Annotated in this window: 94 protein-coding genes, 2 tRNA genes, 1 other RNA gene and 1 pseudogene (1 of these 98 running past the window's edge); 40 read left to right on the forward strand and 58 right to left on the reverse strand. The window is 58.8% G+C overall.

Annotation, left to right across the window (positions count from 1 at the left end; all coding sequences use genetic code 11):
* Positions 1 to 87: 87 nt before the first annotated feature.
* The 9 genes from msrQ to mrcB all read right to left on the reverse strand — a co-directional run bounded on the left by msrQ (position 88) and on the right by mrcB (position 9,905).
* Positions 88 to 708, reverse strand: a complete 621-nt coding sequence (gene msrQ / locus ACTJLA_RS05145) for a protein-methionine-sulfoxide reductase heme-binding subunit MsrQ (RefSeq protein ID WP_034127029.1) — start codon at positions 706 to 708, stop codon at positions 88 to 90.
* Positions 708 to 1,721, reverse strand: coding sequence for a protein-methionine-sulfoxide reductase catalytic subunit MsrP (msrP, locus tag ACTJLA_RS05150; protein ID WP_054917937.1), 1,014 nt, complete (start codon positions 1,719 to 1,721; stop codon positions 708 to 710). The genes msrQ and msrP overlap by 1 nt, the downstream gene beginning before the upstream one ends.
* Positions 1,722 to 1,784: 63 nt before the next feature.
* Positions 1,785 to 2,642, reverse strand: coding sequence for a CDP-diacylglycerol--serine O-phosphatidyltransferase (gene pssA / locus ACTJLA_RS05155; RefSeq protein WP_014719927.1), 858 nt, complete (start codon positions 2,640 to 2,642; stop codon positions 1,785 to 1,787).
* 144 nt (positions 2,643 to 2,786) lie between these two features.
* The gene (ilvC, locus tag ACTJLA_RS05160) at positions 2,787 to 3,803 is read right to left on the reverse strand and encodes a ketol-acid reductoisomerase (RefSeq protein WP_054917939.1); all 1,017 of its coding nucleotides are present in this window, start codon (positions 3,801 to 3,803) and stop codon (positions 2,787 to 2,789) included.
* A 46-nt stretch (positions 3,804 to 3,849) separates the two neighbouring features.
* A complete protein-coding gene (gene ilvN / locus ACTJLA_RS05165; RefSeq protein ID WP_003176102.1) occupies positions 3,850 to 4,341 on the reverse strand; it encodes an acetolactate synthase small subunit in 492 nt (163 codons plus the stop codon).
* A 2-nt stretch (positions 4,342 to 4,343) separates the two neighbouring features.
* Positions 4,344 to 6,068, reverse strand: a complete 1,725-nt coding sequence (locus tag ACTJLA_RS05170) for an acetolactate synthase 3 large subunit (RefSeq protein ID WP_014719928.1) — start codon at positions 6,066 to 6,068, stop codon at positions 4,344 to 4,346.
* A gap of 432 nt (positions 6,069 to 6,500) precedes the next feature.
* Positions 6,501 to 6,830 (reverse strand): YqcC family protein, encoded by a 330-nt coding sequence (locus ACTJLA_RS05175; protein ID WP_034127027.1) that lies wholly within the window; start codon positions 6,828 to 6,830, stop codon positions 6,501 to 6,503.
* Positions 6,830 to 7,564: a tetratricopeptide repeat protein gene (locus ACTJLA_RS05180; RefSeq protein WP_054917942.1), complete on the reverse strand. Its 735-nt coding sequence runs from the start codon at positions 7,562 to 7,564 to the stop codon at positions 6,830 to 6,832. The genes ACTJLA_RS05175 and ACTJLA_RS05180 overlap by 1 nt, the downstream gene beginning before the upstream one ends.
* Before the next feature lie 16 nt (positions 7,565 to 7,580).
* Positions 7,581 to 9,905, reverse strand: a complete 2,325-nt coding sequence (gene mrcB / locus ACTJLA_RS05185) for a penicillin-binding protein 1B (RefSeq protein ID WP_054917944.1) — start codon at positions 9,903 to 9,905, stop codon at positions 7,581 to 7,583.
* 118 nt (positions 9,906 to 10,023) lie between these two features.
* Here mrcB and ACTJLA_RS05190 point away from each other — a divergent pair, with 118 nt between their 5' ends.
* The 3 genes from ACTJLA_RS05190 (at position 10,024) to ACTJLA_RS05200 (ending at position 12,494) form a co-directional block, all read left to right on the forward strand.
* Positions 10,024 to 11,580: an AAA family ATPase gene (locus ACTJLA_RS05190; protein ID WP_314551737.1), complete on the forward strand. Its 1,557-nt coding sequence runs from the start codon at positions 10,024 to 10,026 to the stop codon at positions 11,578 to 11,580.
* A 92-nt stretch (positions 11,581 to 11,672) separates the two neighbouring features.
* Positions 11,673 to 12,017: a pentapeptide repeat-containing protein gene (locus tag ACTJLA_RS05195; RefSeq protein ID WP_314551734.1), complete on the forward strand. Its 345-nt coding sequence runs from the start codon at positions 11,673 to 11,675 to the stop codon at positions 12,015 to 12,017.
* 204 nt (positions 12,018 to 12,221) lie between these two features.
* On the forward strand, positions 12,222 to 12,494 hold the full coding sequence (locus ACTJLA_RS05200) for a TfoX/Sxy family protein (protein ID WP_003194139.1): 273 nt from the start codon (positions 12,222 to 12,224) through the stop codon (positions 12,492 to 12,494).
* Positions 12,495 to 12,737: 243 nt separating this feature from the next.
* Here the strand turns inward: ACTJLA_RS05200 and ACTJLA_RS05205 are convergent, their stop codons facing one another.
* The 3 genes from ACTJLA_RS05205 to ACTJLA_RS05215 are packed head-to-tail and all read right to left on the reverse strand — an operon-like array spanning position 12,738 to position 15,417.
* Positions 12,738 to 13,505: a heme ABC transporter ATP-binding protein gene (locus ACTJLA_RS05205; protein ID WP_054898033.1), complete on the reverse strand. Its 768-nt coding sequence runs from the start codon at positions 13,503 to 13,505 to the stop codon at positions 12,738 to 12,740.
* The gene (locus tag ACTJLA_RS05210; RefSeq protein ID WP_057975459.1) at positions 13,505 to 14,542 is read right to left on the reverse strand and encodes a FecCD family ABC transporter permease; all 1,038 of its coding nucleotides are present in this window, start codon (positions 14,540 to 14,542) and stop codon (positions 13,505 to 13,507) included. The genes ACTJLA_RS05205 and ACTJLA_RS05210 overlap by 1 nt, the downstream gene beginning before the upstream one ends.
* A complete protein-coding gene (locus ACTJLA_RS05215; protein ID WP_060764111.1) occupies positions 14,539 to 15,417 on the reverse strand; it encodes a heme/hemin ABC transporter substrate-binding protein in 879 nt (292 codons plus the stop codon). Before ACTJLA_RS05215 ends, ACTJLA_RS05210 begins: the two co-directional genes overlap by 4 nt.
* A 156-nt stretch (positions 15,418 to 15,573) precedes the next feature.
* Here ACTJLA_RS05215 and ACTJLA_RS05220 point away from each other — a divergent pair, with 156 nt between their 5' ends.
* Positions 15,574 to 15,891 (forward strand): Rieske (2Fe-2S) protein, encoded by a 318-nt coding sequence (locus ACTJLA_RS05220; protein WP_034127019.1) that lies wholly within the window; start codon positions 15,574 to 15,576, stop codon positions 15,889 to 15,891.
* Here the strand turns inward: ACTJLA_RS05220 and sfsA are convergent.
* Positions 15,888 to 16,601 carry a DNA/RNA nuclease SfsA gene (gene sfsA, locus ACTJLA_RS05225; RefSeq protein WP_314551719.1) on the reverse strand — a complete coding sequence of 238 codons (714 nt, stop codon included), beginning with the start codon at positions 16,599 to 16,601 and terminating at the stop codon, positions 15,888 to 15,890. The two genes, ACTJLA_RS05220 and sfsA, sit on opposite strands and share 4 nt — an antisense overlap.
* The gene (locus tag ACTJLA_RS05230; protein WP_314551716.1) at positions 16,601 to 17,773 is read right to left on the reverse strand and encodes a pyridoxal phosphate-dependent aminotransferase; all 1,173 of its coding nucleotides are present in this window, start codon (positions 17,771 to 17,773) and stop codon (positions 16,601 to 16,603) included. The genes sfsA and ACTJLA_RS05230 overlap by 1 nt, the downstream gene beginning before the upstream one ends.
* Positions 17,774 to 18,093: 320 nt before the next feature.
* Between ACTJLA_RS05230 and dksA the strand changes: the two genes are divergently transcribed.
* From dksA to ACTJLA_RS05295, 13 genes are all read left to right on the forward strand, one after another.
* Entirely contained in the window at positions 18,094 to 18,537 is a 444-nt protein-coding gene (dksA, locus tag ACTJLA_RS05235; RefSeq protein WP_003194150.1) for an RNA polymerase-binding protein DksA, read from the forward strand.
* 83 nt (positions 18,538 to 18,620) lie between these two features.
* Positions 18,621 to 19,508 (forward strand): tRNA glutamyl-Q(34) synthetase GluQRS, encoded by an 888-nt coding sequence (gene gluQRS, locus ACTJLA_RS05240; RefSeq protein ID WP_314551710.1) that lies wholly within the window; start codon positions 18,621 to 18,623, stop codon positions 19,506 to 19,508.
* 62 nt (positions 19,509 to 19,570) lie between these two features.
* Positions 19,571 to 19,747 (forward strand): hypothetical protein, encoded by a 177-nt coding sequence (locus ACTJLA_RS05245; protein WP_003176118.1) that lies wholly within the window; start codon positions 19,571 to 19,573, stop codon positions 19,745 to 19,747.
* A complete protein-coding gene (locus tag ACTJLA_RS05250) occupies positions 19,731 to 22,685 on the forward strand; it encodes a sensor histidine kinase (RefSeq protein WP_161975095.1) in 2,955 nt (984 codons plus the stop codon). The genes ACTJLA_RS05245 and ACTJLA_RS05250 overlap by 17 nt, the downstream gene beginning before the upstream one ends.
* A 22-nt stretch (positions 22,686 to 22,707) precedes the next feature.
* Positions 22,708 to 24,144, forward strand: coding sequence for a sigma-54-dependent transcriptional regulator (locus tag ACTJLA_RS05255; protein WP_096144125.1), 1,437 nt, complete (start codon positions 22,708 to 22,710; stop codon positions 24,142 to 24,144).
* A gap of 695 nt (positions 24,145 to 24,839) precedes the next feature.
* Positions 24,840 to 26,243, forward strand: a complete 1,404-nt coding sequence (locus ACTJLA_RS05260) for a polynucleotide adenylyltransferase PcnB (RefSeq protein WP_003194157.1) — start codon at positions 24,840 to 24,842, stop codon at positions 26,241 to 26,243.
* Positions 26,244 to 26,245: 2 nt separating this feature from the next.
* The gene (folK, locus tag ACTJLA_RS05265; protein WP_314551702.1) at positions 26,246 to 26,731 is read left to right on the forward strand and encodes a 2-amino-4-hydroxy-6-hydroxymethyldihydropteridine diphosphokinase; all 486 of its coding nucleotides are present in this window, start codon (positions 26,246 to 26,248) and stop codon (positions 26,729 to 26,731) included.
* A 340-nt stretch (positions 26,732 to 27,071) separates the two neighbouring features.
* Positions 27,072 to 27,872: a 3-methyl-2-oxobutanoate hydroxymethyltransferase gene (gene panB / locus ACTJLA_RS05270; RefSeq protein WP_034127012.1), complete on the forward strand. Its 801-nt coding sequence runs from the start codon at positions 27,072 to 27,074 to the stop codon at positions 27,870 to 27,872.
* Positions 27,869 to 28,720: a pantoate--beta-alanine ligase gene (gene panC / locus ACTJLA_RS05275; RefSeq protein WP_057975465.1), complete on the forward strand. Its 852-nt coding sequence runs from the start codon at positions 27,869 to 27,871 to the stop codon at positions 28,718 to 28,720. The genes panB and panC overlap by 4 nt, the downstream gene beginning before the upstream one ends.
* Before the next feature lie 223 nt (positions 28,721 to 28,943).
* Positions 28,944 to 30,608, forward strand: a complete 1,665-nt coding sequence (gene pgi, locus ACTJLA_RS05280; RefSeq protein WP_034127010.1) for a glucose-6-phosphate isomerase — start codon at positions 28,944 to 28,946, stop codon at positions 30,606 to 30,608.
* 105 nt (positions 30,609 to 30,713) lie between these two features.
* Positions 30,714 to 32,651, forward strand: a complete 1,938-nt coding sequence (gene acs / locus ACTJLA_RS05285) for an acetate--CoA ligase (RefSeq protein WP_054898024.1) — start codon at positions 30,714 to 30,716, stop codon at positions 32,649 to 32,651.
* A 92-nt stretch (positions 32,652 to 32,743) separates the two neighbouring features.
* Positions 32,744 to 33,760: a class I SAM-dependent rRNA methyltransferase gene (locus tag ACTJLA_RS05290; protein ID WP_014719947.1), complete on the forward strand. Its 1,017-nt coding sequence runs from the start codon at positions 32,744 to 32,746 to the stop codon at positions 33,758 to 33,760.
* Between the two features lie 88 nt (positions 33,761 to 33,848).
* Entirely contained in the window at positions 33,849 to 36,770 is a 2,922-nt protein-coding gene (locus ACTJLA_RS05295; RefSeq protein ID WP_314551693.1) for a DUF748 domain-containing protein, read from the forward strand.
* A 284-nt stretch (positions 36,771 to 37,054) separates the two neighbouring features.
* Here ACTJLA_RS05295 and ACTJLA_RS05300 read toward each other — a convergent pair whose 3' ends face one another.
* The 16 genes from ACTJLA_RS05300 to rlmE form a co-directional block, all read right to left on the reverse strand.
* Positions 37,055 to 37,675: a BON domain-containing protein gene (locus ACTJLA_RS05300; protein ID WP_034127006.1), complete on the reverse strand. Its 621-nt coding sequence runs from the start codon at positions 37,673 to 37,675 to the stop codon at positions 37,055 to 37,057.
* A gap of 294 nt (positions 37,676 to 37,969) precedes the next feature.
* Positions 37,970 to 40,075, reverse strand: coding sequence for a polyribonucleotide nucleotidyltransferase (gene pnp / locus ACTJLA_RS05305; RefSeq protein ID WP_314551690.1), 2,106 nt, complete (start codon positions 40,073 to 40,075; stop codon positions 37,970 to 37,972).
* 195 nt (positions 40,076 to 40,270) lie between these two features.
* Positions 40,271 to 40,540 carry a 30S ribosomal protein S15 gene (rpsO, locus tag ACTJLA_RS05310; protein ID WP_003177875.1) on the reverse strand — a complete coding sequence of 90 codons (270 nt, stop codon included), beginning with the start codon at positions 40,538 to 40,540 and terminating at the stop codon, positions 40,271 to 40,273.
* Positions 40,541 to 40,655: 115 nt separating this feature from the next.
* A complete protein-coding gene (gene truB, locus ACTJLA_RS05315; RefSeq protein ID WP_200583812.1) occupies positions 40,656 to 41,573 on the reverse strand; it encodes a tRNA pseudouridine(55) synthase TruB in 918 nt (305 codons plus the stop codon).
* Between the two features lie 3 nt (positions 41,574 to 41,576).
* Positions 41,577 to 41,972 (reverse strand): 30S ribosome-binding factor RbfA, encoded by a 396-nt coding sequence (gene rbfA, locus ACTJLA_RS05320; RefSeq protein WP_003176137.1) that lies wholly within the window; start codon positions 41,970 to 41,972, stop codon positions 41,577 to 41,579.
* Positions 41,973 to 42,131: 159 nt separating this feature from the next.
* Positions 42,132 to 44,648 carry a translation initiation factor IF-2 gene (gene infB / locus ACTJLA_RS05325; RefSeq protein ID WP_003194185.1) on the reverse strand — a complete coding sequence of 839 codons (2,517 nt, stop codon included), beginning with the start codon at positions 44,646 to 44,648 and terminating at the stop codon, positions 42,132 to 42,134.
* 27 nt (positions 44,649 to 44,675) lie between these two features.
* Positions 44,676 to 46,157 (reverse strand): transcription termination factor NusA, encoded by a 1,482-nt coding sequence (gene nusA / locus ACTJLA_RS05330; RefSeq protein WP_003194187.1) that lies wholly within the window; start codon positions 46,155 to 46,157, stop codon positions 44,676 to 44,678.
* A 47-nt stretch (positions 46,158 to 46,204) separates the two neighbouring features.
* Positions 46,205 to 46,663: a ribosome maturation factor RimP gene (rimP, locus tag ACTJLA_RS05335; protein ID WP_032873230.1), complete on the reverse strand. Its 459-nt coding sequence runs from the start codon at positions 46,661 to 46,663 to the stop codon at positions 46,205 to 46,207.
* A gap of 140 nt (positions 46,664 to 46,803) precedes the next feature.
* Positions 46,804 to 46,880, reverse strand: a tRNA-Met gene (locus ACTJLA_RS05340).
* 96 nt (positions 46,881 to 46,976) lie between these two features.
* Positions 46,977 to 47,062: transfer RNA gene (locus ACTJLA_RS05345), tRNA-Leu, on the reverse strand.
* A gap of 22 nt (positions 47,063 to 47,084) precedes the next feature.
* Positions 47,085 to 47,468, reverse strand: coding sequence for a preprotein translocase subunit SecG (gene secG / locus ACTJLA_RS05350; protein ID WP_003194191.1), 384 nt, complete (start codon positions 47,466 to 47,468; stop codon positions 47,085 to 47,087).
* Between the two features lie 4 nt (positions 47,469 to 47,472).
* Entirely contained in the window at positions 47,473 to 48,228 is a 756-nt protein-coding gene (gene tpiA, locus ACTJLA_RS05355; RefSeq protein ID WP_200583814.1) for a triose-phosphate isomerase, read from the reverse strand.
* 66 nt (positions 48,229 to 48,294) lie between these two features.
* Positions 48,295 to 49,632: a phosphoglucosamine mutase gene (gene glmM, locus ACTJLA_RS05360; protein WP_060764101.1), complete on the reverse strand. Its 1,338-nt coding sequence runs from the start codon at positions 49,630 to 49,632 to the stop codon at positions 48,295 to 48,297.
* Positions 49,633 to 49,648: 16 nt separating this feature from the next.
* Positions 49,649 to 50,500, reverse strand: a complete 852-nt coding sequence (gene folP, locus ACTJLA_RS05365; RefSeq protein ID WP_314551602.1) for a dihydropteroate synthase — start codon at positions 50,498 to 50,500, stop codon at positions 49,649 to 49,651.
* 8 nt (positions 50,501 to 50,508) lie between these two features.
* Positions 50,509 to 52,419, reverse strand: a complete 1,911-nt coding sequence (ftsH, locus tag ACTJLA_RS05370) for an ATP-dependent zinc metalloprotease FtsH (RefSeq protein WP_034127004.1) — start codon at positions 52,417 to 52,419, stop codon at positions 50,509 to 50,511.
* A 200-nt stretch (positions 52,420 to 52,619) separates the two neighbouring features.
* Entirely contained in the window at positions 52,620 to 53,270 is a 651-nt protein-coding gene (gene rlmE, locus ACTJLA_RS05375; RefSeq protein WP_014719954.1) for a 23S rRNA (uridine(2552)-2'-O)-methyltransferase RlmE, read from the reverse strand.
* Positions 53,271 to 53,377: 107 nt separating this feature from the next.
* On the opposite strand from rlmE, the gene ACTJLA_RS05380 reads away from it, so the two are divergent.
* Entirely contained in the window at positions 53,378 to 53,686 is a 309-nt protein-coding gene (locus tag ACTJLA_RS05380) for a YhbY family RNA-binding protein (RefSeq protein WP_003176146.1), read from the forward strand.
* A 9-nt stretch (positions 53,687 to 53,695) separates the two neighbouring features.
* Here the strand turns inward: ACTJLA_RS05380 and ACTJLA_RS05385 are convergent, their stop codons facing one another.
* The 8 genes from ACTJLA_RS05385 to grpE all read right to left on the reverse strand — a co-directional run bounded on the left by ACTJLA_RS05385 (position 53,696) and on the right by grpE (position 64,168).
* Positions 53,696 to 54,100 (reverse strand): MFS transporter, encoded by a 405-nt coding sequence (locus ACTJLA_RS05385; protein ID WP_198862998.1) that lies wholly within the window; start codon positions 54,098 to 54,100, stop codon positions 53,696 to 53,698.
* A gap of 28 nt (positions 54,101 to 54,128) precedes the next feature.
* A complete protein-coding gene (greA, locus tag ACTJLA_RS05390) occupies positions 54,129 to 54,605 on the reverse strand; it encodes a transcription elongation factor GreA (RefSeq protein ID WP_032873232.1) in 477 nt (158 codons plus the stop codon).
* 2 nt (positions 54,606 to 54,607) lie between these two features.
* A complete protein-coding gene (gene carB, locus ACTJLA_RS05395) occupies positions 54,608 to 57,829 on the reverse strand; it encodes a carbamoyl-phosphate synthase large subunit (RefSeq protein WP_003194205.1) in 3,222 nt (1,073 codons plus the stop codon).
* A 105-nt stretch (positions 57,830 to 57,934) separates the two neighbouring features.
* Entirely contained in the window at positions 57,935 to 59,071 is a 1,137-nt protein-coding gene (carA, locus tag ACTJLA_RS05400) for a glutamine-hydrolyzing carbamoyl-phosphate synthase small subunit (RefSeq protein WP_314551584.1), read from the reverse strand.
* A gap of 259 nt (positions 59,072 to 59,330) precedes the next feature.
* Complete coding sequence (gene dapB, locus ACTJLA_RS05405) at positions 59,331 to 60,137, reverse strand: 4-hydroxy-tetrahydrodipicolinate reductase (RefSeq protein ID WP_054896113.1); 807 nt, start codon at positions 60,135 to 60,137, stop codon at positions 59,331 to 59,333.
* Between the two features lie 10 nt (positions 60,138 to 60,147).
* Entirely contained in the window at positions 60,148 to 61,272 is a 1,125-nt protein-coding gene (gene dnaJ, locus ACTJLA_RS05410; protein WP_054896114.1) for a molecular chaperone DnaJ, read from the reverse strand.
* Between the two features lie 316 nt (positions 61,273 to 61,588).
* Complete coding sequence (gene dnaK, locus ACTJLA_RS05415) at positions 61,589 to 63,505, reverse strand: molecular chaperone DnaK (RefSeq protein ID WP_014719959.1); 1,917 nt, start codon at positions 63,503 to 63,505, stop codon at positions 61,589 to 61,591.
* A gap of 102 nt (positions 63,506 to 63,607) precedes the next feature.
* Positions 63,608 to 64,168, reverse strand: a complete 561-nt coding sequence (gene grpE / locus ACTJLA_RS05420; protein WP_003194215.1) for a nucleotide exchange factor GrpE — start codon at positions 64,166 to 64,168, stop codon at positions 63,608 to 63,610.
* A 254-nt stretch (positions 64,169 to 64,422) separates the two neighbouring features.
* On the opposite strand from grpE, the gene recN reads away from it, so the two are divergent.
* Positions 64,423 to 66,096, forward strand: a complete 1,674-nt coding sequence (recN, locus tag ACTJLA_RS05425) for a DNA repair protein RecN (RefSeq protein ID WP_314551577.1) — start codon at positions 64,423 to 64,425, stop codon at positions 66,094 to 66,096.
* Positions 66,097 to 66,181: 85 nt separating this feature from the next.
* Here recN and fur read toward each other — a convergent pair whose 3' ends face one another.
* Complete coding sequence (fur, locus tag ACTJLA_RS05430; RefSeq protein WP_003194220.1) at positions 66,182 to 66,586, reverse strand: ferric iron uptake transcriptional regulator; 405 nt, start codon at positions 66,584 to 66,586, stop codon at positions 66,182 to 66,184.
* 98 nt (positions 66,587 to 66,684) lie between these two features.
* On the opposite strand from fur, the gene ACTJLA_RS05435 reads away from it, so the two are divergent.
* Complete coding sequence (locus tag ACTJLA_RS05435; protein ID WP_054896116.1) at positions 66,685 to 67,212, forward strand: outer membrane protein assembly factor BamE; 528 nt, start codon at positions 66,685 to 66,687, stop codon at positions 67,210 to 67,212.
* A gap of 305 nt (positions 67,213 to 67,517) precedes the next feature.
* Here the strand turns inward: ACTJLA_RS05435 and ACTJLA_RS05440 are convergent, their stop codons facing one another.
* Complete coding sequence (locus tag ACTJLA_RS05440; RefSeq protein ID WP_034126996.1) at positions 67,518 to 67,820, reverse strand: RnfH family protein; 303 nt, start codon at positions 67,818 to 67,820, stop codon at positions 67,518 to 67,520.
* On the reverse strand, positions 67,813 to 68,247 hold the full coding sequence (locus ACTJLA_RS05445) for a type II toxin-antitoxin system RatA family toxin (protein WP_003194226.1): 435 nt from the start codon (positions 68,245 to 68,247) through the stop codon (positions 67,813 to 67,815). The genes ACTJLA_RS05440 and ACTJLA_RS05445 overlap by 8 nt, the downstream gene beginning before the upstream one ends.
* Before the next feature lie 167 nt (positions 68,248 to 68,414).
* Here ACTJLA_RS05445 and smpB point away from each other — a divergent pair, with 167 nt between their 5' ends.
* A complete protein-coding gene (gene smpB, locus ACTJLA_RS05450) occupies positions 68,415 to 68,897 on the forward strand; it encodes an SsrA-binding protein SmpB (RefSeq protein ID WP_003176160.1) in 483 nt (160 codons plus the stop codon).
* 27 nt (positions 68,898 to 68,924) lie between these two features.
* On the opposite strand, the gene ACTJLA_RS05455 is transcribed toward smpB, so the two are convergent.
* Positions 68,925 to 69,692 (reverse strand): FCD domain-containing protein, encoded by a 768-nt coding sequence (locus ACTJLA_RS05455; protein WP_014719963.1) that lies wholly within the window; start codon positions 69,690 to 69,692, stop codon positions 68,925 to 68,927.
* Positions 69,693 to 69,943: 251 nt separating this feature from the next.
* Here ACTJLA_RS05455 and ACTJLA_RS05460 point away from each other — a divergent pair, with 251 nt between their 5' ends.
* The 4 genes from ACTJLA_RS05460 (at position 69,944) to ssrA (ending at position 75,425) form a co-directional block, all read left to right on the forward strand.
* Entirely contained in the window at positions 69,944 to 71,638 is a 1,695-nt protein-coding gene (locus ACTJLA_RS05460) for a lactate permease LctP family transporter (RefSeq protein WP_020301770.1), read from the forward strand.
* Positions 71,639 to 71,708: 70 nt separating this feature from the next.
* A complete protein-coding gene (locus ACTJLA_RS05465) occupies positions 71,709 to 74,519 on the forward strand; it encodes an FAD-binding and (Fe-S)-binding domain-containing protein (protein ID WP_313043837.1) in 2,811 nt (936 codons plus the stop codon).
* A 136-nt stretch (positions 74,520 to 74,655) separates the two neighbouring features.
* The gene (locus ACTJLA_RS05470) at positions 74,656 to 74,934 is read left to right on the forward strand and encodes a hypothetical protein (RefSeq protein ID WP_020301768.1); all 279 of its coding nucleotides are present in this window, start codon (positions 74,656 to 74,658) and stop codon (positions 74,932 to 74,934) included.
* 94 nt (positions 74,935 to 75,028) lie between these two features.
* Positions 75,029 to 75,425, forward strand: a transfer-messenger RNA (tmRNA) gene (gene ssrA, locus ACTJLA_RS05475).
* Between the two features lie 80 nt (positions 75,426 to 75,505).
* Here the strand turns inward: ssrA and ACTJLA_RS05480 are convergent.
* The 3 genes and pseudogenes from ACTJLA_RS05480 to ACTJLA_RS05490 form a co-directional block, all read right to left on the reverse strand.
* Positions 75,506 to 76,890: pseudogene (locus tag ACTJLA_RS05480) on the reverse strand (IS4 family transposase).
* A gap of 489 nt (positions 76,891 to 77,379) precedes the next feature.
* Positions 77,380 to 78,822, reverse strand: coding sequence for a hypothetical protein (locus ACTJLA_RS05485; protein WP_314551559.1), 1,443 nt, complete (start codon positions 78,820 to 78,822; stop codon positions 77,380 to 77,382).
* Positions 78,823 to 78,893: 71 nt separating this feature from the next.
* Positions 78,894 to 79,502 carry a hypothetical protein gene (locus ACTJLA_RS05490; RefSeq protein WP_198848445.1) on the reverse strand — a complete coding sequence of 203 codons (609 nt, stop codon included), beginning with the start codon at positions 79,500 to 79,502 and terminating at the stop codon, positions 78,894 to 78,896.
* 1,067 nt (positions 79,503 to 80,569) lie between these two features.
* Between ACTJLA_RS05490 and ACTJLA_RS05495 the strand changes: the two genes are divergently transcribed.
* Entirely contained in the window at positions 80,570 to 80,953 is a 384-nt protein-coding gene (locus tag ACTJLA_RS05495) for a nucleotide pyrophosphohydrolase (RefSeq protein WP_054896136.1), read from the forward strand.
* A gap of 24 nt (positions 80,954 to 80,977) precedes the next feature.
* Positions 80,978 to 82,849 (forward strand): DUF2075 domain-containing protein, encoded by a 1,872-nt coding sequence (locus ACTJLA_RS05500; protein ID WP_168224513.1) that lies wholly within the window; start codon positions 80,978 to 80,980, stop codon positions 82,847 to 82,849.
* Positions 82,850 to 82,923: 74 nt separating this feature from the next.
* On the opposite strand, the gene ACTJLA_RS05505 is transcribed toward ACTJLA_RS05500, so the two are convergent.
* Positions 82,924 to 83,727: an HNH endonuclease gene (locus ACTJLA_RS05505; protein ID WP_313043846.1), complete on the reverse strand. Its 804-nt coding sequence runs from the start codon at positions 83,725 to 83,727 to the stop codon at positions 82,924 to 82,926.
* A 377-nt stretch (positions 83,728 to 84,104) separates the two neighbouring features.
* Between ACTJLA_RS05505 and ACTJLA_RS05510 the strand changes: the two genes are divergently transcribed.
* The 5 genes from ACTJLA_RS05510 (at position 84,105) to ACTJLA_RS05530 (ending at position 89,051) form a co-directional block, all read left to right on the forward strand.
* A complete protein-coding gene (locus ACTJLA_RS05510; protein ID WP_313043847.1) occupies positions 84,105 to 84,623 on the forward strand; it encodes an isochorismatase family protein in 519 nt (172 codons plus the stop codon).
* Between the two features lie 271 nt (positions 84,624 to 84,894).
* Positions 84,895 to 85,752 (forward strand): NYN domain-containing protein, encoded by an 858-nt coding sequence (locus ACTJLA_RS05515; protein ID WP_313043849.1) that lies wholly within the window; start codon positions 84,895 to 84,897, stop codon positions 85,750 to 85,752.
* Positions 85,753 to 86,114: 362 nt separating this feature from the next.
* Complete coding sequence (locus ACTJLA_RS05520) at positions 86,115 to 86,369, forward strand: DUF6124 family protein (RefSeq protein ID WP_314551548.1); 255 nt, start codon at positions 86,115 to 86,117, stop codon at positions 86,367 to 86,369.
* A 106-nt stretch (positions 86,370 to 86,475) separates the two neighbouring features.
* Positions 86,476 to 87,501: a hypothetical protein gene (locus tag ACTJLA_RS05525; protein WP_314551547.1), complete on the forward strand. Its 1,026-nt coding sequence runs from the start codon at positions 86,476 to 86,478 to the stop codon at positions 87,499 to 87,501.
* Positions 87,502 to 87,617: 116 nt separating this feature from the next.
* Positions 87,618 to 89,051 carry an ArnT family glycosyltransferase gene (locus ACTJLA_RS05530; RefSeq protein ID WP_054918012.1) on the forward strand — a complete coding sequence of 478 codons (1,434 nt, stop codon included), beginning with the start codon at positions 87,618 to 87,620 and terminating at the stop codon, positions 89,049 to 89,051.
* A 15-nt stretch (positions 89,052 to 89,066) separates the two neighbouring features.
* Here ACTJLA_RS05530 and ACTJLA_RS05535 read toward each other — a convergent pair whose 3' ends face one another.
* On the reverse strand, positions 89,067 to 89,555 hold the full coding sequence (locus ACTJLA_RS05535) for a TIGR00645 family protein (RefSeq protein ID WP_014719996.1): 489 nt from the start codon (positions 89,553 to 89,555) through the stop codon (positions 89,067 to 89,069).
* A 162-nt stretch (positions 89,556 to 89,717) separates the two neighbouring features.
* Between ACTJLA_RS05535 and ACTJLA_RS05540 the strand changes: the two genes are divergently transcribed.
* Complete coding sequence (locus ACTJLA_RS05540) at positions 89,718 to 91,541, forward strand: hypothetical protein (RefSeq protein ID WP_314551544.1); 1,824 nt, start codon at positions 89,718 to 89,720, stop codon at positions 91,539 to 91,541.
* Between the two features lie 59 nt (positions 91,542 to 91,600).
* On the opposite strand, the gene ACTJLA_RS05545 is transcribed toward ACTJLA_RS05540, so the two are convergent.
* Both ACTJLA_RS05545 and ACTJLA_RS05550 read right to left on the reverse strand, forming a co-directional pair.
* Positions 91,601 to 91,918 carry a PA4575 family protein gene (locus ACTJLA_RS05545; RefSeq protein WP_003194269.1) on the reverse strand — a complete coding sequence of 106 codons (318 nt, stop codon included), beginning with the start codon at positions 91,916 to 91,918 and terminating at the stop codon, positions 91,601 to 91,603.
* Positions 91,919 to 92,232: 314 nt separating this feature from the next.
* Positions 92,233 to 94,671 (reverse strand): Lon protease family protein, encoded by a 2,439-nt coding sequence (locus ACTJLA_RS05550; protein WP_314551540.1) that lies wholly within the window; start codon positions 94,669 to 94,671, stop codon positions 92,233 to 92,235.
* Between the two features lie 263 nt (positions 94,672 to 94,934).
* On the opposite strand from ACTJLA_RS05550, the gene ACTJLA_RS05555 reads away from it, so the two are divergent.
* The 4 genes from ACTJLA_RS05555 (at position 94,935) to ACTJLA_RS05570 (ending at position 98,516) form a co-directional block, all read left to right on the forward strand.
* A complete protein-coding gene (locus tag ACTJLA_RS05555; RefSeq protein WP_003194274.1) occupies positions 94,935 to 95,423 on the forward strand; it encodes a DUF3015 domain-containing protein in 489 nt (162 codons plus the stop codon).
* A gap of 92 nt (positions 95,424 to 95,515) precedes the next feature.
* Entirely contained in the window at positions 95,516 to 97,369 is a 1,854-nt protein-coding gene (locus tag ACTJLA_RS05560) for an Lnb N-terminal periplasmic domain-containing protein (RefSeq protein WP_169913697.1), read from the forward strand.
* 120 nt (positions 97,370 to 97,489) lie between these two features.
* Complete coding sequence (locus ACTJLA_RS05565; protein ID WP_314551435.1) at positions 97,490 to 97,846, forward strand: hypothetical protein; 357 nt, start codon at positions 97,490 to 97,492, stop codon at positions 97,844 to 97,846.
* A 172-nt stretch (positions 97,847 to 98,018) separates the two neighbouring features.
* Entirely contained in the window at positions 98,019 to 98,516 is a 498-nt protein-coding gene (locus ACTJLA_RS05570; protein WP_440840779.1) for a GreA/GreB family elongation factor, read from the forward strand.
* Here the strand turns inward: ACTJLA_RS05570 and gdhA are convergent.
* The 7 genes from gdhA to ACTJLA_RS05605 all read right to left on the reverse strand — a co-directional run bounded on the left by gdhA (position 98,513) and on the right by ACTJLA_RS05605 (position 106,563).
* Positions 98,513 to 99,850 carry an NADP-specific glutamate dehydrogenase gene (gene gdhA, locus ACTJLA_RS05575; RefSeq protein ID WP_314551430.1) on the reverse strand — a complete coding sequence of 446 codons (1,338 nt, stop codon included), beginning with the start codon at positions 99,848 to 99,850 and terminating at the stop codon, positions 98,513 to 98,515. The two genes, ACTJLA_RS05570 and gdhA, sit on opposite strands and share 4 nt — an antisense overlap.
* A 331-nt stretch (positions 99,851 to 100,181) precedes the next feature.
* Positions 100,182 to 101,072: a phosphoenolpyruvate mutase gene (gene aepX, locus ACTJLA_RS05580; protein WP_072448313.1), complete on the reverse strand. Its 891-nt coding sequence runs from the start codon at positions 101,070 to 101,072 to the stop codon at positions 100,182 to 100,184.
* A 48-nt stretch (positions 101,073 to 101,120) separates the two neighbouring features.
* Positions 101,121 to 101,966: a hypothetical protein gene (locus ACTJLA_RS05585; RefSeq protein WP_198790904.1), complete on the reverse strand. Its 846-nt coding sequence runs from the start codon at positions 101,964 to 101,966 to the stop codon at positions 101,121 to 101,123.
* A 24-nt stretch (positions 101,967 to 101,990) separates the two neighbouring features.
* A complete protein-coding gene (locus ACTJLA_RS05590) occupies positions 101,991 to 103,220 on the reverse strand; it encodes a pyridoxal phosphate-dependent aminotransferase (RefSeq protein WP_236280405.1) in 1,230 nt (409 codons plus the stop codon).
* 39 nt (positions 103,221 to 103,259) lie between these two features.
* A complete protein-coding gene (locus ACTJLA_RS05595) occupies positions 103,260 to 104,477 on the reverse strand; it encodes an MFS transporter (protein ID WP_236280402.1) in 1,218 nt (405 codons plus the stop codon).
* A 33-nt stretch (positions 104,478 to 104,510) separates the two neighbouring features.
* Positions 104,511 to 105,335 carry a hypothetical protein gene (locus ACTJLA_RS05600; protein ID WP_019818016.1) on the reverse strand — a complete coding sequence of 275 codons (825 nt, stop codon included), beginning with the start codon at positions 105,333 to 105,335 and terminating at the stop codon, positions 104,511 to 104,513.
* A 34-nt stretch (positions 105,336 to 105,369) separates the two neighbouring features.
* Positions 105,370 to 106,563, reverse strand: a complete 1,194-nt coding sequence (locus ACTJLA_RS05605) for an MFS transporter (RefSeq protein WP_054896151.1) — start codon at positions 106,561 to 106,563, stop codon at positions 105,370 to 105,372.
* Positions 106,564 to 106,658: 95 nt separating this feature from the next.
* Here ACTJLA_RS05605 and ACTJLA_RS05610 point away from each other — a divergent pair, with 95 nt between their 5' ends.
* Positions 106,659 to 107,588 (forward strand): LysR family transcriptional regulator, encoded by a 930-nt coding sequence (locus ACTJLA_RS05610; protein WP_205548070.1) that lies wholly within the window; start codon positions 106,659 to 106,661, stop codon positions 107,586 to 107,588.
* Between the two features lie 66 nt (positions 107,589 to 107,654).
* Here the strand turns inward: ACTJLA_RS05610 and ettA are convergent, their stop codons facing one another.
* Positions 107,655 to 109,319, reverse strand: a complete 1,665-nt coding sequence (gene ettA / locus ACTJLA_RS05615; protein ID WP_014720011.1) for an energy-dependent translational throttle protein EttA — start codon at positions 109,317 to 109,319, stop codon at positions 107,655 to 107,657.
* Positions 109,320 to 109,604: 285 nt separating this feature from the next.
* Here ettA and ACTJLA_RS05620 point away from each other — a divergent pair, with 285 nt between their 5' ends.
* The gene (locus ACTJLA_RS05620; protein ID WP_314551411.1) at positions 109,605 to 113,456 is read left to right on the forward strand and encodes a sensor domain-containing protein; all 3,852 of its coding nucleotides are present in this window, start codon (positions 109,605 to 109,607) and stop codon (positions 113,454 to 113,456) included.
* 228 nt (positions 113,457 to 113,684) lie between these two features.
* Positions 113,685 to 114,938, forward strand: coding sequence for a serine hydroxymethyltransferase (gene glyA, locus ACTJLA_RS05625; protein WP_003194304.1), 1,254 nt, complete (start codon positions 113,685 to 113,687; stop codon positions 114,936 to 114,938).
* 152 nt (positions 114,939 to 115,090) lie between these two features.
* Here the strand turns inward: glyA and yjiA are convergent, their stop codons facing one another.
* Positions 115,091 to 115,343 carry the end of a GTPase gene (yjiA, locus tag ACTJLA_RS05630; RefSeq protein WP_014720013.1) on the reverse strand. Its footprint extends 704 nt past the window's final position, so 253 of the gene's 957 nt are visible here — the last part of the coding sequence; its start codon lies off the right edge, out of view — the gene reads right to left on this strand; its stop codon occupies positions 115,091 to 115,093.

Genomic DNA, 115,343 nt, shown 5'->3' on the forward strand with positions numbered 1-115,343 from the left:
CTCATTGTTTACCAAGGAGTTTTCCGTTTCGACTGCGCCGGAAGTGGGGCGAATTATAGGCTTCCAGAATCTGCCGTCAAGGCTTAATTACGCTTTTGTGGCAGAAGGCGCTTTTTTAGCAATAAGGCGAGGGATTCGACGCATTACCGGCGGCACCCGCATCAACAGAAGTAGCGCACCTATAGAAGCGTAGATAGCCCACTCCTTCAGATCCGCCCGCACTATCCATAGCATGTGCAGCAAACCGAGCCCAAGAATCACATAGACCAGACGATGCAGCTTCTTCCAGCGACTACCCAACCGACGCTGGCTATAGCGGTTCGACGTAACGGCCAACATAAGGAGAGCAACAAACCCCAGCGCCCCCACAATGATGTAGGGCCGCTTGCTCAACTCTACGCCGAGCTGCGACCAATCCAGCCCCAGGACAAACACACAATAGGCCGCCAGGTGCAGCACAACATAAGCAAAGCACCACAGCCCCAACTGTCGTCGCACTGCTATCCACCCCGCCCAACCGCTCAACTTCTGCAGCGGCGTCATAGCAAGCGTGATCAGCAATAAAATGAGCGTCCCCAAACCCAGGCGATCAACGAGCACCTTGCCTGGATCTGGCCCCAGCGCAGAACTCCATGCTTCATACAGCCAGAGCAATGGCCACACTGCTGCGGCTACAAACACGCCGATGCGCCAGATGGGATAGCGCATCAGTAGTTCTTCCGCAGATCGAGGCCTGTATATAAAGAAGCGACCTCATCCGAATAGCCATTGAACATCTGCGTCTCGCGCACATTCGGACTAAACAGGCCGCTCGGCAGACGGCGCTCCCGCGCCTGGGTCCAGCGCGGGTGATCGACCGTAGGATTCACATTCGCATAAAACCCATACTCATCAGATGCAATACTCTGCCAGGTCGTTTTCGGCTGCTCACTGACCAGACTGATACGCACGATGGACTTCACACTCTTGAAGCCATACTTCCACGGCACCACCAAGCGCAACGGTGCACCGTTCTGGTTAGGCAACTCCCGCCCGTACATGCCCACAGCGAGGATCGCCAACGGATTCATCGCCTCATCCAGGCGCAGCCCTTCCACATAAGGCCAATCGATCAAGCCGAAACTTGAGCGTTGCCCAGGCATGCTCTTGGGATCCTGAAGGGTTTCAAAACGGATGTACTTGGCTTTGGAGGTTGGCTCGACCTGCTTGAGCAACGCCGAGATGGGAAAGCCTATCCACGGAATCACCATGGACCATGCCTCGACGCAACGCAGGCGGTAGATGCGCTCTTCCAGCGCATAGGGTTTCATGAAGTCCTCCAGGGCATAGCGCCCAGGTTTTGCGACTTCACCATCAATCACCACACTCCAGGGCTGCGTCTTGAGCGAGCCCGCATTCGTTGCCGGGTCGCCCTTGCCTGTCCCGAACTCATAGAAGTTGTTGTAGTGAGTTGCATCCTTGAATGGCGTGATGGCCTCATCTTTGACCGTCACCGACTGCCACTTCGCATTCGGAAGTTTTTCCGTAAACCAGTTGGGCGCACTGCCCGGCTCGACGTCGGCATACCGCGAAGCATCGCCGGCACTGGCCCAACGCGGCAAGCTGCTGGCGGCAACACCGGCAAGCGCACCACCGAGCAGGCTGCGGCGAGAGAGATAGAAAGATTCAGGCGTGACATCCGATTCGTGACAATCGGACGCTTTGGGTAATTTGATTAACATGGTAACTCCGCAGCGTTGGAGAACTGATGCACCAATAGACTGCGGAGTATGGGGGAAATTACATTAAGACAATGTTTTGTCCCGACGCAGACGCAACAAGTACTGAATCGGGCCAGAAGCCGCATAGGCCAGGAACGCCAGCAGCAGGATACGCGGTGGATCACTGAACACGACCGCGAACACCAGCACCACCACAAGGATGGCCACGAAAGGCACGCGCCCCTTGAGGTCAAATTCCTTGAAGCTGTTGTACTTGATGTTGCTGACCATCAGCATGCCGGCCGCTGCCACCATCAGGGCAACCAGGAACGACATCTTCGATCCCTGAATCCCGTAGTCACTGAACGCCCATACAATCCCCGCGACAACACCCGCCGCTGCCGGGCTGGCAAGGCCGATGAAGTAGCGCTTGTCGGCAGTCCCTACCTGGGTGTTGAAGCGCGCCAGGCGCAAAGCGGCACCCGCGACATAGATGAAGGCAACCATCCAGCCGACCTTGCCCATGTCACCCAATGCCCAGGCAAACGCCAGCAGTGCGGGGGCAACACCAAAGGCAACCATGTCCGACAACGAGTCGTACTCGGCGCCAAAAGCACTTTGAGTATTGGTCATACGCGCCACGCGACCATCCAGGCCGTCGAGCACCATGGCCACGAAAATTGCGATAGCAGCAAAGCCAAAGTATTTGCTGGCACTCGCCGCATCACCCGCCGCCAGCGCGCTCTGGGCACTCATGGAGTTGATGATGGAGTAGAAGCCGGCGAACAGATTCGCCGTGGTGAACAGGTTGGGCAGCAGATAGATGCCACGATGCCGGACCTTGCGGCCTTCGGCGTCATGCCCTTCTTCGACATGTTCATCAATCGGCAGCATGCTTTCGGCGTCGGAAGCCTGGTTTGGCTCTTCGGGACGTTCGCTCATGGACTTTACCTTGCAACGGTGTGAAAAAATTCGACAGATACTTGCAGCGAGTGTTCGCCTGCAAACGATGCAGCTTTATACCAGAACCAACCCCTCAAACGAAAAAACGCGGCCTAAGCCGCGTTTTCCCTTGATGCGTACGACTTAGTTCTTGGCTTTGTCGACGATCTTGTTGGCACCGATCCACGGCATCATGGAGCGCAGTTGCTCGCCGATGACTTCGATACCGTGAGCGGCGTTATTACGACGCTTGGCGGTCATCGAAGGGTAGCCGGTAGCGCCTTCGCTGATGAACATTTTGGCGTATTCGCCGTCCTGAATACGTTTCAGGGCGTTGCGCATGGCCTGACGGGACTCGGCGTTGATCACTTCCGGACCGGTCACGTACTCGCCGTACTCGGCGTTGTTGGAGATCGAGTAGTTCATGTTGGCGATACCGCCTTCGTACATGAGGTCAACGATCAGCTTGAGTTCGTGCAGGCATTCGAAGTAGGCCATTTCCGGCGCGTAGCCAGCTTCAACCAGGGTTTCGAAACCAGCTTTTACCAGCTCAACGGTACCGCCGCACAGAACGGCTTGTTCGCCGAACAGGTCGGTTTCGGTCTCGTCCTTGAACGTGGTTTCGATGATGCCGGTACGACCGCCACCCACGCCAGCAGCGTAGGACAGTGCAACGTTCTTGGCATTGCCCGACGCATCCTGGTAGATCGCGATCAGGTCAGGGATACCGCCGCCTTTGATGAACTCGGAACGCACGGTGTGGCCCGGTGCTTTCGGCGCGATCATGATCACGTCGAGGTCAGCGCGCGGCACGACCTGGTTGTAGTGAATCGCGAAGCCGTGGGAGAAGGCCAGGGTAGCGCCCTTCTTGATGTTCGGCTCGATTTCGTTCTTGTACAGCGAGGACTGGAACTCGTCCGGGGTCAGGATCATGACCAGGTCGGCAGCCGCAACAGCAGAAGCAACGTCGGTCACTTTCAGGCCATGGGCTTCAGCCTTGGCGACAGTGGCCGAGCCTTTACGCAGGCCAACGGTCACGTCAACGCCGGAATCTTTCAGGTTGCACGCTTGAGCGTGACCCTGGGAACCGTAGCCGATGATGGCGACTTTCTTGCCCTGGATGATCGACAGGTCACAATCTTTATCGTAATAAACTTTCATGAGGTTCCTCTATATATCCAGGCCGTAAGGCCATTCGCTAATTGGGTTAGATGCTGAGTACTTTGTCGCCACGGGCAATCCCGGTGACACCACTGCGTACGGTTTCCAGAATCGAGGCCGTCCCGATCGACTGGATGAAGCTGTCCAGTTTGTCGCTGGTACCGGTCAGTTGAACGGTATAAACGCTGGCGCTCACATCGACGATCTGCCCGCGATAAATATCGGTAGTGCGCTTGATCTCGGCACGCTGGGCGCCAGTGGCCTTGACCTTGACCAGCATCAGTTCGCGCTCGATGTGAGCGCTTTCCGACAGGTCGACCAGCTTGACCACTTCGATCAGCTTGTTGAGGTTCTTGGTGATCTGCTCGATCACCTCATCGTGGCCTACGGTGGTCAACGTCAGGCGCGACAGGGTCGGGTCTTCGGTCGGGGCCACGGTCAGGCTTTCGATGTTGTAGTTGCGTTGCGAAAACAGGCCGACAACACGAGACAGAGCGCCGGGTTCGTTCTCCAGAAGCAGGGAGATAATATGCCGCATGATTAAGTACGCTCCGTCTTGTTCAGCCACATGTCGCGCATAGAGCCGTCTTTGATCTGCATCGGGTAGACGTGCTCGCTGGTATCCACCTGAATATCGATGAACACCAGGCGGTCCTTCATGGCGAACGCTTCTTCCATCTTCGGCTTCAGATCTTTCAAATCAGTGATGCGAATGCCGACGTGGCCATAGGCTTCAACCAACTTGATGAAATCCGGCAACGATTCCATGTAGGAATGGGAGTGACGGCTACCGTAGCTCATGTCCTGCCATTGACGAACCATGCCGAGCACGCCGTTGTTCAAGCAGACAATCTTCACGGGAAGACCGTATTGCAGGCACGTCGACAGCTCCTGGATGTTCATCTGGATGCTGCCTTCGCCGGTGACGCAGGCAACGTCGGCATCCGGGAAGCTCAGTTTCACCCCCATGGCCGCAGGGAAACCAAAGCCCATCGTGCCGAGGCCACCGGAGTTGATCCAGCGGTTAGGCTTGTCGAACTTGTAGTACTGCGCCGCGAACATCTGGTGCTGGCCCACGTCGGAGGTCACAAAGGCGTCGCCCTTGGTCACTTCGCACAGGGTTTCGATCACGGTTTGTGGCTTGATGATGCTGCCGTCGCCCTTGTCATAAGGGAACAGGCCACGATCACCGCGCCATTCGTCGATCTGCTTCCACCAGCTGGCAACGGACTCCTTGTTCGGCGTTTCGCCGATGTCCTTGAGTGCAGCGACCATTTCGGTCAGTACACTTTCTACAGGCCCCACGATTGGCACATCGGCCTTGATGGTCTTGGAGATGGACGCCGGGTCGATGTCGATGTGGATGATCTTGGCATTCGGGCAGAATTTGCTCGCGCCGTTGATCACTCGGTCATCGAACCGCGCGCCCACGGCGAGGATCACATCGGCGTGGTGCATGGTGAGGTTGGCGGTGTAGCTGCCGTGCATGCCGAGCATGCCGACAAACTGACGGTCCGAACCCGGGAATGCGCCGAGGCCCATCAGGGTGTTGGTCACCGGCAGGTTGAGCAGCTTGGCCAGTTCGGTGAGTGGCGCGGAACCGCCGCCCAGAATCACGCCACCGCCGGAGTACAACACGGGGCGCTTGGCCGCCAGGAGCATTTCTGCCGCCTTGCGGATCTGCCCCGAGTGCCCACGGACGGCCGGACTGTAGGAACGCAGCTTGGCTTTCTTGGGAAAAACGTATTCGAATTTTTCGGCCGGGTTGGTCATGTCTTTCGGGATATCGACCACCACAGGGCCCGGGCGACCGGACTGTGCGAGGTAAAACGCCTTTTTCATGACTTCCGGGATTTCCGACGCGTGCTTGATCATGAAGCTGTGTTTCACGATCGGGCGGGAAATACCGATCATGTCGGTTTCCTGGAAAGCGTCGGTGCCGACCATGGTGCTAGGCACCTGGCCAGAGATGATCACCATCGGGATGGAGTCCATATACGCAGTCGCGATGCCGGTGATGGCATTGGTTGCGCCTGGGCCGGAGGTTACCAGTACCACGCCGGCTTTACCGGTGGCACGGGCGTAACCGTCAGCCATATGGGTCGCGGCCTGTTCGTGGCGAACCAGGATGTGGGTAACAGCCGGTTCCTTGAACAGTGCGTCGTAGACATGCAGCAGAGCACCACCTGGGTACCCGTAGATATAGTCGACGCCTTCGTCACGCAAAAAGCGGACGAGCATCTCACCGCCAGATAAAAGCTCCACGTTGTTCACCTCTAAAACGCCAGAATACCGTCCGTTAAAAAACCGACGGGTCTTAATAGGTTTACTTCTCAACAGAGCATGAGCGACGGTGGTCGCCGACTACGTCAGCACTGACTGAGCAAGTATTGGGATCGTCCCAAGTGTTGCGGGCTTTTCCCACCCAGCGCGAGGTAACGCGTTGCGGGTGTTACAGGTCGGCGCGGATGTGCGCCTCATGATCTGCTGAGCGGGCCTGCTTCTGGCAGTCCCGATACAGCGGACTTTGGATTCTTCTGTTTCACGCCCTTCAAGTCAAGCAATAATTGCGCTTTTTTCCAACTAAGCGCATGAGAACGCAGAAGAAAGGGCTTTGAGGAGGGATAAAACTCGCCTGAATGTCGTCAAGCGGTAGAAATGTGCGCAAGACTGCCGGAAAAACCGGCAGTCAGGCAATTAACGAGCGTCGGCGATCAATTGATCGAACTTTTTCAGCGCGTTACGCAAGCCGAGGCTCTCCCGCGGCCGGTCGGCGTAGACCATCTCGGCCATTTCCAGGATCCCCGACGCATTCGGCAAGGGCAGGTCCTGTTCCAGGATCTGCTTCATACGCGCGAGGAAGATCCACTGCAGCCATTGGTGGAAATCAAGAGTATCGACGGAAAAGGGTTCGACGCTGCTGAGGGCTTCAACACCGGGGGATACTTCATCCCACCAGCCCTGCACGCGCAGTTCGCGCTCGATCAGCAATAACTGCTCGGCAATCGCGGGAAAACGCGCATCCATCAGAGGCTGACCTTGGCTTTTTGCCGCGCCTGGGCGGCACCCGCTGCATCGCCCTGGGCGGCACGCGCATCCCCGATCAAGGCCCACAGGCTGGCTTGCAGGTCTGGGCGCCCATTGGCCAGGCTCAGGCCACGGCGAGCGAATTGCTCCGCCTGGGGCGCATCGCCCTGGGCCATGCGCACCTGGGCCAGGCGATAGAGCACTTGTGGCTCACGCGGCGCCACGCGCTGGGCACGTTCAAGGCTCGACGAGGCGCCATTCAAATCGCCACCCGCCTGCTGCTGCTGAGCGGTGGTGAGCAACGCCAGCACCGGGCCATCGAGTTGTTCGTCCGCCGATAACCCGCCCGCACTGGACGATGAGGGAATACCGCTCGGCGTCGAAGGCATGTTGTAGGTGCCCTGATTGACCGGCGCGGTTTGAATCGGCGTGGAGTTCACCGGCCCGGAAGTGCTCGGGCCTGGGGTCCATGGCTCGGCACTGATAGGCGCCGAGGTTGCAGCCCCACTGCCGGGCACCATCACTACGACGCCGGAATCCTGGGGAATTGCCTGGGTTGCAGCTTGGGCTGGCCGTTTGACCACGGTCTGACGGAAGCCGCCATTGGCCGAAATGCGGTCGTTATTGGAAACGGACGTGCTTGAGTCCACCACAGGGATAGAGCCGCGCTGCACGCTGGAGCAACCGCCGAGCAAAGCCAGAGCCGTAATTGCTGGAATCCACAACTTGTTCACTTGAAACCCTCTTTGCTTAATTCATCCAGCCCTTGACCCAATCCATCACCGAATCCGCGTCAGCAGGAGCACTGCCACCGCACGCAGGGCCGGGTGGTGGTTCGCTGCCGCGAATATACGGCATCTGCACCGCGCCCGGACAGTTGGCATCGGAGCCTTGGCCGGTGTGCGGATCAATCCAGGCCTGCACAATATTGTCCGGCTGCGGCATGTTGAGCGGCAACGGGTCAGCCTTGCGCATGAAACTAGTCCATACCTGCAGCGCGCCGGTGGCACCGGTGAACGGCGTCTTGCCATTGTCGTCGCGCCCCAGCCATACCACGGCCAGTACATCCTGGCCGAAACCTGCGAACCAGCTGTCGCGGGAGTCGTTACTGGTACCGGTCTTGCCCGCCAGGGTCAGGTTCGACGGCAGCACGCTGTAGACCGAACGCCCCGTACCCTCGCGCATCACGCGCTGCATGGCGTTCTGGATCAGGTAGATGGAGCCCGCGTCGAAGCGCTGCTGAATCTGGAACGGGTAACGCTTGAGCGGTTCGCCATCGGCGGTCAGCACACTGCGAATACCGCGCATCGGCGTATTGAAGCCACCATTGGCCAGGGTCTGGTACATGGTGGTCACTTCCATCGGCGTCATGGCCGCAGCGCCCAGGAGCATGGACGGGAACGCCGGGAATTCGCGTTCGACTCCCAGTCGCGCCAGAGTCTTCAGCACGTTCGGCACACCCACTTCAAGCCCCAGACGCGAGGTCGAGATGTTGTAGGAATGCGCCAATCCTTGATACAGGAACACCGTGCCATGGGAACGGCGGTCGAAGTTCTTGGGCGTCCATACCTGGCCATCCGCGCCTTTGATCGACAGCGGGTCATCGGACAGCCAACTGGTCAGCGTGTACTTGCTGGGTTTTTCCAGTGCAGTGAGATAAACCGCAGGCTTGACCAGCGAGCCAATCGGCCGCACGGCATCCAGCGCGCGGTTGAAACCGGCGAAACTGGCCTGGCGGCTGCCGATCATGGCCTGGACCTCCCCGGTTTCCGGATTGGTCACGACCATGGCGGCCTCGACTTCATCCGAGCCCTTACGGCCAGTCAGGCGCTTGAAGGTGTCGTTGACCGACGCTTCGGCCTTCATCTGCAGGATGGGGTCGAAGCTGGTGAAGATCCGCAGCCCCTCTTCGGTCAAGTCTTCGTCGCGGTAGTCTTCGCGCAGTTGGCGCTTGACCAGGTCGATAAAGCCCGGGAACGAGCTATCCGCCAGCTTGCCGCGGGTTGTCACACCCAGTGGCATTTTTTTCGCAGCGGCCACTTGTTCAGCGGTGGCCACACCCTGCTGCTCCAGTACATCGAGCACCAGGTTGCGACGTTCAAGCGCACGCTCCGGGTTGCGGCGCGGGTTGTAATAGGACGGCCCCTTGACCATCCCCACCAGCAACGCAACCTGATGCAATTTCAATTCGGACAACGGCTGCCCGAAGAAGAACTGGCTGGCCAGGCCAAAACCGTGCACGGCGCGCTGGCCATCCTGACCGACGAATACCTCGTTGAGGTAAGCCTCGAGGATTTCCTGCTTGCTGTAATGCAGCTCCAGCAACATCGCCATCATGGCTTCGGTGAGTTTACGGGTCAGGCTGCGTTCGTTGGTCAGGTAGAAGTTCTTGACCAGTTGCTGGGTCAGCGTACTGCCGCCCTGGGTCATCTTGCCGCCGGACGTGTTGACCCAGATAGCACGGGCGATCGACTTCGGCGACACACCCCAGTGGCTATAGAAATCGCGGTCTTCGACAGCGACCAGGGTTTCGAGCAGATACGGCGGTACCTGATCGAGCTTGATCAGGATGCGATCTTCAAGATTTTTCGGGTAAATACCGCCGATCAGCAACGGTTCAAGACGCACCACCGGCAGCTTGGAGCCATTGAGCGACGACAGCTCAGCCACATAGTCGCCAGAGAAACGCACGCGCACCGGCTGGGCTTTTTCCAGGCCTTCGTAGAACTGGAAGCCACGGGTGTTCAGGTCGACGGTATTACCGCTGACCGCCGCAGCGCCAGGGCCATTGCTCACGGGTTCGCGGCGGTAGCCCAGCGCATCGAGCTCGGTAAGGAAGTCATCCTTGCTCAGCTTCTGGCCGGAGAACAGCTCCAGCGGGCGTGCATACACCTTGGCCGGAATCGTCCAGCGCTTGCCGGAGAATTTTTCCTGCACCACGGCATCGAGGTACACCGCAAGGCCGGCGACCGCCACAAGGCCCACCAGGCCAAGCTTGATCACCCAGCCCAGCCAAGGGCGCGGGCCGCGGGAAGGAGGTTTTTTACGGGAACGGGGAGATCGGGTTCGAGTCATGGCGGCGGATTATACGCACTTTATTGATGATCAACATGAGCCGGACAGCGGTTTGCACGACTGGCATCAGCAGCCATAATGCCCCCCATGATTTTCCCCAGACTTTGAAGGATCGCCCGTGAGCCAGACCCTGATCGCTGCCCTGCAAAACCCGGCCTTGTACCCTCATCCGGTTGAAGCGTTTCAAGTCATCGAGACCCATATTTCCTGGGTGATACTGACGGGGCCCTACGCTTATAAGCTGAAGAAACCGATGAACTTCGGCTTCCTGGACTTCACCCACCTGGATGATCGTGGACATTTCTGCCGCGAAGAACTGCGCCTCAACCAGCGCCTGACCGAAGATTTGTATCTTGAAGTGTTGCCGATTACCGGCACTGCCGAGGCGCCGCAACTGCGTGGCGACGGCCCGGCCATCGAGTACGCGCTGAAAATGCGCCAGTTCCCGCAAAGCCAGATGCTCAGCACCCTGCAAGCCAACGGCGAACTGACCAGCGCGCACATCGATGAGATGGCCAAGCAGATCGCCCAGTTCCACCTCAACGCCCCCAAAGTCCCGCAAGATCACCCCGCCGGCACGCCGGAAGAGGTGATGGCTCCGGTACGCCAGAACTTTGACCAGATCCGCCCGTTCCTTAGCGACAAGGCCGACCTGACTCAGCTGGAGGCTCTGCAAGCCTGGGCTGAAAGCAGCTTCGAACGCCTCAAGCCTTTGCTTGCGCAACGCAAGCTCGATGGCTATACCCGCGAATGCCACGGCGACATTCACCTGGGCAACGCCACGCTGATCGATGGCCGCGTGGTGATCTTCGACTGCATCGAGTTCAACGAGCCTTTCCGCTTTACCGACGTGTACGCCGACACCGCTTTTTTGGCGATGGACCTGGAAGATCGCGGCCTGAAATGCCTGGCACGGCGCTTCATAAGCCAGTATCTGGAATTGACCGGCGACTACCAGGGCCTGGAGCTCCTGAACTTCTATAAAGCCTACCGTGCATTGGTGCGCGCCAAGGTTGCGCTGTTCAGCATGCCGAGCGAAGCCAACCCCGTGCAACGCGCTACCACCCTGCGCCAGTACCGCAACTACGCCAACCTGGCGGAAAGCTACAGCACCATCCCCTCGCGCTTCCTGGCAATCACCCATGGCGTTTCAGCGGTGGGCAAGAGCCACGTGGCCATGCGCCTGGTCGAAGCCCTGGGCGCGGTGCGCCTGCGTTCGGATGTAGAGCGCAAGCGCCTGTTTGGCGAACAACAGGTAGAGAACACCCTGCAGGCCGGTATCTACAATCAGGACGCCAGCGCTGCCACCTACACACGTCTGAACGAGATTGCCGACACCGTGCTGCGCGCCGGCTACCCGGTGGTGCTGGATGCCACTTTCCTGAAACGCGCACAGCGTGACGCTGCCGCCCAGGTTGCCGAAGCCACTGGCGCGCCGTTCCTGATCCTCGACTGCAACGCCCCGCAAGCCGTTATTACCAGTTGGCTGGCACAACGTCAGGCGGATAAAAACGATCCGTCTGACGCCACACTGGCCGTTATCGAAGAACAACAAGCCACTCGTGATCCGCTGACTGCCGAGGAACTGCTGCTCAGCAAGCGTGTGGAGACCAATGAAAGCGGGACGCTCGACGCGTTGGTCGGGCATATCCGTCAGCACCTGCCGGGCCTGTAAGAAATATTTCTTGGTCGCGTCGTCGTCTTCGGCGCGCGACCCAGCGATAGTGGCACTATACTGGCATCATAACACCAGCCAGAGTCGCGATCATGAGTCAGCCCAAGCTTCTTGATACCCAGCTCTATGCCCTCCTGCACAAGGACGACATCCACGGCTTCAACCAGGAGCGCCCTGAAAACGGCACGATCGACATGCGCGGCGGCGACTTTCGAGGGCTGGACCTGCGCGACCTTAACGCCACCTGCATTGACTTCACCGACGCCTATTTTCGCTCTGCCGACCTACGCGGCCTGGACTTGCGTGGCTGCTCACTGGAAGGCGCCAGCCTGGCCCATGCGCAGATTTCGGGTGCTTATTTCCCGCCCGAACTCACGGCTGACGAAATACTCATGTCGGTCAATTTCGGCACTCGCCTGCGCTACCGCACCAAGTAACCCCACACACCGAGTACCGGCCAGCCCCCCTGCCTGCCGGGCACTTTGCGCCTGCCTGCGAGCAAGCGCCGTCGCGCCATCCTTATAAGCTTTTCAGCCCTTTCTGACCAAAGAACCACGCTTTTCCTACTGAGCGCTACACTCATTTTCAGGCTGCCTGGTCACGACACCCACCGCACCATTCGGCCAACGCAAGGAGGCTTGATGAACGATGAGCTGCAACACCTGAAAAACCTTGGCAAGACGTCAGCGCAGTGGCTGCATGCGGTGGGCATCCACAGCGCGTCCGACTTGCGTCGGCTAGGGGCGGTCGATGCCTACCGAGCCGTGCGCACGCGCGGGTTTCGAGCTTCGAAGGTTCTGCTGTATGCCATTGAAGGGGCATTGATGGATGTGCACTGGAACGACATACCCACGGAGCGCAAGGAGGCCTTGAACCGTCAGTTGGAAGCGATCTCAGTACATCAGAAGAACTAGAGCGGCACTCAAACCCAGTGTTGATGGGCATTGCAAACGAGCGTTTGAGAAAACTGGATGAAGCAGGAAAACAAATGTTGACTCTCAAATGAGAATCGTTATGATTATCACAACTGGTCGCGAGATCAGCCGATAACTGAAAGACCATTGGTTCGGACTCTCAGATTATCTCCTCATCAGGCTAATCACGGTTATTTGACCCGGCTCTTGCCGGGTCTTTTTTTGCCCGCGAATTAACCGGCCTTAACGCGCAATGATCAACGGATGCCCACGCTCCGGATGCGGCTGTACCAATACATCCAGACCGAATACAGCCTTCAGTGGCTCTGGTTGCAGGACCTTAGAGGGCGTATCCAACGCGTGGGGGCGGCCGTTTTCCAGCAACAGGATCCGGTCGCAGTAGCGCGCCGCCAGGTTCAAATCATGCAGGATGACCAGCACCGCAGCGCCTCTGTCGGCAAAATGTCGGATAGCTTGCAAGGTGGTGTGTTGGTGCAGAGGGTCGAGCATTGATGTGGGCTCATCCAGCAGCAACGTCTGCCCTGCCTCACCCGGCCATAACTGCGCCAATACCCGTGCCAGGTGCACACGCTGCCGCTCGCCACCCGACAAGGCCAGGTAACTGCGGCCACTCAGGTGGCCTACATCAGCAGCCTGCAGCGCGGCGTTGATGATTTCGTCGTCGCGCAATCGCCCGGTCTGATGAGGCAAGCGGCCCATGCCCACCACCTCTTCGACACGAAAGGCAAAGTCCAGGGTGGAGGATTGTGGCAGCACCGCCAGGCGCTGGGCACGCTGCACACCGGTCATGTGCTTGAGCGCCTGCTGATCCAGCCAGACCTTGCCCTGATCCGGCTGCAACTCCCCGCACAGCGCCCCAAGCAAGGTACTTTTGCCGGCGCCATTGGGGCCCAGCACGCCCAGCACTTCGCCCGGCAATAGGTCCAAGGTGACATCGGCCAGCACAGTCTTACCACCGCGCCGGATCTGCAATGCTTCTACCCGCAACATCAGGCGCGCCCTCGTAACAATAAATAGAGGAAAAACGGCGCACCGATAAACGCAGTGACAATACCGATCGGCAGTTCCGCCGGCGCCAACGCCAGGCGCGCCACCAGGTCCGCAAACAACAGCAGGCTCGCGCCCGCCAACACCGAGGCCGGTAACAACACCCGATGATCCGGCCCCGCCAGCAGCCGCACCAGATGTGGTACCACCAAACCGACAAAACCAATCATTCCCGCCGCCGCCACTGCGGCGCCAACACCCAAGGCCGTGCAAAACACCAACTCGCGCTTGAGCCCCTCGACATCAATACCTAGATGGTTGGCCTCGGACTCCCCCAACAGCAGCGCGTTCAGCGCCTTGGCCCGGCGCGGCAACCACAGCGCCACCCCTGCACTCACCAGCAGCAAGGGCCACAACCGCGAATAACTTGCGCCATTGAGGCTACCCAGGTTCCAGAACGTCAGGGTGCGCAAGGTGGCATCGTCCGCCAGATAGGTAAACAGGCCCACGGTCGAACTGGCCAGGGCCGTCAGCGCGATACCGGCAAGCAACATCGTCGCGACATTGGTCTGGCCATTGCGACGCCCCAGGCGATAGACCAATGCCGTGACGCCCAGGCCACCGAGAAATGCGCACAGCGACAACAGATACGGCCCGAAAGCATCCGGCAGCCCGCCAAAGAGCGAGCCACCGACAATCGCCACCGCCGCTCCCAGCGCCGCCCCGCTGGACACGCCGACCAAGCCAGGGTCGGCCAGCGGGTTGCGGAACAACCCCTGCATCGCCACGCCCGACAACGCCAGCACACCGCCGACCGCCAGCCCCAACAGGGTCCGCGGCAGGCGAATCTGCCCCAGGATCAACTCGGCCTGCTCCAACCCCTGGGCCTCAATCGGTACGCCCATCAGCCTTAACGCAGCCCTGAGGGTGTCCACTAACGGCAGGCTGACCGGCCCCAGTGCCAATGAGAGCCAGATCGCCAATACACACAGCAGCGATAGCCCGATAAACAGCGTTTTTGGCTTAACCAGAGTGGTCATGGAGCAGGCTTAGGCTGGGACGGATAAAAACCGGCAGACAGTTTCTCCAGGCTTTGCGGCAATCGGGGCCCAAGGCCGCCTACCAGCAAGGTCGGATCCAACTCAAACACGCGGCCACTCTTGGCTGCCGGCGTAGAGGCAAGGATCGGGTTTTCTTTGAACAAGGCTGCGCGCGCCGCGTCACCGGTCAGGGCGCGATCAGCAAATACCAGCACCTCAGGGCTCAACCCTGCCAGCGATTCGACGGAAAACGGCTTGTATCCCACATGCGTGGCGAGATTACGCCCCCCAGCCTGCTGCAACATCCAATCAGCGGCGGTGTCCTTGCCCGCGATCAGCGGCTTGCCACCGGCATGGCCGAGCAGCAACAGCACGCCTGGAGCTTTTTGTGTGGCCTGGGCCTTGGCCACCCAATTTTTTTGCTGTGCCAGCGCCTGCTCATACACGGCAAACAAGGCATTAGCCTGGTCCTCACTGCCGAGTAGTTTCCCCAGGTGTGCAAGGTTGCCTTTGAGCGTGGGCAAATCCGGCTGGGCCGAGAACATATCCACCTGCACCCCGGCACTGCGAATCTGCGCCAGCACCGGCGGAGGCCCCATTTCCTCCGTGCCCACAAGGATTTGCGGACGCAGGCTGAGAATGCCTTCGGCCGACAACTGCCGCTGGTAACCAATGCTCGGCAAGGCCTTGAGCGAGGCGGGATGCTGACTGGTGGTATCCACTCCCACCAACTTCGATTCACCGCCCAGGGCCGTCACCCACTCCGACAGCGCCCCACCGGCACTCACCCAGCGTTGCGGCAGTTCAGAGGCGTGCGCCCCAGGGTTGACCAGCAGTGAGGCAACAAGCGCAATAGCGCTGGTACTCAGGCGCATAACAGGGTTTCCTTCCTAGGGCAGGGCCACTCAAGCACTCATTGATGTGACAGATAACCCCTGCCAGGCATCGTATTGAGCACCCAGTCAGCTGACGGGCGAAGCGGGCATTTGATAATTGTTTGCATTTGAACGTCAAGGCACTTAAGGATTGAAATGAAGTTTCTCTGCACCTCAGGCGACCTCGCCCCCAACAGCAGCCGCGGTTTTGATATCGATGGCCACAGGCTGTTGGCGGTGCGTCGGGACGGCATTGCGTACTTCTATCTCAACCGCTGCCCCCATCGTGGTATCCCGCTGGAATGGCAACCTGATCGCTTCCTCGACGACAGCGCCAGCCTGATCCAATGCGCCACCCATGGCGCATTGTTTCTGATTGAAAGCGGCGAGTGCATCGCCGGGCCCTGCGCAGGCCAACACCTCACTGCCCTGCCCGGCCGTGAAGACGAACAAGGATTGTGGGTCGATCTCTAATCGCCCAGCAGCACTTTCAGCCGACGCTCGACGTAAATCTCCTGAGGCGTGACCCGTACGCCGTAGGCCAGCACCTCCACACCTGCGGCCTTGGCCTCACGTAGCGCCGTCGCATAACCAGCGTCGATTTCCACAGCCGGGCGCACCGCGTCGATCCCCGACAGGTTCACGCAATACAGCTGCACCGCCCGTATACCGTCGCGCGCCAGGTGGGCCAGCTCACGCAAGTGCTTGGCACCGCGCTGCGTCACCGCATCGGGGAAAGCCGCCACTGAGCTGCCATCAAAGCCCAGGGTGACGCTTTTGACCTCGACAAACGCAGCGCCCTGAGGGTAATCCAGGCGAAAGTCGATGCGGCTTTTCTCCTGGCCATAAGGCACCTCACGCTTCAACGCAGTAAAGCCGTTGAGCTCAGTGAGAGCACCGGCCAGCAAGGCTTCTTCCACCAACTGGTTGGCACGCGCGGTGTTGACGCACGCCAGCCGGCCCTGGGGCGTTTCGGCAATTTCCCACGTGCCAGGCAGCTTGCGCTTGGGATCCGTAGAACGGCTGAACCAGACCTGGCCACCTTCGACCATGCAGTTGAGCATCGAACCGGTGTTAGGGCAGTGAATGGTGAGTAACTCGCCGGTAACGGTTTCGATATCGGTGAGAAAGCGCTTGTAGCGGCGGATCAGCCGCCCTTCTTCAAGAGGAGGATTAAAACGCATCAGCCTTGCCAACTCCGCAAACCACGGGCAATCCGCTCCACCGCTTCTTGCAGCCGATCGAGGTTTTGCGTGTAGGCAAAACGCACATGGTGCTCCGCCTGGTAGCGACCGAAATCCAACCCGGGCGTAAAGGCCACATGCTCGGTTTCGAGGAAATGCCGGCAAAACGCGAAGGCATCGCCGCCGAACGCGCTGATATCGGCATACAGATAAAAAGCACCTTCGGGCTCCACGGCGATACCGAACCCCAGCTCACGCAGAGCCGGCAGCAGGAAGTCTCGGCGGCGACCAAATTCGGCACGGCGCTGCTCCAGAATCTCCAGAGTTTGCGGGGTGAAACAAGCCAAGGCGGCATGTTGGGCCATGCTTGGCGCACTGATGTAGAGGTTCTGCGCCAACTTCTCCAACTCACCCACCGCTTCAGGGGGCGCCACCAGCCAACCGAGGCGCCAGCCGGTCATGCCGAAATACTTCGAAAAACTATTCAGGACAAAGGCGTCATCATCGACTTCCAGCACGCTGGCGGCGTCGGTGCCGTAGGTGAGTCCGTGATATATCTCGTCGACCACCAGGTGACCGTTGCGCGCCTTGATGGCGCCCGACAGCCCAGCCAACTCGTCCCGGGTGAGGATCGTGCCGGTGGGGTTGGCGGGCGATGCCACCAATGCACCGACACTGTCCTGGTCCCAATGCCTGGCCACCAGATCGGCGGTCAACTGGTAGCGTACGTCTGGGCCGACCGGCACCAACTGCGCCGCGCCTTCCACAAGGCGCAGGAAGTGCCGGTTGCAGGGGTAGCCTGGGTCCGCCAGCAGCCAATGCTTACCCGGATCCACCAGCAAACTGCTGGCCAGCAATAACGCGCCGGAGCCACCGGGGGTGACCAGAATGCGCTGCGGGTCGATGCTCAATCCGTAGCGTTGCTGGTAGAAACCACTGATGGCCTCGCGCAACTCGGGCAAGCCGCGGGCGGCGGTGTAGCGTGTTTTACCGTTTGCCAACGCCGCTTGGCCGGCCTGTATGATCGGCTCGGCGGTGGTGAAGTCCGGCTCGCCGATTTCCAGGTGGATCACGTCGTGACCGGCTGCCTGCAGCTCATTGGCACGCGCCAGTAACGCCATGACATGAAAAGGTTCGATGGCGCGACTACGCGCACTGTAGGGCTGAGCCATTAGCCTTCCTTAGACGGTGAGGACAAAATCTGGATTCTACCGAACCCTCACGGTAAAACATGCTCTATTGCCTGATTGGGGCTGCAAGTGCACCCTGCGCGCGCTCGTAAAACAGCTAAAATCAACATTCGAGGCGATACATACCCAGTCATGGCGGGCTGCTGCGGTTTGCAACCCCTTTGCCTTGGGCCTCGACAACCGGGAGTAGCGCACCCTGAATCTATCTGGTAAGTTCGCCCGCTTGCAGCCGCAGGGCCGGCAGGTGTCGGTGACGTTGCAATCCTGCGCAATGGATTAGAAGAGTGAGAGGCGGTCTATTCATGTCCACCCAAGCAAAGCAACAGCAGACTCAAGGCCTCGGCGGCTTCGAACCCTATGTCGAAAAAAAGGGCGAGGAGTACATGGGCGAGCCCATGCGCGAGCACTTCACCAAGATCCTCAACAAGTGGAAACAGGACTTGATGCAGGAAGTCGACCGTACGGTTGACCATATGAAGGATGAAGCGGCCAACTTCCCTGACCCGGCCGATCGCGCCAGCCAGGAAGAAGAGTTCGCCCTCGAACTGCGCGCCCGCGATCGCGAGCGCAAGTTGATCAAGAAGATCGACAAGACCCTGCAACTGATCAAAGACGAAGAATACGGCTGGTGTGAATCCTGCGGCGTCGAAATCGGTATTCGCCGACTGGAAGCCCGTCCAACCGCGGACCTGTGCGTAGACTGCAAGACCTTGGCTGAAATCAAGGAAAAACAGGTCGGCAAGTAACTTTGCCGAGCTGAACGAATGGAGCGTGCGAACGCTCCATTTTTGTTTCTGGCGTTTACCGGTTATGCAGTAGTATCCGGGCCATGACAGCCTCTACCTATATTGGGCGTTTCGCCCCCACACCCAGCGGCCATTTGCACTTCGGTTCCCTGGTTGCCGCCCTCGCCTCCTACCTCGATGCACGCGCCCACCACGGCCGTTGGTTGATGCGCATGGAAGACCTTGACCCTCCCCGTGAAGAGCCCGGCGCTCAGGCGGCGATCCTGCATGCGCTGGAAAGCTATGGCTTTGAATGGGATGGCGAACTGGTTCGCCAGAGCGAGCGGCATGATGCCTACGCTAAAGTGCTCAACGACCTGTTCAACCACGGCCTGGCCTACGCCTGCACCTGCTCGCGCAAGCAATTGGAGCCCTACAACGGGATTTACCCAGGCTTGTGCCGCAATGCCGGCCACGAACAGCAGGATGCCGCGATCCGCCTGCGCGTGCCCGAGTTGGAGTATCACTTTGTCGACCGCGTCCAGGGCGAGTTCCGGCAGCATCTGGGTCGCGATGCCGGCGACTTCATCATTCGTCGGCGCGATGGCCTCTACGCCTACCAACTGGCGGTGGTGCTCGACGACGCCTGGCAAGGTGTAACCGATATCGTACGCGGCGCCGACCTGCTCGACTCCACGCCGCGCCAGCTTTACTTGCAAGAACTGCTCGGCCTGCGCCAACCCCGTTACTTGCACGTGCCGCTGATCGTGCAGCCAGACGGCAACAAGCTGGGCAAGTCCTACCGCTCTCCACCGTTGACAGCCGACCAGGCCACGCCTTTGCTGCTCAGAGCGCTGCGTGCCCTTGGCCAAGAGCCAGACGCGCAGTTGCAGTACGCCAGCCCACGAGAACTGCTGGATTGGGGCATTGCACACTGGGACGCCACCCGCATCCCGCGCACACTGACCCTGGCCGAAGCGCAATTGAGTTGAAGGCGCTTGCAGGTTGCCCATCATCCGTTAACATCGCGGCAGATTTTTAATCAGAGGCCAACATGTACATCTATCGTTTGGTCCTGCTGCTGGTCGTCGGGATCTACCTGTTCTCCCCCGCCATCATGGATTGGTGGATCGACGCCACGGGCGCCTGGTATCGCCCTTATCTGCTATGGCTGATCCTGATCGTCGTGACCTTCATCCTGCAGAGCCAAAAAGATGCCGATGAGCTTTAGTCTCACCCAGATGCTGCTGATCAGCGCCGCCTACCTGGCTGCGTTATTCGGCGTGGCCTGGATCAGTGAGCGCGGAATGATTCCGCGGGCGATCATTCGCCATCCGCTGACCTACACCTTGTCCCTGGGCGTCTACGCCAGTGCCTGGGCGTTCTACGGCACGGTGGGGCTGGCCTATCAGTACGGCTACGGCTTTCTCTCCAGTTACCTGGGGGTGTCCGGCGCGTTCCTGTTGGCGCCGGTGCTGCTGTATCCGATCCTGAAAATCACCCGGACTTACCAACTGTCCTCCCTGGCAGACCTGTTTGCCTTTCGCTTTCGCAGCACCTGGGCCGGCGCGCTGACCACCATCTTCATGTTGATCGGCGTGCTGCCGTTGCTGGCCCTGCAGATCCAGGCGGTGGCCGACTCCATCAGCATCCTGACCCGCGAGCCCGTGCAACATCGGGTTGCCCTGGCGTTCTGCGCGCTGATCACCTTGTTCACCATCTTCTTTGGTTCTCGCCATATCGCCACCCGTGAGAAACACCAGGGCCTGGTGTTTGCGATTGCCTTTGAGTCGGTCATCAAGCTGATCGCCATCGGCGGCGTCGGCCTTTACGCGCTTTACGGTGTGTTCGACGGGCCGCAACAGCTGGAGCTGTGGCTGCTGCAAAACCAGACCGCCCTCGCCGCCTTGCATACGCCATTGCAGGAAGGCCCATGGCGAACGCTGCTGCTGGTGTTCTTCGCCTCGGCGATCGTGATGCCGCACATGTACCACATGACCTTCACCGAGAACCTCAACCCGCGCTCGCTGGTCAGCGCCAGCTGGGGCTTGCCGCTGTTCCTGTTGCTGATGAGCCTGGCGGTGCCGCTGATCCTGTGGGCCGGCCTGAAACTGGGGGCCACCACCAACCCTGAGTATTTCACCCTGGGCATCGGTATTGCCGCCAACAGCCCGGCTCTGGCGCTGCTGGCCTATGTCGGGGGGTTGTCGGCCGCCAGCGGGTTGATCATCGTCACCACCCTGGCACTCTCGGGCATGGCGCTCAATCACTTGGTACTGCCGCTGTACCAGCCGCCGGCCGAGGGCAATATCTACCGTTGGTTGAAATGGACCCGACGCGCGCTGATCGTCGCGATCATCATGGCCGGCTACGCGTTTTATCTGCTGCTGGGCGCCGGGCAAGACCTGGCCAACCTCGGCATCGTCGCGTTTGTCGCCACCTTGCAATTTCTGCCGGGCGTGTTGTCGGTGCTGTACTGGCCGACCGCCAATCGCCGTGGCTTTATTGCAGGGCTGCTGGCCGGGATCCTGGTGTGGACCGTGACCATGCTGCTACCGCTGGTCGGCAACTTGCAGGGCTTCTATATCCCCTTGCTGAACATGATTTACGTGCTGGACGACACCAGTTGGCACATGGCGGCCATCGCCTCGCTGGCCGCCAACGTACTGATGTTCACCCTGATCTCGCTGTTCACTAACGCCAGCGCCGAAGAAACCAGCGCCGCAGAAGCCTGTGCGGTAGACAACGTGCGCCGCCCGCAACGCCGCGAACTGCATGCGGCCTCGCCCCAAGAGTTCGCCACACAACTGGCCAAGCCCCTGGGTGCCAAGGCCGCACAAAAGGAAGTCGAACAGGCGCTGCGCGACCTCTACCTGCCATTTGACGAGCGCCGCCCCTATGCCCTGCGCCGCCTGCGTGACCGTATCGAAGCCAACCTGTCCGGTTTGATGGGGCCGAGCGTGTCCCAGGACATGGTGGAAACCTTCTTGCCCTACAAGGCCGGTGGCGAAAACTACGTCACCGAAGACATCCACTTCATCGAAAGCCGGCTGGAGGATTACCACTCGCGCCTCACGGGCCTGGCGGCCGAACTCGATGCCCTGCGCCGTTACCACCGCCAGACCCTGCAGGAACTGCCGATGGGCGTGTGTTCCCTGGCCAAGGACCAGGAAATCCTGATGTGGAACAAGGCCATGGAAGAACTCACCGGCATCGCCGCCCAGCGGGTGGTGGGTTCGCGCCTCAATACCCTGGGCGATCCCTGGAAAGAGCTGCTGCAGGGTTTCATCAACCTGCCGGACGAGCACTTGCACAAACAGCACTTGGCCCTCGACGGCCAGACCCGCTGGCTCAACTTGCACAAAGCGGCCATCGACGAACCTCTGGCGCCGGGTAACAGCGGCCTGGTGCTGCTGGTAGAAGATTTGACCGATACACAGATGCTCGAAGACAAGCTGGTGCACTCCGAACGCCTGGCCAGCATTGGGCGCCTGGCGGCCGGCGTTGCTCATGAAATCGGTAACCCGATCACCGGTATCGCCTGCCTGGCGCAAAACCTGCGGGAAGAGCGTGAAGAAGACGGGGAAATCACCGAAATCAGCGGGCAAATCCTTGAACAGACCAAGCGGGTTTCACGCATCGTCCAGTCGTTGATGAGCTTTGCCCACTCCGGCGCCCATCAGAATCAGGACGAAGCGGTGTGCCTGGCCGAAGTGGCCCAGGATGCCATTGGGCTGTTGGCCTTGAACCGGCGCAATTTCGAAGTACAGTTCTTTAACCTGTGCGATCCGGAGCATTGGGTCGATGGCGACTCACAACGCCTGGCCCAGGTGCTGATCAACCTGCTGTCCAACGCCCGCGACGCGTCGCCGGCCGGCAGTGCTGTACGCGTCAAGAGCGAGGCTTTCGAGCACACGGTCGACCTGATCGTGGAAGACGAAGGCAGCGGCATTCCACAGAACATCATGGACCGATTGTTCGAACCCTTCTTCACCACCAAGGACCCCGGTGAAGGTACCGGTCTGGGCCTTGCACTGGTCTATTCCATCGTTGAAGAGCATTATGGACAAATCACCATCGACAGCCCGGCTGACACACAAAGCCAACGCGGCACCCGTATCCGGGTGACCTTGCCGCGTCATGTCGAAGCGACGTCCGCTGTGAACTGAGACCGTCGAGAGAATTGAATCAATGCCGCACATTTTGATCGTCGAAGACGAAACCATTATCCGCTCTGCCTTGCGTCGCCTGCTTGAACGTAATCAGTACCAGGTCAGCGAAGCCGGCTCGGTGCAGGAAGCCCAAGAGCGATTCAGCATTCCCACGTTCGACCTGATTGTCAGTGACCTGCGCCTGCCAGGCGCCCCGGGCACCGAGCTGATCAAGCTGGGCCAGGGCACCCCGGTGCTGATCATGACCAGCTACGCCAGCCTGCGCTCGGCGGTGGACTCGATGAAGATGGGCGCGGTGGATTACATCGCCAAGCCCTTCGATCACGACGAGATGCTCCAGGCCGTGGCCCGCATCCTGCGTGACCGTGTGTCGGCCAGCAGTGCGCCTGCCGAGCCACGCCCCACCGGCAAGACCAGCGGCGCCGAAAAACCAGGCGCCAGCAACAGCAATGGCGAGATCGGCATCATCGGCTCCTGCCCTCCGATGCAGGACTTGTACAGCAAGATCCGCAAGGTGGCGCCGACCGACTCCAATGTATTGATCCAGGGCGAATCGGGCACCGGCAAAGAACTGGTGGCCCGCGCCCTGCACAACCTGTCCAAGCGCGCCAAGGCGCCGATGATCTCGGTGAACTGCGCGGCGATCCCCGAATCCCTGATCGAATCCGAGCTGTTCGGCCACGAGAAAGGTGCGTTCACTGGCGCCAGCGCCGGGCGTGCGGGCCTGGTGGAGGCCGCGGACGGCGGCACCTTGTTCCTTGATGAAATTGGCGAGCTGCCCCTGGAAGCCCAAGCGCGTTTGCTGCGCGTGCTGCAGGAAGGCGAAATTCGTCGCGTGGGTTCGGTGCAATCGCAGAAGGTCGATGTTCGATTGATCGCGGCGACACACCGAGACCTGAAGAGCCTGGCCAAGATCGGCCAGTTCCGTGAGGACTTGTATTACCGCCTGCATGTCATCGCGCTCAAATTGCCGGCCCTGCGCGAGCGCGGCGCCGACGTCAACGAAATCGCCAACGCGTTCCTGTTGCGTCAAGGCGCACGCATTGACCGCACCGACCTGAAGTTTGCCGCGGACGCCGAGCAGGCGATCCGTCACTACTCGTGGCCAGGGAACGTGCGTGAGCTGGAGAACGCCGTCGAGCGCGCCGTGATTCTGTCGGAGAGCCCGGAGATTTCTGCCGAGTTGCTGGGCATCGACATCGAGCTCAGCGACCTGGATGACGACGACTTCATCGGCCTGGCCCCGCAGCAGGGCGGCGGTAGCAATACCAGCCATGAGCCGACGGAAGATTTGTCACTGGAAGACTACTTCCAGCACTTCGTGCTCGAGCATCAGGACCATATGACCGAGACCGAACTGGCCCGCAAACTGGGTGTAAGTCGCAAGTGTTTGTGGGAACGGCGTCAGCGCCTGGGCATTCCACGGCGCAAGACCGGGGTGGCCAGCGAAAGCTGAGAGCGCAGCCCCACAGGTAACACCTGCTGATGTGAAAAAACTGTTACCGCTGAATTTTCACGTAACAAAAGCCGGGGCTTACGGTAACGAAGCCCCGGCTTTTTTTTGGCCCTCAATCTGGCGAAACCAGCCCAAACCCCCGGTTTTGCTGGACGGCGCAAAAGTTGGCACGCACCCTGCTATATGCTTAGTACAAAAACAATAACAAGCTTTGTACAAGACAATAAAAATAAGACGAATCGACTCACGCATAACAAAAACAACACGGCGGAGGCGCAGCTAACTGATTCTTTTGGAGAGGCGTTGCATTTGGGGCTTGCCCCGCAACCAGGCCGAGAACAACAAAAACTGCCCTAAGGCAGAGCCTGAACTGGTTGGATCGTAGATCAGCAACACAGCGACCAAAGCAATCCGTTTGCTCTTGGCTCCCGATTGGGAGTGTCATGAAGGAAGCTTCGTGGCGAGGGCGATCAACAAAAACAAGAAGCCCGACATCAATAATAAAAATAGAGCACGCAACTACTTCTGGGGGAGCTTCGGCTCCCCTTGTAGTTTCCGGGATTTGACCTTCAAACGCTTATGGCGCAATGCCTTTAGCTTGTTCCTACACCATCCCCTGACTAAATGCTAGAATCCCCGCCCATCATGCGGTCATTCTTCGTTATGGCCGAACATTCCTTCAAACAGTGCATCCCATGCTGAAGAAGTTGTTCCAGTCATTCCGTTCTCCCTTGCGTCGAACGCAACACAAACGCAGCACGCCTGAAGTGCTCAATAGCAGCCAGCATTCGCTGCAGCGCGCTCAATTCAGCCGTTATGCAGTGAACATCGTCGAACGTTTGCAGAACGCCGGCTACCAGGCCTACCTGGTGGGTGGTTGCGTACGCGACATGCTGCTCAACATCACGCCCAAGGATTTCGACGTCGCCACCAGCGCCACGCCTGAACAAGTGCGCGCCGAGTTTCGTAATGCACGAATCATCGGCCGGCGCTTCAAGCTGGTGCATATCCACTTTGGTCGCGAAATCATCGAGGTCGCAACGTTCCGCGCCGGTCACCCGCAAAACGATGAAGAGGAGGACACTAACCAGTCTTCCCGCAACGAGAGCGGGCGCATCCTGCGCGATAACGTGTATGGCACCCTGGAAGAGGACGCGCAACGTCGCGACTTCACCATCAACGCCTTGTATTACGACCCGGTCAGCGAGCGCATCCTCGATTACGCCAACGGCGTACACGACATTCGCAACAACCTGATCCGGCTGATCGGCGATCCTACGCAGCGCTACCAGGAAGACCCGGTGCGCATGCTGCGTGCCGTGCGATTCGCCGCCAAGCTCAACTTCGGCATCGAAAAACACACCGCCGCGCCGATTCGCGAACTGGCGCCGATGCTGCGGGAAATCCCCTCGGCACGCCTGTTTGAGGAAGTGCTCAAGCTGTTCCTTTCGGGCTACGCCGCCGACACCTTTGAAATGCTGGTGGACCTGCAGTTGTTCGACCCCCTGTTCCCGGCCAGCGCCGAGGCCTTGGAGTACAACCCGACGTACACCCACACCTTGATCAGCGAAGCCTTGATCAACACCGACCTGCGCATCAAGCAGAACAAACCGGTGACCCCGGCGTTCCTGTTTGCCGCCTTGTTGTGGCCGGCCCTGCCCAAACGCGTACTGCGCCTGCAGGACCGTGGCATGCCGCCGATCCCGGCCATGCAGGAAGCGGCTCACGAGCTGATCGCCGAACAGTGCCAACGCATCGCCATCCCCAAACGTTTCACCATGCCGATCCGCGAAATCTGGGACATGCAGGAGCGCCTGCCACGCCGCAGCGGCAAGCGCGCCGATCTGTTGCTGGACAACCCGCGTTTCCGTGCCGGCTACGACTTCCTGCTGCTACGTGAAAGCGCGGGCGAGCAGACCGATGGCCTGGGCGAATGGTGGACCGATTATCAGGACGCCAATGACAGCCAGCGCCGCGAAATGATTCGTGAGCTGGGCAGCAAAGGCGATAGCGCCGGCGAAGGGCCGAAAAAGCGTCGCCGTAGCGGCACCAAGCGTAAACGCAGCAGTGCCGATGCCTCGGGCGCTGCGGGCGAATAAACGTGGAACGTATCTACATCGGCATGGGCAGCAACCTGGCTGCCCCGCAACAACAATTGCGCAGCGCGATCGAGGCGCTGGCGCAACTGCCTGGCACCCACCTCGCCGGGGTGTCCGCCTTCTATCAAAGCGAATCACTGCTGCCAGGCCAACCGCGCTACACCAACGCCGTTGCGGCGCTGGACAGTCGCCTGGCGCCATTGGACCTGCTTGATGCGCTGCAAGCCATCGAGAACGATCAGGGCCGCGAACGCCTGGAACGCTGGGGCCCGCGCACCTTGGACCTGGATATCCTGCTGTTCGGTGATCGCCTGATCGACGAGCCGCGCCTCAAGGTGCCGCATTACCAGATGCATCTGCGCGCGTTTGTGCTGTATCCGTTGGCTGAGTTGGCGCCTGCCGACCTGCAGCTACCTGACGGCCAGCGTTTGAGCGACCTGCTCACCGCCTGCCCGTTCGTCGGCCTGGAACGCCTCCCTCAAGAATGACTCGGTCAATGTGGGAGCTGGCTTGCCTGCGATGCAAGCGANGATGCCATCGCAGGCAAGCCAGCTCCCACATCAGATATTCAGTGCGCCCCCAACCTGTGCCCAGCTTGCTGAATCGCGTCAGTAACAGCGGTAACACCTCCATCGTAACAATGCGGTAACACATCCAATTGACTTCCCGTGTCCTCCTCACGACTATAGGCGTCCCGCTGCCGCCAACCCGGCGCGACAGGGCGCAATCCAGGCCTTATAAGCACTGCTTTCAAGACAGTGCGCCTGTATAAACGAAGACTCACGCGCGTTACTCGCTGTTTCCAAGCGCCTGAACGAGGACCCTTTCATGCCAGACATTACCCTGACCACCTTGCAGAGCCTCAAGCTCAAAGGTGAAAAAATCACCATGCTGACCTGCTATGACGCCACTTTCGCCCACGCCAGCTGCCAGGCTGGCGTCGAAGTGCTGCTGGTGGGCGACTCCCTAGGCATGGTTCTTCAAGGGAATGACAGCACGCTGCCCGTGACCACCGATGAGCTCGCCTACCACACCGCCAGCGTCAAGCGTGGCAACGATGGCGCCTTTATTATCGCGGACCTGCCGTTCATGGGTTACGCCACCCTTGAGCAAACCTTCCTGAACGCCGGCAAGCTGATGCAGGCCGGCGCGCACATGATCAAAGTCGAAGGTGCCGTGTGGCTGGCCGAGTCGATCCGGCTGCTGGCCGAGCGCGGCGTGCCAGTGTGCGCGCACATGGGCCTGACACCGCAGTCGGTGAATATCCTCGGTGGCTACAAGGTTCAGGGCCGCAATGAAGCCCAGGCCCGCCAGATGCGCGCCGATGCCATCGCCCTGGAACAGGCCGGTGCAGCGATGATTCTGCTGGAGTGCGTGCCTAGCGAACTGGCTGCCGAAATCACCCAGGCCGTCAAAGTGCCCGTGATCGGGATTGGCGCCGGTTCCGCCACCGACGGCCAGGTGCTGGTCCTGCACGACATGCTCGGCCTGTCGATCACCGGCCACGTGCCCAAGTTCGTGAAGAACTTCATGGCTGGCCAGGACAGCATCCACGCCGCCCTGAGCGCCTACGTCAGCGAAGTCAAAAACGTGACGTTCCCAGGCGTTGAACACGGATTCTCGGCATGAACACCGTTAAAACCGTCCGCGAACTGCGGGCTGCCGTAACCCACGCCCGTAGCGCCGGCAAGCGCATCGGCTTTGTACCCACCATGGGCAACCTGCACAGCGGCCACGCCACCCTGGTGACCAAGGCCGCGCAGCAAGCGGATTTCGTGGTGGCGAGCATTTTCGTCAACCCGCTGCAATTCGGTGCTGGCGAAGACCTGGACAAATACCCGCGCACGTTGGCCGCCGATCAGGAAAAACTCCTGCAGGCCGGCTGTAACCTGCTGTTCGCGCCCACGGTCGAGGAAATGTACCCCGATGGCATGAACGGCCAGACCCGCGTCAGCGTGCCTCAGCTGTCCGAAGGCTTGTGCGGCGCCAGCCGCCCAGGGCACTTTGAAGGGGTGGCCACGGTGGTCAGCAAGCTGTTCAACATGGTCCAGCCGGACATGGCCGTATTTGGCCAGAAGGACTACCAGCAGTTGGCGGTGATCCGCGCCATGGTCCGCGACCTGAACATGCCGATCCAGATCATCGGCGAGCCCACCGTGCGCGCCGAGGACGGCCTCGCGCTGTCATCACGCAACGGTTACCTCACCGATGAGCAACGGGCGGTCGCGCCAGTGCTGTACCGCGCGCTCAGCCAGATCGCCACGGCCATCAAAAGCGGCGATCACGATTTTGCCAGGCTTCGCGCCGAGCACATCCAGCAGATTGAAGCCGCGGGGCTGCGCATGGACTACCTGGAAGTGCGCCAAGGCGTGCATCTGCGCCCGGCCACGGCTGAAGATCGCGATGTGGTGATCCTGGTCGCCGCTTATCTGGGGGCAACACGCCTCATCGATAACCTGCACCTGAACCTCGCCTGACGCCCGCTTTACCTCAACCTGTTGCCCCGACGGCTGTGCCGGTATAAAAAAGTACCGGCCACAGCGCAGACAAAGCCAAGACATATCCACACGCTAGGTTTAATGTAACTGCCCTGCGCTATGGTTAGCGCTGTCTGGAACCCAATCCTTGCGATAAGACTGGATGTTCCGGGCTTTGAAGTGTCCTAAAGGCAGTCCCCGTAATAAAAGGAAACCCGCAGCGATGGCGTACTACCGCACCCCTCATGACGTTACCGCGCTGCCCGCCTGGCAAGCGCTTGTTCAACATCGCCAAGCCATGCAGGATTTCAGCATGCGCGAGGCGTTCAATGCCGATCCTCAGCGTTTTTCCCAGTTCACCTTGAGCAGCTGCGGACTTTTCCTCGATTACTCGAAAAACCTGATCACCAGCGAAACCCGCGACCTGTTAGTGGGCCTGGCCAAGGAAGTCAATCTCAAGGCGGCGATCGACGCGCAGTACGCTGGCGAACCGGTCAACTCCTCCGAGGGCCGCCCTGCCCTGCACACCGCCCTGCGCCGCCCGGTGGGCGACAAGCTGTCGGTCAACGGCGTGAACATCATGCCGGACGTGCACAAGGTGCTGAACCAGATCACTGACCTGGTCGGCCGTATCCACGACGGCCTGTGGCGCGGCTACACCGAGAAGCCGATCACCGACGTGGTGAACATCGGTATCGGTGGCTCATTCCTCGGCCCGGAACTGGTCTCGGAGGCCTTGCTGTCCTACGCCCATAAAGGCGTGCGTTGCCACTACCTGGCGAACATCGACGGCAGCGAGTTCCACGAACTGACCATGAAGCTGCGCGCCGAGACCACGCTGTTTATCGTCTCGTCCAAATCCTTCAACACCCTGGAAACCCTGAAAAACGCCCAGGCCGCCCGCGCCTGGTACCTGGCCCAGGGGGGCTCGGAAGCCGAGCTGTATCGCCACTTCATCGCCGTCTCGAGCAACAATGCCGCGGCCGTGGCTTTCGGTATTCGCGAAGAAAACATCTTCCCAATGTGGGACTGGGTCGGTGGGCGCTACTCGCTGTGGTCTGCCATCGGCTTGCCAATTGCCCTGGCTATCGGCATGTCCAACTTCAAGGAACTGCTGTCGGGTGCCTACACCATGGACCAGCACTTCCTGAACGCGCCGTTCGAAGCCAACATGCCCGTGCTGCTGGGCTTGCTGGGGGTGTGGTACGGCAACTTCTGGGGTGCGCAGAGCCATGCGATCCTGCCGTACGACCATTACCTGCGTAACATCACCAAGCATTTGCAGCAGTTGGACATGGAATCCAATGGCAAGAGCGTGCGCCAGGACGGCACGCCAGTGTCCACCGATACCGGCCCGGTGATCTGGGGCGGCGTAGGCTGCAACGGCCAGCACGCTTACCACCAGTTGCTGCACCAAGGGACTCAACTGATCCCGGCCGACTTCATCGTGCCGATCGTCAGTTTCAACCCTGTGTCCGACCACCATCAGTGGCTGTACGCCAACTGCCTGTCCCAGAGCCAGGCGCTGATGCTCGGCAAGACCCGCAGCGAGGCCGAAACCGAGCTGCGTGAGAAGGGCCTGCCGGAAGCCGAAGTACAGAAGCTGGCACCGCACAAGGTGATCCCGGGTAACCGTCCGAGCAACACCCTGGTGGTCGAGCGCATCAGCCCGCGTCGCCTTGGCGCACTGGTGGCTATGTATGAACACAAGGTGTTCGTGCAGAGCGTGGTGTGGGGCATCAACGCCTTCGACCAATGGGGCGTTGAACTGGGCAAGGAGCTGGGCAAAGGCGTGTACAACCGCCTGACCGGCGCCGAAGAAACCTTGGCCGAAGATGCGTCGACCCAGGGCCTGATCAACTACTTCCGCGGTCGTCACCGCGGCTGAAGCCGTTCATTCAAGGTCAACGTGCGTTTGGACGTTGGCCTTGAACCCTCCCGTCCCAGGGTGCATCTTTATGACTTGTCGCAAAAACAAGAATAAGGAGCGCTCATGTTCGATATCAGCACCTTTCCCACCGCCGATGCCGTCCGCCGGGCTGCGCAGCTCAGTCAAGAGGACTACCAGCGCCTCTATCGCCAATCCATCGACCAGCCAGACACCTTCTGGGCCGAACAGGCCAAGGGCTTTCTCGACTGGATAAAACCTTGGCACAGCGTGCAGCAGTCAGACATCCACACCGGTGCCGCCCAATGGTTTGCCGGCGGTCAGTTGAACGTCAGCTACAACTGCATCGACCGCCACCTGGCGCAACGCGCCGATCAGCCGGCCTTCATCTGGGAAGGCGACGATCCGTCAAAATCCTGCACGATTACTTACCGTCAACTGCACCAAAACGTCAGCCGTCTGGCCAATGTGTTGAAAAGCCGAGGCGTGAACAAAGGTGATCGGGTGTGCATCTACATGCCGATGATCCCCGAGGCGGCCTACGCCATGCTGGCCTGCACGCGAATTGGCGCAGTGCACTCGGTGGTGTTTGGTGGTTTCTCTCCTGACGCCCTGCGCGACCGCATCCTCGACGCTGATTGCCGCACCGTGATCACCGCCGACGAGGGCGTACGCGGTGGCAAGCCCGTGGCGTTGAAACATAACGTCGACAAAGCCCTGGCCAGTTGTCCGAACGTCAGCACGGTACTGGTAGTGGAGCGCACCGGGGCGAGCGTGAATTGGCACGAGGGCCGCGACCTCAAGTACCAAGCTGCCCTGGACGCCGCCAGCGACAACTGCCCACCCGAGCCGATGGACGCTGAAGACCCGCTGTTCATCCTCTATACCTCCGGCAGCACCGGCAAACCCAAAGGCGTGTTGCACACCACCGCTGGCTACCTGCTGCAAGCGGCGATGACCTTCAAGTACGTGCTCGATTACCAGGAAGGCGAAGTGTTCTGGTGCACCGCCGACGTGGGCTGGGTCACCGGCCACAGCTATATCGTCTACGGCCCGCTGGCCAATGGCGCCACCTCGCTGATGTTCGAAGGCGTGCCGAGTTATCCGGACAGTTCGCGCTTCTGGCAGGTCATCGATAAACATCAGGTGAATATTTTCTATACCGCGCCCACCGCCCTGCGCGCCCTGATGCGTGAAGGACACGGCCCGCTGCAGAGTACATCCCGCGCCAGCCTGCGCCTGTTGGGCAGCGTAGGTGAGCCGATCAACCCGGAAGCCTGGGACTGGTATTTCAACGCCGTCGGCGAACAGCGCTGCCCGATTGTCGATACCTGGTGGCAGACCGAAACCGGCGGCATCATGCTCAGCCCGCTGGTCAGTGCCCAGCGCATCAAACCGGGCTGCGCGACACAGCCCATGTTCGGCGTACAACCGGTGTTGCTCGATGAACATGGCAAGGAAATCAGTGGCGCCGGCAGTGGTGTACTCGCCATCAGATCAAGCTGGCCGGGGCAGATTCGCAGCGTCTACGGCGACACGCAGCGCATGATCGACACCTACTTCAAGCCCTACCCCGGCTACTACTTCACCGGGGATGGCGCACGGCGCGATGAAGACGGCGACTACTGGATCACCGGGCGGATCGACGATGTGATCAACGTCTCGGGCCATCGCATCGGCACCGCTGAAGTGGAGAGCGCCCTGGTGCTGCATGATCAGGTCGCCGAAGCCGCCGTGGTGGGCTACCCCCACGACGTCAAGGGCCAGGGTATCTACGCTTTTGTCACCCCCATGAATGGCGTCGAACCCAGCGACGCGTTGAAAAAGCACCTGTTGGAATTGGTCAGCAAGGAGATTGGCAGCTTCGCCAAACCGGAATTGATCCAATGGGCCCCTGCCCTGCCGAAAACCCGCTCCGGCAAGATCATGCGGCGCATCTTGCGCAAAATCGCCTGTAACGAACTGGACAGCCTGGGCGACACCTCGACCCTGGCAGACCCCAGCGTGGTGGACGGTTTGATCGACAAACGCCTCAACCGATAGCGCCAGGATTATCCCCGGCCTGTGCAGGCCGGGGTTAGCTGTTAAACTTCGCGCCCCATTTTTCTTATTCATCTACCAGCAAGGCGCGCTCCATGACTCCCTTGAATCAGGCGCTGCGCGCCGCCCTCGATCACCGCCAAGACCTGATCAACACGCTGCACGCCCAGGGTACGGACTGCTATCGGCTGTTTCACGGCAGCCAGGAAGGCGCCGGCGGCTTGACCATCGACCGCTACGGCCCGCAATTGCTGGTACAAAGCTTCCACCAGTCCCTGGAAACTGCAGACCTGCTGGACCTGCACCAACTGATCAACCAATACATGGGCCTGGAATTGTTGCTGGTGTACAACGACCGTGCCCGCGGCAACTCGCGCATCGACCGCGAAGACACGGTGTACCGCGCGGAGCCTGGCGCATTGGAAGACCTGGTCGGCCACGAGTGGGGCCTCAATTACCGTGTGCGTGGGCGCCACGCCGGGCAAGACCCACTGCTGTTCCTCGACCTGCGCAACACCCGGGGCTGGGTCAAGGACCACAGCGCCGGCAAAAGCGTGCTGAACCTGTTCGCCTATACCTGCGGTGTAGGTTTGAGCGCGGCAGCGGGCGGCGCACGCGAGGTGTGCAACCTGGACTTTGCCGAGGGCAACCTGGCAGTGGGGCGTGAAAACGGCCAGCTCAACCCGCAGTTGCCGAGCATGGAGTTTGTACAATCCGATTACTTCCCGGCCATTCGCCAACTGGCGGGCCTGCCCATCACCCAGCGGCGCGGGCAGAAGCTGCCGAGCTATCCGCGCCTGGAGCAACGCCAGTACGACCTGGTACTGCTCGATCCTCCCGCCTGGGCCAAGAGCGCCTTCGGCACGGTCGATTTGTTGCGCGACTATCAAAGCCTGCTCAAACCCGCACTGCTGGCCACCGCCGACAATGGCGTGCTGATTTGCTGCAACAACCTGGCAAAAGTCAGCATGGAGGACTGGCGTGAGCAGGTGCTGCGTTGTGCAGAAAAGGCCGGGCGCCCGGTGCGCGAATGGCAGGTTATGACACCTGGAGCCGACTTTCCCTCCAGAGACCAACAACCTCCGCTGAAGACGCTGATCCTGCATTTGTAGGAAGTTTCCCAGCGCCCACGGTTCTTCGGAACCGAATTCCCGTGCCATACTCCAAGGCACTCTCGTTCGACATAGATGGCGTTCACCCATGCCCAAAGGATTGATCCGCGCCGTAGGCGCCTTGTTGACCGCCCTTGCTTTGTACAGCTTGCTGGGCTTTCTGATATTACCCGGCATCGCCCTTCGTATTGCCAACCAACAGTTGGCCAATTACGCCACGGTGCCGTCGCGAATCGAGCGCATCGAACTCAACCCCTTCAGCCTGGAACTGACGCTGTGGGGCCTGAAGATCGGTGAGCCAGGCAAAGAGCAAGTAGGTTTCGAACGCCTCTATGCCAACCTGCAGATCGACAGCCTCTGGACCCGCGCCCTGCACCTGGCCGATGTGCAACTGGACAAGCCCAAGACCGAACTGCTGTTCGACAAGTCCGGCCAACTGAACCTGGCGCAGTTGTTCAAACTGCCACCGAGCGAGCCAACCCCGGCCGATCCCGATGCCAAGCCGTTCCCACTGCGTATCGACAGCATCAAGCTGGCGGGCGGTAACCTGCACTTCCAGGACCTACGCCCCAGCGAGCCCATCGAATTCCTCTACGACGAACTCGACTTCGAGCTGAAAAACCTGAGCACCTTGCCTGACGACAATGCCGACATGACGCTGGTCGCCGCCGGCCCCGAAGGTGGCCAGATCGACTGGAAAGGCAACTTCAGCCTGGTACCGATCACCTCCGAAGGCACCTTGAAGGTGACCGACGGCAAAATGAAAGCCTGGTGGCCGTATGTACGTGACGCCCTGCCACTGGTGCTGGAAGACGGGGTGCTCAACTTCAGCACTGACTACAAATTCAGCCTGGCCAAAGAAACCGAGCTGAACCTGACCAACACCGCCGCCAGCATCGCCCCCTTTGCTATAAAGGCCCCCGATGGCCGGCCACTGGCACGCCTGGAACGCCTGGACGTCAGCGAAACCACGGTAGACCTGGCCAAGCAGCAGGTCATTGTCGGCAAGATCCGCAGCAACAAGCTGGAAACCTGGGCCGCCCGTGAGGCCGATGGTCAACTGGATTGGCAGAAGCTGTTCGCCAGCCAACCGAGCAAACCGGCCAAGACTCCGGAACCAACCGCTGCCGACGCGCCGTCGGCGCAACCGGCGGTCCCGAGCAAGCCGTGGCAAGTGCTGCTCAAGGACGTGCAATTGCGTAACTATCAGGTGCACCTGGCCGACCGCCAGGCTAAACCTGTGGTCGCGCTGGAACTGGGCCCGTTGAATGTCGACGTACAGAACTTCGACAGCCTCAACCAGAGCCCCTTCGCCTTGAAGGTCGACACCGGCCTGGGCAAGCAAGGCAAGATCCAGGCAACCGGCGAAGTTAACCTCAACCCGGTCAGCGCCAAGCTGAAAGTGAACACCCAGGACATCGACCTGCGGGTCGCCCAGGCCTATATCAGCCCGTTTATTCGCCTGGAATTGCGCAGCGGCATGCTCGGCAGCAACCTGGACGTAAACCTCAAAAGCACCGAGCCACTTACCCTTCAGATCACCGGCCGCGCCCAGGTTGACCAGTTGCATACCCTGGACACCCTGAAGACCCGCGACTTCCTCAAGTGGCAGCGCCTGGTGTTGGAAGGCCTGAACTACCAGCACGGCCAAAGCCTGTCGATCGACAAGGTCAACCTGTTGCAGCCGTATGCGCGCTTCATGATCAACGAAGATCGCACCACTAACATCGACGACCTGCTGATTCCGCAGCCGGCCGACAGCGGCAGCAAGTCGGCAGCCAAACCTGCCGCTAGTAACGACAAGCCCCTGGGCATTCATATCGGGCAGATCGCGATCAACGACGGTTCGGCCAACTTTGCCGACTTCAGCCTCACCCCCAACTTTGCCACCGCGATTCAACAGCTCAACGGCCAGATTGGCACCATCGACAGTCGCCAGGCCAAACCGGCCAGCGTCGATATCAAGGGCAAGGTGGACCGTTACGCGCCAGTGACGATCAAAGGCAGCGTGAACCCGTTTGATCCGATGGCCGCGCTGGACATCGCCACCAGCTTCAAGCGTGTCGAGCTGACCAACCTGACGCCTTACTCAGGTAAATTCGCAGGCTTCCGCATCCGCAAGGGCCGCCTGAATCTCGATCTGCACTACGTGATCACCAAAGGCCAATTGAAGGCTGAAAACAAAGTGGTGGTCGAGCAACTACAGTTGGGTGAAAAAGTCGACAGCTCTGATGCCGTCGACTTACCGATTCGCCTGGCCGTCGCCCTGCTCAAGGACTCCGATGGCAAGATCTCCATCGAACTGCCGGTAAGCGGCGACCTGAACAACCCGCAATTCAGCGTGATGCCGATTGTGTGGCAAACCCTGCGCAACCTCGTGGTGCGCGCGGCAACCGCGCCCTTCAAGTTCATTGGCGGGCTGGTCACTGGTGGCGGCTCTGAAGACTTGGGCAATGTGTCGTTCGCCGCTGGCTCCAGTGAACTGAACAAAGACGCCGAAGGCGCTCTGAACACCCTGGCCAAGGCGCTGAAAGAGCGCCCTGCCCTGCGCCTGGAAATTGAAGGCACAGCCGCCGCCAGCAGCGACGGGCCGTTCCTGGCCGCACAGCGACTGGAACGTGAATACCAATACAACTATTACAAGATCCTCCAGCGCCGTGGCGACAAAGTGCCAGCCCAGGCCTCGTTGCTTGAGGTACCGGAGAAGGAAAAAGCACCATTGCTGGAAGGCATCTACCGCACCCGCCTCAAACAGCAACCCCCGGCCGAATGGAAAGACCTGGGCAGCGATGAGCGCTCGGCGAAGCTCAAGGACGGTGTGATCAAGTTCTGGAGTGGCAGTGACGTGCTACTGCGCCAGTTGGGGCAGGACCGAGCCAGCACGATCAAGGATTACCTGGTGGACAAGGGCCAGCTGGAGGATGACCGCGTGTACTTCATCGATGCGCAGCTGGGGCAGGCCGAGAAAGATGGCCGAGTGATCACTCCAATGCACCTGGACGCTGAGTAACTTCTAAGCACCGCCCATCCTAATGTGGGAGCTGGCTTGCCTGCGATAGCATCACCTCGGTGCAACTGAATGACCGAGGTGCCAGCATCGCAGGCAAGCCAGCTCCCACATTTTTTTGACCTGATCATTCTGTTTCAGCCTGAAATAGAACAGGCCCCGACACAAGTGCCGGGGCCTGTAATGACCACATCCGTGTGGTCGGTCGCATGAACTCCAGAGGTGCGTCAGGTGGATATCTAACTCACCCTAAGCCGCCGCTATTCAGTTCAAACGAAACGTCAGCGTTACTCTGCTTTCAGGCCGTCGGCCGATACAGCTTTAACGCCTTTGATTTTCTTGGTGATCGCTACAGCCGTTTCTTTCTGCGAAGCGGTCACAGCGGTAGGCGACGACAGGGATACAACACCTTTGTTGGTTTCAACCTTGATGTCGGTGCCAGGAATGCCTTTTTCAGTTACCAGGTCAGCCTTCACTTTGGTAGTGATCCAGGTATCGCTGGTGGTCTCTTTAGCGTCGTGGGCAGCGCCTTTGGTTTTGTCGATGCCGTCAGCTTTGGTAGCGCCGCCAGCCAGCAGGCCGTCAGCAGAAACCGCAGTCACACCTTTGATTTTCTTGGTGATGGCTACAGCAGTGGCTTTCTGCGAATCCGAGATAGCGACGTCGGAGGACAGGGAAACCACACCTTTGTTGGTCTCAACCTTGATGTCCGAACCTGGAATGCCTTTTTCGGTCAGCAGGTCAGCTTTGACTTTAGTGGTGATCCAAGTATCCGAAACGCTTTCCTTAGCCTTGGTCGCTTCACCGGCCGCCAAAGTCATAGGGGCTTGGGAAGTCTGAGCAAAGGCTACGTTAGCACCCATGGCCAGGGTCAGAGCGGTAGCAGTAGCGAGAGCGAACTTCTTCATACGAGTAACTCCTGTTTTATTAAAAGTCTGCAGGCGTAAACCTTCATGCTGCAGCGCTACCAGGGATATTGCAGGCAGTGTGCCAACTCGCCGAACGGATTAAATTCCTTAATAAACAACGAGTTATGAAATCTATGAATTTTCGAAATCGTGCAACTTGCATGAAGCCCGTCGTGCCTGCATGCAAGTTGCGGCTTTTGGGCGACGCTAAACAGCTGATTCTGCTTCATTTTCTCGCGCCCATAAAAAAAGGACTCCGAGGAGTCCTTTTTTCAGCGTGAAGCCTGCGGGTGATTAAACGCCCGAAGCCTTGGCTGCTGCTACGTCCTTGATGGACAGCTTGATACGGCCGCGGTTGTCCACGTCCAGTACCAGCACTTCCACTTCCTGGCCTTCTTTCAGAATGTCGGTCACTTTCTCAACACGAGCATCGCTCAGCATGGAGATGTGAACCAGACCGTCTTTGCCCGGGAGGATGTTGACGAACGCGCCGAAGTCGACGATGCGCTCAACCTTACCAACGTAGATCTTGCCGATCTCAGCCTCAGCGGTGATACCCAGGACGCGCTGGCGTGCTGCTTCAGCCGCTTCCTTGGTTTCGCCGAAGATCTTGATCGAACCGTCGTCTTCGATGTCGATCGAAGCCTTGGTCTCTTCACAGATCGCACGGATGGTCGCGCCGCCTTTACCGATGACATCACGGATTTTGTCGGTGTCGATTTTCATCGCGATCATGGTCGGAGCATTTTCCGACAGTTCGGTGCGGGACTGACCAATGATCTGGTTCATCTGGCCGAGGATGTTCAGGCGCGCTTCCAGGGCTTGGCCCAGGGCGATTTCCATGATCTCTTCGGTGATGCCTTTGATCTTGATGTCCATCTGCAGCGCGGTCACACCTTTGGCGGTACCGGCTACTTTGAAGTCCATGTCGCCCAGGTGGTCTTCGTCACCCAGGATGTCGGTCAGGATGGCGAACTTCTCGCCTTCTTTAACCAGGCCCATGGCGATACCGGCAACCGGCGCCTTCATTGGCACACCGGCGTCCATCAGAGCCAGGGAAGCACCGCAGACCGAAGCCATGGAGCTGGAACCGTTGGACTCGGTGATTTCCGATACGACACGGATGGTGTACGGGAACACGTCAGCGGCAGGCAGCATGGCCTGAACCGAACGACGGGCCAGACGGCCGTGACCGATTTCGCGACGACCTGCACCGCCCATACGACCACACTCGCCCACCGAGAACGGAGGGAAGTTGTAGTGCAGCATGAAGGGGTCTTTTTTCTCGCCTTCCAGGGTGTCCAGCAGTTGTGCATCACGGGCAGTACCCAGGGTCGCAACGACCAGTGCCTGGGTTTCGCCACGGGTGAACAGCGCCGAACCGTGAGTCTTCGGCAGAACGCCGACTTCGATGTTCAGCGGACGCACGGTGCGGGTGTCGCGACCGTCGATACGTGGCTTGCCGTTAACGATGTTTTCGCGAACGGTGCGGTATTCGATCTCACCGAAAGCAGCTTTGACTTCGCTGGAAGAAGGCTGGCCTTCTTCGCCGGACAGCTTGGCGACGACCTGGTCCTTCAGGTCACCCAGGCGAGCATAACGGTCGGCCTTGACGGTGATGGTGTAGGCGTCGGAGATGGCAGCGCCGAACTCGGAGCGGATAGCACCCAGCAGTTCGGTGGCTTCCGGGGCAGCAGCCCAGGTCCAGGTTGGCTTGGCAGCTTCGGCAGCCAATTCTTTAACCGCGTTGATCACAACCTGGAACTCGTCGTGAGCAAACAGTACGGCACCCAGCATCTGGTCTTCGGTCAGCTCTTTGGCTTCCGATTCAACCATCAATACGGCTTCGGACGTACCGGCAACGACCATGTCCAGGCTCGAGGCTTTCTGTTGCTCGTAAGTCGGGTTCAGCAGGTAGCCGGTGCTTTCGTGGAACGCAACGCGGGCAGCGCCGATCGGGCCATCGAAAGGAATACCGGAGATGGCCAGGGCAGCCGAGGTACCGATCATCGCAGCGATGTCCGGATCGGTCTTCTTGCTGGTGGAAACGACGGTGCAGACAACCTGCACTTCGTTCATGAAGCCTTCTGGGAACAGCGGACGGATCGGACGGTCGATCAGTCGGGAAGTCAGGGTTTCTTTTTCGGAAGGACGGCCTTCGCGCTTGAAGAAACCGCCAGGGATCTTACCGGCAGCGTAAGTCTTTTCCTGGTAGTGAACGGACAGAGGGAAGAAGCCCTTGCTCGGGTCAGCGGTCTTGGCGCCAACAACGGTCACCAATACGGTCACGTCGTCGTCAACGGTAACCAGCACTGCGCCGGAGGCTTGACGGGCGATACGGCCTGTCTCGAGGGTAACGGTCGACTGACCGAACTGGAATTTTTTGATAACCGGGTTCACGGTGTCCTACCTTCTTTGTGGCTCTTGGGGGAACTTGTCTTCTTGCGAAATTCTTGGGCAATGCCGGGAATCGGCCCGACGCTCGTCCAGGGTAAAACGTGTATCCAGATAAAACTTGAGGCTGGGAGCCTACCACGGGCCACCGGGAATCCCGATGACACGCGGCAGACAACCAACCTCTAGCGCAATCGCTTATTAGCGACGCAGACCCAGGCGACCGATCAGAGTCTGATAACGACCCAGATCCTTGCCTTTCAGGTAGTCCAGCAGCTTACGGCGCTGGTTTACCATGCGGATCAGACCACGACGGGAGTGGTGGTCTTTACCGTTGGCCTTGAAGTGACCTTGCAGTTTGTTGATGTTGTGGGTCAGCAGTGCAACTTGCACTTCTGGCGAACCAGTGTCACCAACAGCTTGCTGATAGTCAGCTACGATTTGTGCTTTTTCTTGAACGTCGAGAGCCATGAGGCAATCCTTTTTTCAGGAAACCACCCAAAGGGCAGTTTCAACAGGCCAGGGACAAATCCCTGTATCTAAAAATGAGTGTTGACCATGCCTGTTAACAGCCACACTCGTTCGGTCATTCTGACCGAATCAGCCGACGCGGCGCGATGCGCCCGTCTTCGCTCACTTCACCGATACCGATAAAGCGACCGTTATGATCCTGTACTCGCACCATGCCGAACTTCGGGGCATCCGGGGCGCGTACCGGCTGGCCGTTGAGCCAGTAGAACGCGCTGTGCTCCGAAAAGTGCAGCAATGGCCAATCCAGCAAACCGCTGTCCGATGGCATGAGGAAGCGATCAACCGCTTCATTGCCGCCCTCGGCGTGTACCGCTTCCAACTCTTCCAGCGTGACCGTCTGGGCCAGGCTGAAAGGCCCGGCCTGTGTGCGTCGCAGTTCTGCAACGTACGCGCCACAGCCAAGTTGCTCACCAATATCTTCCACCAGGGTACGGATATAGGTGCCTTTGCTGCAGTCCACGGCCAAACGGGCAGCGTCGCCTTCACAAGCGAGCAATTCCAAGCGCGCAATAGTAACAGAACGCGGTTCGCGCTCCACTACTTCGCCCGCACGTGCCAGCTTGTAAAGTGGCTGGCCATCGCGCTTGAGTGCCGAGTACATCGGCGGTATCTGACTGATTTGCCCACGAAAAGCGGGTAAGGCAGCTTCGATATCCGCACGACCAACGGTCACGTCGCGAACCTGCAAAACATCACCTTCGGCATCCGCCGTGGTGGTGGTCTTGCCCAGTTGCATCAGGGTTTCGTAACCCTTGTCGGAATCAAGCAGGTATTGCGAAAACTTGGTGGCCTCGCCAAAGCACAACGGCAATACACCGGTGGCCAATGGATCAAGGCTGCCGGTATGCCCGGCCTTCTCGGCATTGAGCAGCCAGCGCACCTTCTGCAACGCGGCATTGGAGGTAAAGCCAATGGGTTTGTCGAGCAGAATGATGCCACTGACGTTGCGACGGATACGTTTGACCTGAGCCACCGCTTACTCCTTGGCGTCTTCAGGTGTGGACGGGTGCTGGCTGTCTTCAGCCACGGCGCGTTCGATCAATGCCGACAGGTGCGCGCCACGCACGACGCTTTCGTCGTAATGGAAGTGCAGCTGTGGAACGCTGCGCAGCTTCATTTCACGGGCCAACTGCATACGCAGGAAACCTGCGGCGGAGTTGAGCACCTTGATGCTTTGCGCGATTTCTTCGCTGTTGTCCTGCCCCATCACAGTGATGAAGATCTTGGCGTGACCCACGTCACGGCTCACTTCAACAGCGGTAATGGTGACCAGGCCAACGCGTGGGTCTTTGACTTCGCGGCGGATCAGTTGGGCCAGCTCACGCTGCATCTGATCGCCGATACGCTGGGTACGGCTGTATTCTTTTGCCATGTCTTGTTACCTGTTACTGCCACACGGTGAAACCCGTGGGGTCTGAAAGCGGCAAACGCCCGGCCTGACAAAAGCCAGACCGGGCGTTGCGTTTAGAGTCCTGACGCTACGCGGGGCATCTGCATGCCCACACGCTGCGCGGCTCCTGAAGTGCGCGAGTTAGAGGCTGCGAGCAACCTGAACCTTCTCGAAGACTTCGATCTTGTCGCCAACCTTGACGTCGTTGTAGCTCTTGACGCCGATACCGCATTCCATGCCGGCACGTACTTCGGCAGCGTCATCCTTGAAGCGGCGCAGGGATTCCAGCTCGCCTTCGAAGATAACGATGTCTTCACGCAGTACACGGATTGGACGGTTACGGTACACAGTGCCTTCAACCACCATGCAGCCGGCGATCGCACCGAATTTCGGCGAGCGGAACACGTCACGCACCTCGGCGATACCCAGGATGTTCTCCCGGACGTCGCTGCCAAGCATACCGGTAAGTGCTTTCTTGACGTCTTCGATGATGTCGTAGATGACGTTGTAGTAACGCATGTCCAGGCCTTCCTGCTCGACGATCTTGCGAGCGCCAGCATCGGCACGCACGTTGAAGCCGAACAGTACAGCGTTGGAAGCCAGTGCCAGGTTGGCGTCGGATTCGGTGATACCACCGACACCGCCACCGACAACGCGCACTTGCACTTCGTCGTTACCCAGGCCGTTCAAGGCGCCGTTCAACGCTTCGAGGGAACCACGAACGTCAGACTTGAGGACGATGTTAAGCGTCTTCTTCTCTTCCTGGCCCATGTTCTCGAAGATGTTTTCCAGCTTGCCGGCGTGAGCACGGGCCAGCTTGACCTCGCGGAACTTGCCTTGACGGAACAGAGCCACTTCACGGGCTTTCTTCTCATCAGCCACTACGCTCATCTCGTCGCCAGCGTCCGGCGTACCGTCCAGGCCGAGAATCTCGACTGGGATAGCAGGACCTGCTTCCTTGATTGGCTTGCCGTTCTCGTCGAGCATGGCACGTACACGGCCGTAGTTCGAACCGACCAGCACCATGTCGCCTTGGCGCAGGGTACCGTCTTGGACCAGCACGGTGGCAACCGGGCCACGGCCCTTGTCGAGACGGGACTCAACCACGACGCCACGGCCAGGAGCCGATGGAGTAGCGGTCAGTTCCAGGACTTCGGCTTGCAACAGGACCGCTTCGAGCAGTTCGTCAACGCCGGTACCCATTTTCGCCGAGACCGATACGAATGGCGTCTCGCCACCCCATTCCTCGGACGTCACGCCGTGAACCGACAGTTCGCTACGGATGCGATCGAGATCGGCGCCCGGCTTGTCGATTTTGTTCACGGCAACGACCAGAGGAACACCGGCAGCCTTGGCGTGCTGGACAGCTTCAATGGTCTGCGGCATTACGCCGTCGTCCGCTGCAACCACCAGAATCACGATGTCGGTCGCCTTCGCACCACGGGCACGCATTGCGGTAAACGCGGCGTGACCTGGGGTGTCGAGGAAGGTGACCATGCCGCGCTCGGTTTCAACGTGGTATGCACCGATGTGCTGGGTAATACCACCGGCTTCGCCTGCGGCAACCTTGGCACGACGGATGTAGTCGAGCAGGGAAGTCTTACCGTGGTCAACGTGGCCCATTACGGTCACGACCGGCGCACGGGAAACCGCTTCACCTTCAAACTTCAGGGACTCGGCCAGGGAATCTTCCAGGGCGGTGTCGCTGACCAGGGTCACTTTGTGGCCCAGCTCTTCAGCAACCAACTGGGCAGTTTCCTGGTCCAGTACCTGGTTGATGGTGGCTGGAGTGCCCAGCTTGAACATGAACTTGATGATTTCAGCAGCCTTGACCGACATCTGCTGGGCCAGATCGCCCACAGTGATGGTCTCGCCGATCTTCACTTCACGCACGACAGGGCCGGTTGGGCTCTGGAAACCGTGGGCGTTGCGCTTCTTCAGCTTGGCCTTGCCGCGACCACCACGACGGAAGCCATCGCTTTCTTCGTCGGTGGTACGTGGGGCAACGCGTGGCGCAGGCGCTTTCTCTTTGACCGAGGCGCGGTGCGGAGCGTTTTTACGCTCGCCATCGCCACCACCACCGCGACGATTGTTATCGTCAGCACGTGGTTTGTCCGGACGACGAGGCTCGTCGCGCTTGCGGGCGTCTGCTGCAGGAGCAGGTGCGGCGGCAGCCGGGGCAGCCTCGCGCACAGCTTCAACAGGGGCGGCGACCGCGTCAGTGGCAGCAGGTTGCGCAGCAGCAGGCTGGCGACGCGCTTCTTCTTCGGCGCGACGCTTGGCTTCTTCTTCAGCCTTCTGACGTGCAGCATTTTCTACTGCGCGACGTTCTTCCAGCTCGCGTTTGCGCTCGGCTTCGATTTCTTCCGGGCTGCGCTGTACGAAGACTTTCTTCTTGCGTACTTCAACGCTGATGCTCTTGCTACCCGCAACCCGCAGGGTGCTGGTGGTTTTGCGCTGCAATGTAATCTTGCGCGGTTCTTCCACTTTCGCCTTGTGGCTGCTCTTCAAGTGAGTCAGCAAAGACTGCTTCTCACTATCGCTCACACCTTCATCGGCGGCGGTGTGCGGCAGACCTGCCTCACGCATCTGCTGCAACAGGCGCTCTACCGGTGTTTTGACCTCATCGGCCAGTTGTTTCACCGTGACTTGCGTCATGCACTTCTCTCCTCAGGCCGCGCCTAATTACTCGAACCAATGGGCTCGGGCGGCCATGATCAACTTGCCGGCACGATCTTCGTCAATGCCGTCGATGTCGAGCAGATCGTCAATAGACTGCTCGGCCAGGTCTTCGCGGGTAATTACGCCGCGCACCGCCAGTTCCATCGCCAAATCCTTGTCCATACCCTCAAGCGAGAGCAGGTCTTCGGCCGGATGGGCGTCTGCCAGCTTTTCCTCAGTAGCGATGGCTTTAGTCAACAAACGATCCTTGGCCCGAGCGCGGAGCTCGTTGACGATATCTTCGTCAAAGCCGTCGATGTTGAGCATTTCTTCCAACGGTACGTAGGCAATCTCTTCCAGGCTGGTGAAGCCTTCATCTACCAGCACCTGTGCCAGCTCTTCATCGACTTCCAACTCTTCGATGAAGTTGCGCAGGATGTCACCGGTTTCAGCTTGCTGCTTAGCCTGGATGTCCGATTCGGTCATCACGTTCAGGGTCCAACCGGTCAGTTGGCTGGCCAGACGCACGTTCTGACCACCACGACCAATGGCCTGAGCCAGATTGTCTGCGCCAACGGCGATGTCCATTGCATGGGCATCTTCGTCAACGATAATTGCCGCCACTTCAGCCGGCGACATGGCGTTGATCACGAACTGCGCCGGGTTATCGTCCCACAGGACGATGTCCACACGCTCACCGCCCAATTCGCCCGACACTGCCTGGACGCGCGAACCGCGCATACCGATGCAAGCGCCTTGCGGGTCGATGCGTTTGTCCTTGGAGCGGACCGCGATCTTGGCACGCGAACCCGGGTCACGGGACGCAGCCATCACTTCGATCAGGCCTTCGGCGATTTCCGGCACTTCGATACGGAACAGCTCGATCAGCATTTCCGGCGCGGTACGCGACAGGATCAACTGCGGGCCGCGGTTCTCGGTGCGGATTTCCTTGAGCAGCGCACGCAGACGCACGCCGACACGGAAGGTTTCGCGAGAGATGATGTCTTCGCGGGCCAGCAACGCTTCGGCGTTGTTGCCCAGGTCGACGATCACGTTGTCGCGGGTAACTTTTTTCACGGTGCCAGAGATGATTTCACCCAGGCGTTCGCGATAGGCGTCAACGACTTGAGCGCGCTCGGCTTCGCGAACCTTCTGCACGATGACCTGCTTGGCGGTCTGTGCAGCAATACGGCCGAATTCGATCGACTCGATCTTTTCTTCGACAACATCGCCAACCTGGGCGCCCGGATGCGTTTGCGCAACCTTGCTTGGCCAGGTTTCGATGGCCGGATCATCAAGATCGTCCTCTTCGACCACCGTCCAGCGACGGAAAGTCTCATAGGCACCGGTGTGGCGGTTGATTTCCACACGCAGATCTACTTCGTCTTCAAAACGTTTCTTGGTAGCAGTGGCCAGGGCCAGCTCCAACGCTTCAAAAATCACGCTTGCCGGTACACCCTTTTCATTGGATACCGACTCAACAACCAGCAGTACTTCTTTGCTCATCGTACGCCTCGCCTTTCGCAAGCCATTGGATCCGCGGGATCCGCGTCTCAGTCAAAACTGGGAATAATGTTGGCCTTGTCGATCATATCGATCGGCAACAGGAACTCGTGGTCTTCTACCTGCACCACGACATCCTGCTCTTCTACACCGCGCAGAAGGCCCTGAAAGTTGCGTCGCCCTTCAAAGGGGGAGCGCAGCTTGATCTTCACTTGTTCACCGGCATATTTAGCAAACTGCTCGATAGTGAACAGTGGGCGTTCCATGCCTGGCGAGGAAACTTCAAGGGTGTATTCAACGGAGATTGGATCTTCAACATCCAGCACACCGCTGATCTGACGGCTGACAATGGCACAATCGTCCACCAGCACGCCGCCCTCTTTATCGATATAAACGCGCAACATTGAGTGGCGACCTTGAGCCGAAAACTCAATACCCCAGCATTCATAGCCTAGGGCCACGACCACCGGGGCCAACAAGGCCTGCAACTCTTCTAGCTTGCTCGACACCTGAACCCCCTCGTGCATGTATGTGCATGCTGTGCAAAATAAAAAAATGGGCGAAACGCCCATCCTTGAAACGCCGTCGAACAGCGGCGTTGAAAGTGTCCAGCTAACAAAAAGCCCCTTAAAAGGGGCTCCGCTAAAACTGGTTGCGGGGGCCGGATTTGAACCGACGACCTTCGGGTTATGAGCCCGACGAGCTACCAGACTGCTCCACCCCGCGACAAAGCTGGGGCGGAAGTATACGACCGATCCCTTACAGGGTCAATGTAACCTTCCACCTACAAGAAAGCCCGCAACAGCGGGCTCTCCTGATAATTGGTACCGAGAAGGGGACTCGAACCCCTACACCCTATGGGCACAACCACCTCAAGGTTGCGTGTCTACCAATTCCACCACCTCGGCAATACAGCATTTACAACCCTTCTTACTTCTGCTCTTGAGCTGGAGGTACGTCAGTCGCTGGAGTAGCCGACTTTTGCTCTTGAAGCACCGGGACATCATCAGAAGCCGGTTTTGCTTTTGGAACTTCCAACACTGCTGGGTTTGGCAAACCTACTTGAGTCAGCACATGAGCTTTCTCTTTAGCAAAGTAACCTAACCCTAAGCTGGTTATGAAGAAACCTGCGGCAAGTATAGCAGTAAACTTACTAAGAAAGGTAGAGGAACCTTGGCTTCCGAACACAGTATTTGAAGCACCTGCACCGAAAGACGCACCAGCATCCGCACCTTTACCCTGTTGCAACAAAACCAGAGCAACTACGCTCAGGGCAGCCAACAGATGAAAAACGACTACGACTGTTTCCAGCATTTTTTCAGTTTCCCGCGGCGCGACAGATCGCACCGAACTCATCTGCATTCAGGGAAGCTCCACCAATGAGCCCCCCATCGATATCCGGCATGCCGAACAGTTCGACCGCATTGGCCGCCTTCACGCTGCCGCCGTATAGAAGCCGCACACCTTGTGCAACTTCAGAATTCTCTGCCGCCAACTGCGCGCGGATGGCTGCGTGCACATCCTGCGCCTGTTGCGGTGTAGCAGTCAGCCCGGTGCCAATGGCCCAGACCGGCTCGTAAGCAATAACTGCCTTTGCAAATGCACCAACACCCAGCTCCTCGATGATGCTGCCCAGCTGACGCGAGACAACTTCAAGAGTCTTGCCCGATTCGCGCTGCTCAAGGGTCTCCCCTATGCACAACACCGGAATCAAGCCACAAGCCTGTGCTGCGGCGAACTTGCGGTTGAGCGTCCCATCCCGCTCGCCCATCATCTGGCGACGCTCGGAATGCCCGACAAGCACATAGGAACAACCCGCATCAACCAGCTGACTCGGCGAAATCTCGCCGGTCAACGCACCTTGCATCGGCTCTACCGCAGAGTTCTGCGCGCCGACCTGAATCGACTTGCCTTTCAAGCCATCAACCACTAGGTTGATATGCAAGCAAGGCGGGAACACCGCGACGTCAACACCGCTAGGCAAGGCCAAGTGACGAAGGCCGTTGATCAGCTCAGCGACACTGGCGCGGGTACCGTGCATCTTCCAGTTACCAGCTACCATAGTGCGACGCATGCTGTACCCCGTCGGTCAAAGTGGGCGCAGATGTTACCCAACCACATCATCACTGGCAAGCCGAATTCAGGCGCAAACTTCAGTTACCAGTTTTGCCAGGTCTTCGGCATGGCCGCGAACCTGTGTTTCGTCCTCGCCTTCGACCATCACACGCACCAGCGGCTCTGTGCCGGACTTGCGCAGCAACACACGCCCGCGCCCCGCCATTGCCTGGGTCACGCGCTCGCAAGCCTCTTTGACAGCAGGGTGCTCGATGGGGTTTTCGCCACCGGCAAAACGCACATTGAGCAGCACTTGCGGACATTTGCGCAGGGCTTGGCGCGCCTGGGCCAGGCTCTCTTCGCGGCGACGCAGGGCCAACAGCACCTGTAGCGCGGCGATGATAGCGTCACCCGTGGTGGTGTGCTGGAAGCAGACCACATGCCCGGAATTCTCACCGCCAACCAACCAGTTACGCTCCAGCAGTTCGGCGATCACATAGCGGTCACCGACATTGGCGCGAATAAAGGGAATCCCCAGTTCTGCCAACGCCAACTCCAGCCCCAGATTACTCATCAGGGTGCCGACCACGCCACCTTGCAACTTGTTACGCTCGTGCAGGTCACGGGCAATGATGAACAACAGGTCATCACCATCCACGATCATGCCGGTATGGTCCACCATCAGCACGCGGTCGCCATCGCCATCAAAAGCGATGCCCAGGTCTGCATGCTCAGCCAGCACTGCAGCCTGCAGCTGCTCCATGTGGGTGGAACCGCAGTTGTCGTTGATGTTCAAGCCGTTGGGCTGAGCCGACAGCACGCTGACCTGTGCGCCCAACTCCTTGAAGACGCTCGGCGCCACCTTGTAGGTCGCACCATGGGCGCAATCGACAACAATCTTCAAGCCTGCGAAATTGGTGCTGCTCGGAACGCTGCTTTTACAGAATTCGATATAGCGACCTGACGCGTCGTTAATGCGCGACACCTTGCCCAGCTTGCTCGACTCAACCACCGTCATCGGCGCATCCAGCAGCTCCTCGATCATCAACTCGATCTCGTCAGGCAGCTTGGTGCCCTGCCCCGAGAAAAACTTGATGCCGTTGTCATCATGAGGATTGTGGGAGGCGCTGATCACAATACCGGCTTCGGCGTGAAAGGTACGCGTGAGGTAAGCGATTGCCGGCGTGGGCATGGGGCCCAGCAGCATCACATCAGCCCCGGCGGCGGACAACCCGGCCTCCAGCGCAGACTCAAACATGTAGCCCGAAATACGGGTGTCCTTGCCCACCAGGATGCGACACGCGCCCATGCTGCGGAACGCCATGCCTGCCGCCCAACCCAGCTTGAGCATGAAATCAGGGGTGATCGGGAATTCGCCGACCCGACCACGAATGCCGTCGGTGCCAAAATATTTTTTAGTCATAAGTACTCCATCATTCTTATTCGGCTGATTCTACAGCAGCGAGCATGCGCACCACATCGACCGTTTCGACGACATCATGCACACGCAAAATACGTGCGCCCTTGGTCACGGCAAGCGCCGCAAGCGCCAAGCCGCCATACAGGCGTTCGCCGATCGGGCGATTAAGGGCGAGCCCTATCATGCTCTTGCGCGACACACCGACCAACAGCGGGCGACCAAGGGCGTGCAGCGCTTCCATGTGTTTGAACAGGCTTAGATTGTGCTGCAGGGTCTTGGCAAAGCCAAACCCCGGATCGAGGATGATCTGCTCAGGCGCAATACCCACAGCCACACATTGGGCAATCCTCTCAGCAAGAAACCCACTCACCTCGCCGACCAGATCGTCGTAGTGCGGATTGTCCTGCATGTTGCCGGGCTCACCCAGCATATGCATCAGACAGACGGGCAGGCCCGTTGCGGCGGCCGCATCAAGGGCTCCATCACGCTGCAGCGAACGCACATCATTGATCAACCCAGCCCCCAGCCGCGCGGTTTCGCGCATCACTGCCGGGGTGGAGGTGTCTACCGAGATGATGACATCCAGCTCACGGGCAATACGTTCGACCACGGGCGCCACCCGCTCCAGCTCCTCCAAAGGAGAAACAACGCGGGCGCCGGGGCGGGTCGATTCCCCACCCACATCAATCAGCGTCGCACCGGCAGCCACCATCGCCTCGGCATGACGCAACGCGGCATCCAACTGGCTGAAGCGGCCACCATCGGAAAAGGAGTCAGGGGTTACATTGAGGATGCCCATGACATGCGTCCGGGCCAAATCAAGAACCCGGTTGCCGCAAGGCAACCGGGTAGAGGACAAAGCAGAAGTCATTTCAAACCTTAGTGATCAGCTGCCGGGCCGCCGATAGGCGTTTCAGGGCGCTCATTCTGCACCACAGGCGGAGTGCCCGAAGTACCCGAACCACCTTCCCAGTCGCGCGGCTCACGCGGCGTACGGCCCGACATGATGTCGTCGATCTGGTCGGCATCGATGGTTTCGTACTTCATCAACGCATCAGCCATGGCGTCCAGCTTGTCACGGTTGTCAGTCAGGATCTGCTTGGCCGTGCCGTAGCACTGGTCAATGATGCTGCGAACCTCGGAGTCGATCAGCTTGGCTGTCTCACCCGAGAAGCTGGCGCTTTGCCCACCGCCGCCACGGCCGAGGAACACTTCGCCTTCTTCTTCGGCGTACATCAATGGGCCGAGTTTTTCCGACAAGCCCCACTTGGTCACCATGTTTCGTGCGATCTGGCTGGCACGCATGATGTCATTGGAGGCACCAGTGGTCACACCGTCGAAGCCAAGGGTCATTTCTTCAGCAATACGGCCACCATACAGCGAGCAGATCTGGCTGATCAGCGCACGCTTGGAGAGGCTGTAGCGATCTTCTTCCGGCAGGAACATGGTCACACCCAGTGCCCGACCACGAGGAATGATCGACACTTTGTAGACGGGGTCATGCTCAGGCACAACGCGACCTACAATGGCGTGACCTGCCTCGTGATAAGCGGTGTTCTGCTTCTCTTTCTCGGACATGACCATGGATTTGCGCTCGGCGCCCATCATGATCTTGTCTTTCGCCAATTCGAACTCTTTCATCTCAACGATACGCTTGCCAGTACGGGCAGCGAACAGCGAAGCCTCGTTCACCAAGTTCGCCAAATCAGCACCGGAAAACCCGGGAGTACCACGGGCGATCACAGCCGGAGCCACGTCGTCACCCATTGGCACCTTGCGCATGTGCACTTTCAGGATCTGCTCACGACCACGAATGTCCGGCAGGCCGACCACAACCTGACGGTCGAAACGGCCAGGACGCAGCAACGCAGGGTCCAGCACGTCGGGACGGTTGGTTGCGGCGATGACGATAATGCCGTCATTCATCTCGAAACCATCCATCTCTACCAGCAATTGGTTGAGGGTCTGCTCGCGCTCATCGTGACCACCACCCATGCCAGCGCCACGATGGCGACCAACGGCATCGATTTCGTCGATGAAGATGATGCATGGCGCGTGCTTCTTGGCCTGCTCGAACATATCGCGAACACGGCTGGCGCCGACGCCGACAAACATCTCGACAAAGTCAGAACCGGAAATCGTGAAGAAAGGCACCTTGGCTTCGCCGGCAATCGCCTTGGCCAGCAAGGTTTTACCGGTACCCGGTGGGCCCACCATCAGCACACCGCGAGGAATACGGCCACCCAGGCGCTGGAACTTGCCCGGATCACGCAGAAACTCGACCAACTCACCGACTTCTTCCTTGGCTTCGTCGCAACCCGCAACGTCAGCCAGGGTAGTCTTCACCTGGTCTTCGGAGAGTAGGCGCGCCTTGCTCTTGCCGAAGCTCATCGGCCCGCCCTTGCCTCCCGCGCCACCTTGCATCTGGCGCATGAAGAACATGAACACGGCGATAATCACCAGGATCGGGAAGCTGGCTACCAGGAGCTGGGTCCAGATGCTTTGCTGTTCAGGCTGCTTGCCTTCAACAATGACCTTGTTATCCACCAGGTCACCGATGAGACCGTTGTCCTGAATGGCAGGACGAATGGTCTTGAAGCTGTCGCCATCGTTGCGCTTACCGGTAATCACGTAGCCATCAACCGCTACGCGCTCGACCTTGCCATCCTTAACTTGCTGGATGAAGTCGGAATAGTTGAGGGTCTGCGGCTCGTTAGGGCTGGAGAAGTTGTTCATCACCGTCACCAGGACAGCCGCGATGATCAACCACAGGATCAGATTCTTTGCCATATCGTTCAATTAACTACCCTCTGAAGCAAGCTCCGCTACTGGCGCGCGCTTCGCATGATATTCACCGGCCTAACTTACTACATTACCTACAACTCTGGCAGGCGCCGTCTGTAACCCTTTGTGAAACTTTGACTACACAATATTCGTAAAGCTTCGTGACGAAAGCGATATAAAAAAACCTATCGCCCTCCTCGAATTTCTCAAAAACGCTCTTCGCTTGCAGCGCCTTCGACGCCGCGGAAGCCACGGCACAGCAGATACTGCTCCCTGGACCGGTCACGGGATGAGTCCGGCTTGCGGGTTTGTACCTTGTCGAACAACTTGCGAATGTTCTTGTGGTACTCGTCGAAACCTTCGCCCTGGAACACCTTCACCAGGAAATCGCCACCCGGACGCAACACCCGACCGGCCAAATCCAGCGCCAGTTCACACAGGAACATGGCACGCGGCATATCAACAGCCGGTAATCCACTCATATTGGGGGCCATGTCGGAAATCACAAGGTCTACCTGCGAATTTCCCACAGCCTCCAGGATCTCGGCCAATACTTTGTCTTCGGTGAAGTCGCCGTGAACAAAGGTCACGTCCGGGATGCTGTCCATCTCAAGGATGTCCGAAGCGATCAATCGACCTTGCCCACCAATCAGACGACTGGTCACCTGGGACCAGCCACCGGGGGCCGCGCCGAGATCAATAACGCTCATGCCTGGACGAATCAATTTGTCCTTATCCTGGATCTCCAGCAGCTTGTAGCTGGCCCGGGAACGATAGCCGTCCTTTTGCGCCTTTTTGACGTAAGGATCATTGAAATGTTCTTGTAGCCACTTAAGGCTGGTTTTGGAACGGGCCACGGGCCACCTCGAAAAAATAAAACGGGTCGTGATTAACTGGGCGGTCCCGGACTCGCTCGGGTAAACTGGCCGCCGCTTTTTACAAGATCAGACGCAGGGGTCAGATTATGCCGCTCACTCAAGAGCAGAAGAAACAGTACAAATCCATTGGCCACCATCTGAAACCAGTTCTGATTGTGGCAGACAACGGTTTGACTGAGGGTGTGCTAGCCGAATTCGAGCGCGCACTGAACGATCACGAACTGATCAAGATCAAGGTCAACATCCTTGATCGCGAAGCGCGCCTGGCTGCCGTTGCAGAACTGTGCAAGGTCGGCAAAGCGGACCTGGTTCAGGTCATCGGCAAGATGGCGCTGCTGTATCGCAAGAACTTCAGCGTCAACAAGCAACTGTCGAACGTTCATCGCTTCAAATGATGAAAAGGGTCAAGGGCGTGCTTCGCGCGCCCCGCCACTCCATCCCGGCGCAGGCTGCGTAACCAGCACCAAGCCAGAGAACCCTAGCACAAGATAGCTGAACAACTGCCAGCGCAACGCTTGCGGCAGCCACACATGCACCATACAAAACATTGCGCATGCATACAGCGCCATCAACAGCAGTTGGCCGCGAATATCCCGCCACAAACTCTTCAAGCCTTCGGCCGTGATCAGCACCAACGCCTGAAGCATCACGCACGCCGCCGAAAAACCCACCAGCAGCGCACTCAGCAATCCGTCGATCTCATCGATCAGCAGCGGCGCCAGGCCAATCAGGCCCAACGCCGGCAACACGCCAACATGTAACAGCCAAAGGCCACCCACCCAAAGCATCTGAGAGAGCTGCCAAAGCATGGCGCCCGCACGCAGCGGGCGCCGTCTTTCAGATGTGACGAACTTCGACAATCTCGTACTCAATGACGCCGCTCGGCGTTTTCACGGCGACCACATCGCCTTCTTCCTTGGCAATCAAGGCGCGAGCAATCGGCGAGCCGACAGAGATCTTGCCTTGCTTGAAGTCAGCCTCATCCTCACCCACGATCTGGTAAGTCACGCTTTCGTCGGTCTCGACGTTGGCGATTTCCACGGTCGTCCCGAAAATTACCTTGCCGGTATGCGGGATGGTGGTGACATCGATGATCACCGCATTCTGCATACGGCCTTCGATGTCACGAATCCGCGCCTCGACCATACCCTGCTGCTCGCGAGCAGCGTGGTATTCGGCGTTTTCCTTCAAGTCACCTAGCTCGCGGGCCGTACCGATGTCCTGGCTCAGCTTTGGACGTACGACCTTGGTCAGATGGGCGTGCTCCTCTTCCAGGGCGCGCGCGCCCTGAACGGTCATCGGGTATTTGGTTATGCTCATGCCTTCAATCCTGCGTGTAGATCCTGCAAGCGACGCACGGTCTTTTCCGGACCGAACTTCAGCGCTTCACAGATAGCTTCGCCAGCAGCAATGGTAGTGGTGCAGTAAATCTTGTGCTGCAAGGCATTACGACGAATGGAGTAGGAGTCCGCGATCGACTGGCGACCTTCGGTGGTGTTGATGATCAGAGTGACTTCGTCATTCTTGATCATGTCGACCACATGCGGACGGCCTTCCGTCACCTTGTTCACGCGACGTACTTTCAGGCCGGCAGCTTCGATCAGCTTGGCGGTCCCGGCGGTAGCCACGACTTCAAAGCCCAAGTTGATCAGATCGCGGGCGACCCCTGCAACCAGTGGCTTGTCGTCATCACGTACGCTGATAAACGCAGTACCGCCGGTCGGCAGCACTTCGCTGGCACCCATCTGGGCCTTGGCGAACGCTTCACCGAAGGTATCGCCCACACCCATCACTTCACCGGTGGACTTCATCTCTGGGCCCAGGATCGGGTCCACGCCAGGGAATTTGGCGAACGGGAACACCGCCTCTTTCACACTGTAGAAGTTCGGAATGATTTCCTTGGTAAAGCCGATTTCCTTCAGGGTCTTACCAGCCATCACACGCGCAGCGATCATGGCCAGGGACACACCGATGCACTTGGACACGAACGGTACGGTACGCGAAGCACGCGGGTTGACTTCGATGACGTAGATGTCTTCGCCTTGCAGCGCCAACTGTACGTTCATCAGGCCGACCACACCCAGTTCCAGGGCCATCTTCTTGACCTGTTCGCGCATCTCGTCCTGGATGTGCGCCGGCAGCGAGTACGGCGGCAGGGAGCACGCGGAGTCACCGGAGTGAACGCCGGCCTGCTCGATGTGCTGCATGATCGCGCCGATCACGACGTCAGTACCGTCGCATACCGCATCCACGTCCATTTCGATGGCGCAGTTGAGGAAGTGATCCAGCAGCACCGGGCTGTCGTTGGAGACTTTCACCGCATCACGCAGGTAGCGCTTGAGTTCTTCTTCTTCGTAGACGATTTCCATCGCCCGGCCGCCCAGTACGTAGGACGGACGCACCACCAGCGGGTAGCCGATCTTGCTGGCCGCGCGAATGGCTTCGTCTTCGCTGCGCACGGTGGCGTTCGGCGGCTGACGCAGGTTCAGGCGCTCAACCATCTGCTGGAAACGCTCACGGTCTTCGGCACGGTCGATTGCATCCGGGCTGGTACCGATGATCGGCACGCCAGCGGCTTCGAGGGCACGCGCCAGTTTCAGCGGGGTCTGGCCGCCGTACTGGACGATCACGCCTTTAGGCTTCTCGACGCGGCAGATTTCCAATACGTCTTCCAGCGTTACCGGCTCGAAGTACAAGCGGTCGGAAGTGTCGTAGTCAGTGGAAACCGTTTCCGGGTTGCAGTTGACCATGATGGTCTCGTACCCATCTTCGCGCAGGGCGAGGGCGGCGTGTACGCAGCAGTAGTCGAACTCGATGCCCTGGCCGATACGGTTCGGACCGCCACCCAGGATGATGATCTTGTCGCGGCCCGTCGGCGCGGCTTCGCACTCTTCCTCATAGGTGGAGTACATGTAAGCCGTGTCGGTGGCGAATTCTGCGGCGCAGGTGTCAACGCGCTTGTAGACCGGGAAGATATCCAGCTTGTGGCGATGAGTACGCAGGTTCTTCTCGGTCACACCCAGCAGCTTGGCCAGACGCTGGTCGGAGAAGCCTTTGCGCTTGAGGCGGAACATCAGGTCGCGGTCGATAGACGACAGACCCAGCGTCTTGACCTTCTCTTCTTCCTTGATCAGATCTTCGATCTGCACCAGGAACCATGGGTCGATCATGTTCATGCCGAAGATATCTTCGACGCTCAGGCCTGCACGGAAGGCGTCAGCCACGTACCAGATACGCTCGGCGCCCGGCACGGTCAGCTCGCGCTTGAGGATGCTCATGCTTTCCGGGTTGCTCAGGTCGAGCTTCTCGTCCAGGCCGCAAACACCAACCTCCAGACCGCGCAGAGCTTTCTGCAGGGATTCCTGGAACGTGCGACCGATGGCCATGACTTCACCGACCGACTTCATCTGGGTAGTCAGGCGCGCATCCGCCTTGGCGAATTTCTCGAAGGCAAAGCGCGGCAGCTTGGTCACAACGTAGTCGATAGACGGCTCGAAAGACGCCGGCATAGCGCCGCCGGTGATTTCGTTTTGCAGCTCGTCCAGGGTGTAGCCGATAGCCAGCTTGGCGGCGATACGCGCAATCGGGAAGCCCGTCGCTTTCGAGGCCAGGGCCGAAGAACGCGATACACGTGGGTTCATCTCGATCACGACCATGCGGCCGGTGTCCGGGCAGATGCCGAACTGGACGTTGGAACCGCCGGTTTCAACGCCGATCTCGCGCAATACCGCCAGGGAGGCGTTACGCAGGATCTGGTATTCCTTGTCGGTCAGGGTCTGTGCTGGCGCCACGGTGATCGAGTCACCAGTGTGCACGCCCATCGGGTCGAAGTTTTCGATGGAGCAGACGATGATGCAGTTGTCCTTCTTATCGCGGACAACCTCCATCTCATATTCTTTCCAGCCGATCAGCGATTCGTCGATCAGCAGCTCTTTGGTCGGCGACAGGTCGAGGCCACGGGCGCAGATTTCTTCGAACTCTTCACGGTTGTAGGCAATACCACCGCCGGTGCCGCCCATGGTGAAGGACGGACGGATAATGCACGGGAAGCCCAGGGTCTCGAGGACCGCATTGGCTTCTTCCATGCTGTGGGCGATACCGGAACGTGGGCACGCCAGACCGATGGACTTCATGGCCTTGTCGAAACGCGAACGGTCTTCAGCCTTGTCGATGGTGTCGGCATTGGCACCGATCATCTCTACGCCGAACTTTTCCAGGACGCCTTCGCGCTCCAGGTCCAGGGCACAGTTCAGAGCGGTCTGGCCACCCATGGTTGGCAGCAGCGCGTCCGGACGCTCTTTTTCGATGATCTTGGCAACGGTCTGCCACTTGATCGGCTCGATGTAGGTGGCGTCGGCCATGGCCGGGTCGGTCATGATGGTGGCCGGGTTGGAGTTCACCAGGATGACGCGGTAGCCCTCCTCGCGCAGGGCTTTACAGGCCTGGGCGCCGGAGTAGTCGAATTCGCAGGCCTGGCCGATCACGATCGGGCCAGCGCCGAGAATCAGGATGCTTTTTATGTCTGTACGTTTTGGCATGGGTTTGTCACTCAAATCCGCAGGTCAGTCGGCAAGCCGTCTTGAACAATCTTTGAAGAGCCTGCGGGGGCCACCGCAATCCGGGGCCGCCCGCAGGCCACTCAGTCAGCGTCGCTTGGCCATCTCATTGATGAAACGGTCGAACAGCGGCGCTACGTCGTTCGGGCCCGGGCTGGCTTCAGGGTGGCCCTGGAAGCTGAACGCGCTCTTGTCGGTGCGCTCGATGCCTTGCAGGGAACCGTCGAACAGCGACTTGTGAATGGCGCGCACATTGCTCGGCAGGGAGGCTTCATCCACCGCAAAACCGTGGTTCTGGCTGGTGATCATCACAACGCCAGTGTCCAGGTCTTGTACCGGGTGGTTGGCACCGTGGTGGCCGTGGCCCATTTTCAGGGTCTTGGCGCCGGAGGCCAAAGCCAGCAACTGGTGGCCAAGGCAGATGCCGAACACCGGAATCTCGGTCTCCAGCACGTCCTTGATGGCCTGGATAGCGTAGTCGCATGGCTCAGGGTCACCCGGGCCGTTGGAGAGGAACACACCGTCCGGCTGCATCGCGAGCACATCGCTGGCAGGGGTTTGCGCGGGCACCACGGTCACACGGCAACCGCGCTCGACCAGCATGCGCAGGATGTTGTACTTGACGCCGTAGTCATAGGCGACCACGTGGTAAGGCAGATCGGCAGCCTCGATAGTCGCGTGGCTGTCGGTCTTCAGATCCCACACAGTGGAACGCCACTCGTACTTCTCTTTGACACTGACGACTTTCGCCAGGTCCATGCCCTTCAGGCCAGGGAAACCTTGCGCCGCGGCAATCGCCGCCTCTTCGGAGATATTGTCACCGACCATGATGCAGCCGTTCTGCGAGCCTTTTTCACGCAGGATGCGCGTGAGGCGGCGCGTATCGATACCCGCGATCGCCACAACGTTGTTGGCTTTCAGGTAATCGGACAGCGACATCGTGTTACGCCAGTTGCTCGCAACCAGTGGCAGGTCACGAATCACCAGGCCCGCCGACCAGACACGATCAGACTCGACATCTTCCCGCGTAGTGCCGGTGTTGCCGATGTGCGGATAGGTCAGGGTAACGATCTGTTGGGCGTAGGAAGGATCGGTAAGGATTTCCTGATAGCCGGTCATGGCAGTGTTAAACACCACCTCTCCAACGGTCTGACCGTCGGCTCCAATGGCTTCGCCGCGAAAAATGCTGCCATCAGCAAGGGCGAGTATGGCTGGCTTAGTCAAGAAGACCTCCCGTAAATAAAGCCTGAAAGGGCGATCGCAGGTTGTAAAAAAGCGGAGTGACGTATGGACACGTCACCCCGCTTCTTCACTGAATTATTCTGCGCGCTTTTAGTGGACACACTAAAGCTGTAGCTTACAGAAAAAGGCTTTTTTGGTCCACCGCTAATGAGCCTTAAAGGCAGGGGAATGCGACAGGACGTCGCCTAGCGGGTAAAAACGGGGCCACAGGATAATCCTGAGCCCCCGTTTTAGCTACTGCTTAGTGCAGGTCCAGCACGTCACGCATGTCGTACAGGCCCGGCTCGCGGCCGTCCAACCAAAGCGCAGCACGCACCGCGCCCTTGGCGAAAGTCATGCGGCTGGAGGCTTTGTGCGTGATCTCCAGGCGCTCGCCTTCGGTGGCGAACAGCACGGTGTGATCGCCAACCACATCACCACCGCGCACGGTTGCAAAACCGATGGTGTCGCGTGCGCGCTCACCGGTGTGGCCTTCACGCCCGTATACCGCCACTTTCGACAAATCGCGGCCCAGCGCATCGGCAATAGCTTCACCCATGCGCAACGCAGTGCCCGACGGAGCGTCGATCTTGTGACGGTGATGAGTCTCGATAATCTCGATATCAGCCTCATCACCCAGCACGCGCGCCGCCAGGTCCAGCAATTTCAGCGACAGGTTTACGCCCACGCTGAAATTGGCAGCGAAGACGATCGGAATATCCTTGCCCGCCTCCACCAGCAACTGTTTCTGCTCGGCGCTCAAACCGGTGGTACCGATCACCATAGCTTTGCCCGCCCTACGGCAGAAGGCCAGATTTTTCAGCATCACTTCCGGCAGGGTGAAGTCGATCAGCACGTCGAATTCGTCCGCCACCTGCTCGAGGTTGCCAGACAACGAAACACCGATGCGACCCAACGAGGCCAACTCACCTGCGTCCGCGCCGATCAACGTACTGCCTGGGCGAACAATCGCCGCCGTCAGCCCGGAGGCCGGCGAGCGTTGCTGCACCGCCTCGACCAGCGTCTTGCCCATGCGCCCGGCAGCGCCCATTACGGCTATACGTCGCATATTCAGATCCTTACAGGTCGCCGAAGAAGCGTTTTACACCGTCGAAGAAGCCCGTAGTCTTCGGCGAGTGCGAGTCATCGCCTTCCAGCGAGCTGCGGAACTCTTCCAGCAGTTCACGCTGACGACGATTCAGGTTCACCGGAGTTTCCACCGCCACACGGCACATCAGGTCGCCAGCACCGCCACCGCGCACGGGCGCAACGCCCTTGCCACGAATGCGGAACTGCTTGCCGGTTTGAGTCCCCTCGGGAATCTTGAGTTTGACCCGACCATCCAGCGTCGGAATCTCCAACTCGCCACCCAGGGCCGCATCAACAAAGCTGATCGGCACTTCGCAGAACAAGTGCTTGCCGTCACGCTGGAAGATCGAGTGCTCGCGCACATTGATCACCACGTACAGGTCGCCCGTAGGGCCGCCCTGGGCACCCGCCTCGCCTTCGCCCGACAGGCGAATACGATCACCGGTATCCACACCCGCCGGTACCTTCACCGACAGCGTCTTGTACTCTTCAACGCGGCCTTCGCCGTGGCAGGAATCGCACGGATCGGAAATGATCTTGCCCTGGCCATGGCAACGCGGGCAGGTTTGCTGCACCGAGAAGAAGCCCTGCTGCATGCGCACCTGCCCGATACCGCCGCAGGTCGGGCAAGTGATCGGCGAAGAGCCTTTCTTCGCACCCGAGCCGTCGCACGGCTTGCAGTTGACCAGCGTCGGCACACGGATATTGACGCTGGTGCCGCGCACGGCTTCTTCCAGGTTCAGCTCCAGGGTGTAACGCAAGTCACTGCCGCGCTGAGGGCCGCCACGCTGGCCGCCCCGGCCGCCGCCGAAGAAGTCGCTGAATACGTCGCCGAAAATATCGGAGAAGTTCTGACCACCAAAACCGGCACCGCCGCCGCCCATGCTCGGGTCGACGCCAGCATGGCCATACTGGTCGTAAGCCGCACGCTTATTGGGATCACACAGGCATTCGTAGGCCTCGTTGGCCTCTTTGAACATCTCTTCGGATTCTTTGTTATCCGGATTACGGTCCGGGTGGTGTTTCATCGCCAGGCGACGGTAGGCCTTCTTCAGGTCCGCCTCGCTGGCGCCACGCTCCACACCCAATACTTCGTAATAGTCACGCTTTGCCATAAGTCTTTGCACTCTTAAGGACGTTCGACCTGGCCCTCCTGAACCCTGCCAAACTCGTTGAGCCCCAATACAGGCCCGGACCCAACTCACGTCAATTCAACGATCCTGGTCATTACTGCTTTTAGCCAGGGAGCCGGCCAAAAACGCGGTGACTGTCATTCGGAAAGCAGGAGCATTCCCGTTCACACCGCCAGCATCCGAGCGTTGTCGCATGCTGTAAAAATTCGCATACCCCAGACACGCCAACGCGGGAGCAAGCTCCCGCGCGGCGACATCCTACCAGTCACCGCTTGTGCGCGGTCAACCGGGCGACAACTTACTTGTTGTCTTTAACTTCTTCGAACTCGGCATCGACAACATCGTCGTGCTTGGCTTCAGGCTCTGCTTGTTGCGCAGCGCCGTCAGCCGGCTGGCCTTGCTCGGCGTACATTTTCTGAGCAACTGGCGCGGAGACTTTCGACAGCTCCTCAACCTTGGCTTCGATGGCAGCCTTGTCGTCGCCTTTAATGGCGGCTTCCAGGGCAACCACTGCCGCTTCGATTGCGGTTTTCTCTTCGTCGGTCACTTTGTCGCCAGCATCAGCGATCATTTTGCGCGTCGAGTGAACCAGCGCGTCACCCTGGTTACGGGCGCCTGCCAACTCTTCGAACTTCTTGTCGGCTTCAGCATTGGTTTCAGCATCACGGATCATCTGTTGAATTTCTTCATCAGACAGGCCGGAGTTGGCCTTGATGGTGATCTTCTGCTCTTTGCCGGTGGCCTTGTCTTTCGCGCCGACGTGCAGGATGCCGTTGGCGTCGATGTCGAAGGTCACTTCGATTTGTGGCACGCCACGTGGTGCTGGTGGAATCTCAGCCAGGTCGAACTTGCCCAGGGACTTGTTCTGTGCGGCTTGCTTACGCTCGCCCTGCAGCACGTGGATAGTCACGGCGCCCTGGTTGTCATCGGCAGTCGAGAACACCTGGGATTTCTTGGTAGGAATCGTGGTGTTTTTCTCGATCAGCGCAGTCATCACGCCACCCATGGTTTCGATACCCAGGGTCAGCGGGCTTACGTCCAGCAGCAGCACGTCTTTCACATCACCGGCCAGTACGGCACCCTGGATGGCAGCACCCATGGCAACGGCTTCGTCCGGGTTCACGTCTTTACGGGCTTCTTTGCCGAAGAACTCGGTAACCAGCTTCTGAACCAGTGGCATACGGGTCTGACCGCCCACCAGGATCACGTCGTTGATCGAGCCAACGTCGATACCGGAGTCTTTCAGCGCGATGCGGCAAGGTTCGATGGTGCGCTGAACCAGATCTTCAACCAATGCTTCGAGCTTGGAACGCGAGATCTTCACGTTCAAGTGCTTAGGACCGGTAGCGTCTGCAGTGATGTACGGCAGGTTCACGTCAGTCGACTGAGCGGAAGACAGTTCGATCTTGGCTTTTTCAGCGGCTTCCTTCAGGCGCTGCATGGCCAGCGGGTCACCCTTGAGGTTCATGCCGCTTTCTTTCTTGAATTCGTCAACGAGGTAGTCGATCAGACGAATGTCAAAGTCTTCACCACCCAGGAAGGTGTCACCGTTGGTGGCCAACACTTCGAACTGGTGCTCGCCGTCAACTTCTGCAATCTCGATCACGGAGACGTCGAACGTACCGCCACCCAGGTCGTAAACGATCACGGTGTGGTCGCCCTTGGCCTTGTCCATACCGTAAGCCAGCGCGGCTGCGGTTGGTTCGTTGATGATACGTTTTACATCCAGGCCCGCGATGCGGCCGGCGTCTTTGGTGGCCTGACGCTGGCTGTCGTTGAAGTAGGCAGGAACGGTGATCACCGCTTCAGTCACTGCTTCACCGAGGTAGTCTTCGGCGGTCTTCTTCATCTTTTTCAAGATTTCAGCCGAGATTTGCGGCGGCGACATTTTCTGGCCGTTCACTTCAACCCAGGCGTCACCGTTGTCGGCCTTGGCGATTTTGTAAGGCACCATCTTGATGTCTTTCTGTACGACTTCTTCGTCGAACTTACGACCGATCAGACGCTTTACCGCGTACAGGGTGTTATGCGGGTTGGTCACCGCCTGACGCTTGGCCGATTGACCGACGAGGATTTCACCGTCGTTGGCGTAAGCGATGATCGACGGAGTGGTACGTGCGCCTTCGGCGTTTTCAATAACTTTTGCAACGCCGTTTTCCAGCACGGAGACGCAGGAGTTGGTGGTCCCCAGGTCGATACCGATAATTTTGCCCATGATTTACTCTCCCGAAACTTGAATTTGGTTGCCGCAGCAGTTTTGGCTAACTGCGGTAGCACTTAAACGCTTGACTTATAAATGGGGGCCTTGCGGCGAATTTCAAGCCTGCTCATCAATAGAAGGTGCAACGGGTGCAGGAGCCTTGCTCACCACCACCATTGCCGGACGCATCAGGCGACCGTTGAGCTGGTAACCCTTCTGGAACACCTTGATCACGCTATTAGGTTCCAGGTCATGGCTTTCTTGCATAGCCATGGCTTGGTGATGTTCAGCATTGAACGGCTCGCCGGCTTGCGGATCGATAGCTTCCAACTGATAACGCTTCAGGGTGTCCTGGAACATTTTCAGGGTCAGCTCGATGCCTTCGCGCATTGGGCGGATGTTTTCATCGTCCGGGTTGGACAACTCAAGACCACGCTCCAGGCTGTCGATGATCGGCAGCAGGTCACCGGCGAATTTTTCCAGCGCGAACTTGTGAGCCTTCTCTACATCCTGCTCGGCACGGCGGCGGACGTTCTGCAGATCGGCGGCAACACGCAACGATTGATCCTGCGCAGCGGCCAATTGCTCTTCGAGCACTTGCACACGAGTCGCCAGTTCATCACCGGCAGCCGAATTGGCGTCTGGAGTTTGCGTATCCTGCGTCTGTTCGTCAGCCATAGATTTCTCCTTTCAAAATCATGCGCGAACTCAACTCGCGCTTCTGCTCCGGTATATGGGGCCACAATTTTCAGGTTCAAGGGCGCAGGCGTTACCAAAAGTCTTTCGATTGACCTGGATCATTTCCTTCTCGCTCATTCCACATCGCGCTAAAAAAATTCGAGACTCAAGCAAATCGAGCTAAGCGTCAGGATTGTCAGGCCTGAACAAAACACTGTATAAATAACCAGACCTAAAGCCTGGGAGCGGCCGTCATGCTCGTGCACCTGTCTGTACATAACTACGCCATCGTTGAACATCTGGATCTTGAACTGGATCGCGGGATGAGCGTAATCACAGGCGAAACCGGCGCCGGCAAGTCGATCATGCTCGACGCCCTCGGCCTGACGCTTGGCGACCGCGCCGACAGTGGCGTGGTACGCCCTGGCTCCGACAAGGCCGACATCCTGGCCACCTTCGACCTGGCGGACATCCCCGAAGCCGAAGCATGGCTGGCCGAGCGCGACCTTAATAATGAAGGCCCCTGCATTCTGCGCCGGGTGATCACCGCCGAGGGGCGCTCCCGCGGCTATATCAACGGCACGCCTTGCCCACTGGGCGACCTGAAAGCCCTGGGCGAATTGCTGATCGATATCCACAGCCAGCACGAACACCAATCCCTGCTGAAAACCGATACCCACCGTCGCCTGCTCGATGAGTACGCCGGCGCCACCGATCTTTCCCGGCAAGTTCAACTGGCCGCCCAACGCTGGCGCCAGACACGCCAGGAACTGGAACTCCTCTCCAACTCCGGCGACGAACAACGCGCCCGCCACCAGTTGCTCAGCTACCAATTGGAAGAGCTCGAAAGCCTTGGCCTGGGTGAGACAGAGCTGGAGCAACTTGAGCAGGAACACAAGAACCTTACCAACGCCGAAACCTTGCTGGGCATCTGCCGCCAAGTGGTCGAGCAATGCAGCGAGAGCGACTCCGGCAATGTGCTCAACGCACTGACCGCCAGCCTCAACCGCCTGTCCAGTGTGAACAATGCTTCCGGCTCACTGAGCGAAGCGACCACCCTGCTGACCAGCGCACAGATCCAGGTCGAGGAAGCCGTGGGCGAACTCAATCGCTTCCTGGACCATTTCGACGCCGACCCAGCTCGCCTGCAGGAAATAGAAGAGCGCCTGGACACTATTTATACCCTGGCTCGCAAGCATCGAATCCAGCCGACCGAAGTCGCAGCCATGCAGCAAAAACTGCTGGATGAAATCGAAACACTCAACGCGAACGACGAATCCATCGAACGACTGGGCGAGGAGCTCGCTTCGTTTGCCCGTCATTATCAGGAAAAGGCCCGGGAGCTGAGCGCTCTGCGCCAGCAGGCAGCGACTAGCCTGGCAAGCGCCGTTGAACTGGAAATACAACGCCTGGGCATGCCAGGCGGGCGCTTCACCATCGAGCTGCATCCCAACGCCAGCCAAGAATTGCAGCCCCATGGGCTGGAGCACGTCGAACTGCTGGTCAGTGCCAACCCCGGGCAACCGCTCAAGGCCCTGGCCAAAGTGGCCTCCGGCGGCGAACTCTCGCGGATCAGCCTGGCGATCCAAGTGATTACCGCCCAGACCTCACGCGTCCCCACCCTGGTATTCGATGAAGTGGATGTGGGCATTGGCGGGCCAACCGCAGAAATTGTTGGCCAATTGCTGCGTCGCCTGGGGGATCGCGGCCAGGTGCTTACGGTGACGCACTTGCCGCAAGTGGCAGCCCAAGGGCATCAGCACCTGTTTGTGCATAAGGTGCGCGGCAGTGACGCGACACACACCGCCGTCTCCAAGCTGAACAAGTCGGAACGGGTGGAAGAAGTGGCGCGGATGCTCGGAGGTATCGACTTGACCAAGGAGTCCTTGGCTCACGCGAAAAAAATGGTGGTGGCCGCGAAGGCTTGAAGCGATATTTTCCACTCTATAGAAAGCACGAAGGCGACCCGAGGGTCGCCTTCAATCGTTTCGCAAAGCAAAACTGCGTCGATTTTTACTTTTTCTTACGGATGTACAACACGAGATTATGGTCGACCAAATCGAACCCATGCTCTTCAGCAATCTTGTGCTGCAGCGCTTCGATTTCAGGGCTGGTGAACTCGATAACCTCGTTGGTATCCAGATCAACCATGTGATCATGATGACCACCGTCAGCCAATTCAAACACCGCATGACCGCCGTCGAAATTATGACGAACCACCAGCCCTGCGGCTTCAAACTGGGTCAGTACACGGTAGACCGTGGCCAGGCCGACGTCCTCATTAGACTCCATCAGCGCCTTGTAAACATCTTCGGCACTCATGTGGCGCTGCTCAGCAGAATCGAGCATTTGTAGAATCTTGACTCGTGGCAGAGTCACTTTGAGACCGGCTTTGCGTAGTTCGCTATTTTCAACCATGGTTAGCTTTCTCGCGGATGCTGCTTCGCAGCTTCTCTTAATACGGGTATGATCGGCGTTTACGTTGTCCCAGCCAAGATAGTGGAAGTCGCCCACCGATGCAAAACACCAAGCTCTTGCTAACCAGTTTCACCTTTGTGGGACTGCTCGCACTCGCCGGTTGTTCATTCCCCGGGGTTTACAAAATCGACATCCAGCAGGGCAATGTCGTCACGCAGGACATGATAGACCAGTTACGCCCGGGAATGACCCGACGGCAAGTACGGTTTATCATGGGTAATCCCCTGCTGACCGACACTTTCCATGCCGATCGCTGGGATTATCTCTACAGCCTGCAGCCGGGTGGCGGTGAACGCCAGCAGGAGCGCGTCAGTGTCATCTTCAATGGCAATGACCAGCTCGTGAGCCTGTCCGGTGACTTCATGCCCGGCGTAAGCCGCGATGAAGCCTTGCTGGGCAAGGACAGCGGCGCCAACGTGACCGCACCTGCGCAAGAAGCCGAAAAACCGAAATCCGAGGTACCGGCCAAGCCAGGTTCGTTGCTGGACACCATCCAGAAAGACATCGACAACGTGGAAACCGTGCCCGTCCCGACGCCTCAGCCTCTGGACACCAGCCCGCAATAATTTTGCGCTCGATAAAAAGCCCGGCATGCCGGGCTTTTTGTTGCCTGCCATCTACATAGGCATCTACATAACCTTGGTGCGACGCTGAACCTGTGGGAGCTGGCTTGCCTGCGAAAGCAATCTGACAGTCGACCAGGATCCTGGATCAGATCGAGTACATATCCGCTATCGGAACCGCCCCCTTCCACATTTGGATCGCGGGCATCAGGTAGATATGCGCTGGCTATCAGGGCGTCATCGCAGGCAAGCCAGCTCCCACAGTTGGATCGCGGCGCTCCAGATAGCTAGGCTGCCATTTGGCAAGCTCAAGAGTTCGCTTGCCTGGCCAATGCCGCCTTGGCCGCACGCAACCTGCGCACCTCTTTAGGGTCGGCCAGCAAAGGCCGGTAGATCTCAATACGGTCGCCCGCTTGTACGAAACGCGTCCCGGCATCCGCGACAACCTTGCCAAATATACCCACCGGGCAATCAGCCAGATCAACATCAGGAAAATGGGCCGCCATTCCCGACGCTCGCACCGCCTCGCGCAAACTAGTGCCTTCAGCCACCTTTACCCCCAGCAACACCTGGCGATCCTCGGCGGCGAACACCACCTCAATCTCAACCATGCAGTTGCTTGGCGCGCTGACAGAACGCGTCCACCAGGGTATTGGCTGCCTGATTGAACAAAGGCCCCAACGTCGCACGAACAATCGGCCCGGCATAATCAAACGAAAGATCCAGGCTGATCTTGCAGGCCTTGTCCGTCAGCGCCTTGAACACCCACACGCCATGTAGCTGGGTGAACGGCCCTTCCTGCAGGTTCATTTCGATGGATTGGCCCGGCACCAGCACATTGCGGGTCACAAAATGCTGGCTGAGGCCGCCCTTGGCCACCCCCACACTGGCAACCATGTGCTCGTCACTGCTCTCCAGAACCTCGGCTGTCGAGCACCAAGGCAGAAACTCTGGGTAACGCGCCACGTCGTTGACCAGGTCATAGAGCGCCTGGGCCGGATAGGGCAACAGGGCCGAACGTTGAATATGCGTCGTCATGTGAGCGTTACTTCCACTGCTTAAGGCAAACATCGCGAAAGAACAGCCCAATCCGCGAGAGAAAAAAACCAAAGAACTGCCCGCATTGTCCGGGATTCGTCCAACTCGCTCAAGCACACAGGTTGACCGTAGCCGACACGCTCGCAACTCCCTATAATGCCGCCCCTATGGCTAAACAAAAGAAACACCCCACAGGGACCATCGCGCAAAATAAAAAAGCGCGACACGATTACTTCATCGAACATCGGTTCGAGGCTGGTCTGGTCCTGGCCGGCTGGGAAGTAAAAAGTCTGCGTGCCAGCAAACTGCAGCTGGTCGACAGTTATGTGCTGCTCAAGGATGGCGAGGCATGGCTGCTTGGCAGTCATATCACCCCGTTGACCACCGCGAGCACCCACGTGATTGCCGACCCGGTGCGTACGCGCAAGTTGTTGCTCAATGCCCGCGAACTCGAAAAGCTCGCCGCAGCCGTGCAGCAAAAAGGCTACGCGTGCATCTGCTTGTCCTGGTACTGGAGCAAGCACCTGGTCAAATGCGAGATCGCATTGGGCAAGGGCAAGAAGGAATACGACAAGCGCGACACCGAACGCGAGCGCGATTCCAATCGCGAACTGCATCGCGCCGTGCGCAACAAAGGCAAGGAAGAGTAATCCTTGTGACGGTGTAGCCCACGCGGGCTACATCCCTTTGCGTCGCTCCGCCCGAGCCACGCGTTGAACCTCCTGACGCACCTCCTCCAACACCTCCTGCACATACAGCAAATGCCGTGTCGAGACTTCGCGCGCTTGCTCCGCCCGCCCCTCGATGATGGCCAGGTACAAGTCCCGATGCTGATTGATCAGCATGTCGCGGGTCTCGGTACGCTGCTGGTACATGCCACCAATATTCGTCACCACGTTACGCTTGAGTAGGTCGAACAGCCCGCGAATGGTGTGCAGCAACACGGCGTTATGACTGGCTTCGGCAATCGCCAAGTGAAACCTTGCATCCGCAGCACCCTCCTCCACTCGGCTCACCTCGTCGGCGCGCGCATAGCAATCCTGCAACGCTTCAAACGCTGCGGTCAGCCGTTCACGGTCAACCTCCGTGGCGCGTAACGCCGCGTAGTAGGCACACGAAGCCTCAAGGGTCTGGCGAAACTCCAGCAGATCGCGCTGCGCTTCGGGATTGCTTTCCAACAAGTGCAGCAGCGGATCGCTGAAGGTCGAACCTAGGGAGTCCACCACATAGTTGCCACCGCCCTGGCGACTGACCAGCAACCCCTTGGCCGCCAGTTTCTGAATCGCCTCACGCAACGACGGGCGCGACACACCAAAGCGCTCAGCCAACGCGCGCTCGGCCGGCAAGCGCTCGCCCGACTTCAGCGTGCCCTCGAGAATCATCCCCTCAAGCTGCTCGACAATATCGTCAGACAAACGGCGCTGACGCACCTGATCAAACCCCATAACTCACTCTCCACCATCCCGACCACTCGCCGGGGCCCCTATTCTGGCCTATCGACGTGCCGGCAGCACCTATCAGAACGCCTTCAATTTCGCCGATCAGAACACTCCGCCTCCCGACCTACGACCAAAGTTTCGCAGGCGGCAAATTGACACACCCCTGCCCCGGCTCTTAATCTAGCCCACAGCGATTGTAAATTGGTATTACCAATTACCCAAGCTCACCAAACAACAACAATCAGGGGCCACCCCATATGCAAACCTGGCAACAGCTTTACAGCCCACTCGGCAGCCTCGGCCTATCCGCACTGGCCGCCGTCATTCCCATCGTATTCTTCTTCCTGGCGCTGGCCGTGTTCCGCCTCAAAGGCCACGTGGCCGGCAGCATCACCCTGGCCCTGTCGATCCTGGTCGCCATTTTCGCCTTCCAGATGCCGGTAGACATGGCGCTGGCTGCGGCCGGTTATGGTTTTGCCTACGGCCTGTGGCCCATCGCCTGGATCATCGTCGCGGCAGTATTCCTGTACAAATTGACGGTCAAGAGCGGCCAGTTCGAAATCATCCGCAGCTCCGTTCTGTCGATCACCGACGACCAGCGCTTGCAGGTGTTGTTGATCGGTTTTTGCTTTGGCGCCTTCCTCGAAGGTGCGGCCGGTTTCGGCGCGCCCGTGGCGATCACCGCCGCGCTGCTGGTAGGCCTGGGTTTCAACCCGCTGTACGCCGCAGGCCTGTGCCTGATCGCCAATACCGCGCCTGTGGCCTTCGGCGCATTGGGCATTCCGATCATCGTCGCCGGCCAGGTCACCGGTATTGACGCGTTCAAGATTGGCGCCATGACCGGCCGCCAACTGCCGCTGCTGTCGCTGTTCGTGCCGTTCTGGCTGGTGTTCATGATGGACGGCCTGCGCGGCGTTCGCGAAACCTGGCCTGCAGCCCTGGTGGCCGGCTTGAGCTTTGCCGTCACCCAATATTTCACCTCGAACTTCATTGGCCCGGAACTGCCGGACATCACCTCGGCACTCGCCAGCCTGATTGCCCTGACGCTGTTCCTGAAAGTCTGGCAACCCAAGCGCACCGCAGGCGCACAAATTGCCGGCGCCACCTCCAGCGTGGCGGTCACTTCCAGCGCCGGCGGCTTCGGCTTGCCGCGCAACACCGTGGTTTCGCCCTACAGCCTGGGGCAAATTTTCAAGGCTTGGTCGCCGTTCCTGATCCTCACCGTACTGGTGACCATCTGGACCCTCAAACCCTTCAAAGCCCTGTTCGCCGCGGGCGGTTCGATGTACGGCTGGGTGTTCAATTTTGCGATCCCGCACCTGGATCAACTGGTGGTTAAAGTCGCGCCCATCGTGACCAACCCAACCGCCATCCCGGCCGTCTTCAAGCTGGACCCGATTTCGGCCACCGGCACTGCGATCTTCTTCTCGGCACTGGTCTCCATGCTGGTGTTGAAAATCGACGTAAAAACTGGTCTTACCACTTTAAAAGAGACCTTCTTTGAGCTGCGCTGGCCGATCCTGTCCATCGGCATGGTGCTGGCATTCGCCTTCGTCACCAACTACTCCGGCATGTCCTCGACCATGGCCCTGGTTCTGGCCGGCACCGGCGCCGCCTTCCCGTTCTTCTCGCCATTTCTTGGCTGGCTGGGAGTTTTCCTGACAGGCTCCGATACCTCATCCAACGCCCTGTTCAGCTCACTGCAAGCCACTACCGCTCACCAGATCGGCGTCAACGACACCCTGCTGGTAGCCGCGAACACCAGCGGTGGCGTGACCGGCAAAATGATCTCGCCACAGTCGATCGCCGTGGCCTGCGCCGCCACCGGCCTGGTGGGCAAGGAATCCGACCTGTTCCGCTTTACCCTCAAGCACAGCCTGTTTTTTGCCACCATCGTCGGGCTGATCACCTTGGCGCAGGCGTACTGGTTCACCGGTATGCTGGTGCACTGAGGCCTGCACGTAATAGGGTAAGAATCGACGCCGGGGCATCCTTCCGGCGTCTGCTATTTCTGGAGGACCGATGAGCCTGCCTGCTGCTTTTTTGAGCGACGTCGCACAACTGATCCCGCAAGATCGCCGCTTCGACGATCCACTTTCCACCCTCGCCTTCGGCACCGACGCCAGCTTCTACCGACTGATCCCACAGTTGGTGATTCGCGTGGAGTCAGAAGACGAAGTGGTAACTCTGCTGCAACTGGCCCAGCGCGACCGCGTACCGGTGACCTTCCGTGCCGCAGGCACCAGCCTCTCGGGCCAAGCCATCAGCGACTCGGTATTGATCGTGCTGGGTGATAACTGGAACCACCGCGAAATTCGCGGGCAAGGCACCCAGATCCGCCTGCAACCGGGTGTGATCGGCGCCCAGGCCAACGCCTGGCTCGCACCGTTCGGGCGCAAGATCGGCCCGGACCCTGCGTCCATCAATGCTTGCAAGATCGGCGGTATCGTCGCCAACAACGCCAGTGGCATGTGCTGCGGCACGGCACAAAACACCTACCACACCCTGGCGGGCATCCGCCTGGTACTGGCCGATGGCAGCCGCCTGGACACCGAAGATGCCGCCAGCGTGCAAGCCTTCCGCCAGTCACATGGCGCACTGCTTGAACGCCTGGCCTTATTGGGCCGCGAGACACGAGCAAATACTGAGCTGGCGGCAAAGATCCGCCACAAATACCGTCTGAAAAATACCACCGGCCTATCGCTCAACGCCCTGGTGGATTTCGATGACCCGCTGGATATCCTCAGCCACCTGCTGGTCGGCTCCGAGGGCACCCTGGGGTTTATCAGTGCGGTCACCTACGACACCGTGATCGATCACCCCAACAAAGCCTCGGCGCTGATCGTCTTCCCGGATGTCGAAACCTGCTGCAACGCCGTCACCGTGCTGAAAACCCAGCCAGTCTCCGCCGTTGAACTGCTGGACCGACGCAGCATGCGCTCGGTGCAGGACAAACCGGGCATGCCCGCTTTCGTACAGCACCTATCGGAAAACGCCTGCGCACTGCTGATCGAATCCCGCGCCGCTTCGCCATCGCTGCTGCACGAACAACTGACGCGGATCATGGCGTCCCTGGCGGCGTTTCCCGTGGAGCAACAAGTCGACTTCACCGAAGACCCACTGGAAAACGCGCGCCTGTGGGCCATCCGCAAAGACACCTTCCCGGCCGTAGGTGCCGTGCGCAAAACCGGCACCACCGTGATCATCGAAGACGTGACCTTCCCGGTAGAACAACTGGCGATTGGCGTGAATCGCTTGATCGCACTGTTCGACAAACATCACTACGACGAAGCCATCCTTTTCGGACACGCCCTGGAAGGCAATCTGCACTTTGTGTTCACTCAAGGCTTCAACAGCAGCGAAGAAGTCGCACGCTATCAAGCGTTCATGGACGACGTCGCGCAACTGGTGGCCGTGGAGTTCGGTGGCTCGCTGAAGGCCGAACATGGCACCGGCCGCAATATGGCCCCTTTCGTCGAACTGGAATGGGGCAGCGACGCTTATCAACTGATGTGGCAGCTAAAGCGCCTGCTCGACCCCAACGGCATCCTCAACCCGGACGTGGTGCTCAGCGAAGACCCGCAGATCCACCTCAAGCACCTCAAGCCATTGCCCGCCGCCGATGAGCTTGTGGATAAGTGTATCGAGTGCGGGTTCTGCGAGCCGGTGTGCCCGTCAAAAGGCCTGACCCTGAGCCCGCGCCAGCGCATCGTGATCTGGCGCGACATCCAGGCGAAAAAACGCGCAGGCGTGGACACCACCGAACTGGAGGCGGCCTACCACTATCAGGGCATCGACACCTGCGCCGCCACCGGCTTATGCGCGCAACGCTGCCCTGTAGGCATCAATACCGGCGACCTGGTGAAAAAGCTACGCAGCCGCGAAGCCGACCGTACGAAAACCGCCGACTGGCTCGCCAGCCATTTCGCCACCGCGCTGCAAGGTGCGCGCTTTACCCTGCACGTCGCCAATGGCGCACGCATGCTGCTGGGTGCTCCACGGCTGACTAAGCTCTCGAGCACGCTGACCAAGCTGTCCAAAGGGCAAATACCGCAGTGGACCAACGCCATGCCACAGCCCGAAAAAGCCATCCGCTTCAGCCCGGCAGTGGCGGACGCGCGCCCACGCGTGGTTTACCTGGCCGCCTGCGTCTCCCGCGCTATGGGCCCGGCAGCCGGTGATAAAGAGCAAATGTCGTTGTACGACAAAACCCGCCAGTTGCTGGAAAAAGCCGGCTACCAGGTAGTCTTCCCCGACAACCAAGACAGCCTCTGCTGCGGCCAACCCTTCGCGTCCAAAGGCTACGCCGAGCAGGCCGAACACAAGCGCCAGGAACTGATCGGCGCCCTGCTCCACGCCAGCCGTGGCGGCCTCGACCCGATCTACTGCGACACCAGCCCCTGCACCCTGCGCCTGGTGCAAGAATTGGGAGAAACGCGCCTGGACCTCTACGACCCCGTGCGCTTTATCCGCACCCACCTGATGGACCGCCTCGACTTCACACCCCAGGAAGCGCCCATCGCAGTGCACGTCACCTGCAGCACCCAGCATCTGGGCGAGAGCCAGGCACTGATCGAACTGGCGAGACGCTGCGCAAAAACCGTGGTGATCCCCGAAGGCATTCATTGCTGCGGCTTTGCCGGCGACAAAGGCTTCACCACCCCGGAACTCAACGCCCACTCCCTGCGCTCGCTCAAGGACGCCGTGCAATATTGCAGCGAAGGCATCTCCACCAGCCGCACCTGCGAGATCGGCCTAAGCCAGCATGGCGGCATCGACTACCACGGCCTGGTCTACCTGGTAGACCGCGTCACCCGCGCCCGCGCCCACTGACCCGGCAAAAAAACCGAACCCTGGCGCACCGGCGCAGTCATCTGCATAGGCCTCGACAAACGAGGCCCATCAGTGATGTCGCTGGCAGCGGTTGCACGCCAGCAGCGTCGAGCCCTTTTGCGCAAGGAGACACCCTATGAAGCGTTCCGCTCTTGCTGGCTTGTTCATGACCGCTGCGATGCTCGCCTCCCCCGCTTTCGCCGCCGGTGACAAAGACCTGTGCCAGATCAACCTGGACAAAATCAACAACGGCAAAGCCCTGCTCGCCACCGACACCAGCGGTAAAAGTGGCGAAATAGACACCGCCGTCTCCCAGGCCAAGGCCGCCCACGCCGCCGGTGACGAGAAGAAGTGCATCGAAATCACCTCCAAGGCCCTGCAAGACCTGCAGAACAGCGAGAAAGGCGGCCAATAAGCGAGAGGGCCAACCTTCGGGTTGGCCTTCGCTGACGTTTTGGCGTACACTGCAAAGGCTTGTCACTCACTAAGAAACAACGAGTTACAAGCACGGGGCCGTTTAGGATTCGACGCCGGTCGCGAAACTTTAGGTGCATGCCGAGTTGGTAACAGAACTCGTAAATCCACTGTTGCAACTTCTTATAGTTGCCAATGACGAAAACTACGGCCAGGAATTCGCTCTCGCTGCGTAAGCAGCCTTAGCCCTGAGCTTCTGGTACCTTCGGGTCCAGCAATCACCAGGGGATGTCTGTAAACCCAAAGTGATTGTCATATAGAACAGAATCGCCGTGCAGTACGTTGTGGACGAAGCGGCTAAAACTTACACAACTCGCCCAAAGCACCCTGCCCTTCGGGTCGCTGAGGGTTAACTTAATAGAAACGGCTAAGCATGTAGTACCGACAGCGGAGTACTGGCGGACGGGGGTTCAAATCCCCCCGGCTCCACCAATTCATCATCTAAAGACGTCCATGGACGTCTTTTTTTGTGCCTGGAATCCAGTGAAAAATAAGTCCGTGCCGAATGGCACTTACTTAACCTTCTTCGGGTGTCCATTTCTCCTGACCTCGGCCCTAGCCGCCGAGCGCGTCTGCATCAGCATCGGGTAAGGCTTGAGCCTTCGTTTTATGGCGCGAGGCTCAATCCGTCCCGGCCGGTTTCCGACACGTTTTCTGGCGATCAGTTTGAGTAAATCCTGCACCCTATCGTCCTGTTCGTCGGAGCTGTACTGCTGCATCGCAAGGAATAATTGAAGGCTATGTTTAAAGCTAAGCTCGCGTGGCAAGCAATCAGCCAATAGCGCTGATTTGGCCATGATCATCCGAATCAAATTATGCGCCAACAGATACACCCACAACTCTTTTACAGCCATGCCAGGCGTCTTGCAGCTCAACGTATCAAGCCCCAGCGTTGTTTTGATATTGCGCAGATCCAGCTCAACATGCCAACGGTCTTTGTATAGTGATTTGAGCCTCGCTTTGGGGACTTGCTGCGGGCAGTTCAAGGTGGTCACCAGGATTTTTCCGGCGGTTTTCAGCTCACGCACTGTCAGTGTTTCAGGCGCATCGTCGTAATAAGTTTGGCTCATCCAGGAAGTCGATTCCCAGGTTTTTTCAGCTCAACCAAATGATCTTCCGGCCCCAGCGATTGCCCGAGCCGAAAGTCGGCACTGCGCCGCCTGGCGCCATACTGCTCGAACACGCCATCGATCCCACGACGTTGCAGTTCGCACAGCAGAAAGTAAGTTGCGTAGTAGGCATCGCCTAACACAATGTCGCCTCGATTCAGAGTGTCGAGCATCGTCCTGAGTAGCGTCTGTTCATCGCCACCTTTGCCTCGAAAGCGCCCCCAGCGAGGCATCTAAAACAGCACCGCTGGCCAAGCAAATGATTCCTACCAAACGGCAGATGGGGAAACCTAGTCCTGCTTTCTGACCACGCCACTGCGGATAGGCAGCTTGGTTGGCCGCAGTGTCTGGCAGGGCCACTGTGGTGCCATCTAAGAGGCGCACCGGACGCCCCATCCAGCGCCAGGATGGTGACGCGTTTTTACTCATCGTTGATCCCGTGGAGCGCAACAATGTTGAAACCATCCTACCGGTAACCGCGCCCGTGCTTTGCAATAAGCGCCGGTGTACACGCTGCTGGGGCTTAGCCCATCGCAGCAACGTTTGATCGAAAAATCATTCACGGCCTTCTGACAAGAACGGTCGGCATTCATGGCTTGAGCCAGAAACATCGACAGTGTTTCAGTCGGCGGGAACAAGCGTTGACGATGCTTGGGCATCACTGACTCGGCACGATGTAGCAGCGCCGGATCGGCTAGCAGCTTAAAGAACGCATGGGTATTGCTGTTTCTGGCGTGCTGCTGAATGCGCTGCTGTTGATGCCTGACGATTTGACGTCTACGATTCACGCGGGCTGTCCTTGTTCCAGTGGTGTGTGTTCACAACTATCACCGTAGACCAAGGGCGGCCTTTTTTCATTTTTTACAATCAGATCAGCCGGTTAGCTGTTAAGTAAGTGCCATTCAAATCCGTCCCCTTTTCCGAAACGCCGCCTTGAAGGGGGCGCAGTCTGTGTAATGGTTTGTCATTTTCTTTCAAAACTTTGCACAAAATGAAATTGACGATTGCCTGGGAGGCCCCACGGCCCGCCTGGGCTGGAGGATGGTTTGCACTACACCTGTGCTTGCAATAAAAATGAACACGAAGCGCGTCGGCGGGAGGGGGATAAGTGCTTTTCCATGGCGTTTTTTTTTAAGCATTCGATTGCAGCTGTTGCAGTGAGTGCTTTTTTACATCCCTCCCCGGCGTGAACAAAAACAGCTACGGGATGCTCATCAACATCATGAACATCCCGCGTCAAGCGATTACATGCCGCATGTTGCGGGGGTCTACTACATTCAAGACATTATTATTCGATTTTTTATATCGTTCAATATATCTTCAAGAGGAGTTTTCTTTTCAAACTTGAGACCTTCAAGTGCAACAATCAAATCAGCGTCAGTTAACGGTATTATCAAGCCGTGACCATTCTTGAATGAGTCCCTGCACCGTTCAATGAACAGATCCTTTTTAGATATTTCCCTACAAGTTATGACCCCAAGCATGCCGCGATTAACAGTCAACCTTCCGATCATCTGATCGAGCTCAGGATTTTGTATATCCTTAGTATAATTCTTGCATTCGATGATCACATACGGACAAGGGATTTTATTAATCATATGGAGATTGTAGAAAAAGCCTTCCTTAGCACAATTTTCAAAGTATATATCGATCCGCTTCCTACCTTGATTGATCTCGGCCTCAAGAACTGGAGAAGATGCACTCGGATAAAACAACATCTCCAGCACACCAACTATGGTCTTGTGGTACTCCGAAGCAGTTGCAGCACCTTGTTTGATAGCGTTAAGTCTAGAAATCAAGTGATCAACCACAACATTTAAATTCAACTTTGTATCAATTGAGTCAGATGGTAGAGGTCTTACCTGTTCCGCTTGCTGCTCTCTGAACGACTGAAAAACCAACGGATGATTTTCTGTAAATTCAAACAACCACTCTTTGCTGAACTTCTTAACGAAATTCTCTTTTAAGCTCTTTTTGGATATATAAGGGGTCCCATCTTTACGGTGCTCAACCCATATACTGCCAGACCTTATATGCTCGTGCTGAAGATACTCCAACACGTGCATATTGTAGTAGTTTTCAGGTGCATAAGCCTTGCTATAAGAAACGATACCTTTCGGTGTTAGAAGGATCTTCTTCCCCTCCACCAGTAATGTATCCTCATGAGAAAACGTCCATTTTTTCTTAGAGGCATCCCAGATCGGCCCCGCAGACACACCAGCAGTCAAAGCAATGCCGTGTAATTTGCACTGAGCTTGCGTGTAGGCAATGAGACTCCCCCTAATGAGGTTGGTAGTCATGTCAGATACCTTATCTTTCCCAATGCCTGGGATGAATAATCTGAAGTCCTCTAAATCAGTAATTTTTCCAGACTTTATCGCCTTGCTGCCCATGATGCTTTCAAATAATTTTTTTGCATCTTCACTTCCAATACCATTACCTCTAGGCTTACCCGAAGAAAGCCCCAAGCAAGTTTCATTTGGTTCATGAAGATGTGAAAACAACTCAAAAGCATCTTCATCCTTTCCTTCACGAACAAGATCTAAAAAATGTGAGAAAAAAGATCTCACAGAACTAGATGCCTTCATTGACCAGCGATCCGGTCTAAGCCCTAACAAATAAGGGTCAACAAACAGCCTAGTATCAAGATCAGTATCAATATCCACAAAATCGAGTTCAAACTGAGTTTTTGAAAGACTGAAGCGCTTCGATAATTTCATAAATCCCTTAATCCACGAGAAAACACTGACCGCTTTTTGAGAACTCATCGACTACTGAATAATCTTGAGAACTATATTTGATCCCAAAGCGCAGACACGTATGCCAGCTCCGCATTAACCATCTTCATTAGTTTCGCCTGCGAAAGAGAGTCATTAGAACTGCAAAATAGCTTTCCATTTCTGACATCAAGTACCGCCATTTTACAGTCTGCAACTGCCCCCCCAGATAGTGCGGTCACCATCAACGCGAGGACAATATCTATGCGGAGCTTTTGCAGAGGCTCATCTTTGAGATACAGTTTTATTAGAAACGGCTCGCCTTCAATGACGAGACCTAGCTCCGGATTAATTCCAATATCAATACCTTGACAGCTATAATTCGAGCTGAACGGCGCATTCCAAGCAATATTCTTTTTCCCCCACCACTTCTCGTAACCTTGGATGGCTTTCGGATAATTTTTTATCTTTTTTTCATCAGTGAGAAATTTCAGAATTTCGTAAAGTTCTTTTTTCGAATGACTGTTCTGGTGAACTGAAACAATGCCTTCCCTGAGAGCCTTATAGAAGTCAGTCTGAGGAGAATAAGATTGGCGATATTTTATTTGACTGACTTTTGTTGCCTTGGGAGTTCCCGACTTGGAAATGATGTCTACAACGTCGGTGAGAGAAATTCTCGGCATCCTTGACCCCCTAGACAAAAAATCGCTTTTTTTGCTCGATCTATAAACTCTAGACCAATAGAGGCTTTTTGCAATCACAAGAAGGAAGGATCAGGCGTTTTGTAGGGTAATGCTGTCAATCCGCAACAAGCTGCGAAGCGCGCGCTTTGTTTATCCCGCTACGGCGCAGAAGGACTGATTCAATTTCAGCGTCGTCAGGGTCTGAGAGCTGAGAATAGGGAAGAAATCTCAGCAGAAGTATAGAGAGGAGTAATCAGGAGCATCTAGTTTGCTGTCACGCTGCTGTCACCGCATGAGAAGAAAACGACCTTCCTGGTCCGAAAGCATTGAAAAATATGGTGTCCCAGGGCAGGTTCGAACTGCCAACCTTCCCCTTAGAAGGGTGGAGGTCCGCTTCTGGCCGGTTTCTGCCAGCCACCACCTTCAGCTTTTTATCAAGCGTAACCTGTGTCCCGACAGCGGCAGGAAGATCACCCCTGATCATAGATGAGAGCAAGGGTGTAAAATTGACTACAAGCGACGGGCCAGAGCATGGCTATCTCGTGAGGTATTCCAATTGGTATTCCAATAAAAATAAAAAAAGTTAATTATACTAATCAATAGTATAGGAGGCCAATTCAGATTACCCCCGGCCCACCACTTCATCATCTAAAGACGTCTACGGACGTCTTTTTGTGCCTGAAATCAAGTAAATGCCGTGACCTCCAGCGTCAACTACGGCCTACCCCAAGTCTGGCGACTTCCCGAAAATTCCATTGAAGGCCTAGCTGTGCTGGTTGAGTTCGACATCAGTTACGAATTTTGTAGGTGATTTCAGAGCCAGATAAGAAGGTAGGTGTCCTAAACCTCCGAGCCCTGAGGGATGCTAGGCATGCGCCCCATAATATTTGGCTAGCGTCTTCCGCCAGCAAGCTGCAGGGCTTCCCCCAGCACGTCGAACCCAAGGTACAAGCAGCCACCTGTCGAACAAAAACCTCGCGCACAAAAGGAAAGCTCTTACAATCCATCTCTAAAATTCTGACGTGTCTCCTCGGTCACATTAACCGCTGGCACCAAGAGGCGAGTCTGTGAGTAAGGTAGATGGAACACTCGAGCAGTTGGTCGACGTGAAGAATCTTGCAGCATCGCTGCAGCGCTTTGCCGATGATCGCGACTGGCAGCAATTTCACTCACCAAAAAATCTTCTCCTGGCGCTCACAGGAGAGGTAGGTGAACTCTGCGAAATTTTCCAATGGATGAGCGAGGCTGAATCAACGGGTTCAGCAAATCGTCCCGAAACCGCCCAGGCCGTGAAGGACGAACTGGCTGACGTGCTTATGTACTTGGTCCGCTTGGCCAGCGTGCTGGGCGTCGACCTCAACGAAGCTGTGACAAGCAAGCTCGCCCTGAACGGGCAGAAATACCCTGTCGACAAAGCTAAAAGCACCAGCAAAAAGTATGACCAACTCTGACCCATTGGGCTCTAAGGACCACTCGTGATCGTTTACGCTGCCACCAAACAACAATTCCTCAAAGATAGCGATAACGACGATATTGAAGATGTGATCCTCAGGCACTTCAAAGAAGCCACCGGCAAGAAGGTAGGAGCTTCGGAGATTAGATCCTGGCAGGGTTCACTGGCTTATATGGCCAAGGTGCTTCGAGACGACGGCCTGCCCAACAGCGCCGGCCTGGCTATTGAACTGCATATCCCTCAGTCATCGAAGCGAATCGACTTTTTGCTGACAGGCCGCGATGAGAATCAGGCTAAAAATGCGGTATTGATCGAACTGAAGCAATGGAGCAAGGCCAGCGCAACCACCAAGGATGCAATTGTCAAAACGGCGCTGGGTGGAGGTCTTGTCGAAACTATTCATCCGTCCTACCAGGTCTGGTCGTACGCCGCGCTGCTAGAGGGCTTCAACGAAGCCGTCTACGACAAAAGCATCGAAGTACGCCCCTGTGCCTACCTCCATAACTATGTCAGTGATGGCATCATCAACTCTGCTCACTACGAAGCCTATACCAGCAAAGCGCCCTTGTTCCTGAAGGGCCCCGAAGAGCTTGCAAAGCTGCGAAGTTTCCTCAAGAAACACATCATTCATGGCGACAACAAGGAGGTTCTTTACGAACTCGCCAGCGGGAAGATTCGCCCGTCCAAAGCACTGGCAGAGGCGCTGAGTGGGCTAATGACAGGCAAGCCTGAGTTCGTATTGATTGATGATCAAAAATCAATCTTCGAGTCGGTGCTCGCTGCCGCAAGTGAGGCCTCTATTGAAGCGCCGAAAGTGTTGATCATCGAAGGCGGTCCGGGTACCGGCAAAACAGTATTAGCGATCAACTTGCTGGTGAGGCTCACCGCCTTGAAGCTGTTGAGCAAGTACGTCTCAAAAAATGCTGCGCCGCGCAAGGTGTACGAAAGCAAGCTGGTTGGCACCGTCAAACGTAGCCATTTCTCCAACTTTTTTTCCGGGTCGGGAGCCTTCATCGATACCGCGCCCAATACGTATGACGCACTCATCGTTGACGAAGCTCACAGGCTCAATGCGAAAAGCGGGCTTTACGGAAACCTGGGTGAAAACCAGATCAATGAGTTGATCAAATCAGCGAAATGCTCGATTTTCTTCATTGACGAAGACCAGCGCGTGACTTTGAACGACATTGGTAACAAGCAGGCTATCCGCGCCTTTGCCGAAGCAAAAGGCGCAACTGTGGAGGAATACATACTATCTTCCCAGTTCCGTTGCAGTGGCTCTGATGGCTACCTGGCGTGGTTGGATGATGTATTGGAGATTCACTCGACAGCCAACCCGCTGCTCGATACCAGCGGGTATGAGTTCAAGGTGTTCGACTCCCCTCAGGCGATGCATGCGGCTATCGAGCAGAAAAACCACGGAAACAAAGCTCGCGTTGTCGCGGGTTACTGCTGGCCTTGGCTCAGCAAGAAAGACTCCAAAGCCGCTGACATCGTTATCGGCAATGACTACGCACGCCAATGGAATCTGGATCAGGATGGCAGCTTGTGGATCATCGCTGAGAATTCCATTGAACAGGTCGGTTGTATCCACACCTGCCAAGGGCTGGAAGTTGATTATATTGGAGTGATCATCGGACCAGATCTAGTCGTGCGTGATGGGCAGGTGGTGACGTCGCCGCATGAGCGAGATAAGAACGACAAATCGATTCGTGGCTGGAAGACGCTGATGAAGAAGCAACCTGCTCTGGCGCAGCAAGAGACAGACCTGATCATCAAAAACACGTATCGAACATTGATGACTCGTGGGATGAAAGGCTGCTACCTGTACTGTACTGATCAGGAGACCGCGCAATACTTTGAGGGCCGACTTGCCGGGTACAGTAACGGCTAATGGGCCCGCCGGTAGAATGTCACTACCCAGGGTTCAGCCTCACAAAAAAACCGTAGGCTGAACACAGCAGAAAACTAACGCTCGATTACCCATCGCCCGCGCAACATGCCTTTCAGTTCATAAACGCTCAGCGTCATATCCCGCTTGCGATGGACCACCGCGTGACAGTTGGCGCACAACGTAACGAGGTCAGTCTCAGGATTCACGGCTTTCTCACCACCAAAGTCCGAAATCGGCACTATATGGTGAACGTGAATGAACCCCTTCGCGTGCTCGCCGTACGCCTTTTCGAAATCAAAGCCGCATGCCTTGCAGTCAAGCCCGTGGATAGCAATGGCCTTCACCCTTAGATCTTTCCGGCGTTCGTAACGGGTTCCAAAGTAACTTGATTTGCTGCCTTCATTGGCCGATTCAAAGGTCAATGGATCGCCTTCGATATTTGGTGTGCCCTGGTCAGCCTGGGAAGATAGGTGCTTCGCATGACTTAGGATTGCATCGTAATCCAGTTGGGAAATGGGCCGCACCCCGTCACGCCAATAGTTGTTCACTCGAGTAGCGGGGATCGTCTCCAGGTACGCTCCTTTAATTTTCGAGGGGATAGCGCCTTCAAACGGAGCGAAATTTTCGATCAAAGCAAAAAGGTCACCCTTATCACTTTTCCGGTCTGCGTAGACCTTGCCGATGCGTGCCATACCAAAATAATGCGGATCGGCGCTGAGGCGGACAGAAGCAAAGGTTTTGTCCTTGATGCGTCCTTTGTAATAGATCACTTCGGTTCCTTCAGCGAGCCAGGCTTGGTACCGTTTGGGGAAGTGATAGACAGCACCGGTCTCGTCTTGCCACTGCGATGTGTCGTTTTCAACGATGACTGCGGGCATTCCATTTCCTCTCGACTGATGGCAAAAGCCTACCAAAAATGAGGAAACTTCTTACAAAATATTCCGGCTCAATTTTTTAATATTTTTATTCTTTATATAAATTAATAAGATGAGAAAGCTTTTCAGCTTCCCCTGGCATCAACAGAAAAGACGCCCAAGGACTTTTTTTGTACTTGGCATTCCATCCACCACACTGCTAGTGTCAACCCATGACTGCCTATTGCCTGACCTCGACAACCACCACCACGACCGCATCAAGCGGAGCGTGCGAGGTGTCGTGAGCCAATAACAAACGAACACTTCAAAGGCTCGCCAGCGATGGACAGGGCCTTTTTTTATGCCTTGTGTCGCTGGTTCACACGCAAGGAGATGCACCTATGTACGCCCTGTTGATACTCGATATCCAAGTCGGACTCATCCACGGCCCGGAGAAACCCTGGCGCTGCGACGAGCTGTTGGAAACGCTGAATACCCTGATGGACAACGCGCGCAGCGCAGGCGCGCCGATTTTTCTCGCGCGTCACATCGGCCCCGCTGGCTCGCCAATCGAATCGGGCAGCCCGCTTACGCTGATCGCGCAGGAACTGAAGTTGCTGGGTGGGGAAGTGGTGTTCGAAAAGCGTAGGCCTAACGCTTTTGCAATGACTGACCTGGCGGACAATCTGCGCTCCAGCGGCGCCACCGGCGTAGTGGTCACTGGGATGAAAACGCAATACTGCGTCGACAGCACCTGCCGTGCCGTACGTGACCTCGGCTTCGATGCGGTGCTGATCGCCGACGGTCATACCTGTTCTGACACGCCATTGATGAAAGCCGAGGCCATCGTGGCTCATCATAATGCCACGCTCAATGGGCCGTTCTGCCAGTTGGTTCAGGCTGTGGACTGGAGCTTTTAACAGAGCCTGACGACGGGGAGGTCAACAGGGCCGGGCTTCGGAACTTTCCTGCAAGATGTCGCGCTGTTGGTGAACTGGCCAACTCCGCCTGTCGCAGATAACCTTCAACTGTCGCAGCAATGGTAGAGCCCAGCTCTAAGATGGCTTCCATCTTGTCCTTGACGCTCAGGCGGCGACTGAACAAAACTATCTACCAGCTCAGTACAGCGCGCAGGCAATTGTTAGAACCTGCCCAGCAGTCCTGAGCTTTTTTTTGCCCGGAGAAAAGTGAGTGAAGCGAACAGCCGTTCTCATCGATGGTGGTTTTTTCTTTCAGCGCGTGCTGTTCTTCGGGCGAAAGTACTTCCGAGACAGCCTGCTGCCGAACGCGGAACATTTGGCGCAGATCATCAGGAAGCTGGTCAGGCTTCACATTGAGGACGAGCGATCCGCCCGCCGGGAACTCTACCGAGTCTATTACTACGACTGTCCGCCGCCCTCCAATCAGGTACGTCTCCCACTCATACCACCAGGCCACAAAACGCCAGGACATTTGAATTTCAATACCCATCCGCCCTACCAGTTACGACGTGCCCTTCATGACAATCTCAGGTGCAGCAGGAAAACAGCGCTCAGGCTCGGCGAGCTAGCCAAAAGTGGAGAATGGCGGCTCAACTCCCACTCACTCAAAGCTTTGCTCAATGGCCACAAGGCTTGGAGCGAGCTCACCAATGCAGACTTTCACTACAACGTGGAGCAAAAAAGCGTAGATACCAAACTGGGCATGGATATCACGACCCTGGCCATGGACCGACTGGTTGACGTCATTGTTCTGGTGGCCGGCGACGCTGATTTCGTACCAGCAGCAAAGCTGGCCCGGATGAAAGGGATCGACTTCGTTCTAGATCCCATGTGGGCCAATACGACCAGCAGTCTTAGCGAACACGTAGATGGACTTCGATCGTTCGACATCGTGAAAATGCTCAGGGACATCACCGGTGCCGATGTCACTATGAGTCCGGATTGGTGGGCTATACGACCAGATATGCAGCATCAACGCGATGAGGCTACTGAAATCGCAATTGCGGGTAACTTGGAGGCTGATCCTGGGGTGCATGTTAAAAAGCCATGCCTGGAAACCAAGGACTGAGCTCAACCTCAGTGGTTTCCACTGTGTGGCGAGTCTAGAAGCGGTGCGGGGCCGAGCTTCGGAATTTTCCCGCAAGATACCGCGCTGTTGATGAACTAGCGCAAGCCACCTCACAACGCTAACTTCTTTGCGTCGCTGATGATCAGCGTCCGGCTTTGACAGGCCGAAAAGTGTAACCTTTCACACCCCGTGATAAGACGGCATGCTTACGCATTCCGCTCCGTTCATGGCGGCTGTGCGTGGGGCATCTTCGGGTGCGCCGGGTTCCTACACTTCCGGTCTGTCAACCCGCGTACAGCTGCCACCCAATCCTGTTTGACAGCAGGGGGAGGCAGCTCCTTAAACAGTGTAGGAGCTTCATCGTGAAAAAAATCACCCCCAATCCCCCAACCACCCTCTTCACCCTCGCCGAAAACATCCACCCCGAAACCCTGCTAATCCAAGCCAGCGAAACCCTCGCCTCCCTCAACGCGATGACCACCGACCTGGCTTTCGAACTTGAAGGCGCGCACCGCCACAAGTTGCTCGCCGCTCAGCAATTGATCGTTCTCGGCGAGTTACTCGTAGAACGAATCTTGAACACCCAACCATTCACTACCCATCCGCCACAGCCCTAAAACACGCAAACGGGCGAGCTGCCTCAGCGCAACTCGCCCGCTGGCATCCCCTCACACTTCCCATTACCCTGACGGCCTTTATCAGACAACCGGAAGTCAGATACCCGTGTTCAAGCCCTTCGCCGTCATCGCCCTTGCCTTCATCCCTTCATTCGCCACCGCTGCCGAGCTGGCCGGGGTTTGGCAGGGTACTTTGGGCAAGTCCGCTATCACCGTCTGTTTCAACGGCGCCGACGGGGAGCATGGCAGTTATTACTACCAGCGCATCCGTACCCCGATTCAACTGACCCAGGCCAAGGACAACGCGCCTTGGGTGGAGGAAGGCAACACCGGTTTCTGGGCCCTGCAAAAACCTCAGGCCGATACCCTTTCGGGTGCCTGGAGCAAAACCGATGGCGGCACGCCGCTGCCACTGGCCCTGCGCCGCATTGGCACGGACGGCTGCGGCAGTGATGCCTATAACGCGCCCATGGAAGCCGCGCCGCTGCCGATCAAGACCGAGAAGAAGACTTTCCACAACCACACCTACCAGCTCAAGACCCAAGGCCCCCGCGTCACGCTCAAGCTGGAGGGCGATGGCCCGGCGGTGCAGAAGATCAATCAGCAACTCGCCGCCCTGGCCGTCAATGACGAAGATCTAACCGACTATTTTTATGAGCGGCGTGAATACCTGGGTCGAAACGGCTCGGTCTATACCAGTGAGATCGAGGTTGAGCCTGCCTATTGGTCATCGCAATTTCTCACCGTGCGGTTCTACCGCTGGGCCGCAGGCCAAGGCGCCATGGGCATCAGTTGGGGCCTGCACTCCTGGAACCTGCAAACCGGCGAGAGTGTGGACCCATGGGCCTGGCTCGGCGGCCATCAGCAATGGCATGACGCCTATTCCGGCCATTTGAAGCTCCCGGCCGCCTTCAGCGCTTGGCTGGCCAAGCAAACCACTGCCGACGAGGGCTGCCCGGCGATCACCGATTACTCCAACTTTCACCTCAGCTTCAACACCCAGGGCCTGCAACTCTCGACACCAGCCAATGGTGACGGTTGCGACAACGACTTGGCCTTCACGTGGGAGCAGTTGGAGCCGGTGCTGACCGCACAAGGCAAAGCGGCAGTGCCCAGCTTGAAAATGCCCTGACGCGCCCGAGAAAAACCCTACGGCCGTTCACCAAAGGTTAAGAATCGCGCTCGTATACTCCCTGACTACCCATGACCGGTCGCCCGATCGGTCTCATGCCTCGGTAGCCAGACTCCATGACGCGCCCCGCTCCCCTGCTGCTCTTGCTTGCTGCTCTGTTGTTCTTCTTCGCCCTCGGCAACCACGAGCTGCAAGGCTCTACCGAAGCGCGGGTGTCCGGGATCGCCATGGCGATGCACCTGGACAATGACTGGGTGGTGCCGCGCCTGTTTCGTGAACCCTTCCTGGAAAAACCGCCCCTGAGCCTGTGGCTGGACGCTGGTGCGATTCGCCTGTTTGGCGCCAGCACCGGGGCGGTGCGCCTGGCGTCGGCGTTTGCCGGGTTGTTCAGTGTGATGCTGTTGTACGGGATGCTGCGGCGGTTTGGGCGGCCGCAGACGCTGGCGTTCAGTGCTGCGCTGATCCTGGCGACCATGGCCAGTTATTGGGGCAATGTGCGGGGGGTGGGTGAGGATTCATTGCTCAGCCTCGGTGTCACCGCTGCCCTGCTGGGGTTTTACCAGGCGGTACGGCCCGAGCGTGAAGGTTCGAGTATCTGGGCCTGGGCGTTGTTTACCGCAGGGATGGTCATCGCCACGTTGAGCAAGGGCGTTTTGGGCCTGGCGATGCCGGGCATTGTGATTTTTGTGTACCTGCTTTGCACCAGCCTGATGGATAAGCGCCTGCGGCTGGGCGATTGGTGCAAGCCGGCGCTGTTCACGCTGTTGGCGTTGGTGCCGCTGCTGATCTGGCTGGGGTTTCTGTTTCAGCGCGGCGGGATGCAGGCGGTGGGTGAAGTGTTATGGACCAATAGCGTCGGGCGCTTCAGCGGTTCGTTCGTAGAGGCCGGGCATTACGAGCCGTTTTACTATTACCTCGCCAAACTGCCCGAGGCCTTCCTGCCCTGGAATATCCTGGTGTACCTGGGCCTGTGGTACTTCCGCAAAAGCTTGGTACGCAACCGCTACCGCCTGTTTTTCAGTGTGTGGCTGGTGGCGCAGTTCACCCTGCTGACCCTGGCTTCCAGTAAACGCACCGTGTATTTGATGGCGCTGACGCCAGCCGCGGCTGTACTGGCTGCCGAATATGCGCGGGTGCTGCTGGAGTGGGCCAAAGACCATAAGCCGGGGCTGTACCGCTATCACCGGCAGATCATCGGCGGGGTTTTCAGCCTGGCCATCGCCTGCTACCTGAGCGCGGCGTTCTGGTTTGCACCCAAAGCCGATGTGCGCCATTCATTCGTGCCGGTGATCAGTCAGATCCAGACCCTGCAAGACGAAGGCAGGACGGTAGCGATGTATCAACCCAACGAGCGCATCGACGGCGCCAGCGTCTTCTACCTGCAGGCCTACTTGCCGATCCTGAACACCGAAGCCGAACTGCGCGCCTTCCTCAGCGCCAAGCCCGGCAACGTTGCATTGACAGACCACACCGACCGGCTGAACGAGAAGGTTACGGTGATCAAGCAAATGGCAGTCAACCGCCAGCCTTATTACTTCGTGGAGCAGTAAGGCCAGCGCGGGGTATCAATGCTTGGTGAGTTTGTCCAGGTAGCCCATGGCGAACGCCGAGACCACGAAGGTCATGTGGATGATCACGTACCACATCAGGTGCTGTGGATCGACGTTCTTGGCGTCCATGAAGATGCGCAGCAGGTGGATGGAGGAAATCGCCACGATGGAGGCCGCCACTTTCATCTTCAGCGACGACGAGTCCATGGTGCCCAGCCAGTTGAGCTTTTCCTTGTTTTCATCGATATCCAGCTGCGAGACGAAGTTCTCGTAGCCGGAAATCATCACCATCACCAGCAAGCCGCCCACCAGGGCCATGTCGATCAACGACAGCAGCAGCAGGATCACTTCGGCTTCCAACATGGTGAAGATGTTGGGAATCACGTGAATGATTTCCTGGAAGAATTTCAACGCCAGGACCAGCAGGCCCAAGGACAGCCCCAGGTAGATCGGCGCCAGCAGCCAACGCGAGGCGTACATTGTATTTTCGATAAAGCGTTCCATTGAATCTCACACAGCTTGGCTAAAAATGGCGCCGAGTATACCAGCCGCCACCCGGCCCCTGTCACCGCGAGAAAACTGACCCAAGTGGCATCTGTAAGAGAATTTTTCTGCTAGTGTCGAGGCCATTCACTCGGCTCGATGATGTCGGACAGGAAAACTCAGATGATGGATGTGCGATCCCCTTTGGCCACTTTCGGCCTGTGCGCGGCGTTGCTGATGGCCAGCGGCTGCTCCCCCAAAGAAGAGCAGAAGCAGGCGACCCTCGAAGAGAAAACCACGAAGTTCGAACAGTCCCTGGACAGTATTCAGGACCCCAAGCTGCGCGATGCCATTGCGGACCTGGGCGGCTCGCTGCTGTTGCTGGAGCGTGCACGCGTCAAGCTCGCCAGCAAGCCCATCGAAGCCGAGTACGGCGAAGATAGCCTGGCCCTGCTCAAGCATTACCCTACGCCCCAAGCGCTGGTGGACACCTACATCAATGGCCTGTTCGTCCTGCGCAAAACCTCGCACTCCGACTACCTGACGGATTTGCAGCCGGTCTTCCCGTTCAACTTCAACGCCCCGGACCAGTTCCCGTTCCCCCATGGCCTGGAATGGCAGTCGGTCACCCTGAGCAACAATAAAGTCATTCCCTTCCAGCCGGAATGGTCAGAAACCGACCCCGGCATCCAACTGAGCCCCAGCAGCTCCAACCTGACCAACCCCGACGACCTGACGGTGACCTACCCGTTTATTGAAGGGATCGAGACGGAAAACAAGAGCCAGCCACAACCCATCAGCCTTAAGGGCGCGGTGGAGGTGATCACCCCGGGCAAGGTGCTGACGTTCGACCTGACCAAACAAGACGTGGGCCATAAACGCACCGACGGCAACATCACCCTCAACCTGCTGACGCTGGAAAAGAACTACGCCGAGATCGAACTGACCAACAGCCAGCCCCTGGCCGCCGAAGTGGGCGATGCGTCACCCAATCCGCTGCTGGTGCAGGCACGGGACAGCACCGGGCAGTTTCTGACCCGCTCAGGCTCGATCAACGAGAGTGCCGCGCAAGTGGCGTTCTATGAAAAACAACTGGCCGAGATGCAAAAACAGACCGCGTGGTCCGATGCCTTCGATAAACAGCTCACCGACGCGCAAAAAGCCTTCGAGCGCCAGCAGACCAGCCATTACGCCAAGGTGTATTTCAACGGGCTGATCGATAACCTGCAGGTGAATGTGCTGGATTTCTCCAAGGCCACGGTCACCCGTAAAGACCTGGACCTGCCGGTGATGCGCTTTGACAGGAACAGCCTGCAAAACACCGTACAGCCCCTGCCAATGCCGGTCACGGTGTATGACGACGGCGCCGCCAGTTGGCTCAAAGATGCCTCGATGACGGAGGACCAACTGAAAAACAGCGTCACCATCAGCCAATCAACCGAAGACGCCAGTGCCGCAAAAATCGTGTTCGACCACCCGTTCACCTTCAATGACGACCTGGTCGGTGCCGAGCGCAACAACAGTGACGCGCCTATCACTTTTTTCACCGCCGATGACAAGGGCGAACGGGGCGAGCCTATCGAGCTGCCGACCGAAGCGTTCGAGCTGAATGCAGTCAGCGGCACGCTCACCTACGACCTCAACCTGTTCCCGGAAACACCGGCGTTTGTGGTGGGCTCGGTACCGTTGTTTTTGGCCACCATCGAGAAGGCCACGATTGACGCCGCCAAGCTGCCCAAGGGCCTGTCGCTCAAGGACAACGCGCTGATCGTCGACCAGAAGGACTTCCCCGCCGACAGCTGGCGCTTCTACGCCAAGGATGCCAGCGGCAATTACCTCAAGGAGATCCTCGGCGTCAGCCACCGTGCCGAGGAATACGGCACGGCGATGTTTGACGTGCATTACTTCTACGGCCAGCCGACCACGCTGGAAAGTTACCAGCGCACCGACCTCAGCACCGTGCAGTACGGTTTTGAGGTGAAGCTGGACAAGCCTGAGAGCAAATAGCCCTGGGTGGACGCGGAGCGTCCGGGGCGGCGTTACCACGCGGAGCGTGGGAACGATCCTCAGAGGGCTAGTCGCTCCTGGCCGCCATTGAGTTGGCGCAGATGAGCCTGCAGGTGCAGGCACCATATCTGCGGCTCGTCCATTTGCTCGTAGCCGTGCAAGGTCAGGCTATCAACGATGGTGCCCAGCATGCGTTCTGCCACGAAGGGCCCATGGAACGGGCCCTGGGATTTGACAGTGGAAGGCTGCTCGCCCGACATGCCGGCGGCAAACAATAGCGTCCACATCCCGTTATCCCCGGCGAGAGGGCGAATGGAGCATTCGATACGGGTGACCAGGCCCAGGCACTGGCGAGTAAGGCAAAGGTTGCGCGACATGGCGGCGCCCCTCGGTAGATCGGTGTTCAGCCCCAGCGCAAGGCGAAGCTGTTTCTATCCTGCGACTCCTGTGGATATCCCTGACTCTGAGAATAGAATAAAAACGCGACAAACCAAGGTTGTAGGGACCAACGGGCGTTGGTCCCTGAGGGTGGAGTCAATTTTGTGGCACGCTAAACGTTCCCAAAAACACCACGGACCAGTGTGGGAGCTGGCTTGCCTGCGATGNCAGACTCACAGCCAACCTCCCAGTCGACTGATACACCGCTATCGCAGGCAAGCCAGCTCCCACCTTGACCGAGTGATGACAGCAATCAGGTTGGCTTCGCTTCCGCCAACGTCTGCTGCGCCAGCTCCTTCTCCGCCTCCTTCAAATCTTCCTCACTGATCATCTCGGCAATCGCCCGCAAGCGCTCCACCACCCGCGCATTCACGGTGCCTTCCGGAAACTGCCCCTCGGCGTCCGGCTCACCGGCATCTTCGCCCACCAGCAGGCTCAAGGCCTCATCCGCCTGGCGCACTGCATAGATGTGAAATTGCCCGGCACGCACGGCCTGCAACACCTTCTCGTCGAGCATCAGCGTGGCCACGTTGGCCTGAGGGATGATCGCACCCTGCTCACCGGTCAGCCCGCGAGCTTCGCAAAGGCGGAAGAAGCCTTCGATCTTCTCGTTGACCCCGCCCACCGCCTGCACTTCACCAAACTGGTTGATCGAGCCGGTGATCGCAAAGCACTGCTTGAGTGGCGTCTTCGACAAGGCCGAGATCAAGGTGCAGGCCTCGCCCAGGGACGCACTGTCGCCGTCCACATACCCGTAGGACTGCTCCAGGGCAATACTGGCGGAGATGGCCAGCGGGAATTCCTGGGCATAACGGCTGCCCAGGTAACCGGTGAGGATCATCACGCCCTTAGAGTGAATCGGCTGGCCGAGGTTAACTTCGCGTTCGATGTCGACAATACCGCTACCGCCCGGGTATACCGTGGCGGAAATCCGCGCCGGCACGCCGAATGCCGAGTCGCCGACCTCCAGCACCGTCAAGCCGTTGCACTTGCCCACAGCCGCGCCGGCGGTGTCGATCAGGATGACGCCAGCGAGCATGTCGTCGAGAATCCGCGCCGACACGCGGCCGGTGCGCGTGGCCTTGGCCTTGAGGGCGCGCTCGATATGCCCGGCATCGGTCATTTCGTCGCCGGCCAGGTGGCGAATAAAGTCCGCCTCGCTGACCAACTGGAACAGGTCGCCAATACGCGCCGACAAACGGCCCTGATGTTCGGCCAGGCGTGCGCTGTAAGTCGCCAGGCGCGCGACCGCATCCGAGGTCAGCGGCGCCATGCCTTCTTCCGAAGTACGGGTTTTGAGCAACTGGGCGAACTGCTCCAGGCTCTCGTCGACCATGGGGATGTCTTCGTCGAAGTCCACCAGTACGCGGAACATCTCCTGGAAGTCCGGGTCGGCGTCTTGCAAGGCGTAATACAACTGGCGCGAGCCGATGATGATCACCTTGACCTGCAAGGGAATCATCTGCGGGTTGAGGGTCACGGTGGCCAGGCGGCCGAGTTCGCCCAGGGGCGATTCCATCTTAAGCTTGCGCGATTGCAGGGAGCGTTTGAGCGCATCCCACACAAACGGCTCGCTGAGCATTTTTTCGGCTTCCAGGATCAGGAAACCGCCGTTGGCGCGGTGCAACGCGCCGGGACGCAACTGGCGATAGGTGGTGTAGAGCGCGCCCTGGTCGGTGCTGTATTCGATACGGCCGAACAGGTTGTCGTAGGTCGGGTGCGGTTCAAACACCACCGGCGCGCCACCGTTGACCGAGTGCCCCACTACCAGGCTCGGGCAGTACTGCTCTTCGAGCAGCTTGCGCGCCTGGGCGTCGGTCTTGGCGTCGTCCACCAACTGCTCGACCACGGTTTTGAGCAGGTACACCTGCATGGCCTGCAGGTAGCCACAGACGCCGGCATTTTCTGCGTATTTTTCCGACAAGGGCGCCAGCAAAGGCTGCAGGGCCAGGGTGATGGTTTCTTCGTTGAACTGGCGCAGCTGGTTGTTGGACTCACGCTTCCACTGCGGCAGGCTGGCCAGTTCTTCGTTGAGGCGTTCTTCCAGCTCGGAGATATCGGTGTGGAAGCGCTCGCGATCGACTTCCGGCAGTTGCGAAAACTCGGCTTCGTCCAGCGCCTTGCCGTCGAGCATCGGCGTAAAGGCGATATTGGAGCTGTCGCGGTACAGCGCCACGTCTTTTTCCAGGGCCAGGCGCTCGATCACGTCCAGCGCTTTGTCGTAGCGCTGGTTGAACGCCCGGTCGATGGCGCTTTTACGCTGTTGATAAGTCGGGTGCTCGAACACCGCCGGGAAGGTGGCGACCAGGTTATCGACCAGGCCGTTGATATCGGCAATAAACGCCGCGGCGGCGCCACCTGGCAATTCCAGGGCGCGGGGCTCGCGGGGCTCATCGAAATTATTTACATAAACCCAGTCCGCCGGGGTTTGCAGGCGCTTGCCTTCGGCTTTCAGGTAGCGTTTGACGAACGAAAAGCGGCCGGTGCCCGGCTCGCCCATGACAAACACGTTGTAACCGGGGCGTGGCATGGCCACGCCGAACTGCAAGGCTTCAACCGCACGTTCCTGGCCAAGCACACCGCGAAAGGGCTCCAAATCATTGGTGGTCGAGAAGCTGAACTGTTCAGCGGAGAAAGGGCGAGTCAGCGCTTCGGGCGCTAGACGCAAGCTGGCAGCAACAGGATCAGGCATCGGGCTTCCTTACATCAGGCGGGGCAGATGGGGCATTCTGGCTCCCGGTTGAGCGCTCTGGCAAGGCGCGCTTTCGGGAAAGCATAGCCATCGCATGCGTCCTGCAAAAAAATCGCCCGCCACTGAATGTTTATAAAAAAACACGGAACCCTGGGAACGTGCCTAAACTCCAAACTGCGCGGGTTGGACTAATAACTGGCCCCTAGGGTGCGTTCAGCACCTGAACCCTTGTCCATTGGTTTGCACACAAAGAGAACAAAGCTATGAAACGGATCCTTCTTGGTACTCTCTTCACCGTCGTCTCCCTCAATGCAATGGCAGAAGCACCAGGTGGCCCGAACTGCGGTTGGGGCAACATGTTGTTCGAAGGCCAGCGCGGTACTCCGGCCCACTTCCTCGCCTCCACCACCAACGGTACTTCGGGTAACGCCACCTTCGGCATGACCTCGGGCACCAACGGTTGCAGCACCAACAGCGCCCTGACCTACGGCGGCAAGTCCTGGATTGCCATGAATGGCATGATGAACGAGCTGTCCGAAGACATGGCCAAAGGCAACGGCGAAGCGCTGACCACCTACGCGGTGGTACTGGGTGTTGCGCCGGAAGATCGCGATCACTTCGCGGCCGTGACCCACGAGCACTTCCAGCAGATCTTCAGCAAGGCTGACGTGACCGCTGACGACGTGCACAACAACACCATTGCTGTACTGAAAAGCGATGCCCGTCTGGCGAAATACGCAACCCAGGCTTAAGCTCGACCTGCCCGCGCCTTTCGAGGCGCGGGTTTTATTTTTTCGACCCGCCCACCTTGGGTCTTTTTTTCCGTCCGACTTAAGTAGCCCCCATGCTCAAACGCCTCGCTTGCCTGGCTCTCTTCGCCTGCGCCCCGCTGCATGCGGCACCGCACCTCGACGATCAACGTTTGCAGCAACTGGCCAATGATCCATTCTGGCTGTCGCTGGGGCACTACGAAGCCGGCAAAGTCAGTGGCTGGCGCAGCTATGTCAGCGACAAGAAATTCTTCATCGCTCCCGATGGCGCACACCATCCGGACGCCGAACTCAAGGCCACCGTTGATGCACTGTATGCACCGGCCAGCCTGGGTGAAAAGCACGCCCAGTGCGTTTACCCCGCACGCACCCGCTGGCTCAAGGCGCAGTTGCAACTGAACGACCTGCCCGCCCTGGAGTGCAAAGAGTTCACCCAGTGGTTCAAGGACGTCGCGCCCCATAGCGCAGTGATGATCTTCCCGGCGGCCTACCTCAACAGCCCGTCGTCGATGTTCGGCCACACCCTGCTGCGCATCGACCAGGCTGACGTGCAAAGCAACAACACCGCCCTGCTCAGCTATGCGATCAACTTCGGTGCCTATATCGAAGGCTCCGACAACAGCATCCTCTATGCCTGGAAGGGCTTGATGGGCGGTTATCCGGGCCTGTTCGCCCTGGTGCCCTATCAGGAGAAACTCTCGGAATACCGCAGCCTCGAAAACCGCGATTTGTGGGAATACCGCTTGAACCTCACCGAGGTCGAGACCAAGCGTATGGTCGAGCACGTGTGGGAGCTCAAGCAGATCCAGTTTGATTACTTCTTCTTCGACGAAAACTGCTCCTACCGCCTGCTCGAACTGCTGCAAGTGGCCCGCCCTGGCCTGCGCTTGACTGAGCAATTCCCACTCACCGCGATCCCTACCGATACCGTCAAAGCGGTAAAAGATGCAGGCCTGGTGGAAAAGATCGACTATCGCCCCTCCCGTGAACGTGAACTGCTGGAACGCGCCAAGCCACTCGATAGCGATGAGCAACAGTGGGTGCTGAAAATCAGCGACGACCAAAAGCAACTGCAGGAACCGGCATTCAAAGCACTGCCCCGCGAGCGCCAGGCACTGATCGTGGATGCTGCTTACCGCCTGGGCCGCTACCGCGCCAATGGCCTGGAGCGCGACGCGACACGCTCCCAGCGCAGCTTCGAACTGCTGCGCGCGATCAACCAGAACCCGGCACCAGACCTGAAAATCACCCCGCCTGGCCTGCCGGAAAACGGCCACGAGTCGCGCACCTGGCAAGCCGGCATCGGCACCCGTGGCGACAAAGCCTTCGGCGAATACGGCCTGCGCATGGCCTACCACGACCTCAACGACAACGCCGAAGGCTTCCCCCTGGGCGCGCAAATCGAAATCCTGCAAATGAAATTGCGCCAGTACGAGGGCAATCACTGGCAGCTCCAGCAACTGGACCTGGCCACCATCCGCTCGCTGACGCCACGCAATGCGCTGCTGCAACCTTGGTCGTGGCAAGTCACCGGCGGCCTGGAGCGGGTGCCGGGCAAACACGACGACGAAACCCTGGTCGCCCACGTCAACGGCGGCGCCGGTGGCACCTGGCAACTCTCCGACGACATGCTCGGCTTCGCCCTCGGCACCGTGCGCGTGGAGCACAACAACGACTTCAGCGAAGCCATCTCCCCGGCCGCTGGCTTCAACACCGGCGTGCTGTGGAAAAACCCGTTGGGCAACCTGAGCCTGGAAGCCAAGGGTGATTTCTTCACCAACGGCGAGGTGCGGCGCAGCATCAGCCTCAACCAGCAGTGGGAACTGTCGCGCAACCTGGGCCTGCGCCTGAGTGCCCAGCGTGAGTTCAGCCACCTGTCCACGCCAGTCAATGAAGTGATGCTTGAGCTGAAGTGGTACCACTATTGACTCAAGCGCTCGCTCCTACAGTTAAGTCCGGCACATCCCTCTGACACCCCTTTCACATACAGCTGACAAATCCCCTTCTAGACTCTCCTTATCAGCCGTTAACCGGCCAGGGAGTACGCCATGTGGCGGTATGCGGTCATGCTGTGCGCGGTGGTGGGGTTGTCGGGTTGCCAGTCAACCCATCAGGAATTGCTGGCCAAAGGTTACCCACCCGCCTTCGCCGATGGCTTCGACGACGGTTGCAGCAGCGGTCGCCAGGCCGCTGGGGTGATTACCGGGACGTTTCGCAAGAATGTGCCGCGTTACCTCAAAGACCGGCCATACGCCGAAGGTTGGGAAGATGGGTTTCGCCAGTGCAAGGCCATGCGCGAGAGCCAGGAACTGCGCGATTACGAGGAAAACCGCAGGGACGACCGCGAGCGCGATTGGCAGCAGGAAAAAGATCGTGACGCCGCCAAAGCCTATCGCTCACGCTGATCATTCCCACGCTCCGCGTGGGAATGCCGCCCTGGACGCTCCGCGTCCGCTCGCGAGGTCGTGACGCGGAGCGTCACAGGATGCATTCCCACGCGGAGCGTGGGAACGATCAGCGCCGGTGGGAACGATCAGGCAGCGAACGTGGCCCAACCTTCATAGGAAGGAGAACGCCATGAGCCGAGCTTTTGTAAATGAAGATAACGCGGCGGCCCAGGCTGATCAGCCGGTGGAGCGTCAGGTCAGCGCGCAACCTAACCGCCTGACCGCGCAAGGGTTGGCGCAGTTGCAGGCCAGGGTGGCACAGTTGCAAGGGGAGCACAGCGACGAAGCCGCCAAGGGCGAACAGGCTGATAAACAGCGTCAGGCTGACCTTGAGCGGGACCTGCGTTACTTCAACCAGCGGGTGCAAAGTGCTCAGGTAGTCGCGCCGGCCACGTCCACCGACAAGGTACAGATCGGCAGTTGGGTTACGTTCGTCAACGAGCAGGACGAACAGCAGCGCATCCAGTTGGTCGGTGAAGACCAGGCCGATGCCAACGCAGGCTTGATCAACTGGGGCTCGCCCCTGGGCCGTGCCTTGTTGGGCGTCCAGGTGGGCGACGAGGTGCTGTGGCAGCGCCCCGTCGGCGATCAGTTGATCGAAGTGCTGCGCATCGAAGCCGAGGCCTAGACGATACCCTGGGCCAGCATCGCGTCAGCCACTTTCACGAAGCCCGCGATGTTCGCGCCCTTGACGTAGTTGATACGGCCGTTTTCTTCACCGTAATGCACGCAGGCATGGTGGATCGACTGCATGATGTTGTGCAGCTTGCTGTCCACTTCCCCGGCGGTCCACAGCAGGCGCATGGCGTTTTGCGACATTTCCAGGCCGCTCACCGCAACGCCCCCCGCGTTGGACGCCTTGCCCGGCGCAAACAGGATGCCCGCGTCGATGAAGATATCCACAGCCTCCAACGTGGTCGGCATGTTCGCGCCTTCGGCCACGCAGAGGCAGCCGTTGCGCAGCAAGGTGCGCGCAGCGTCGGCATCAAGTTCGTTCTGGGTGGCGCACGGCAGCGCGATATCGCAGGCTAGTTCCCAAGGCGCCTGGCCTTTGCGGAACTCCAGGCCGAAACGTGTGGCCAGTTCACTGATACGCCCGCGCTGTACGTTTTTCAGCTCCAGCAGGGCCGACCATTGTTCTTCGGTCAAGCCGCTTTCGGCGTACAGGGTGCCTTCGGAGTCCGACAGGGAAATCACCTTGCCGCCCAGGTCCATGACCTTGCGCGCCGCGTATTGCGCCACGTTACCGGAGCCGGACACGGCCACACGCTTGCCTTCAACCCGCTGACCTTGGCGTTTGAGCATTTCCTCGGCGAAATACACACAGCCGAAACCGGTGGCTTCCGGGCGGATCAAGCTGCCGCCGTAGGTCATGCCCTTGCCGGTCAGCACTGAGGTGAATTGGTTACTCAGGCGTTTGTACTGGCCGAACAGGAAGCCGATTTCCCGCGCGCCCACACCGATATCACCGGCCGGTACGTCCACGTCCGCACCGATATGGCGGTACAGCTCGCTCATGAACGCCTGGCAGAAGCGCATCACTTCGGCGTCGCTCTTGCCCTTGGGGTCGAAGTCCGAGCCGCCTTTGCCGCCGCCCATGGGCAGCGAGGTCAGGGAGTTCTTGAAAATCTGTTCGAAGGCGAGGAATTTCAGCACACCCAGGTTGACCGAAGGGTGGAAGCGCAAGCCACCTTTGTAGGGCCCAATGGCGCTGTTCATCTGGATACGGAAACCGCGATTGACCTGGACCTTGCCATGGTCATCCACCCACGACACCCGGAACGTGATCGCGCGTTCCGGCTCGCAAATGCGTTCCAGAATGCCCGAGTTCAGATAGTGCGGGTTGGCTTCAAGAAAGGACCACAGGCTGCGCAAGACTTCTTCTACAGCCTGGTGGAATTCCGGTTGGTCCGGGTCGCGTTTCTTGAGGCGGGCAAGGAAGGAATCGACGGATTCGGTCATGAAAAGTCTCGGCAAATTGATTGTTGTTAAACAGAGAATGAGCCGGACTTTATCAATTCGTTTCGCACCGTGACAGGGCAAAATGTCGCTTTTGTGAAATTAAATGGTGCAATAAGTATAAATAACCTACGTTTTCTGCCCTTAAATGGGGATTTCACTCTGAATTTCGCACCAACAGGTAGGCCGCCATCGCAGGCAAGCCAGCTCCCACATTTGATCGAGTACACCGGTCATGTGNGGCGGCGGTGCAGTGACAGATGCAGCGACTGACCCACCGCTTTCGCGAGCAAGCCCGCTCCCACAGCATTTGCCCACAGCCTGGCGCAGGGCGCTAGCGCGTGCCCGGCACCAGGTCGAGTATCTCGTCAATGCCCAGGCAACGTGGCTCCAGTTCCAGCGTCCTGCCATTGGCGAGGATTCCGACGGCGGTATCGCGCATGGCCAGGTAGGCACTGCGCAACATGTGATTGGCATAAATCACCGCGTTGAAACCTGCTCGCTCCAGCACCTCGAACTTCAGGTGAACATAGCTGGTCGGCACGCAAATCAGCGGTACCCTGGGCCGCTGCAGGCGAAACTGCCGGGCGAATTCCAGGATTTCCAGGCCATCCTGCTTGCGGCTGTGGATCATGATGCCATCCGCCCCCGCCTCGACATACGCCAGGCATCGCGCCATCGCCTCTTCCATGCCGCGATTCAGAATCAAGCTTTCACACCGGGCAATCATCATCAGCCCTGAGCCGGTGCGACTCGTGCACCCGGCCTGGAGCTTGGCGCAAAAGGCCTCGATGGACTCCTGCGCCTGGTCGACCTCGATGCCCAAGAGTGAGTTCTTCTTCAGGCCGCATTTGTCTTCGATCACCACCGCCGAGACGCCCGCACGCTCCAGCATCTTGATATGAATCGCGAAATGTTCGGCCTTGCCGCCGGTATCGGCATCGAAGATCAGCGGCAGCGAGCACACGTCGAATATTTCGCGAATCCCCGGCAATCGGTTACTGGGCGAAAGAATTTCGATGTCGGGTAACCCGCGCTGGGTCGAGTCGGTCAGCGAACTCGACCAGATGGCGTCGTACCCCACCGTATGCCCGGGGCTGATCTCCAGCCTGGCGCGTTGCGCGAGCAACGCCGATATCGGGCTATGGGCTTCGAGTACACGCAGGCAACGGTTGCTATCCAATAGCGCCGACAGAGGGCGTCGGCGCGCTTCGGTATCCATCATAGGGTTCAGGCTCCTTATCAGCGGCACAACAAGGGTTATCGAACAGCCTCAATCCCAGGCGGGCTGTTCGCACTTGAGCACCGACGCCATCTTTTGCAGATGTTCGCAGGCCCTGGCCACGTACTCCTTGGAGAGCCGTGCGATACGCGCGTAATCCACGGCCTGCCCGGTGGCGCTGGCATACAGCCGCAACGCCTCAGCGGCATGCTTGAAGTGGCGTGCTTCCACGCTGCCGCAATGCACACTGAGAAAACTTGCGACGCGGCTGGCCTCACCGGCGCTATAGCCCCGTACATCGCGCAACCACTGTTTCCATAGCGGGGTCATCAGGTTGTATTCGCCGGTATTGAACAACTCCGTCATGGCCATCATTTCCAGCGCTTCGATGAGCAGCGGCGCCAACGGGCGCTTTTCCCCCACCCAGCCGGAGAATTCCTTGGTAATCGGGTTGAGGAATTTGTCTTGCAGGCGCCATTCATCGGAGCCGCAGATGGCCGAAGCCATGCGGTAATACAGCTTGGAGTGGTGCGGATGCCCATGCATTTCACCCAGCCCGATGTCCTCGACAATGATCTCCCCACAATGGGCCGCCGCCTCGAGCATTTTCAACCGGGCGTCATCCGTCAACGATGCCGACTCCTGGAGGATGCGCACGATGATGCTCGAGACGGCATGGGCGGCGCCGTCCGGGCTACGCCAGCCACAGAAGAACGTACACAGTGACGACTCGCTCCAATTACTGGAGGTCATGTCGACATAGGTCTCGCAGTACGTGTCCAGCGCGTCGGTTTGACTGTTGAAACCGCTGAGCAGGGCCTGGGCCAGATGTCCGTCCTCGACATCCACCAGCGCCTGGTTCACGTACCCGATAAATTGGCGGCTCAGATTTTCCACGGCTCATATCCTTTTAAGGTGGGGTTAATGCGCAACGATTTCTGACATGAAACGAGCGAAGCGTGTGAGGCCCTCAATCAGCGCTTCACGCTCAACGGCGTAGGAGATACGGATGCTGTTGCCGTCACCACAGCCAGAGCCTGGCACTACCGCAATATGGGCCTCGGTCAATAACAGATCGGCCAAGTGGTCGACGTCACGAATAACGGTGCCCAGGTAGCGACCCCCCAACTTGCGGGACACATCGATAAACAGATAGAACGCCCCTTCCGGCGGGGCGCACCGAATGCCGTCGACATGCCCCAGGCAAGTGCAGGCCGCGAGCAATTGCTGGTCGAGGAAGGCATTGACCTGGCGGGTAAAGTGCGGCGCGTCCGCCATCAGGCTGCCGAGCGCGGCATATTGGGACAGGCTGCTCGGGTTGGAAGTCGTATGCCCTTGCAGGTTGTGCATGGCGGCGATGACTGGGGCGGGCGCGCACGCATACCCTACCCGCCAGCCGGTGACCGCGTGGCTCTTGGAAAACGAATCGACCAGTACCGTCTGATGTTTGAGCGGCGCAAACAGCGACACGATGTTGTGATGTTCATGGGGCGCGCGCACCAGTTTGCGGTAACACTCGTCGAACACCACCCAAAGCCTGTGTGCGAAGGCGAGCCGGGCAATACCCAGCAGTTCTTCGCGCTGATAAACCGTGCCCGTCGGATTGTTCGGGGTGTTGATCACAATCATCCGGGTGCGCGGGGTCAGGGCCTTCTGGACCGCTGCGCAGGTGAGGCGATAGTCATCCGCAGCCGTGTCGACATAGACGGGGACGCCGCCGGCCAGTTGGATCTGGGTGGGGAAGGTTTCCCAGTACGGCACCGCGACGATGACTTCATCCCCCGGATTGAGCAGCACCATTGCAGCGTTGTACAGCGCCTGCTTGGCACCCGCGGTCACCGCTATTTCATCGGTGGCGTAATTCACCCCGCAGCGCTGAGTGACCTGCTGCGCCAGCGCGTGGCGAAGCTGGGGCAGGCCGATGGGCGGCGTATACCGGTTGCGGGCAGTGGCGAGCGCATCGGTCGCGGCGGCTTTCATCACCGGGCAGGCATCGATGGACAATTCGCCAGCGGCAAAGTTGACCACGTTGATGCCGGCTTCTTTCAAGGCATTGGCTTTACTGCGCATGCTGGACGTGCCGGGGGCGCTGAGACGTTGCGCACGCTGGGACAACGGCAATGACACGGCAGACGGTTCACTGTTATTCATTGTTATACCTGCCAGAACACGCTGAAAAATTCGTTCGCCCTACCGGGCTTGGGCCTCCAGCCCTTGCTGAACCCGCCAGGACAGCGGCAAGGTCAGCAACAGGGTGGCGGCCAGCAACAGGACGGCCATGGGCACACCGGTGGCATCCCCAAGGCTGCCGAACAGCACCGGCGCCAAGGCGCCGCCACCGATGGTGCCGGTGTAGAACACGGCGAACGCCTGGTCGCGCCTGCCCGGCCCTGCCAAGTCCGGGACTGCGCCGTACAGCACCGACGACGTGCCGTTCAGCGCCAGCCCCAGCAGCGGCAACATCACCATCAAGCCGGCGTAGGGCAAGTAGACCGCCATGACGATCAGCACAGCCGTGGTGAACTCCGTGGCCCATACCGTTTTCATCATGCCGATGCGCGCACCGAGGTAACCGCACAGCAATTTGCCGAAGGCGCCGCCCACGAACAGCATCGTCAGCGCCAGGCCGATGCCCGCAGGCCCGGCGCCCTTGGCCTTGAGCAAAAACGGCAGGAACGTGAGGAAACCCATGCGCACGGCGCTGTCCAGCGTGCCGGTCACGATCAGCGCACGCAGGCCGCTCGCAGAGCCGGCGCCGGCGCTCGTACGGGCGGCTTTCACCGGCGCCGCCGAAGCCTCGGCGCGTGCCGGGATCAGCCACCACAACAGGCCTGCCGCCAGCAGCCCGAGTACACCCAGCAGGGTGACACTGGCGCGCCAACTGATGACCGCCAGCAACAGCCCGATCAACCCCGGGATCAGGGTCTTGCCGATATCGCCGCTGAAGTTGTACTGCGACAGCGCTTGTTTGACGCCCCCTCCGGCCTCGTGCGTATCGGTGATCAACGACGAGGCCAGCGGGTGCTGCGTACTCGCGCCGAGCCCGCCCAGCAGCAGCGCCAACAGCAACACGCCCAGCCCGCCAGCCTGGCCGGCCAGCAGGTAGGCCAGGCCCGCCAACGCAGTGCCACCTACCAGCAAGCGTTCACGCCCCCAGCGTGCGGCAGCACGGCTGGCCAGTAACTGAAAACCGGCCATCATGCCCGCGTAAGCACCACGCAACAGGCCGATCTGGGCGTAGCTGAGGCCGAACTGCGCTTGCCAGATCGGCAACAGCACATAAATCACATCGGTCAGCCCATCGTGCACGGCATGCGCGCCGCAGCCTGCCACCAGAGCGCGGCGACGCACGCTGACCGGGTCCGGCGGCGACAACGATGGCGTTGCGGCCTGCTTCAGGGTGTTCATCTGGGTCAGAGGCTCTCAGGCAAAAAGGCCGGGTTAACCCAGCAACTGCGCACAGTCGCTCATCACACTGGCTTTACGCTGCAGGTATTGAGCAAAAATGTCGCGCGCCGTGGCGGGGTCCACTTCAATCTGCATGGCAGTGGTGAACTCATTCACCGCCGCCACCGCATGGGCGAAATGGTTGCTCTCGGTACCGCCGGTGTGCACCGTGACCCAGGCCACCGTCGCCCGGGATTTCTCCGGAGGCACGCCCATGTCCCGCACGAACCACTGCGAGTACAACGGGTGGATGAATTCCACTTCGCCGTGGGTGTACACCTCGTGGATCAACGTGGTCAGCAACCCCTGCAACAGGTCGCGATCACGCAGGCGGCGGGTGTCGGTCCAGTCTTTGAACGCCTGCGCCGAGGGCAGGCAATTGTCCTTCAATATCCACTGGTCATCACCGCACAGCGCGGTGGCCATGGTGTAGAACAGGTCCGCGTGCAAGGTATTACCCAACGCGCCCAGATCTTCATCGGTGATGCGTTGCAGGCTGCCGCAGGCGCGGTACAACTGCGCGGCGGCGGCGGAGCCTTCATCGGAGCGCGCCAGCAATGTAATGCGGTTGGCCAGGCCGGACACACTGGCCGCCGAATTATTGGTCTTGGACCAACTGGCGAAGAACTTGCGCAGTACCGCCGGCGAATGCCGACGCGAGGTGAGTCGCGCAAAAGCGTCTTCGATATCCACCAGCGCGTCTTCCTGAGCCCAGAAGGCTTCGAACAGAGCGTGGCGCAAGGCGCCGGCCGGCATGTCGTTCAATACCGGTTCGATGAGCTTCAACAACTGGCTGCGCTTGATCACGGTGTTAGTCATGTTCACCTCTCATAGTCCTTTATTGGATGAAAAATCAGGCTGGTTTGCCGCGCTGTCCGGCGATCAGGGCCTGGGGCTTTACCGGTTTCCAGCCCAGCAGGGCAATCGCCAGCGATAACAGCTGAAAACCTGCGACCAACGCGACGCAGCCCGGCCAGCCCCATTGATTCCAAAGCATGGCCGGGACCACGGCGCCGGCGCTGCCGCCCAGGTAATAGCCGGTCAGGTACAGCCCCACGGCGCCGGACTTGTCCGGGCCTGCCGTGGTGGCGATATACGCATTGGCGGATGCCTGTGCCAGGAATACGCCGGTCGAACTCAGGGCCAGCCCCAACACGATCAGCCACAGGGACGGCAACAATGTCAGCGCCGAGCCACAGATGCCGAGCGCAACAGCGCCGGTCAGTAACTGCGATTGTGGTCGCGATTTGCTCAAGCGCCCCGCAACAGGAATGACCACCAGCGCCAGCAGGAACACCGCATACAAAGTGCCCAAGGCTGCGGCGCCCAGGTTGAACGGGGCCTGGCTGAGATACAGCCCGGCATAGGTAAAGGTTGCGACTTGGGAGAACAGCACGCAGAAACCGACGCCATAGGCCGCCAGCAAGGGTTTGCGCAGGAGCCGGCGCACCCCGTGCATGCCCACGGCCGCAACGCCGGGCCGCGCCACCGGATTGGCCGGCAACAGCCACACAATCAGCAGGCCGACCAGCAGGCTGATCACCGCCAACAGTTCGAAGGCTTCGCGCCAGCCCACATATTGGGTCATGACCCCCGAGACAAAGCGCCCGGCAAACCCACCGAGCACCGTCCCCGCGACGTACAGACTGGTGATCTCGGTGACCGTGGCCGCACGCCAGCGATCACCGATATAAGCCACGCTGGTGGCGAACACCACTGGGATCAACATCCCTTCGACAAAACGCCACACCAGCAGCTCGGCAAAACTGTCCACATAGGCCGTCAGCAGCGTCGGCAGCGCCAGCAGCAAAGCGGCCACGGCAATCACCGTGCGCTGCTCGAAACGGCCGGTCAGGCGCCCGACAAACGGCGCGGTCACCGCCACCGCCAGCGTGGTCACCGTGATGCTCCACCCTGCCTGCCGGGCACTCACCTGGAAGCTTTCGGCAAACGCAGGCAGGATGCTCTGTGTCGCATAGAGATTCAGAAACGCCGCACAGCCACACAGGAACACGGCGAAGCGGGCGTGATGCATGCGCGGGTTCATGTGGCCTCTCGTCTTATAGTCGAGGATGTTTATAGAATACCCAGCGCAGCGAACACCAATACCGAATTCGGACCGATCAATACCCAGGAAACAGAATGCTTGATCTACGCAAGTTACGTTACTTCCTGACGGTCGCCGAAGAGCTGCACTTCGGCCGCGCGGCCCAGCGCCTGCACCTTGCCCAGCCGCCCCTGACGCGGCAGATTTCGGCCCTGGAAACCGAGCTTGGCTTTCGCCTGTTCGACCGCACCAGTCGTACGGTCACACTGACCGCCCAAGGCCAGCACTTTTTGCCGTATGCCCGCGCAGCGCTGGAACACGCCAGGCTTGCACAAGACATCGCCGCCAAATTGGCTGCCGGCTCGACCGGCCAACTGGTCGTAGGCTATGCCAGCTCGATCGCGTTGTCGGAACTCTTCAGCCAAACCCTGCAAGCCTTCGCCCAGCGTTTTCCCGATGTGCAACTGACCCTGGTGGAGAGCGCTTCCGGCAGCCTGCACACGCACGTGCTGGACGGGCGCATCGACGTCGGCATGAGCCGCCTGCTGCCTGAGGCCGGGCAAACCGGCGTCGAGGCTTTGTCGTTGGGGCAAGAACCGCTGGTGGCGGCTCTTTGCAGCGACAACGCGCTGGCGGAGCAGAGCGAAGTCACCCTCGCCCAGCTCAGTGAGTACCCGTTGATTCTGTTCCCCAGCGATTACGGTTCGGGCCTCAACGGCTCCATCGAGCACCTGTATCAACGCCGTGGCCTGGCGCTGCGCCCGGGCCCTGCGGGGCGCCAGATCACCTCGATCATCGCCCTGGTGGCGGCAGGCCAAGGTGTCTCGCTCGTGCCCCAGTGCACCCGAACCCTGGCCAGGAAAGGCGTGGTCTACCGCCCCTTGGCAGACCCCGAAGCCTGGGTACACCTGCTGATACTCACGCGCTCACCGTCACGCTCATTGTTGGTCGAGGCGTTCATGGGGGTGGTCGAAGAATTGCTGCGCAGCCGCCCAGCGCTGGCGCCCACGACGCTCCCGGCATAACGCGGGCAAAAAAATACCCCTGCGTGAGGGGTATTTTTTCAACAGGCTGTTGCGGCTATTGCAGCATCAGGCCAGTTTTTTGTGGCGTACGCGGTGCGGCTGGGCAGCGGCCTCACCCAAGCGCTTTTTACGGTCGGCTTCGTACTCGGTGTAGTTACCTTCGAAGAACACCGCTTGGGAGTCATCTTCGTACGCCAGGATGTGGGTCGCGACGCGGTCAAGGAACCACCGATCGTGAGAGATCACAATGGCGGCGCCCGGGAAGTCCAGCAGGGCTTCTTCCAGGGAACGCAGGGTTTCAACGTCGAGGTCGTTGGACGGTTCGTCGAGCAGCAACACGTTGCCGCCCTCTTTCAGGGTCAGAGCCAGGTGCAAGCGACCGCGCTCACCACCGGACAGGTCCTTGACGAACTTCTGCTGGTCGCCGCCCTTGAAGTTGAAACGGCCGACGTAGGTGCGCGACGGGATTTCATAGTTGCCGATGCGGATCTGGTCGGAACCGTCGGAGATCTGCTGGAACACAGTCTTGCTGCCGTCGAGGTCGTCGCGGCTCTGGTCCACACAGGCCAACTGCACGGTGTCACCGATCTCGATGCTGCCGGAGTCCGGGGTTTCCTTGCCCATCAGCATGCGGAACAGCGTGGATTTACCCGCACCGTTACCACCGATAACGCCGACGATCGCGCCTTTTGGCATGGCGAACGACAGGTTGTCGATCAGCACGCGGTCGCCATAGCCTTTGGTCACGTTCTTGAACTCGATGACCTTGTCACCCAGGCGCGGACCGGCCGGGATGTAGATCTCGTTGGTTTCGCTGCGCTTCTGGAATTCCTGCGACTGCATTTCTTCGAAGCGTTGCAGACGGGCCTTGGATTTGGACTGGCGGGCCTTGGCGCCTTTGCGCACCCACTCCAGTTCTTCCTTCATGGCTTTTTCGTGGGCCGATTGCTGCTTGGATTCGGCGGCCAGACGGTCGGACTTGGCTTCCAGCCAACCGGAGTAGTTGCCCTCGTAAGGGATACCAGCGCCGCGGTCGAGCTCCAGGATCCAGCCGGCGACGTTGTCCAGGAAGTAACGGTCGTGCGTGATCGCAACCACGGTGCCCGGGAAATCGTGGAGGAAATGCTCCAGCCAGGCGACGGAATCGGCGTCCAGGTGGTTGGTCGGTTCGTCGAGCAGCAGCATGTCAGGGGCCGACAGCAGCAGGCGGCACAGGGCCACACGACGCTTTTCACCACCGGACAGGTGCTCGACCTTGGCGTCCCAGGCTGGCAGGCGCAGCGCATCGGCGGCGACTTCCAGTTGGCGCTCCAGGTTGTGGCCATCGCCCGCCTGCAGGATCGCTTCGAGCTTGGCCTGTTCGGCAGCCAGCTTGTCGAAGTCGGCATCCGGTTCAGCGTAGGCGGCGTACACCTCATCGAGGCGGGCCTGGGCGTCCTTGATCACGCTGACGGCTTCTTCGACCACTTCACGCACGGTCTTGGTCGGGTCCAGGATCGGCTCTTGCGGCAGGTAACCGATGTTCAGGTCCGGCATCGGACGGGCTTCGCCTTCGAACTCGGTGTCGACGCCCGCCATGATTTTCAGCAGGGTGGACTTACCCGAACCGTTGAGGCCGAGCACGCCGATCTTGGCGCCTGGGAAGAAGGACAGCGAAATGTTTTTCAGGATTTCCCGCTTCGGCGGAACAACTTTTCCCAGCCGATGCATGGTGAAGACGTATTGAGCCATGGTGAACCTAGCGTCAGTGACTGATGAATTAAGCGGACGAAGCCCGTGCCAGGCCATGCGCCGCGCGGGCCTTTGACTATCATCAATGCCAGCGAGCAAAAAAAGCCTGAATGTCTGGGGCTGGAACGCCCCCGCGTAACCGGCAAAGCTACCTGAATGCGCTGGGGCAGTCCAGCCAGGCAGGACTGGCACTTTGCCACAACTCAAGGCATGCTAGCCGCCCTTCGGGCGTCCGGCTTATAGTGCACGTCGCGCGCCAGTCCAGCCAAACCGCAGGATCACAGTTTGTCCAACGTCACGCCGCCCACGCCCTTGCGCGCCGCTCATATTGCGCCGGGAGCGCCCCTGCACGGCACCTTGAAAGGCGCGTTGGCGACGCTTGTCCTGCTGTTGCTCGCCTTGTTGTTCTGGCAACTGTTGGACCAATTGCAGCAGAACCAGAAAAACCAACAGCAATACACCATCGACTACAGCGCCGACCTGGCCGAGCAGATCAGCCAGAGCATGGCCCTGAGCGCGCAGATCGCCCTGAACCTGTTGCCGATTGTCGAGCCGCCGCGCAATGCCGAACAGCAGCAGGCCCTGATGCGCACCTTGCAGCGCTCGCTGCCGGACCTGCGCAGCTTCGCCCTGCTCGCCCCCAGCGGCGCACTGATCAGCGACACTGCCGAAGGCAGCCAAGACAGTGCCCTGCTCGAAGACCTGGTCAAGCGCAGTCACGCCCAGTCCTACTACCTGAGCAACGACAATGACGGCACGGTCATCTATCTGTTGCTGCACCAACCCAGCGGTGGCTCCAAGATGTACTGGGCCTTGCGCCTGGCGCCCAATTATCTGGCCAACCTCACACGCCAGGATGTCCAGGGCCAGCGCCCGATGTGGGCAATCGAGAACAGCCTGAACCATCGTGTGGTCAGCCGTGACAGCGGCATGCCGGCGCAGTGGTCCAGCGCCCTGACACCGGAAGAATTGAACCGCAGCGTGCTGGTCACGCCGTTGAGCAAAAGCGATTGGCAACTGCGCGGCATGTTTGACCGCAGTGCGGTGCTGGAACAACTGCTGCCGGCCTTTATCGGCAAGTGCCTGCTGGGCCTGGCGTTTTCGCTGATCCCGGTGATCGTGCTGCTCAACATGCGCCGTCGCCAACGCCAGGTGAACGAAGGCCGGCGACGCTATCAGGACATCTTCGAAGGCACCGGCGTCGCGTTGTGCGTGTTGGACCTGTCGGGGCTCAAGGCGTTTTGCAACAAGACCCAGGTGCAAAGCCGTGAGCAGTTGCACGCCTGGTTGCAGGCCAACCCCGCCGAGCGCAAGCAACTGCTCAAGGAGTTGCGCGTCACCGAGGTCAACCAGATGGCCGTGCGCCTGCTCAACGTCGCGTCTTGCGAGCAGGCGTGGGAGCGCCTGATCGATGATTGCCCGAGCAATGCCACGTCCATCGGCTATCAGGTGCTGGAGGCCGTACTGACCCGGCAAAAACAGCTGGAGCTGGAAATCCAGCTCAACGACGTGGCCGGCAACGAACAGTACCTGTGGCTGGTGATGCGTTTGCCGGAGCAGCAGGACGACGTCAAGGCCGTGATTCTCAGCATCAGCGACATCACCAGCCGCAAGCTGATCGAGTTATCGCTGGTGGAGCGTGAAAGTTTCTGGTCGGATGTGGTGCGCACCGTGCCCGATCACCTGTATGTGCAAGATGTGATCAGCCAGCGCATGATTTTCAGCAACCATCATTTGGGTCACACCCTGGGCTACAACAAAGCCGAGTTGCAGCAAATGGGTGAGTACTTCTGGGAAGTCCTGCTGCACCCCGAAGACGCCGAGCACTACCATGACGCGCGCGAACAACAACGCCAGGTCGGCTATACGACCCAATTGCACTGCCAACTGCGCTTTCGTCACCGCAATAACCAGTGGCGCCGCTTCGATATCCGCGAACAGGCCCTGGCCCGCGATACGTCTACGGTGGTCACCCGGATCATCGGCGTGGCCAAGGACATTACCGACCAGATCGAGGCCAGTGAATCACTGCGCGACAGTGAACAGCGCTACCGGATGCTGGCCGAAAGCATCAGCGACGTGATCTGCTCCACCGACAGCCAACTGGCCCTCAACTACATCAGCCCCTCGGTCAACACCGTCCTGGGCTATGACGTGGACTGGGTGTTCAAGAACGGCTGGCAGTCGATCGTTGCCAACCCTCAGCAGTTGACCGGCATTTACAGCCTGATGGAACAGGTCAGCCGCGCCCTCGGCAACCCCGACGCCTTGAACACCTTGCGCGATGAACTGCAGACCCAACTGTTTCTGTTCGACTGCCTGCGCGCCGACGGGCGCAAGGTGCCGATAGAACTGCGCCTGGTGCTGGTGTGGGATGAAAATGGCGCGTTTGAAGGCATCCTCGGCGTGGGCCGCGATATCAGCCAGCAACGCCGCGCCGAAAAAGACCTGCGCATGGCGGCCACGGTATTTGAGCATTCCACCTCGGCCATCCTGATCACCGACCCAGCCGGTTATATCGTGCAGGCCAACGAGGCGTTCAGCCGGGTCAGCGGCTATGCGGTGAGCGATGTGCTCGACCAGTTGCCCAATATGCTCACCGTCGATGAGCAGCAGGAAGCCCATCTGCGTTATGTGCTCAAGCAATTGCACCAGCACAGCACCTGGGAAGGCGAGGTGTGGCTCAAGCGTCTCAATGGCGAGCATTACCCGGCCTGGGTCGGCATTACCGCGGTGTTCGACGACGAAGGCGACCTGGCCAGTTACGTGTGTTTCTTCAGCGATATCAGCGAGCGCAAGGCCAGTGAGCAGCGCATCCACCGCCTGGCCTACTATGACGCCCTGACCCACCTGCCCAACCGCACGCTGTTCCAGGACCGCCTGCACACCGCGTTGCAGTCCGCCGAACGGCAGAAGTCGTGGGTGGTGCTGATGTTCCTCGACCTTGACCGCTTCAAGCCGATCAACGACTCCCTCGGCCACGCGGCCGGCGACCGCATGCTCAAGGAAATGGCCACGCGCCTGCTCGGCTGCGTGGCCGAGGACGACACCGTGGCGCGCATGGGCGGCGACGAATTCACCTTGCTCCTGCAACCACGGGTCAGCCGCGACATGGCGCTGAACCGCGCCATTCATGTGGCCGAGCAGATCCTCGCCAGCCTGGTCAAACCTTTTGTGCTGGAGGGCCGCGAATTCTTCGTGACCGCCAGCATCGGCATCGCCCTGAGCCCGCAAGACGGCAACGAGCTGAGCCAATTGATGAAAAACGCCGACACGGCGATGTATCACGCTAAAGAGCGCGGCAAGAACAACTTCCAGTTCTACCAGGCCGACATGAACGCCAGCGCCCTGGAGCGCCTGGAACTGGAAAGCGACCTGCGCCACGCCTTGGACCAGAACGAATTCGTGCTCTATTACCAGCCGCAATTCAGCGGCGACGGCAAACGCCTGACCGGCGCCGAAGCCCTGCTGCGCTGGCGCCACCCGCGCCGTGGCCTGGTACCGCCGGGGGACTTTATCCCGGTGCTGGAAGAGCTCGGGCTGGTGGTGGATGTGGGCGACTGGGTGATCGGCGAAGCCTGTCGCCAGCTCAAGACCTGGCACCAGAACAAGGTGCGAGTCCCTAAAGTCTCGGTAAACATCTCGGCGCGGCAGTTCTCCGACGGCCAACTGGGCACGCGTATCGCCACCATTCTCAAGGACACCGGCCTGCCGCCGGCGTGCCTGGAGCTGGAACTGACCGAAAGTATCCTGATGCGTGAAGTCAACGAAGCCCTGCAGATCCTCGCCAGCCTGAAAAACCTGGGCCTGAGCATCGCGGTGGATGACTTTGGCACCGGCTATTCGTCGCTCAACTACCTCAAGCAATTCCCCATCGATGTGCTGAAGATCGACCGCACCTTCGTCGATGGCCTGCCCTCCGGTGAGCAGGACGCGCAGATCGCCCGGGCGATTATTGCCATGGCCCACAGCCTGAACCTGGCAGTGATCGCCGAAGGCGTGGAAACCCATGAGCAATTGGACTTCCTGCGTGAACATGGCTGTGATGAGGTGCAGGGTTACCTGTTCGGGCGGCCGATGCCGGCGAATCGGTTTGAGGTGCAGTTCAGTAATGATGCGCTGTTCATGTTTGACTGAAGTCCCTGATCGTTCCCACGCTCCGCGTGGGAACGCAATTCTGGACGCTCTGCGTCCGCTTTTAAATGTGACGCAGAGCGTCACGGGATGCATTCCCACGCAGAGCGTGGGAACGATCATCCCCAGATGAACCCCACTTGTCCGCGACATGATGTCCTTTCATATGCCATCTAAAACCCATTGAGTTAGAATGCCCTCCTTTTCTGCCCCCGATCCTTGAGGACCGCCATGTTCAGCCGTGATTTGACTATTGCCAAGTACGACGCCGATCTCTTCGCCGCCATGGAGCAAGAAGCCGTGCGCCAGGAAGAGCACATTGAGCTGATCGCTTCGGAAAACTACACCAGCCCTGCGGTGATGGAGGCTCAAGGTTCGGTTCTGACCAACAAGTACGCCGAAGGCTACCCAGGCAAGCGCTACTACGGTGGTTGCGAGTACGTCGACGTGGTTGAGCAGTTGGCCATCGATCGTGCAAAAGAGCTGTTCGGCGCCGATTACGCCAACGTCCAGCCACACGCCGGTTCCCAAGCCAACAGCGCCGTGTACCTGGCCCTGCTGCAAGGCGGCGACACCATCCTGGGCATGAGCCTGGCCCACGGCGGTCACCTGACCCACGGCGCCACGGTTTCGTCCTCCGGCAAGCTGTACAACGCCGTTCAGTACGGTATCGATGCCAACGGCCTGATCGACTACGATGAAGTCGAGCGCCTGGCCGTCGAGCACAAGCCAAAAATGATCGTGGCCGGTTTCTCTGCCTACTCGCAGATCCTGGACTTCCCACGTTTCCGTGAAATCGCCGACAAGGTCGGTGCCTATCTGTTCGTCGACATGGCCCACGTGGCCGGTCTGGTAGCTGCGGGCGTTTACCCCAACCCAGTGCCTTACGCTGACGTGGTCACCACCACTACCCACAAGACCCTGCGCGGCCCACGTGGCGGCCTGATCCTGGCACGCGCCAACGCCGAGATCGAGAAGAAGCTCAACTCCGCCGTTTTCCCGGGCGCCCAAGGCGGCCCGCTGGAGCACGTGATCGCGGCCAAGGCGATCTGCTTCAAGGAAGCACTGCAGCCTGAGTTCAAGACCTACCAGCAACAAGTGGTCAAGAACGCCAAGACCATGGCCAGCGTGTTCATCGAGCGCGGTTTTGACGTGGTGTCCGGCGGTACCGAAAACCACCTGTTCCTGCTGTCGCTGATCAAGCAGGACATTTCCGGTAAAGATGCTGACGCTGCCCTGGGCAAAGCCTTCATCACCGTGAACAAGAACTCCGTGCCGAACGACCCACGTTCGCCGTTCGTCACCTCCGGCCTGCGCTTCGGCACCCCGGCTGTGACCACCCGTGGCTTCAAGGAAGCCGAGTGCAAGGAACTGGCGGGCTGGATCTGCGACATCCTGGCCGACCTGAACAACGAAGCCGTGATCGATGCGGTACGTGAGAAGGTCAAGGCCATCTGCAAGAAGCTGCCGGTATACGGCGCTTGATGGCAGTTGCGTGAATAAGAAGCCCGGCTCATGAGCCGGGCTTTTTTATGCCGATTTCAATTTGAAACAGGGTCAGGTCAGCCCATCAGTGATTGACCCGCCGCTATCGCAGGCAAGCCAGCTCCCACATTGGAGTGCATTTCAAGTCGGGTTTATTGGTAGACCCGCTCAAAGCCTTGGCGGATCTTGTCTTCGGGCAGCTCATCGGCAATAAACACGATCACACTCTCCCGCGCCTCGCCCTCGGCCCATTCGGTATCCCAGTCGAAGCCATACAGCTTCAGCACGCCCTGGAACACCATGCGTCGGTCTTCTCCGGCAATGTTCAATACGCCCTTGTAACGCAGCAGTTGCTTGCCATGGTCTTCCAGCAGTTCGTTCATGAACTCGCTGAGACGGTCGATA

It is taken from the genome of Pseudomonas sp. 22072, from assembly GCF_052046095.1.
Taxonomy (GTDB): Bacteria; Pseudomonadota; Gammaproteobacteria; order Pseudomonadales; family Pseudomonadaceae; genus Aquipseudomonas; species Aquipseudomonas paracarnis.

Coding starts and splice junctions, on each gene's coding strand:
- msrQ (WP_034127029.1), bottom strand. CDS start 708: ATGCGCTATCCCATCTGGCGCATCGGCGTGTTTGTAGCCGCAGCAGTG.
- msrP (WP_054917937.1), bottom strand. CDS start 1,721: ATGTTAATCAAATTACCCAAAGCGTCCGATTGTCACGAATCGGATGTC.
- pssA (WP_014719927.1), bottom strand. CDS start 2,642: ATGAGCGAACGTCCCGAAGAGCCAAACCAGGCTTCCGACGCCGAAAGC.
- ilvC (WP_054917939.1), bottom strand. CDS start 3,803: ATGAAAGTTTATTACGATAAAGATTGTGACCTGTCGATCATCCAGGGC.
- ilvN (WP_003176102.1), bottom strand. CDS start 4,341: ATGCGGCATATTATCTCCCTGCTTCTGGAGAACGAACCCGGCGCTCTG.
- ACTJLA_RS05175 (WP_034127027.1), bottom strand. CDS start 6,830: ATGGATGCGCGTTTTCCCGCGATTGCCGAGCAGTTATTGCTGATCGAG.
- mrcB (WP_054917944.1), bottom strand. CDS start 9,905: ATGACTCGAACCCGATCTCCCCGTTCCCGTAAAAAACCTCCTTCCCGC.
- ACTJLA_RS05195 (WP_314551734.1), top strand. CDS start 11,673: ATGAGTCAGCCCAAGCTTCTTGATACCCAGCTCTATGCCCTCCTGCAC.
- ACTJLA_RS05200 (WP_003194139.1), top strand. CDS start 12,222: ATGAACGATGAGCTGCAACACCTGAAAAACCTTGGCAAGACGTCAGCG.
- ACTJLA_RS05205 (WP_054898033.1), bottom strand. CDS start 13,505: ATGTTGCGGGTAGAAGCATTGCAGATCCGGCGCGGTGGTAAGACTGTG.
- ACTJLA_RS05210 (WP_057975459.1), bottom strand. CDS start 14,542: ATGACCACTCTGGTTAAGCCAAAAACGCTGTTTATCGGGCTATCGCTG.
- ACTJLA_RS05215 (WP_060764111.1), bottom strand. CDS start 15,417: ATGCGCCTGAGTACCAGCGCTATTGCGCTTGTTGCCTCACTGCTGGTC.
- ACTJLA_RS05220 (WP_034127019.1), top strand. CDS start 15,574: ATGAAGTTTCTCTGCACCTCAGGCGACCTCGCCCCCAACAGCAGCCGC.
- sfsA (WP_314551719.1), bottom strand. CDS start 16,601: ATGCGTTTTAATCCTCCTCTTGAAGAAGGGCGGCTGATCCGCCGCTAC.
- ACTJLA_RS05230 (WP_314551716.1), bottom strand. CDS start 17,773: ATGGCTCAGCCCTACAGTGCGCGTAGTCGCGCCATCGAACCTTTTCAT.
- dksA (WP_003194150.1), top strand. CDS start 18,094: ATGTCCACCCAAGCAAAGCAACAGCAGACTCAAGGCCTCGGCGGCTTC.
- gluQRS (WP_314551710.1), top strand. CDS start 18,621: ATGACAGCCTCTACCTATATTGGGCGTTTCGCCCCCACACCCAGCGGC.
- ACTJLA_RS05245 (WP_003176118.1), top strand. CDS start 19,571: ATGTACATCTATCGTTTGGTCCTGCTGCTGGTCGTCGGGATCTACCTG.
- ACTJLA_RS05250 (WP_161975095.1), top strand. CDS start 19,731: ATGCCGATGAGCTTTAGTCTCACCCAGATGCTGCTGATCAGCGCCGCC.
- ACTJLA_RS05255 (WP_096144125.1), top strand. CDS start 22,708: ATGCCGCACATTTTGATCGTCGAAGACGAAACCATTATCCGCTCTGCC.
- ACTJLA_RS05260 (WP_003194157.1), top strand. CDS start 24,840: ATGCTGAAGAAGTTGTTCCAGTCATTCCGTTCTCCCTTGCGTCGAACG.
- panB (WP_034127012.1), top strand. CDS start 27,072: ATGCCAGACATTACCCTGACCACCTTGCAGAGCCTCAAGCTCAAAGGT.
- panC (WP_057975465.1), top strand. CDS start 27,869: ATGAACACCGTTAAAACCGTCCGCGAACTGCGGGCTGCCGTAACCCAC.
- pgi (WP_034127010.1), top strand. CDS start 28,944: ATGGCGTACTACCGCACCCCTCATGACGTTACCGCGCTGCCCGCCTGG.
- acs (WP_054898024.1), top strand. CDS start 30,714: ATGTTCGATATCAGCACCTTTCCCACCGCCGATGCCGTCCGCCGGGCT.
- ACTJLA_RS05290 (WP_014719947.1), top strand. CDS start 32,744: ATGACTCCCTTGAATCAGGCGCTGCGCGCCGCCCTCGATCACCGCCAA.
- ACTJLA_RS05295 (WP_314551693.1), top strand. CDS start 33,849: ATGCCCAAAGGATTGATCCGCGCCGTAGGCGCCTTGTTGACCGCCCTT.
- ACTJLA_RS05300 (WP_034127006.1), bottom strand. CDS start 37,675: ATGAAGAAGTTCGCTCTCGCTACTGCTACCGCTCTGACCCTGGCCATG.
- rpsO (WP_003177875.1), bottom strand. CDS start 40,540: ATGGCTCTCGACGTTCAAGAAAAAGCACAAATCGTAGCTGACTATCAG.
- rbfA (WP_003176137.1), bottom strand. CDS start 41,972: ATGGCAAAAGAATACAGCCGTACCCAGCGTATCGGCGATCAGATGCAG.
- infB (WP_003194185.1), bottom strand. CDS start 44,648: ATGACGCAAGTCACGGTGAAACAACTGGCCGATGAGGTCAAAACACCG.
- nusA (WP_003194187.1), bottom strand. CDS start 46,157: ATGAGCAAAGAAGTACTGCTGGTTGTTGAGTCGGTATCCAATGAAAAG.
- secG (WP_003194191.1), bottom strand. CDS start 47,468: ATGCTGGAAACAGTCGTAGTCGTTTTTCATCTGTTGGCTGCCCTGAGC.
- tpiA (WP_200583814.1), bottom strand. CDS start 48,228: ATGCGTCGCACTATGGTAGCTGGTAACTGGAAGATGCACGGTACCCGC.
- glmM (WP_060764101.1), bottom strand. CDS start 49,632: ATGACTAAAAAATATTTTGGCACCGACGGCATTCGTGGTCGGGTCGGC.
- folP (WP_314551602.1), bottom strand. CDS start 50,500: ATGACTTCTGCTTTGTCCTCTACCCGGTTGCCTTGCGGCAACCGGGTT.
- ftsH (WP_034127004.1), bottom strand. CDS start 52,419: ATGGCAAAGAATCTGATCCTGTGGTTGATCATCGCGGCTGTCCTGGTG.
- ACTJLA_RS05380 (WP_003176146.1), top strand. CDS start 53,378: ATGCCGCTCACTCAAGAGCAGAAGAAACAGTACAAATCCATTGGCCAC.
- ACTJLA_RS05385 (WP_198862998.1), bottom strand. CDS start 54,100: ATGCTTTGGCAGCTCTCTCAGATGCTTTGGGTGGGTGGCCTTTGGCTG.
- carB (WP_003194205.1), bottom strand. CDS start 57,829: ATGCCAAAACGTACAGACATAAAAAGCATCCTGATTCTCGGCGCTGGC.
- dapB (WP_054896113.1), bottom strand. CDS start 60,137: ATGCGACGTATAGCCGTAATGGGCGCTGCCGGGCGCATGGGCAAGACG.
- dnaJ (WP_054896114.1), bottom strand. CDS start 61,272: ATGGCAAAGCGTGACTATTACGAAGTATTGGGTGTGGAGCGTGGCGCC.
- dnaK (WP_014719959.1), bottom strand. CDS start 63,505: ATGGGCAAAATTATCGGTATCGACCTGGGGACCACCAACTCCTGCGTC.
- grpE (WP_003194215.1), bottom strand. CDS start 64,168: ATGGCTGACGAACAGACGCAGGATACGCAAACTCCAGACGCCAATTCG.
- recN (WP_314551577.1), top strand. CDS start 64,423: ATGCTCGTGCACCTGTCTGTACATAACTACGCCATCGTTGAACATCTG.
- fur (WP_003194220.1), bottom strand. CDS start 66,586: ATGGTTGAAAATAGCGAACTACGCAAAGCCGGTCTCAAAGTGACTCTG.
- ACTJLA_RS05435 (WP_054896116.1), top strand. CDS start 66,685: ATGCAAAACACCAAGCTCTTGCTAACCAGTTTCACCTTTGTGGGACTG.
- ACTJLA_RS05440 (WP_034126996.1), bottom strand. CDS start 67,820: ATGGTTGAGATTGAGGTGGTGTTCGCCGCCGAGGATCGCCAGGTGTTG.
- ACTJLA_RS05445 (WP_003194226.1), bottom strand. CDS start 68,247: ATGACGACGCATATTCAACGTTCGGCCCTGTTGCCCTATCCGGCCCAG.
- smpB (WP_003176160.1), top strand. CDS start 68,415: ATGGCTAAACAAAAGAAACACCCCACAGGGACCATCGCGCAAAATAAA.
- ACTJLA_RS05455 (WP_014719963.1), bottom strand. CDS start 69,692: ATGGGGTTTGATCAGGTGCGTCAGCGCCGTTTGTCTGACGATATTGTC.
- ACTJLA_RS05460 (WP_020301770.1), top strand. CDS start 69,944: ATGCAAACCTGGCAACAGCTTTACAGCCCACTCGGCAGCCTCGGCCTA.
- ACTJLA_RS05465 (WP_313043837.1), top strand. CDS start 71,709: ATGAGCCTGCCTGCTGCTTTTTTGAGCGACGTCGCACAACTGATCCCG.
- ACTJLA_RS05470 (WP_020301768.1), top strand. CDS start 74,656: ATGAAGCGTTCCGCTCTTGCTGGCTTGTTCATGACCGCTGCGATGCTC.
- ACTJLA_RS05485 (WP_314551559.1), bottom strand. CDS start 78,822: ATGAAATTATCGAAGCGCTTCAGTCTTTCAAAAACTCAGTTTGAACTC.
- ACTJLA_RS05490 (WP_198848445.1), bottom strand. CDS start 79,502: ATGCCGAGAATTTCTCTCACCGACGTTGTAGACATCATTTCCAAGTCG.
- ACTJLA_RS05505 (WP_313043846.1), bottom strand. CDS start 83,727: ATGCCCGCAGTCATCGTTGAAAACGACACATCGCAGTGGCAAGACGAG.
- ACTJLA_RS05510 (WP_313043847.1), top strand. CDS start 84,105: ATGTACGCCCTGTTGATACTCGATATCCAAGTCGGACTCATCCACGGC.
- ACTJLA_RS05530 (WP_054918012.1), top strand. CDS start 87,618: ATGACGCGCCCCGCTCCCCTGCTGCTCTTGCTTGCTGCTCTGTTGTTC.
- ACTJLA_RS05535 (WP_014719996.1), bottom strand. CDS start 89,555: ATGGAACGCTTTATCGAAAATACAATGTACGCCTCGCGTTGGCTGCTG.
- ACTJLA_RS05540 (WP_314551544.1), top strand. CDS start 89,718: ATGATGGATGTGCGATCCCCTTTGGCCACTTTCGGCCTGTGCGCGGCG.
- ACTJLA_RS05545 (WP_003194269.1), bottom strand. CDS start 91,918: ATGTCGCGCAACCTTTGCCTTACTCGCCAGTGCCTGGGCCTGGTCACC.
- ACTJLA_RS05550 (WP_314551540.1), bottom strand. CDS start 94,671: ATGCCTGATCCTGTTGCTGCCAGCTTGCGTCTAGCGCCCGAAGCGCTG.
- ACTJLA_RS05555 (WP_003194274.1), top strand. CDS start 94,935: ATGAAACGGATCCTTCTTGGTACTCTCTTCACCGTCGTCTCCCTCAAT.
- ACTJLA_RS05560 (WP_169913697.1), top strand. CDS start 95,516: ATGCTCAAACGCCTCGCTTGCCTGGCTCTCTTCGCCTGCGCCCCGCTG.
- ACTJLA_RS05565 (WP_314551435.1), top strand. CDS start 97,490: ATGTGGCGGTATGCGGTCATGCTGTGCGCGGTGGTGGGGTTGTCGGGT.
- ACTJLA_RS05570 (WP_440840779.1), top strand. CDS start 98,019: ATGAGCCGAGCTTTTGTAAATGAAGATAACGCGGCGGCCCAGGCTGAT.
- gdhA (WP_314551430.1), bottom strand. CDS start 99,850: ATGACCGAATCCGTCGATTCCTTCCTTGCCCGCCTCAAGAAACGCGAC.
- aepX (WP_072448313.1), bottom strand. CDS start 101,072: ATGATGGATACCGAAGCGCGCCGACGCCCTCTGTCGGCGCTATTGGAT.
- ACTJLA_RS05590 (WP_236280405.1), bottom strand. CDS start 103,220: ATGAATAACAGTGAACCGTCTGCCGTGTCATTGCCGTTGTCCCAGCGT.
- ACTJLA_RS05595 (WP_236280402.1), bottom strand. CDS start 104,477: ATGAACACCCTGAAGCAGGCCGCAACGCCATCGTTGTCGCCGCCGGAC.
- ACTJLA_RS05600 (WP_019818016.1), bottom strand. CDS start 105,335: ATGACTAACACCGTGATCAAGCGCAGCCAGTTGTTGAAGCTCATCGAA.
- ACTJLA_RS05605 (WP_054896151.1), bottom strand. CDS start 106,563: ATGAACCCGCGCATGCATCACGCCCGCTTCGCCGTGTTCCTGTGTGGC.
- ACTJLA_RS05610 (WP_205548070.1), top strand. CDS start 106,659: ATGCTTGATCTACGCAAGTTACGTTACTTCCTGACGGTCGCCGAAGAG.
- ettA (WP_014720011.1), bottom strand. CDS start 109,319: ATGGCTCAATACGTCTTCACCATGCATCGGCTGGGAAAAGTTGTTCCG.
- glyA (WP_003194304.1), top strand. CDS start 113,685: ATGTTCAGCCGTGATTTGACTATTGCCAAGTACGACGCCGATCTCTTC.